This window comes from Acinetobacter sp. YH01008 (assembly GCF_013420435.1).
GTDB lineage: Bacteria > Pseudomonadota > Gammaproteobacteria > Pseudomonadales > Moraxellaceae > Acinetobacter > Acinetobacter pseudolwoffii.
The window spans coordinates 1-115,343 of sequence record NZ_VOYD01000006.1; the positions used below are offsets into that span (position 1 = coordinate 1).

Annotated in this window: 102 protein-coding genes, 7 tRNA genes and 1 riboswitch (1 of these 110 running past the window's edge); of the genes, 60 read left to right on the plus strand and 49 right to left on the minus strand. The window is 45.8% G+C overall.

Annotated features, from left to right (window positions below; genetic code table 11):
* Positions 1-153 precede the first annotated feature (153 nt).
* Together FTT75_RS05425 and FTT75_RS05430 are read right to left on the minus strand one after the other, a co-directional pair.
* The gene (locus tag FTT75_RS05425; RefSeq protein WP_180186025.1) at positions 154-1,644 is read right to left on the minus strand and encodes a YifB family Mg chelatase-like AAA ATPase; all 1,491 of its coding nucleotides are present in this window, start codon (positions 1,642-1,644) and stop codon (positions 154-156) included.
* A 66-nt stretch (positions 1,645-1,710) separates the two neighbouring features.
* Positions 1,711-1,938 (minus strand): accessory factor UbiK family protein, encoded by a 228-nt coding sequence (locus tag FTT75_RS05430; protein ID WP_005094487.1) that lies wholly within the window; start codon positions 1,936-1,938, stop codon positions 1,711-1,713.
* 277 nt (positions 1,939-2,215) lie between these two features.
* On the opposite strand from FTT75_RS05430, the gene glnK reads away from it, so the two are divergent.
* From glnK to FTT75_RS05465, 7 genes are all read left to right on the plus strand, one after another.
* On the plus strand, positions 2,216-2,554 hold the full coding sequence (glnK, locus tag FTT75_RS05435; RefSeq protein ID WP_005094485.1) for a P-II family nitrogen regulator: 339 nt from the start codon (positions 2,216-2,218) through the stop codon (positions 2,552-2,554).
* A gap of 59 nt (positions 2,555-2,613) precedes the next feature.
* Positions 2,614-4,026 (plus strand): ammonium transporter, encoded by a 1,413-nt coding sequence (locus tag FTT75_RS05440; protein WP_074383671.1) that lies wholly within the window; start codon positions 2,614-2,616, stop codon positions 4,024-4,026.
* Between the two features lie 140 nt (positions 4,027-4,166).
* Positions 4,167-4,631 (plus strand): transcriptional regulator NrdR, encoded by a 465-nt coding sequence (gene nrdR / locus FTT75_RS05445; protein WP_005094481.1) that lies wholly within the window; start codon positions 4,167-4,169, stop codon positions 4,629-4,631.
* A gap of 2 nt (positions 4,632-4,633) precedes the next feature.
* Entirely contained in the window at positions 4,634-5,722 is a 1,089-nt protein-coding gene (gene ribD / locus FTT75_RS05450) for a bifunctional diaminohydroxyphosphoribosylaminopyrimidine deaminase/5-amino-6-(5-phosphoribosylamino)uracil reductase RibD (protein WP_005169044.1), read from the plus strand.
* Positions 5,719-7,011, plus strand: coding sequence for a DNA adenine methylase (locus FTT75_RS05455; RefSeq protein WP_005094477.1), 1,293 nt, complete (start codon positions 5,719-5,721; stop codon positions 7,009-7,011). The genes ribD and FTT75_RS05455 overlap by 4 nt, the downstream gene beginning before the upstream one ends.
* Before the next feature lie 22 nt (positions 7,012-7,033).
* The gene (locus tag FTT75_RS05460) at positions 7,034-7,693 is read left to right on the plus strand and encodes a riboflavin synthase (protein ID WP_180186026.1); all 660 of its coding nucleotides are present in this window, start codon (positions 7,034-7,036) and stop codon (positions 7,691-7,693) included.
* Between the two features lie 109 nt (positions 7,694-7,802).
* Positions 7,803-8,348: a VTT domain-containing protein gene (locus FTT75_RS05465; RefSeq protein ID WP_005094471.1), complete on the plus strand. Its 546-nt coding sequence runs from the start codon at positions 7,803-7,805 to the stop codon at positions 8,346-8,348.
* Between the two features lie 330 nt (positions 8,349-8,678).
* Here FTT75_RS05465 and FTT75_RS05470 read toward each other — a convergent pair whose 3' ends face one another.
* From FTT75_RS05470 to FTT75_RS05480, 3 genes are read right to left on the minus strand one after another with little or no spacing between them, the layout of a single operon-like run.
* Positions 8,679-9,308, minus strand: a complete 630-nt coding sequence (locus tag FTT75_RS05470) for a hypothetical protein (protein ID WP_005094469.1) — start codon at positions 9,306-9,308, stop codon at positions 8,679-8,681.
* A 26-nt stretch (positions 9,309-9,334) separates the two neighbouring features.
* On the minus strand, positions 9,335-9,742 hold the full coding sequence (locus tag FTT75_RS05475) for a DNA polymerase III subunit chi (protein WP_005169032.1): 408 nt from the start codon (positions 9,740-9,742) through the stop codon (positions 9,335-9,337).
* The gene (locus FTT75_RS05480) at positions 9,735-11,183 is read right to left on the minus strand and encodes a leucyl aminopeptidase (protein ID WP_180097329.1); all 1,449 of its coding nucleotides are present in this window, start codon (positions 11,181-11,183) and stop codon (positions 9,735-9,737) included. The genes FTT75_RS05475 and FTT75_RS05480 overlap by 8 nt, the downstream gene beginning before the upstream one ends.
* Positions 11,184-11,339: 156 nt before the next feature.
* Between FTT75_RS05480 and lptF the strand changes: the two genes are divergently transcribed.
* The 4 genes from lptF (at position 11,340) to FTT75_RS05500 (ending at position 16,389) form a co-directional block, all read left to right on the plus strand.
* Positions 11,340-12,440 (plus strand): LPS export ABC transporter permease LptF, encoded by a 1,101-nt coding sequence (gene lptF / locus FTT75_RS05485; protein WP_005169028.1) that lies wholly within the window; start codon positions 11,340-11,342, stop codon positions 12,438-12,440.
* A 2-nt stretch (positions 12,441-12,442) separates the two neighbouring features.
* Positions 12,443-13,513 (plus strand): LPS export ABC transporter permease LptG, encoded by a 1,071-nt coding sequence (gene lptG / locus FTT75_RS05490; RefSeq protein ID WP_005094459.1) that lies wholly within the window; start codon positions 12,443-12,445, stop codon positions 13,511-13,513.
* Between the two features lie 124 nt (positions 13,514-13,637).
* Positions 13,638-15,185: a 2,3-bisphosphoglycerate-independent phosphoglycerate mutase gene (gpmI, locus tag FTT75_RS05495; protein ID WP_180186027.1), complete on the plus strand. Its 1,548-nt coding sequence runs from the start codon at positions 13,638-13,640 to the stop codon at positions 15,183-15,185.
* Between the two features lie 31 nt (positions 15,186-15,216).
* Positions 15,217-16,389: a S41 family peptidase gene (locus FTT75_RS05500; protein ID WP_180186028.1), complete on the plus strand. Its 1,173-nt coding sequence runs from the start codon at positions 15,217-15,219 to the stop codon at positions 16,387-16,389.
* On the opposite strand, the gene FTT75_RS05505 is transcribed toward FTT75_RS05500, so the two are convergent.
* Genes FTT75_RS05505 through FTT75_RS05515 form a run of 3 tightly spaced genes read right to left on the minus strand, consistent with a single transcriptional unit; the run spans position 16,390 to position 20,053 of the window.
* Positions 16,390-17,814 (minus strand): sigma-54 dependent transcriptional regulator, encoded by a 1,425-nt coding sequence (locus tag FTT75_RS05505; RefSeq protein ID WP_100329428.1) that lies wholly within the window; start codon positions 17,812-17,814, stop codon positions 16,390-16,392.
* A 15-nt stretch (positions 17,815-17,829) separates the two neighbouring features.
* The gene (locus FTT75_RS05510) at positions 17,830-19,395 is read right to left on the minus strand and encodes a PAS domain-containing sensor histidine kinase (RefSeq protein WP_180186029.1); all 1,566 of its coding nucleotides are present in this window, start codon (positions 19,393-19,395) and stop codon (positions 17,830-17,832) included.
* 22 nt (positions 19,396-19,417) lie between these two features.
* Positions 19,418-20,053 carry a response regulator gene (locus FTT75_RS05515; protein WP_005108454.1) on the minus strand — a complete coding sequence of 212 codons (636 nt, stop codon included), beginning with the start codon at positions 20,051-20,053 and terminating at the stop codon, positions 19,418-19,420.
* A gap of 219 nt (positions 20,054-20,272) precedes the next feature.
* On the opposite strand from FTT75_RS05515, the gene FTT75_RS05520 reads away from it, so the two are divergent.
* The gene (locus tag FTT75_RS05520) at positions 20,273-21,340 is read left to right on the plus strand and encodes a serine hydrolase (protein WP_141667085.1); all 1,068 of its coding nucleotides are present in this window, start codon (positions 20,273-20,275) and stop codon (positions 21,338-21,340) included.
* A 54-nt stretch (positions 21,341-21,394) separates the two neighbouring features.
* Here FTT75_RS05520 and thrC read toward each other — a convergent pair whose 3' ends face one another.
* From thrC to xerD, 4 genes are all read right to left on the minus strand, one after another.
* Positions 21,395-22,534, minus strand: coding sequence for a threonine synthase (gene thrC, locus FTT75_RS05525; RefSeq protein WP_005094446.1), 1,140 nt, complete (start codon positions 22,532-22,534; stop codon positions 21,395-21,397).
* Positions 22,535-22,591: 57 nt separating this feature from the next.
* Positions 22,592-23,896 (minus strand): homoserine dehydrogenase, encoded by a 1,305-nt coding sequence (locus FTT75_RS05530; RefSeq protein WP_180186030.1) that lies wholly within the window; start codon positions 23,894-23,896, stop codon positions 22,592-22,594.
* A gap of 125 nt (positions 23,897-24,021) precedes the next feature.
* Complete coding sequence (locus FTT75_RS05535; RefSeq protein WP_180076071.1) at positions 24,022-24,834, minus strand: DsbC family protein; 813 nt, start codon at positions 24,832-24,834, stop codon at positions 24,022-24,024.
* Between the two features lie 99 nt (positions 24,835-24,933).
* Positions 24,934-25,851 carry a site-specific tyrosine recombinase XerD gene (gene xerD, locus FTT75_RS05540; RefSeq protein WP_005094442.1) on the minus strand — a complete coding sequence of 306 codons (918 nt, stop codon included), beginning with the start codon at positions 25,849-25,851 and terminating at the stop codon, positions 24,934-24,936.
* Between the two features lie 175 nt (positions 25,852-26,026).
* Here xerD and FTT75_RS05545 point away from each other — a divergent pair, with 175 nt between their 5' ends.
* The 5 genes from FTT75_RS05545 to ftsW all read left to right on the plus strand — a co-directional run bounded on the left by FTT75_RS05545 (position 26,027) and on the right by ftsW (position 31,173).
* Positions 26,027-26,287, plus strand: a complete 261-nt coding sequence (locus FTT75_RS05545; protein ID WP_004281065.1) for a FeoA family protein — start codon at positions 26,027-26,029, stop codon at positions 26,285-26,287.
* Positions 26,284-28,140: a ferrous iron transporter B gene (locus FTT75_RS05550; protein ID WP_005094440.1), complete on the plus strand. Its 1,857-nt coding sequence runs from the start codon at positions 26,284-26,286 to the stop codon at positions 28,138-28,140. Before FTT75_RS05545 ends, FTT75_RS05550 begins: the two co-directional genes overlap by 4 nt.
* 56 nt (positions 28,141-28,196) lie before the next feature.
* Positions 28,197-28,448, plus strand: a complete 252-nt coding sequence (locus tag FTT75_RS05555) for a DUF6587 family protein (protein WP_180083271.1) — start codon at positions 28,197-28,199, stop codon at positions 28,446-28,448.
* 161 nt (positions 28,449-28,609) lie between these two features.
* Positions 28,610-29,956: a UDP-N-acetylmuramoyl-L-alanine--D-glutamate ligase gene (gene murD / locus FTT75_RS05560; RefSeq protein WP_180186031.1), complete on the plus strand. Its 1,347-nt coding sequence runs from the start codon at positions 28,610-28,612 to the stop codon at positions 29,954-29,956.
* 20 nt (positions 29,957-29,976) lie between these two features.
* Positions 29,977-31,173, plus strand: a complete 1,197-nt coding sequence (gene ftsW, locus FTT75_RS05565; protein WP_005094435.1) for a putative lipid II flippase FtsW — start codon at positions 29,977-29,979, stop codon at positions 31,171-31,173.
* Here ftsW and FTT75_RS05570 read toward each other — a convergent pair.
* From FTT75_RS05570 to FTT75_RS05600, 7 genes are all read right to left on the minus strand, one after another.
* Positions 31,162-31,422 carry a zinc ribbon domain-containing protein gene (locus tag FTT75_RS05570; protein ID WP_005094432.1) on the minus strand — a complete coding sequence of 87 codons (261 nt, stop codon included), beginning with the start codon at positions 31,420-31,422 and terminating at the stop codon, positions 31,162-31,164. The genes ftsW and FTT75_RS05570 overlap by 12 nt on opposite strands.
* Positions 31,423-31,478: 56 nt before the next feature.
* Positions 31,479-32,399, minus strand: a complete 921-nt coding sequence (gene gluQRS / locus FTT75_RS05575; protein WP_225553535.1) for a tRNA glutamyl-Q(34) synthetase GluQRS — start codon at positions 32,397-32,399, stop codon at positions 31,479-31,481.
* Positions 32,400-32,401: 2 nt separating this feature from the next.
* Complete coding sequence (gene dksA, locus FTT75_RS05580) at positions 32,402-32,929, minus strand: RNA polymerase-binding protein DksA (RefSeq protein ID WP_005094428.1); 528 nt, start codon at positions 32,927-32,929, stop codon at positions 32,402-32,404.
* 214 nt (positions 32,930-33,143) lie between these two features.
* Complete coding sequence (gene cpdA / locus FTT75_RS05585) at positions 33,144-33,956, minus strand: 3',5'-cyclic-AMP phosphodiesterase (RefSeq protein ID WP_074383660.1); 813 nt, start codon at positions 33,954-33,956, stop codon at positions 33,144-33,146.
* Positions 33,953-34,588: an NUDIX domain-containing protein gene (locus tag FTT75_RS05590; RefSeq protein WP_074383659.1), complete on the minus strand. Its 636-nt coding sequence runs from the start codon at positions 34,586-34,588 to the stop codon at positions 33,953-33,955. The genes cpdA and FTT75_RS05590 overlap by 4 nt, the downstream gene beginning before the upstream one ends.
* 76 nt (positions 34,589-34,664) lie before the next feature.
* Entirely contained in the window at positions 34,665-36,560 is a 1,896-nt protein-coding gene (gene thiC / locus FTT75_RS05595; RefSeq protein ID WP_159138532.1) for a phosphomethylpyrimidine synthase ThiC, read from the minus strand.
* An 88-nt stretch (positions 36,561-36,648) separates the two neighbouring features.
* Positions 36,649-36,781, minus strand: a riboswitch (TPP riboswitch).
* Between the two features lie 105 nt (positions 36,782-36,886).
* Positions 36,887-37,918, minus strand: coding sequence for a hypothetical protein (locus FTT75_RS05600; RefSeq protein WP_179999338.1), 1,032 nt, complete (start codon positions 37,916-37,918; stop codon positions 36,887-36,889).
* 288 nt (positions 37,919-38,206) lie between these two features.
* Between FTT75_RS05600 and FTT75_RS05605 the strand changes: the two genes are divergently transcribed.
* Positions 38,207-39,565, plus strand: a complete 1,359-nt coding sequence (locus FTT75_RS05605) for a TolC family outer membrane protein (RefSeq protein ID WP_180186032.1) — start codon at positions 38,207-38,209, stop codon at positions 39,563-39,565.
* Positions 39,566-39,657: 92 nt separating this feature from the next.
* Positions 39,658-40,377, plus strand: a complete 720-nt coding sequence (gene phoU, locus FTT75_RS05610) for a phosphate signaling complex protein PhoU (RefSeq protein ID WP_005094412.1) — start codon at positions 39,658-39,660, stop codon at positions 40,375-40,377.
* 64 nt (positions 40,378-40,441) lie between these two features.
* On the opposite strand, the gene FTT75_RS05615 is transcribed toward phoU, so the two are convergent.
* Positions 40,442-42,244, minus strand: coding sequence for an ABC transporter ATP-binding protein (locus tag FTT75_RS05615; RefSeq protein ID WP_180186033.1), 1,803 nt, complete (start codon positions 42,242-42,244; stop codon positions 40,442-40,444).
* A 150-nt stretch (positions 42,245-42,394) separates the two neighbouring features.
* On the opposite strand from FTT75_RS05615, the gene FTT75_RS05620 reads away from it, so the two are divergent.
* On the plus strand, positions 42,395-43,015 hold the full coding sequence (locus tag FTT75_RS05620) for an alpha-ketoglutarate-dependent dioxygenase AlkB (RefSeq protein ID WP_180186034.1): 621 nt from the start codon (positions 42,395-42,397) through the stop codon (positions 43,013-43,015).
* A 63-nt stretch (positions 43,016-43,078) separates the two neighbouring features.
* Here FTT75_RS05620 and ruvX read toward each other — a convergent pair whose 3' ends face one another.
* The 3 genes from ruvX to recN all read right to left on the minus strand — a co-directional run bounded on the left by ruvX (position 43,079) and on the right by recN (position 45,844).
* A complete protein-coding gene (ruvX, locus tag FTT75_RS05625; RefSeq protein WP_005168963.1) occupies positions 43,079-43,522 on the minus strand; it encodes a Holliday junction resolvase RuvX in 444 nt (147 codons plus the stop codon).
* The gene (locus FTT75_RS05630) at positions 43,515-44,069 is read right to left on the minus strand and encodes a YqgE/AlgH family protein (RefSeq protein ID WP_159138536.1); all 555 of its coding nucleotides are present in this window, start codon (positions 44,067-44,069) and stop codon (positions 43,515-43,517) included. Before FTT75_RS05630 ends, ruvX begins: the two co-directional genes overlap by 8 nt.
* A 113-nt stretch (positions 44,070-44,182) precedes the next feature.
* Positions 44,183-45,844: a DNA repair protein RecN gene (recN, locus tag FTT75_RS05635; protein WP_180186035.1), complete on the minus strand. Its 1,662-nt coding sequence runs from the start codon at positions 45,842-45,844 to the stop codon at positions 44,183-44,185.
* Between the two features lie 414 nt (positions 45,845-46,258).
* Here recN and FTT75_RS05640 point away from each other — a divergent pair, with 414 nt between their 5' ends.
* The 3 genes from FTT75_RS05640 (at position 46,259) to FTT75_RS05650 (ending at position 48,398) form a co-directional block, all read left to right on the plus strand.
* On the plus strand, positions 46,259-46,582 hold the full coding sequence (locus FTT75_RS05640) for a pyrimidine/purine nucleoside phosphorylase (protein ID WP_004281089.1): 324 nt from the start codon (positions 46,259-46,261) through the stop codon (positions 46,580-46,582).
* A gap of 136 nt (positions 46,583-46,718) precedes the next feature.
* Positions 46,719-47,468, plus strand: coding sequence for a 23S rRNA (guanosine(2251)-2'-O)-methyltransferase RlmB (gene rlmB, locus FTT75_RS05645; protein WP_180083261.1), 750 nt, complete (start codon positions 46,719-46,721; stop codon positions 47,466-47,468).
* Positions 47,469-47,474: 6 nt separating this feature from the next.
* A complete protein-coding gene (locus FTT75_RS05650) occupies positions 47,475-48,398 on the plus strand; it encodes a DMT family transporter (protein WP_005094400.1) in 924 nt (307 codons plus the stop codon).
* 21 nt (positions 48,399-48,419) lie between these two features.
* On the opposite strand, the gene coaE is transcribed toward FTT75_RS05650, so the two are convergent.
* The 4 genes from coaE to pilB are packed head-to-tail and all read right to left on the minus strand — an operon-like array spanning position 48,420 to position 52,878.
* Positions 48,420-49,019, minus strand: a complete 600-nt coding sequence (gene coaE, locus FTT75_RS05655) for a dephospho-CoA kinase (RefSeq protein WP_180186036.1) — start codon at positions 49,017-49,019, stop codon at positions 48,420-48,422.
* Between the two features lies 1 nt (position 49,020).
* Positions 49,021-49,884: an A24 family peptidase gene (locus tag FTT75_RS05660; RefSeq protein ID WP_005094397.1), complete on the minus strand. Its 864-nt coding sequence runs from the start codon at positions 49,882-49,884 to the stop codon at positions 49,021-49,023.
* Positions 49,885-49,901: 17 nt separating this feature from the next.
* The gene (locus FTT75_RS05665; protein ID WP_005094396.1) at positions 49,902-51,134 is read right to left on the minus strand and encodes a type II secretion system F family protein; all 1,233 of its coding nucleotides are present in this window, start codon (positions 51,132-51,134) and stop codon (positions 49,902-49,904) included.
* Between the two features lie 31 nt (positions 51,135-51,165).
* Positions 51,166-52,878: a type IV-A pilus assembly ATPase PilB gene (gene pilB, locus FTT75_RS05670; RefSeq protein ID WP_074383648.1), complete on the minus strand. Its 1,713-nt coding sequence runs from the start codon at positions 52,876-52,878 to the stop codon at positions 51,166-51,168.
* A 277-nt stretch (positions 52,879-53,155) separates the two neighbouring features.
* Between pilB and tpiA the strand changes: the two genes are divergently transcribed.
* The 11 genes from tpiA to FTT75_RS05725 all read left to right on the plus strand — a co-directional run bounded on the left by tpiA (position 53,156) and on the right by FTT75_RS05725 (position 60,634).
* Positions 53,156-53,947 (plus strand): triose-phosphate isomerase, encoded by a 792-nt coding sequence (gene tpiA, locus FTT75_RS05675; RefSeq protein WP_180186037.1) that lies wholly within the window; start codon positions 53,156-53,158, stop codon positions 53,945-53,947.
* A gap of 13 nt (positions 53,948-53,960) precedes the next feature.
* A complete protein-coding gene (secG, locus tag FTT75_RS05680; RefSeq protein ID WP_005094388.1) occupies positions 53,961-54,290 on the plus strand; it encodes a preprotein translocase subunit SecG in 330 nt (109 codons plus the stop codon).
* A gap of 53 nt (positions 54,291-54,343) precedes the next feature.
* Positions 54,344-54,428: transfer RNA gene (locus FTT75_RS05685), tRNA-Leu, on the plus strand.
* A 54-nt stretch (positions 54,429-54,482) separates the two neighbouring features.
* Positions 54,483-54,559, plus strand: a tRNA-Met gene (locus tag FTT75_RS05690).
* Positions 54,560-54,639: 80 nt separating this feature from the next.
* Positions 54,640-54,716, plus strand: a tRNA-Met gene (locus FTT75_RS05695).
* Positions 54,717-54,784: 68 nt separating this feature from the next.
* Positions 54,785-54,861 (plus strand) — tRNA-Met (locus FTT75_RS05700).
* 304 nt (positions 54,862-55,165) lie between these two features.
* Positions 55,166-55,242 (plus strand) — tRNA-Met (locus FTT75_RS05705).
* 222 nt (positions 55,243-55,464) lie between these two features.
* Positions 55,465-55,989 carry a ribosome maturation factor RimP gene (rimP, locus tag FTT75_RS05710; protein WP_005094386.1) on the plus strand — a complete coding sequence of 175 codons (525 nt, stop codon included), beginning with the start codon at positions 55,465-55,467 and terminating at the stop codon, positions 55,987-55,989.
* 34 nt (positions 55,990-56,023) lie between these two features.
* The gene (nusA, locus tag FTT75_RS05715) at positions 56,024-57,508 is read left to right on the plus strand and encodes a transcription termination factor NusA (protein ID WP_180186038.1); all 1,485 of its coding nucleotides are present in this window, start codon (positions 56,024-56,026) and stop codon (positions 57,506-57,508) included.
* A 10-nt stretch (positions 57,509-57,518) separates the two neighbouring features.
* The gene (gene infB / locus FTT75_RS05720; protein WP_180186039.1) at positions 57,519-60,230 is read left to right on the plus strand and encodes a translation initiation factor IF-2; all 2,712 of its coding nucleotides are present in this window, start codon (positions 57,519-57,521) and stop codon (positions 60,228-60,230) included.
* A complete protein-coding gene (locus FTT75_RS05725) occupies positions 60,230-60,634 on the plus strand; it encodes a ribosome-binding factor A (protein ID WP_005094380.1) in 405 nt (134 codons plus the stop codon). The genes infB and FTT75_RS05725 overlap by 1 nt, the downstream gene beginning before the upstream one ends.
* A gap of 105 nt (positions 60,635-60,739) precedes the next feature.
* Here FTT75_RS05725 and FTT75_RS05730 read toward each other — a convergent pair whose 3' ends face one another.
* The 11 genes from FTT75_RS05730 to FTT75_RS05780 form a co-directional block, all read right to left on the minus strand.
* Entirely contained in the window at positions 60,740-61,144 is a 405-nt protein-coding gene (locus FTT75_RS05730) for a Na+/H+ antiporter subunit G (protein WP_100329411.1), read from the minus strand.
* 10 nt (positions 61,145-61,154) lie between these two features.
* Positions 61,155-61,430: a monovalent cation/H+ antiporter subunit F gene (locus FTT75_RS05735; protein ID WP_005094376.1), complete on the minus strand. Its 276-nt coding sequence runs from the start codon at positions 61,428-61,430 to the stop codon at positions 61,155-61,157.
* Positions 61,427-61,945, minus strand: a complete 519-nt coding sequence (locus FTT75_RS05740; protein ID WP_005094373.1) for a Na+/H+ antiporter subunit E — start codon at positions 61,943-61,945, stop codon at positions 61,427-61,429. The genes FTT75_RS05735 and FTT75_RS05740 overlap by 4 nt, the downstream gene beginning before the upstream one ends.
* Entirely contained in the window at positions 61,945-63,753 is a 1,809-nt protein-coding gene (locus FTT75_RS05745) for a monovalent cation/H+ antiporter subunit D (protein ID WP_180186040.1), read from the minus strand. Before FTT75_RS05745 ends, FTT75_RS05740 begins: the two co-directional genes overlap by 1 nt.
* On the minus strand, positions 63,753-64,118 hold the full coding sequence (locus tag FTT75_RS05750) for a Na+/H+ antiporter subunit C (protein ID WP_005168933.1): 366 nt from the start codon (positions 64,116-64,118) through the stop codon (positions 63,753-63,755). Before FTT75_RS05750 ends, FTT75_RS05745 begins: the two co-directional genes overlap by 1 nt.
* A 4-nt stretch (positions 64,119-64,122) precedes the next feature.
* Positions 64,123-66,960, minus strand: a complete 2,838-nt coding sequence (locus FTT75_RS05755) for a monovalent cation/H+ antiporter subunit A (RefSeq protein ID WP_074383643.1) — start codon at positions 66,958-66,960, stop codon at positions 64,123-64,125.
* 445 nt (positions 66,961-67,405) lie between these two features.
* Entirely contained in the window at positions 67,406-68,788 is a 1,383-nt protein-coding gene (locus tag FTT75_RS05760; RefSeq protein WP_180186041.1) for an AAA family ATPase, read from the minus strand.
* 33 nt (positions 68,789-68,821) lie between these two features.
* Complete coding sequence (locus FTT75_RS05765; RefSeq protein WP_034608364.1) at positions 68,822-70,324, minus strand: UvrD-helicase domain-containing protein; 1,503 nt, start codon at positions 70,322-70,324, stop codon at positions 68,822-68,824.
* Positions 70,325-70,339: 15 nt separating this feature from the next.
* Positions 70,340-71,122, minus strand: coding sequence for a bifunctional phosphoribosyl-AMP cyclohydrolase/phosphoribosyl-ATP diphosphatase HisIE (gene hisIE / locus FTT75_RS05770; protein WP_159138540.1), 783 nt, complete (start codon positions 71,120-71,122; stop codon positions 70,340-70,342).
* Positions 71,123-71,349: 227 nt separating this feature from the next.
* On the minus strand, positions 71,350-72,237 hold the full coding sequence (locus FTT75_RS05775) for an SDR family NAD(P)-dependent oxidoreductase (protein WP_044108999.1): 888 nt from the start codon (positions 72,235-72,237) through the stop codon (positions 71,350-71,352).
* 296 nt (positions 72,238-72,533) lie between these two features.
* On the minus strand, positions 72,534-73,811 hold the full coding sequence (locus FTT75_RS05780; protein WP_005168919.1) for an O-acetylhomoserine aminocarboxypropyltransferase/cysteine synthase family protein: 1,278 nt from the start codon (positions 73,809-73,811) through the stop codon (positions 72,534-72,536).
* A 310-nt stretch (positions 73,812-74,121) separates the two neighbouring features.
* On the opposite strand from FTT75_RS05780, the gene ettA reads away from it, so the two are divergent.
* Complete coding sequence (gene ettA, locus FTT75_RS05785) at positions 74,122-75,783, plus strand: energy-dependent translational throttle protein EttA (protein ID WP_005168915.1); 1,662 nt, start codon at positions 74,122-74,124, stop codon at positions 75,781-75,783.
* A 69-nt stretch (positions 75,784-75,852) separates the two neighbouring features.
* Here ettA and FTT75_RS05790 read toward each other — a convergent pair whose 3' ends face one another.
* From FTT75_RS05790 to FTT75_RS05810, 5 genes are all read right to left on the minus strand, one after another.
* Positions 75,853-76,194: a membrane protein gene (locus FTT75_RS05790; protein ID WP_004281123.1), complete on the minus strand. Its 342-nt coding sequence runs from the start codon at positions 76,192-76,194 to the stop codon at positions 75,853-75,855.
* 150 nt (positions 76,195-76,344) lie between these two features.
* Positions 76,345-76,420 (minus strand) — tRNA-Glu (locus FTT75_RS05795).
* A 36-nt stretch (positions 76,421-76,456) separates the two neighbouring features.
* Positions 76,457-76,532 (minus strand) — tRNA-Ala (locus tag FTT75_RS05800).
* 57 nt (positions 76,533-76,589) lie between these two features.
* The gene (gltX, locus tag FTT75_RS05805; RefSeq protein WP_180186042.1) at positions 76,590-78,098 is read right to left on the minus strand and encodes a glutamate--tRNA ligase; all 1,509 of its coding nucleotides are present in this window, start codon (positions 78,096-78,098) and stop codon (positions 76,590-76,592) included.
* Positions 78,099-78,225: 127 nt separating this feature from the next.
* Positions 78,226-78,528 (minus strand): hypothetical protein, encoded by a 303-nt coding sequence (locus FTT75_RS05810; protein WP_100355182.1) that lies wholly within the window; start codon positions 78,526-78,528, stop codon positions 78,226-78,228.
* Between the two features lie 392 nt (positions 78,529-78,920).
* Here FTT75_RS05810 and FTT75_RS05815 point away from each other — a divergent pair, with 392 nt between their 5' ends.
* From FTT75_RS05815 to FTT75_RS05855, 9 genes are all read left to right on the plus strand, one after another.
* The gene (locus tag FTT75_RS05815) at positions 78,921-79,922 is read left to right on the plus strand and encodes a sulfate ABC transporter substrate-binding protein (RefSeq protein WP_180186043.1); all 1,002 of its coding nucleotides are present in this window, start codon (positions 78,921-78,923) and stop codon (positions 79,920-79,922) included.
* Positions 79,923-80,166: 244 nt separating this feature from the next.
* Positions 80,167-81,186 (plus strand): sulfate ABC transporter substrate-binding protein, encoded by a 1,020-nt coding sequence (locus tag FTT75_RS05820; RefSeq protein ID WP_180186044.1) that lies wholly within the window; start codon positions 80,167-80,169, stop codon positions 81,184-81,186.
* Positions 81,187-81,374: 188 nt separating this feature from the next.
* The gene (gene rsmH / locus FTT75_RS05825; RefSeq protein WP_180075310.1) at positions 81,375-82,286 is read left to right on the plus strand and encodes a 16S rRNA (cytosine(1402)-N(4))-methyltransferase RsmH; all 912 of its coding nucleotides are present in this window, start codon (positions 81,375-81,377) and stop codon (positions 82,284-82,286) included.
* Between the two features lie 10 nt (positions 82,287-82,296).
* Positions 82,297-82,629 (plus strand): cell division protein FtsL, encoded by a 333-nt coding sequence (gene ftsL, locus FTT75_RS05830; protein ID WP_005094344.1) that lies wholly within the window; start codon positions 82,297-82,299, stop codon positions 82,627-82,629.
* Between the two features lie 15 nt (positions 82,630-82,644).
* Positions 82,645-84,468: a penicillin-binding protein PBP3 gene (gene ftsI, locus FTT75_RS05835; protein ID WP_074383637.1), complete on the plus strand. Its 1,824-nt coding sequence runs from the start codon at positions 82,645-82,647 to the stop codon at positions 84,466-84,468.
* A gap of 11 nt (positions 84,469-84,479) precedes the next feature.
* Entirely contained in the window at positions 84,480-85,976 is a 1,497-nt protein-coding gene (locus tag FTT75_RS05840) for a UDP-N-acetylmuramoyl-L-alanyl-D-glutamate--2,6-diaminopimelate ligase (RefSeq protein WP_180186045.1), read from the plus strand.
* A 9-nt stretch (positions 85,977-85,985) separates the two neighbouring features.
* Complete coding sequence (murF, locus tag FTT75_RS05845; protein ID WP_180097362.1) at positions 85,986-87,389, plus strand: UDP-N-acetylmuramoyl-tripeptide--D-alanyl-D-alanine ligase; 1,404 nt, start codon at positions 85,986-85,988, stop codon at positions 87,387-87,389.
* On the plus strand, positions 87,390-88,508 hold the full coding sequence (mraY, locus tag FTT75_RS05850; protein ID WP_005094334.1) for a phospho-N-acetylmuramoyl-pentapeptide-transferase: 1,119 nt from the start codon (positions 87,390-87,392) through the stop codon (positions 88,506-88,508).
* A gap of 54 nt (positions 88,509-88,562) precedes the next feature.
* Positions 88,563-89,366 (plus strand): putative RNA methyltransferase, encoded by an 804-nt coding sequence (locus FTT75_RS05855; protein ID WP_005094332.1) that lies wholly within the window; start codon positions 88,563-88,565, stop codon positions 89,364-89,366.
* Between the two features lie 63 nt (positions 89,367-89,429).
* Here the strand turns inward: FTT75_RS05855 and ponA are convergent, their stop codons facing one another.
* Entirely contained in the window at positions 89,430-91,961 is a 2,532-nt protein-coding gene (gene ponA / locus FTT75_RS05860; RefSeq protein ID WP_180186046.1) for a penicillin-binding protein PBP1a, read from the minus strand.
* Between the two features lie 165 nt (positions 91,962-92,126).
* On the opposite strand from ponA, the gene FTT75_RS05865 reads away from it, so the two are divergent.
* The 14 genes from FTT75_RS05865 to FTT75_RS05930 all read left to right on the plus strand — a co-directional run bounded on the left by FTT75_RS05865 (position 92,127) and on the right by FTT75_RS05930 (position 108,995).
* Positions 92,127-93,185: a pilus assembly protein PilM gene (locus FTT75_RS05865; protein ID WP_005168888.1), complete on the plus strand. Its 1,059-nt coding sequence runs from the start codon at positions 92,127-92,129 to the stop codon at positions 93,183-93,185.
* Positions 93,185-93,823 carry a PilN domain-containing protein gene (locus tag FTT75_RS05870; RefSeq protein ID WP_180186047.1) on the plus strand — a complete coding sequence of 213 codons (639 nt, stop codon included), beginning with the start codon at positions 93,185-93,187 and terminating at the stop codon, positions 93,821-93,823. Before FTT75_RS05865 ends, FTT75_RS05870 begins: the two co-directional genes overlap by 1 nt.
* Positions 93,820-94,533, plus strand: coding sequence for a type 4a pilus biogenesis protein PilO (locus FTT75_RS05875; RefSeq protein WP_005094323.1), 714 nt, complete (start codon positions 93,820-93,822; stop codon positions 94,531-94,533). Before FTT75_RS05870 ends, FTT75_RS05875 begins: the two co-directional genes overlap by 4 nt.
* A complete protein-coding gene (locus FTT75_RS05880) occupies positions 94,533-95,060 on the plus strand; it encodes a pilus assembly protein PilP (RefSeq protein WP_005094322.1) in 528 nt (175 codons plus the stop codon). Before FTT75_RS05875 ends, FTT75_RS05880 begins: the two co-directional genes overlap by 1 nt.
* Positions 95,061-95,076: 16 nt before the next feature.
* Positions 95,077-97,260: a type IV pilus secretin PilQ family protein gene (gene pilQ, locus FTT75_RS05885; RefSeq protein ID WP_180186048.1), complete on the plus strand. Its 2,184-nt coding sequence runs from the start codon at positions 95,077-95,079 to the stop codon at positions 97,258-97,260.
* A 36-nt stretch (positions 97,261-97,296) separates the two neighbouring features.
* Positions 97,297-97,833: a shikimate kinase AroK gene (gene aroK / locus FTT75_RS05890; protein WP_180186049.1), complete on the plus strand. Its 537-nt coding sequence runs from the start codon at positions 97,297-97,299 to the stop codon at positions 97,831-97,833.
* A gap of 28 nt (positions 97,834-97,861) precedes the next feature.
* On the plus strand, positions 97,862-98,941 hold the full coding sequence (gene aroB / locus FTT75_RS05895; RefSeq protein WP_180186050.1) for a 3-dehydroquinate synthase: 1,080 nt from the start codon (positions 97,862-97,864) through the stop codon (positions 98,939-98,941).
* A 12-nt stretch (positions 98,942-98,953) separates the two neighbouring features.
* A complete protein-coding gene (locus FTT75_RS05900) occupies positions 98,954-99,826 on the plus strand; it encodes a hypothetical protein (protein ID WP_180186051.1) in 873 nt (290 codons plus the stop codon).
* A gap of 446 nt (positions 99,827-100,272) precedes the next feature.
* Positions 100,273-104,748 carry a glutamate synthase large subunit gene (gene gltB / locus FTT75_RS05905; RefSeq protein ID WP_180186052.1) on the plus strand — a complete coding sequence of 1,492 codons (4,476 nt, stop codon included), beginning with the start codon at positions 100,273-100,275 and terminating at the stop codon, positions 104,746-104,748.
* Positions 104,749-104,820: 72 nt separating this feature from the next.
* A complete protein-coding gene (locus FTT75_RS05910; RefSeq protein ID WP_180186053.1) occupies positions 104,821-106,242 on the plus strand; it encodes an FAD-dependent oxidoreductase in 1,422 nt (473 codons plus the stop codon).
* Positions 106,243-106,425: 183 nt separating this feature from the next.
* Positions 106,426-107,016 carry a LemA family protein gene (locus FTT75_RS05915; RefSeq protein WP_180186054.1) on the plus strand — a complete coding sequence of 197 codons (591 nt, stop codon included), beginning with the start codon at positions 106,426-106,428 and terminating at the stop codon, positions 107,014-107,016.
* 30 nt (positions 107,017-107,046) lie between these two features.
* Positions 107,047-108,090, plus strand: a complete 1,044-nt coding sequence (locus FTT75_RS05920; protein WP_180186055.1) for a YgcG family protein — start codon at positions 107,047-107,049, stop codon at positions 108,088-108,090.
* Positions 108,084-108,644: a TPM domain-containing protein gene (locus FTT75_RS05925; protein ID WP_180186056.1), complete on the plus strand. Its 561-nt coding sequence runs from the start codon at positions 108,084-108,086 to the stop codon at positions 108,642-108,644. Before FTT75_RS05920 ends, FTT75_RS05925 begins: the two co-directional genes overlap by 7 nt.
* A 48-nt stretch (positions 108,645-108,692) precedes the next feature.
* On the plus strand, positions 108,693-108,995 hold the full coding sequence (locus FTT75_RS05930; protein ID WP_373686579.1) for a hypothetical protein: 303 nt from the start codon (positions 108,693-108,695) through the stop codon (positions 108,993-108,995).
* Positions 108,996-109,019: 24 nt separating this feature from the next.
* Here the strand turns inward: FTT75_RS05930 and FTT75_RS15960 are convergent, their stop codons facing one another.
* Entirely contained in the window at positions 109,020-109,364 is a 345-nt protein-coding gene (locus tag FTT75_RS15960) for a prepilin-type N-terminal cleavage/methylation domain-containing protein (protein ID WP_180186057.1), read from the minus strand.
* A gap of 311 nt (positions 109,365-109,675) precedes the next feature.
* Here FTT75_RS15960 and FTT75_RS05940 point away from each other — a divergent pair, with 311 nt between their 5' ends.
* The gene (locus tag FTT75_RS05940) at positions 109,676-111,310 is read left to right on the plus strand and encodes a PglL family O-oligosaccharyltransferase (protein WP_180186058.1); all 1,635 of its coding nucleotides are present in this window, start codon (positions 109,676-109,678) and stop codon (positions 111,308-111,310) included.
* A gap of 49 nt (positions 111,311-111,359) precedes the next feature.
* On the opposite strand, the gene bfr is transcribed toward FTT75_RS05940, so the two are convergent.
* Complete coding sequence (gene bfr / locus FTT75_RS05945) at positions 111,360-111,824, minus strand: bacterioferritin (RefSeq protein WP_005101322.1); 465 nt, start codon at positions 111,822-111,824, stop codon at positions 111,360-111,362.
* A gap of 231 nt (positions 111,825-112,055) precedes the next feature.
* Here bfr and FTT75_RS05950 point away from each other — a divergent pair, with 231 nt between their 5' ends.
* Positions 112,056-113,117 carry an RNA-guided endonuclease TnpB family protein gene (locus FTT75_RS05950; RefSeq protein WP_005265548.1) on the plus strand — a complete coding sequence of 354 codons (1,062 nt, stop codon included), beginning with the start codon at positions 112,056-112,058 and terminating at the stop codon, positions 113,115-113,117.
* A 157-nt stretch (positions 113,118-113,274) separates the two neighbouring features.
* Here the strand turns inward: FTT75_RS05950 and FTT75_RS05955 are convergent, their stop codons facing one another.
* From FTT75_RS05955 to FTT75_RS05965, 3 genes are all read right to left on the minus strand, one after another.
* Entirely contained in the window at positions 113,275-113,469 is a 195-nt protein-coding gene (locus tag FTT75_RS05955) for a bacterioferritin-associated ferredoxin (protein WP_180186059.1), read from the minus strand.
* Positions 113,470-113,689: 220 nt separating this feature from the next.
* Entirely contained in the window at positions 113,690-114,073 is a 384-nt protein-coding gene (locus FTT75_RS05960; RefSeq protein WP_004644973.1) for a RidA family protein, read from the minus strand.
* A 75-nt stretch (positions 114,074-114,148) separates the two neighbouring features.
* A protein-coding gene (locus FTT75_RS05965) for a bifunctional (p)ppGpp synthetase/guanosine-3',5'-bis(diphosphate) 3'-pyrophosphohydrolase (protein ID WP_180186060.1) crosses the window boundary here: on the minus strand, positions 114,149-115,343 show its 3' portion. 911 nt of this gene lie beyond the right edge of the window; 1,195 of the gene's 2,106 nt are visible here — the last part of the coding sequence; the start codon falls outside the window, past its right edge; its stop codon occupies positions 114,149-114,151.

Sequence of the window (115,343 nt, forward strand, 5' to 3'; positions counted from 1 at the left end):
GAATAATTCAAGTGAATTTGTTTGAAAGAAGAACTTTAAAAGCTTTATTTTCACCCGATAAAATACCCATAAAACAAGAGGAAGCACAAATGAGCTTCCTCTTGTGAAAAATTGTGGGACAGCAATGGACCTTAGGTCGCCTTTTTTAATGACTTAAATCTGCTGCTGCCCGCGATAAGAGAGGGCTTCAGACAGATGCTGACTTTGAATATCTGGACTTTGACTTAAATCGGCAATGGTGCGTGCGACACGCAAGACCCGATGGTAGCCGCGTGCTGATAAATTCAGTTTTTGTTGAGCCAGTTCAAGCATATTCTGGGCAGTCTGATCCAAGCCAGCATAATGTTCTAGCTGCTTTGGACTCAGACTCATATTCAAGCTATTTTGCCGTTGCATCTGAATCTCATAAGCTGCTATCACGCGTTGTCTGACCGTTTCAGAGTCCTCTGTCGGCCGATTATCCTGTAACTCATGCGCCTGTAAGGGCGGTACATCAATATGTAAATCAATCCGATCCAGCAGCGGCCCTGAAATCCGGTTCTGATAGCGCTTGATACTGTCAGGCGAACATTGGCAGCGAATATCCTGATTAAAGGCATAACCGCATGGGCAGGGATTCATGGCAGCCACCAGCTGAAAATTGGCTGGAAAAGTGATCTGACGTGATGCACGAGAAATCACAATTTCTTTGGCTTCCAGAGGCTGGCGCAAAACTTCCAGTACCTTTCGATCAAATTCAGGCAATTCATCCAGAAATAACACGCCCAAATGCGCCAGCGTAATTTCACCCGGTTTGGGGTGTGAGCCGCCACCGACCAGTGCAACAGCAGAAGCAGTATGATGCGGGGCTCGAAACGGCCGCTGGCCAAAAGGATGATTGGCATTGGCGACTGAATAAATACTGGCAACTTCCAGATTTTCCTGGGTTTTTAAAGGCGGTAAAATACTGGCTAATCGAGATGCGAGTAAGGTTTTTCCTGTCCCCGGTGGTCCTCGAAACAGCAGGGAATGGCCACCCGCTGCTGCAATTTCCAGTGCACGCCGTGGCCGCAATTGGCCTTTGACATCGGCAAGATCACATTTATAAAAATGGTTGGTATCGACTGGGATGGTTTGTATTTCTGCTAAGCACTGCGTCTGAGCAAGATGCTCACACACCTCTTTTAGATGATTGGCAGCAAAGACCTTAAAGTCCGGGAGTTGGCAGGCTTCTTGTGCATTCGGACCCGGCAGCATCAGTTGATGCTGATCATGTTGACAGGCAATCGCAATGCTCAGGATCCCTGTGACTGGGCGAAGTTGACCATCGAGAGCCAATTCTCCAATAAACTCAAGATCATCGGTGCAGTTTTCCGGAAGCTGTCCGGAGGCGACCAAAATACCTAAAGCAATCGGTAAATCCAGACGCGAACCATCTTTCGGTAGATCTGCTGGAGCCAGATTAATGGTCAGGCGTTTGGTCGGAAACTGAAAGCCACTATTTAAAATGGCAGAACGCACCCGGTCTTTACTTTCCCGGACTGCGGCTTCAGGAAGCCCCACAATCGTGAGTGAAGGCATGCCGGAACTGACATGAACCTCGACTTCAATTAAAGGCGCGTGCAGGCCAAGCAAGCCTCGCGTATAAATTTTGGCAAAAGACATTATTATTGTTCCAATTTAGTGCATTATTTTTATCGGTCTTAGGTCTTTTGTGCACTGTACTTGTGCTTATTTTTTATTCGAAATTTTATCTTCTAAGGCTTCAACCTGTTTCAGCAAATCATTGAGGCGATGATTGGCATTATCGAGGGCAGTACGTTGACGTTCAATTTCTTCTTTGGACACCAGATCCATTTTTGTCACAGCTTCATTTAATAGAGCACGAATATTCTGTTCCAGATCTTTCTTAGGTTGTTCAACTTGCTGCAAAATTGCTTGTAATAGGGTTTCAATCATTGTCTGATCCATCGCCATCGAAAGGAAGCGACAGTTTAGCATTGCTCGAATACAGACCCTAGTATTTCAGACAAAATATAGGCTTAATCGATAAGAGATATTGTAAAAATCCACATAAAAAATGTCGGTTTTTTAAAGATTCAAAACCTTTATAAGTATAAAATAAGGTATAAATAAACCGCATGCCGGGCTTTCTAATTTCCCCCGACCTTAGGAATCTTGGCATGAAATTTGAACGTAAAACCTTACTGGTGAAATAAGCCGAAGGAAAACAAACATGAAGCTCGTAACTGCAATCGTAAAACCTTTTAAATTGGATGATGTTCGTGAAGCATTGTCTGAAATTGGTGTTCAAGGCATCACTGTAACTGAAGTGAAAGGCTTTGGTCGTCAAAAAGGCCATACTGAACTCTATCGTGGTGCTGAATACGTTGTAGATTTCCTGCCGAAAGTCAAAATTGAAATCGCGATTAGCGATGACATGGTTGACTCCGTCATTGAATCTATTACGCGTGTTGCTAGCACTGGAAAAATTGGTGACGGAAAAATTTTCGTGACGAACTTAGAACAAGTCATCCGTATTCGTACAGGTGAAACAGGTGCAGACGCTGTTTAACTTGGCACGAAGTTTGCTGAGTACCTAAGAACTCACAAAAACTTGGTTGGGGGATACGAATGAAAAAAATGCTACTTGCGTTCGGCATGGCCGGCGCACTTTTTGGTGGTTCTGTTGCATGGGCTGAAAATGCTGCAACAGCAACACCACCCGCAGAAGACATTGTGCTTGTTGAAGAAACAGGCGAAATCACACTGAATAATACGGCAGATACTCCAGCAGCAATTGCTGAAGCAGCGCCAGTTGAAACAGCAGTACCTGCAGAAGAAGCAACATTAGATACAGGTGATACTGCCTGGGTTTTAACGTCCACCGCATTAGTTTTACTCATGACCATTCCGGGTCTAGCACTCTTTTATGGCGGTATGGTCCGTAAGAAAAACGTCCTGGCGACCATGGCGCATAGCTTTATTGCCGCTGCAGTCGTCAGCATTGTCTGGGTGATTATCGGTTATACCCTGGCCTTCGGGGAAGGGAATGCCTTCATTGGTAGCTTGGACAAATTTATGTTGGCCGGTATTACCACAGAGGCGCTTTCAGGCACCATTCCTGAAATTCTGTTTGTCATTTTCCAAATGACTTTTGCCATCATTACCGTTGCAATTATTAGTGGTTCGATCGCAGAACGGATGAAATTTGGTGCTTTCGTTGCTTTCATTGCACTTTGGGTGGTGATTGTCTATGCGCCGATTACTCACTGGGTCTGGGGCGGCGGCTGGTTGGGTAATGACGGTGCGCTCGATTTTGCTGGTGGTACAGTGGTTCACATCAACTCGGGTGTTGCCGGTCTGGTAGCAGCGTATATGCTGGGCAAACGTATGGGCCTGGGCCGTGAATCGATGGCGCCACACAACTTGACCCTTACTGTGGTGGGTGCATCTTTACTTTGGGTGGGCTGGTTCGGTTTCAACGGTGGTTCTGCCTTGGGTGCGAACGGCTCTGCAGGTTATGCGCTGGTGGTGACTCAGGTGGCAGCGGCAGCGGCAGCGCTCTCTTGGCTGATTACTGAAAAACTGGCACGTGGCAAAGCATCTGTATTAGGCGGCGTATCGGGTGCAGTTGCTGGTCTGGTGGTGATTACGCCAGCCGCAGGTTTTGTGACTGTCGGTGGTGCATTGGCGATGGGTCTGATCGGTGGTGTGGTGTGTTTCTGGGGGATTACTGCGCTGAAACGTGCCTTGAAAGCCGATGATTCTTTAGATGCGTTTGGCCTGCATGGTGTAGGTGGTGTGGTCGGTGCAATTTTGACCGCTTTTTTTGCCAGCGAATTCATTATGGGGGATGCTGCGCCAGCCAACATGATGAGCCAGCTTTGGGTTCAAGTTGAAGGTGTACTTGCGACCATCGCTTACTCTGCCATCATGACCTTCATCATCCTGAAAGTGATTGACTTGATCATTGGTATCCGTGTCGCATCTGATGATGAGCGCATGGGTCTGGATTTGAGCCAGCATGGTGAACGTGTCGAATAATAATAAACACACAATAATCAATATATAGTGCAAAACAGCCCAAATGGGCTGTTTTTTTTCTATATGTTGCGTAAGACTCTACAAAGTTTGCAATTTTTGCTACACTCGGAATCCATCTGGATTTGTTCAATTAAACCGCTATGCATTGCCCATTTTGCAATACTGCCGACAGTAAAGTGATTGATTCACGCCTGGCAGCTGAAGGCTGTCAGATTCGTCGTCGCCGTGAATGTGTCAGTTGTAATGAACGTTTTACGACTTTTGAAAGTTATGAAGTGGTGATGCCGCGCGTGATTAAATCGGATGGCAAGAATGAACCCTTTGATGAAGCCAAATTACGTCGTTCCCTGATGCATGCCTTGCAGAAACGTCCGGTAACCCAAGAGCAGATTGAAACAGTTTTGAGCGATATCCAGTTACAGATTCGCCGTTTGGGTGAGCGTGATGTGAAATCGCGTACCATCGGTGAAATTGTCATGCAGTCTTTATTCGCACTCGATCACGTGGCCTATGTGCGTTTCGCTTCGGTTTATCAGGATTTCCAGGATGTTGAAGCTTTTCGTCATCAAATTGAACAGATGCAACAGCGAGAATCACAAGAATAAGCATGTCTGAACTGAATCAAGATCAAGTCTGGATGCGCCGCGCAATTCAGCTTGCCCAGCAAGGTCAATACTCGACCAAGCCCAATCCGAATGTCGGCTGTGTCATTGTCAAAGATGGCGTCATTATCGGTGAGGGTTTTCATCCTCAAGCAGGGCAGCCGCATGCTGAAGTATTCGCGCTGCGTCAGGCTAGTGAGCAGGCACGTGGTGCAACCGCGTATGTCACTTTGGAGCCGTGTGCGCATTATGGGCGAACGCCGCCATGTGCCAAGGGTCTGGTTGAAGCTGGTGTGGCTAAAGTGGTCGTGGCCTGTCCTGATCCAAATCCGCTGGTGGCGGGCAAGGGTGTACAGATTTTAAAAGATGCCGGTATCGATGTTGAAGTCGGGATTGGTCAGGAACAAGCGCATCAGCTGAATCAAGGTTTCCTGAAAGCCATGGCGACCGGCATGCCGTATGTGCGACTTAAAATTGCATCCAGTCTGGATGGCCGTACGGCGATGGCATCCGGTGAATCGAAATGGATTACCGGAGCCGAGGCGCGTCAGGACGTGCAGTATTGGCGGGCCATTTCCGGTGCAGTCATCACTGGGATTGAAACAGTTCTGGCCGATGACTGTCAGCTGAATGTGCGGCAACTCGATGGCATTGAAGATATTGAAACAGTAGTACAGCCCAAGCGTATCATTTTGGATCGTCAGGGGCGTTTGCCATTAACGGCGAAAATTCTAGCGCAAGCCGACACCGTGTTGGTGATGGGACCTTTTCGGCAAGAGCTGGCCGATCTGGGTGTGTTACAATTGCCGGTACAGCCTTTAAAACAATTATTGTCCCAGCTGGCTGAGCAGCATCAGATTTATGATGTCTTGGTGGAAGCAGGGGCGACCTTATCTACGGCATTTTTACAAGAACAATTGGTTGATGAACTGATCAGTTACGTTGCACCGACCTTATTGGGTCAGTCTGCACGTACTATGTTTAATGCAGAATTCAGCCTTATGGCAGAACAACTCCGATTTAAGCTGCGCGATGTGACCCGCTTGGGTGATGACGTGCGCTTCAGGTTAATTCCTTTTCAAGAGACACTATGAGTTCAGAGTCTACGGTTTATCATAAACGTCGCCATGCGGCACGTACCACCGATGAATATCTTTTCCATCAGCTGGTTCCTTATCTGGGCAACAAACGCCGTTTATTACATTTGATTCTGGAAGCACTTGAAATTACAGGAACTCTGAAGCGTGAAGATGGCCGTGCGCCGATTTTTGCTGATTTTTTTGCTGGTTCTGGTGTGGTATCACGCTTAGCCCGTCAAAATGGTTATCGCGTGATTGCCAATGACTGGGAACCCTATAGCCATGCATTGAATCATGCGGTACTGGCCTGTACTGAAGCACCGGCGTTTAAAGAATTGGGTGGCTATCAGAAAGCCATTGATTATCTGAACCGTCTGCCGGAAGTGAAAGGCTGGGTCACGCATAACCTGTGTCCGCGCAATGATGAAATTTATGATCCCGCCCGTGACCGTTTGTTCTTTAAACGTCGTAACGGCATGCGTATTGATGCGATTCGTCAGCAGATTGCAGCTTGGCAGGCCCAAGGTGCCATTGACGATGTAGAGATGTCTGCCTTGCTGGCACCATTACTGTATTCAGCCAGTTTTGTCAGCAATACCTCGGGCGTTTTCAAGAGTTTCCACCACGGCTGGGGCGGAAAAACCCAAACGGCGCTGGAACGGATTGAATCTTTACTGTGGCTGACCCCAAGCCGCTTTTGCGAGTCGGATCAGAAGAAAGGTATGGCTGCCGAAATGTGGTGTGTCGATGCCCAGCATCTGGCCAATCAGATGAGCGGTTTTGAAGTAGATGTGGCTTATCTGGATCCACCGTATAATCAGCATGCCTATAGCAGTAATTACCATGTCCTGAATGCTTTGACCTTATGGGATCAGGCCGATTTACCGACGCCAGATACCAAGGGCTTCAAGAGCGGGATTGACCGGGCATGGCGCAAAGAGCGTCCGAGCCAGTACAACTCTTCCAAATATGCCAAAGAAGCCTATGAAAACTTGTTGGCGACCATCAATGCGCGTTTCATTCTGACCAGTTATTCAACGGATGGTAATATCAGCGCCACTGATTTATTGCAGGCCAACCTGAAACGTGGCCGGGTGACCTTGCTGACTCAGGATGTACCACGTTATCGGGTCAGCAAACAGCGCCAATCTGAACGTGCACGCGTACTGGAATTTATTGTGATTACCGATACCCATGCCAGGTCAGGTCCACCGATCCGTCAACTCCTCAGCCAGTTGCATCATTATGCAGAATTGGGCGGTGTGGATACCACTGGTGTCAGTACCCAGTTGGCACTCTGGTAAAAGAATAGAAAAGGAAATAAAAATGTTTACAGGTATTATCGAAAGCCTTGGCAAAGTAGACAGTCTGCAAAGTGTGGGTGGTGATGTACGTTTACGTATCCAGACTGACCTGGACATGTCGGATGTACATCTGGGTGATTCTATTGCTACAAATGGCATCTGCCTGACAGTCATAGACTGGGGCGAAAACTGGTATGCAGCTGATGTGTCCCGTGAAAGTCTGAACAGGACGACACTGGGCAACTGGAAAGCCGGTCAACCTGTTAACGTCGAAAAAGCCATGTTGCCGACCACGCGTTTTGGCGGCCATATTGTTTCAGGTCATGTCGATGCAGTCGGCGAGATCACTTTGGTGCGTGCAGATGCACGCTCGATTTATTATGAAGTCACTGCACCGGCTGAAATTGCCAGATATCTGGCAGAAAAAGGTTCGGTCACAGTCGATGGTATTAGCCTGACCATTAATCACTTGCGTGGCTGTGTGATTAGTCTGAACTTGATTCCGCATACGGCTGAACGTACCAATATCGGTACCTGGAAAGTGGGTAGCAAGGTCAATCTGGAAGTGGATGTGCTGGCACGTTATATCGAGCGTTTATTGCTCGGTGATAAAGCCGAAGATACCACTGAACAGTCTAAGATCAGCATGGATTTTCTGGCTGAAAATGGCTTTTTAAAATAAGCGGAATGCTTGAATACTGAACAGTCTGATTGAAAAATTAGACTGTTTTTTTATTTTTCGGGATAATCAGCAATTCAATTTGCAAATATTGCCTTGGTGGACGGGTCGAATGCTCGATTTTTTACTCAACTTGGAACAGTCATTACCGCTATTGCTTGATCAATATGGGGTGTGGATCTACGCGATCCTGTTTCTGGTGATTTTTGCGGAAACCGGCTCAGTATTTTTCTTTTTTCTGCCCGGTGACAGTTTATTGCTGGCTGTAGGAGCTTTATGTGCCAGCAGCGATATATTGACCCTGCATTCGATGGGATTACTGCTCTTTACTGCATCGGTACTCGGCTACACCGTGAATTATTACACTGGAAAAGTGCTGGGCCTAAAATATTTTAATCGGCATTCACGCTATTTCAAGCCAGAATATATGGTGAAAACCAATCACTATTTTATGAAACATGGCGGTAAAACCATTCTGATTGCGCGTTTTATTCCTTTTGTTCGTTCATTTGGCCCTTTTGCTGCCGGTTCAGCCCATATGAGTTTTGCCACATTCAGCTTTTATAATATTACGGGTGGTATTCTCTGGATTGGTACTTTGTTAAGTATTGGCTATTTGCTTGGAAATGCTGCCTTTATGCTGGCCGATGTGCTCTAAAAGATCAAATTAAAAATCCGAATCAGCCGGATGCCAGTCAGTTAAGCAATTGACTGGTATTTTCTTTTTTAAATTCATAATTATATTTGATGGATGGAAAGGTCATCCGCAACTGTTTGAGGCATGCGGTGTATTGCACCGCAAGATATCTTCCTTGCGAAGCTCTGCTTCTCATTTGGACAAAACCAAATTAACCAATGCTTTACAGATGTTTGATGTAAAACCTTAAGGTTTCGTCGTGAACGACTAAACAGTTAAAGGGTCTATTTCTAAACTCCTTAACTGATCAGCATTACCGAATGAGCGGGCTTTTTATATGAGTTGGGATTTTTAATCAGGTCTCACTTGCTCGGAAAATTCTGAATTTTTCAGTATATAGTCGATTTCTTCTTGGGCCGCCACACGCATTTGTTCTCTTAGTGCATTGATGGTCTGTTCAATCACCGTTTCTGCCTCCAGTTCCAGACGCAAACGCACACTCTCTAATTCAGATAAAATGGTGTGGTCTTGAATCTGGATACGACCTTGGGCAAAGTCAAAACTATGCTCAGGATTTTTCTGATAACGGGCAACATAGTGCTGCATTTCTGTCTCTAGACTGAGGTTTATGTCAGCGAGGGCTTGGGTCTGCTCAGTAAATTTACGCTGTTCATCCTGATATAACTGTGCAATCGCAGCCTGCTCTGCAGCACGTTTATCGGCCAGGGCCTGTTCGAGTGCCAGCTGTCTGCGAATACGTGCAGCCTCAATCAATTCAGCCTTGCGCTGCGCATAGGCTTCTTCAATCTTGCGTTCAGATTCCTGCTGTAAGCGCTGATCACGAATCTGCCATTCTTCTAAAGAGGTTTCAGGCTTTAAAATGTCACAGATCCGAGAGAGGTCATCGATAAAGGTCTGACGTACAGCTTCTGGCACATTTAACCAGCGCTGTTTAAAATCTGGACCTACATTTAATGCCACATGCCTCTCCTTGTGGGTGATATCGGTTAAAGCTTATGGGTGTTGGGCTCAATACCTAAACGACGATATTGTTTGAATTTTTCACGACCCAGCTGTTTAGCCGTTTCATGGTTTTCAATGATCTCAATAATGTGACTAAATTTTGCGTAAGGTTCAAGTGCTTCCGGATTAAAATTGAAAATAATCCAGTCGGACTGTTCAGGCAATGTTGCCGAAATACACACGCTAGCCTCAGGCTGATCAATGCCATGCGGAATGAAACTCGCGGGATCAAAGCTCCACAGGCGTTCATCCAGCTGCTGCTGCAAGGCTGCATCGGCACATAGTAACCAGATCCGCGCCGGCTGGCGCAGAATCTTGCGGCATAAACGACAAGCACTTTCGACTTGTCGTTCAGGACTTTTTTCAAATAAATAAAAGCTGACCTTAGCCATTCGTTTGAACGCGGTTGGCCAGGAACTGCATCAATAATGGCACTGGACGCCCAGTTGCGCCTTTATTGGCACCTGAGTTCCATGCTGTACCTGCAACATCCAGATGTGCCCAGCGATATTCACGGGTAAAACGTTGCAAGAAGCAGGCTGCAGTGACAGAACCAGCTTTTGGGCCACCGATATTGCCAATATCGGCAAATGGTGAATCGAGTTGTTCCTGATAGTCATCTATGACCGGCATACGCCATACCCGGTCAAATGAATGCTGGCCGGCAGTTTCCAGTTCTGCTGCCAATTTATCATCTGGTGTGAACAGACCTGTCAGCACGGAACCCAAAGCCACCACACATGCACCGGTCAAGGTCGCAATATCAATCACCAGAGCAGGGTTGAAACGTTTCACATAGGTCAGGGTGTCACATAACACCAGACGACCTTCGGCATCGGTATTCAGGATTTCAACCGTTTGACCGCTCATCGTCGTGACGATGTCACCCGGACGAGTGGCTTTACCAGAAGGCATATTTTCTGCTGCGGCAATGGTTCCTACCACATGCAGAGCTAAGCGGGACTCACACAATGCACGCATGGTACCCAGTACAGAGGCTGCACCGCACATGTCGTATTTCATTTCATCCATACCTGCGCCAGGTTTGAGTGAAATACCACCGGTATCAAAGGTAATGCCTTTACCGACCAGTACCACTGGCGCTTCACTACGCTCTGATTGATATTCAATGCTGATAATACGACCCGGACGCTCTGAACCCTGGCTGACTGCAAGGAAGGCACCCATGCCTAAATCTGCCATCTGTTGTTCATCCAGTACCGTGACTTTCAGTAAATCCGGATATTCAGCAGCCAAGGCGATGGCCTGATCTGCCAGATATTCCGGGAAACAGATATTGCCCGGACGGTTGCCCAGATCACGTGCCAGGTTTTGCCCGCTCTGTACTGCTTGAACCAGTTGCAGCTGTTCTGTCGTTAAAACGCTATGCGTGGCAATCAGGTCGATCTGTTCAAGTACAAATTCATTCTTTTTCGACTTATATTCATCATAACCATAGCTGGCTTGAGTCAAAGCCAGAGCAAACAGATAATGCAATTCTTGTGGAAGTTGTGTCAGGTCTACAGAAATCTGTTTGAATTTTTTTTGAGTGGCCTGAATAATAGTCTGGGCAATTTTTGCGAGTTTTGCTGGTTGCAATTCAGTGACTTTGCCTAAACCGATCAGTGCTGCATGGCTGGACTGACTGACTTGGCCAATCAGGCTCAGACTTTCAGCCAAAGCCGCTTTGAACTGAGATGCTTCAATTAATCGGTCTAAATTGTTGATTTGATAGGTTGAGGTGGTATTTTGAAGTTGTTCTGAGTCAACTAAAATCAACAAAGATTGACTTGATCCATTCTCTGGGAATGACGTATTAATTGTAAGTTTCATATTCTGTTTTCACGCCTGTCTAGATTTGTAAATCATTCAGTCATTGAACCATTTATCTGAATAGAGTTTCAATGGGTAGGGCCGTCTAGGTTTTATATTTTTGCTATTCGGGTAAACTAGCACTCGTTTTATAGACCTTATTTTGGAAGAATTAATTTGATTATTCGGCGTTATCTGGTCAAGCAAGTTGTCTCGACATCCTTGGTGGTGATTGCCTTATTGACCTTGATCATGATGGGTGGCCGACTGATCAAGTATTTTGGTGTCGCAGCGCAAGGCCGTCTGGATGCAGGCATTTTATTTAGCATCATTGGCTACCGTTTGCCTGAGTTTTTGACCTTAATTCTTCCGCTCGGTTTCTTTATTGGCCTGATGCTGGTATTTGGCCGTTTATATGTCGACCATGAAATGGCGGTGATGAATGGCAGTGGTGTCAGCCGGCATCAATTGGCGCGCCTTCTGGTGCCGATGACCTTGGTGTTTCTCATTGCCCAAGCCGGCTTGATGCTCTGGGCAGCGCCATGGGGAATCCGCCAGTTTGAAGCGCTGACCACCAGTCAGGCGGTACGCACCGGCTTTGATCTGGTACGACCCAAAGAATTTATTTCCTCTGGCCCCTATACCATTTATGCCGGTGATCTGTCCGAAGACCGTAAAAACTTAAAAGATATTTTCTTCTATCAGCGAGCAGAAAAACCCGGTAAACCGGATGTGATGATTCTGGCCCAGGAAGCCACCCGCATTGAGGTGCCAAATGATGCGGCCAATGTGGTCGATCTGATTCAAGGTCGCCGTTATGAAATCTATCCGGGCACTCCGCAATATACCCAGGCTGAATTTGCAAGCTATCGTCTGCGTTTAGAAAATGATGAGGAAGCACAGTTTGCCAGTGCTGAAGTTGAAGCCCTGCCAACCTCGCAATTGTGGCAGAACCGTCAGGATCCTGTGGTGGCCAGTGAATTAGGCTGGCGGGTATTTGTACCATTTGCGATTCTGATTGCTTTGATTCTGGCCGTGGCCTTGTCTGAAGTGAGTCCGCGCCAAGGTCGTTATCTCAAGTTATTTCCGGCGCTCATGATCTTTGCCAGTCTGATTGTGGCGTTAATGGCCGTGAAAACCCGGATCAGTAAAGAGGAAATGGGGATCTGGGCTTATCCATTGATCCTGATTGCTTATGCGATTGCGGGTGCCTTGTTCTCACGTAAACAGAATTTGGCCCCGAAAATCAAGAAACAGATTCAGCGAGTGAGGTCTTAATAATGTTGGCACGTCGTATAGTTGCAAAACATGTGACCCAAACCACTGCGCTGGCGATGCTGGGTGCAACCGCTGTGTTGGCGGGTTTACAGGTGTTATTTACTTATCTGGGTGAGCTGGGTTCACTAAAAGAAGGTTATGGCGCCTGGGATGCCTTGAAATATGTGCTCTGGGGTGCTCCGAATTATCTTTATGAAATTCTGCCGATCTCGGCGCTGATCGGTGCGGTTTTAGGTTTGGGCACATTAGCCTCAAATAGTGAACTGATTGTGATGCGCTCGATCGGGATCAGTCTGTGGCGGATTGTTGGCTGGGTGATCCGTTCAGCATTACTGCTGGTGGTCTTGTCATTTGCCTTGAGCGAGTGGGTGATTCCTTATACCAATGAACAGGCCAAGAGCGTAAAAAGTTCGAGTAAAGCCGCGCAACTGGGCGAAGTGCGGGGTTACTGGACACGGGAAGGGCAGCGCTTTATTTATATTGATTATGCCAATTCGCAAGGTCAGCTGAAAAATGTGCAGATGCTGGATTTTGATGAAAATTATCGCTTACGCGGCACCTTGCAAGCGGATCAGGGTGAATTCGTCACAGATGGCTCCTGGACATTAAGCAATACCGAGCAGTTCGATATTCTGCAAAATGGTAGTGCTACCCTGATCAAGCAGGAACAGCAACCTTTGGCACTGGCATTACAGCCAAAATATGTGCATATGGTCACCATCGATCCTGAAGACTTGTCACCGAGCCAACTGATCAGTTTCACAAGTTATATGCATGAATATAGTCAGGTGCCAAAAACCTATCAACTGGCTTTCTGGCAGAAACTCGGTTCTCCTTTTGCCCTGATTGCACTGGTGGTGATTGCCTGTTCATTTATTTTCGGGCCGCTGCGTCAGCAATCCATGGGTTTTCGTCTGGTGATTGCCTTATTTGCCGGTCTGGGCTTTTTCTATCTACAGGATTTCCTCGGCTATGCCAGTCTGGTCTATGCGCCATCTCCGGCATGGTTTGTCTTTATTCCGATTCTGATCATGTTCGGTATTGGGGGTTACCTGCTGCATCGGGCACGCTAAGACCCAGGAAAATAGAACAAATCAATCGCGATGAGCGGCTTAAACCATACTCTGGTCATGGCCTCTTTTTGCAAACTTCGCTAAAATAGAGCGATTAATTCGTAGACGAACAGAGTATTTCATTATGACGGATGCAACTGCTGGCAAAATCCCTCACGTTTTGGTGATTATGGATGGTGTGGGTCATCGCGAAGCGGTCGAAGACAACGCGTTTTTAGCAGCTAAACGACCAAATTTAACTGCAATGCAGGACAAGCATCCGCATGGTTTGATCTCGGGTTCAGGCGAAGATGTTGGTCTGCCAGATGGCCAGATGGGGAACTCGGAAGTCGGACATATGAACCTCGGTGCAGGTCGTGTGCTGTATCAGGATTTTACCCGGATTACCAAAGACATTCGTACCGGTGATTTCTTCAATCATGAAGTACTCGTCGATGCGGTGGAGAAAGCCAAAGCTTCAGGTGGTGCAGTGCATTTGCTCGGCCTTTTATCTCAAGGTGGTGTGCATTCGCATGAAGACCATATTGTTGCGATGGCTGAACTGGCACTGAAACGTGGTGTCAAAGTTTATTTGCATGCTTTCCTGGATGGTCGTGATACGCCGCCACGAAGTGCCCAACCGTCATTGGAAAAACTGGATGCGCTGTTTGCACAATATCCGGGTCAGGGTCGTATTGCCAGCATGATTGGTCGTTACTTCGCGATGGATCGTGACAACCGTTGGGATCGCGTCGAACAGGCCTATCGTTTATTGACTGAAGGCGAAGCGGCCCGTACAGCTGCCACCGCAGTTCAAGGTCTGGAACAGGCTTATGCCGCAGATGAGTCGGATGAATTTGTCAAAGCCACCCGCATTGGTGAGCTGGCAAAAATTCAGGATGGCGACAGCGTGGTCTTCATGAACTTCCGTGCCGATCGTGCCCGTGAATTGACTCGCGCATTTGTAGAAAAAGATTTTGCTGGATTTGCACGTAAAGTGGTGCCGAACTTAGCCAAGTTTGTGATGTTGACGCGTTACCAAGCAACGATTGATGCGCCTGTGGCCTATATGCCAGAAGCGTTGGTCAACTCGATTGGTGAATACCTGTCAAATCTGGGTAAAACCCAATTGCGTATTGCTGAAACTGAAAAATATGCACACGTGACGTTCTTCTTTAGTGGCGGTCGTGAAGATGAATATCCGGGTGAAAAACGTATCCTGATTCCATCACCAAATGTAGCAACTTATGACCTCAAACCGGAAATGAGTGCTTATGAAGTGACTGATGAGCTGGTCGCTGCGATCAATTCAGGCGAATTTGACCTGCTGGTGGTGAACTATGCCAATGGTGATATGGTCGGTCATACCGGTGTTTTTGATGCCGCAGTGAAAGCGGTCGAAGCGGTCGATACCTGCTTAGGCCGGGTTTATGAGGCGGTGATGGCGCAAAAAGGTCATATGCTTATCACTGCCGATCATGGTAATGTAGAGCAGATGCAGGACTATCACAGTGGTCAGGTGCATACTCAACATACCACTGAATTGGTTCCATTTATTTATGTAGGTCCAACTCAGGCCACGATCGCAGAAGGTGGCGTATTGGCAGATGTCGCACCGACCTTATTAAGTCTGATGCAAGTTCCAGTCCCTGCGGAAATGCAAGGTCGCAACCTGATTGAACTGAATCAATAATTTTCGATAAGATTTTAAAGAAAGGTAAAAAATGGCAACAACACATTGGAAGTCTGTCGTTATACCATGCTTACTGATGTGTTTGAGTCATTCGGCCTGGGGTGCGGGCTCAAAAGAGCCGGCATTCGATGATATGGAAATGGATGGTCAGGCCTATACTGAAATTCCTGTGGCATCCATTCAAGAATTCGTACAAATTTATGGCATCGTCAAAGACAATTATATTCAAGACAAAAATGACGACGCCTTGTTCCAACAGGCAATCCAAGGTCTGGTCAGTGGCTTAGACCGCTATTCCCGCTATTTGTCGCCTGAAGATTATAAGCAGCTGCGTGAATATACCGAAGGTGATCTGGCCAGCATTGATTTCGATCTGCAATTTAACTCGCAGATGAAGCAATGGGTGGTTCAGGGCCTGAATGCCGATGCAGATTCAGCCAAGCAGGGACTGCGTAATGGCGTCACTGTTTATAAAATTGACGATCAGGTATTAAGTAGCCTTAATCAGGAACAAGTTCGGCAGTTATTGAGCGGAGCAGTTGGCTCAACGCTCATGATCCAGCTTTCCCCGCAAAGTCCGGTGGTTCGTCTGGTAAGGAATACCAAGCTCGATACTGAAATTAAATCCAGTCTGCACAATAATCAGGTACTGGTATTGCAGGTCAAAGTTTTCCAGCAAGATACAGCCAATGAAATCAAGCGCCTGATTGAAAGCTATTCTGACAGACGCTTAAAAGCGGTGATGTTTGATCTACGCAATAACCCGGGTGGCTTACTTTCTGCCGCAGTAGAATCGGCCGATTTATTTTTGAATCAGGGTGTGATTGTCTCGACCCAAAGCCGTTCGGAAGGCAATCAGCAATTTCAGGCGCTGCCAAGTTTTGAATTTCAGAATCTGAAAGTGGGCGTTCTGATTAATAACCGTTCAGCTTCGGCAGCTGAAGTCTTTACGGCAGCATTGAAAGAACATAGCCGGGCTTGGGTGGTCGGTGAGCAAAGCTATGGCAAAGGTGTGGTACAAAAGCTATTTCCACTGAGTAATGGTTCTGCTTTACAAATGACAGTGGCACAATACTTCAGTCCGAGTGGTCAGATGATTGAAGGGCGGGGCGTGCAGCCACATTTCAGTTATCCGTTTAAGCAGGAAATGCGTGAGGAGAGCTATCTGGAACACGTCACAGACCTGCTGCTCCTGCAAAAATAATTATTCGTCTTCCTCAGTATCCAGTCCGAACTTTTTTAAACGATAGCGTAGGGAGCGGAATGACATACCGAGCTTTTTCGCGGCCAGTGTGCGGTTCCAGTGCGTTAGATTCAGCGCATTGAGTAGAACTTCTTTTTCAATCTTTTCTAAATATAGCTCTAGGCCTTCTTCTGGGAGCTTTCTCGGGGCAATCAGGGTGTCAGTCGCAATAATCTCGCTCGTGAGCGTATTCATCTCCTGAGCGCTATTAAGAGCCTGACGTAACGGTGCACTTTGCAGATGCTGAAGATCAATCCGCTCTTCATCACTCAAGGTAATTGCACGTTCCATAATATTACGCAATTCACGTACATTACCCGGATAATATTGTTCCAATAAAAATTCTTTACTGCGTTCTGTCAGTTTTTTATTGGCAATGCCCCATTCCTGGCAAATCTTCTGAATAAAATGTTCGGCGAGTAAGAGAATATCCTGACTCCGTTCACGCAGCGGCGGTAAAGTCAGATCCATCACATGAATACGGAAATATAAATCCTGACGGAATTTGCCTTGTTGTACCAAGGCTTCCAGATCCTGATGAGTGGCACTGATGACGCGGAAATCCACATCAATTTCAGTATCTGAACCGAGTGGACGAATACGTTTTTCCTGTACGGCACGTAACAGTTTGACCTGCATGGAAAGTGGCAGTTCTGCAATTTCATCCAGAAACAGGCTGCCACCATGTGCCGATTGAATCAGCCCCTGTTTGTCCTGAGCGGCGCCAGTAAAGCTGCCTTTCTTATGCCCAAACAGTTCGCTTTCCATCAGTTCAGTGGGAATCGCACCACAGTTAATTGCAATAAAAGGGCCTTCATTACGGTTGCTCAGGCGATGGACCAGATTGGCCACCACTTCCTTGCCAGTTCCCGATTCGCCAGTAATAAAAACCGGTGCCTGTGAGCGGGCAATTTTTTGTAAGGTAATACGTAAGTGCTGAATCGGTATCGATTGCCCAATCAGCATTTTATGTTCTAAAGCATCATTTGGATTATTATGGGAATAATCCACCGGTTTATTCAGTGCTTTTTGTAGCAGCTGTTCCAGATGTTTCTGATTGATCGGTTTGCTGACAAAGTCAAAGGCACCGGCCTTGAGTGCAGCAATCGCGATTTCCATGTTGCCATAGGCGGTCAGAACCGCGACCGGAAGTGCAGGATAGAGATGACCAATCCAGTCCAGTAACTCCAAACCATTGCCATCGGGCAGGTTCAGGTCAGTTAAACAGGCATCATATTGATGATCTGCAAGATATTTTTTAGCATCTTGCAGACGATGTGCGATGTGCGTACGAATCCCCATCCGCAGCAACGACATTTGCATGAGGGTGCATAAATCTTCTTCATCATCCACCAAGAGCACCAGTGGCTGTTGTTCCACACTCATTTCCCTTAAACCCCTTTATACCGTAATACGTTGGCAGCTAATGCGAAAGCATGCGCCTTGTTCTTGTTGTATATAGTTTAATTGTGCCTGATTTGCTTCACAAAAACTATGTGATAAGTACAGTCCTAATCCGGTTCCACTAATCGAGGTACTGAAAAAAGGTTGAAATAATAGGGCTTGGTCGTGTATGGCTACACCTGAGCCGAAATCCCGGATATCAATCCAGACCCGATGTTCATAGGGATGTATATTCAGCTGAATGTAATTGGCATCTGCTGAATTGTGACGGATGGCGTTGCGAATCAGATTTATCAGGATTTGCCGGAATTGTGCCTCATCAAACTGAATCGCCAGCGAGACATCAATATTAAATTGAATCTGATCACGAATATCAGCCAGATCTTCCTGGATAAATAACGGGATAAATTCATTGAGATGAATCGGCACCGGATGGGTTTCTTTATTTTTGACCATATTCAGTGTGTCCTGAATAATCCGGTCAATCCGGGTCGCCTGCCGGCCAATCATCTGGTGGAGTAGCTGTTGCTGTTCAGCTTCCGAGTCTAGATACAAATCATTGGCCTGGACAATGGCGGCTAGAGGATTACGAATTTCATGCGCAATACTGGCCGAAAGCTGCCCCAGTGCGGCAAGTTTGAGTTGTTGCACTTGCTGATTGAGTTTTTTGGCATCCTGTAATACCAGTAGCGTTAGGGTTTGATGCGGTACAATCAGCTTTTGTACCTGGACATGAATGTTATAGCGACTTTGCTGGGATTCAAACTGAAAGCGTTCACCATTTTCCAGCGTTTCAAAATGGATCAGTTCAAATAAATCCGGCTGTGACTGGTATAAGGTAAATTTTTCCAGACCGTATTTGGATTCAATCCCAAGCAGATGACAGGCAGCAGGATTACTGAGTACCACATGATAATTTTCATCCAGAACCAGATAACCGGTTTCAATTTGCTCCAGAATATAACGGTTAATATTCTGTAAGCGATGAAGTTCCAGCGATTGAGAGAAGTTCAGGTTTTCCAGAATCTGAAAACGGCGCACGGCAATTTGCCCGGTGCCATAGACGACAAAAAACAAAAAGGCCAGCAGGGCGCTATTACTGATATTGCTAAGTGAGGAAAATGCAAAAATACTGCCGATAAAATGCTGATAGATAATGCTAATGACGGCAATCAGGGTGAAGACCAATGCTTTTTTTGCATCTAATAATAAAGATGCAGAAAAAATGGTAATCACGAACAGCAGCCCGATTTGCAGATTCGGACCATTGCTGGCCAAGGTCAGCAAACTTAATAGGCAGACATCAACAAAGAAAATCATGATCAGCTGCGGCTGGATCAGACGTCTGATCCACTTCAACGCGAACATCTGCGCTGTATTAATGGCAACACCGATTCCCAGCGCATAATAATACAGCTGTGGATATTGATAATCGCCGGTTAGCTCGGGGTAGGTCAGCAGAAAAATCAGCAGCAGGCCAGTGCTGATCAGCAGGCGATACGCGCTATACCAGATCCCTAAATGATACTGATTGAGTTCAGAATAATTGGGTTTTTGTGCCATATGCAGCGCGACTCGCCAAAGGCTAAGGTTTAATCAGCCCATAGCGCATGGCCAGATGCGTCAGTTTGACATCACTATCAATATTCAGTTTTTCAAAAATACGATAACGATAGGTATTTACGGTTTTGACGCTGACAAAGAGCTTGTCAGCAATTTCCTGAGCGCTGATACAGTTCACCACCATCATCGCCACTTGCATTTCACGCTCTGACAGTGCATCAAAAGGCGATTGCTGTGTATCAGAAAGGTAAGAACTCGCTAACTGTTCTGCAATGTCGGCACTAAAATATTTACCGCCTTGCATGACTTTATTGATGGCGCGAACCATTTCTGAAATCGGCGCCCCTTTGGTAATATAACCTTTGGCTCCGGCTTTTAATAACAGCGAAGGATAGGGTTCTTCTGCCAGACCGCTGACAGCCAGCACTTTGGTTTCAGGGGCGCTCTGAAGCAGACGGCGCGTGGTTTCTACGCCACCAATGCCCGGCATATTCACATCCAGTAAAACCACATTCGGATGATGCTGACGAACCAGAGAAATCGCTTCTTCACCAGATTCAGCCTGTCCAATCACCTGAACCTCCGCATGGTCTTCCAGCATTCTGCAAATTCCAGTACGTACTAATTCATGGTCGTCCACAACTAAAACTGTGATCACCTACGCTCTCCCTCTGTTAAAAAAATCATTTTTTTGTTACATAAAGCAAAATAAGCTTGCAATGAAAGTACAAAATTAGCAATCCTATTCGCAAGATAAAATCTGAAACTTATCACACAGTGTCAAGATCAAAAAATGTTCTGCAATGTGTTTAAATGTAAGGCATATTAGAGGTAATACGCAAATCAATCTTACCTCTGTTAGTTGAGTGAAGAAATAGTGAAGAAAATAAACAAGTCTTTAAGGCATGTATTGGGCCTGTCCGTGTTAGTCAGCATGAGTGCGACAAGTTTTGCTGAAATCATTATGAATTCTGGCACGACAGAGGGCGGATCCAGCATTAGTTGGTCTTCTGAGGAAGTCAATCAGCTGATGAGTGATGATTTCCGTGTGGCTGCTGATGAGCCTTCGCCACCCGGTTCAGCCACCGTGACCACGACCTTGCGTCAGAGTGTACCGAGCACCCAGCAGTCGGTCAGTGTTCAGCAACCAGCAAAAACAACACAGATTTTTGATACAAACAGTTATAGCAATCAACCCTCTGTAAATGCCCGTGCTGCATTGGTTATGGATGCGCAAACCGGTGAGGTGCTGTTTAGCAAAAACACCAATACCGCTTTGCCGATTGCATCTATTACCAAATTAATGACAGCAGTGGTGATTTCCGATGCACGTTTAAACATGTCAGAAAAAATCACGCTGCAACAGGCTGATTTCTCTTGCGCAGGTTGTAAAAGCTCAAGCTCGACCTTACGTGCTGGCGATAGCATGAACCGTGCCGAAGCTTTATTGTTTGCTCTAATGAAGTCTGAAAACCCGGCAGCTGCAGCCTTGGCGCGAACGTATCCAGGTGGTCGCAGTGCATTTATTGCAGCGATGAACAGTAAGGCCAAGGCCTTAGGCATGAATTCATCCCGCTTTATGGAATCAACCGGCTTACACCCTGGAAATGTGGCATCAGCACGTGATTTGGGTATTTTAGTGAATACCGCTTCTCAATATGGTTTGATTCGTCAATTTTCGACCACACCAAGCTATGACTTTAACTTGGGTTATCGTGTACTGAAATCGAATAATACCAATGCACTGGTGCGTAACGGCGGCTGGAATATCAATATTTCTAAAACCGGTTTTATTAATGAAGCAGGGCGCTGTGTGGTGATGCATACGACCCTGAATAACCGTCCGGTGGCAGTGGTACTGTTAGGTGCAAATAGCTCACAGGCGCGTACCAATGATGCGACCCGTTTGATGAGCTGGGTGAGCCAGCAACCAAAACGAATCTAATCTCTGCGCTCATAAAAAACCCTGCAAATGCAGGGTTTTTTATTCTGGCTGAAATTACATGTTCGACAGAATAGAGTCTTTTACCTGAGCCATGGTTGCGTCGATAGACAGCATCACCGCATCGGCACATTGTTTGATCGCGGTATCTGGATCTTTTAGACCATTACCGGTTACGGTACATACGATTACTGAACCTTCAGCGATTTTACCTGCTTTGATATCACGGATTGCACCGCCAACAGACGCAGCAGATGCAGGTTCTACGAATACACCTTCATACATCGACAGCAGACGTTGCGCTTCAAGAATCTCAGCATCCGTCAGTTCATCAAACCAGCCGTTTGAATCACGAACGACAGCTTTGGCATGATTGAAGCTTTGCGGATTACCAATACGAATTGCAGTTGCAACAGTTTCCGGATTTTCTACTGGACCACCACGCAGGAACGGAGCAGCACCAGACGCTTGGTAACCGGCCATGATTGGCAAGCCAGCCGGTTTAGGACCAGTGAAAGCATCGGTTTCAGCATCGTAAATCACTTGCTCAAATTCTTCTTTCGACTGATTGGCCACCGCTTCGGTATAGCCCATCCAGTGTGCAGTGATATTACCTGCGTTACCCACTGGCAGGCAGTGGTAATCCGGGGCACGACCTAAAGCTTCAACGATCTCGTAAGCAATGGTTTTTTGACCCTGCAGGCGGTACGGGTTGATTGAGTTTACAATCGTTACCGGTGCCTGATCAGCAACTTCCTTCACCAGACGCATGCCGTCATCGAAGTTACCACGAATTTGCATGGTGATTGCACCATACATCATCGCTTGGGCCATTTTACCCATGGCAATTTTGCCTTCCGGGATGAGCACGAATGCTTTGATACCGGCACGAGCAGCGTATGCAGCCGCAGCAGCAGAAGTATTACCAGTGGATGCACAGATGATGGCTTTAGAGCCTTCTTCAACGGCTTTGGTCACTGCCATAGTCATACCGCGGTCTTTAAATGAACCAGTCGGGTTTAAGCCCTCGTACTTCACATAAATTTCAACATCTTTACCAATAATGCGTGGAATATTCTCAAGCTTGATCAGTGGAGTATTACCCTCACCCAAAGAGATCGCACGAGTAGTTGCAGACACTGGTAAACGGTCGCGATAGCGGTCAACTAAACCAGTATAACGATTGGCATTCGACATGATGATGTTCCAATTGTGTGTAGAGCTTGGCAAGGGGAAATACTCCCCTTAACCCGATTAATTATCAAGCGATTCTAAACGAATTCGTACAATTTCGCCATGAATGACGGGTAATGCTTGAATTTGTGAGAGCGCTGCATCCATTTTTGATTCGACGATAGGATCGGTCAGAATCACGATCGGAATAAGGTCTTTTAAGCGAGGTTGCTGCATGATGGCATCAATACTGATTCCGGCACGACTGAGGATCGTGGTGACATCGGCAAGCACGCCCATTTGATCTTCGGCATTAATACGGATGTAATAGCCGGTGGTCATTTGTTCACGACTCAAGATCGGTAAATCGGTCAGGGCTTCAAAGGCCAGTTGCGGAATGGTTCCGGCACCGTCTTCGGTATAAATGATATCACGAACAATATCCACCACGTCTGCGACCACAGCAGAAGCCGTTGGGCCTGCACCCGCACCTGCGCCGTAGTATAGTGTTGGACCGACTGCATTGGCTTGTACCAGAACCGCATTTTTCACGCCGTTAACATTCGCAATCAGCTGGTCATCTGGAATTAAAGTCGGATGTACACGTAATTCAATTCCGGCATCGGTACGGCGTGCAATACCTAGGTGTTTGATGCGGAAACCCAAATCTTCTGCGTATTTCACATCTTGTGCAGTGACTTTGCCAATTCCTTCAGTAAAGACTTTATCAAACTGTAGCGGAATACCAAATGCACAGGAAGCCAGAATCGTCAGTTTATGTGCAGCATCAATCCCTTCAACGTCAAAGGTAGGATCAGCTTCTGCATAACCCAGTTCTTGCGCTTCTTTCAGTACATCTTCAAAAGCACGACCTTTTTCACGCATTTCGCTGAGAATGAAGTTACCCGTACCATTGATGATGCCCGCCAGCCATTCAATCTTGTTGGCCGCCAGACCTTCACGAATCACTTTAATAATGGGAATACCGCCAGCCACTGCCGCTTCATAGGCAATCTGCACGGCATTGTCTTCAGCCGCTTTAAACAGCTCATTCCCATGTTCAGCCAATAGCGCCTTGTTGGCAGTGACAATATGCTTGCCATGTTTCATGGCTTCCATAATGATTTCAAAAGCAGGATGAATCCCACCCATGACTTCGACCACCACGTCTACGTCAGGTTGACGCACGATGTCCATCAAGTCTGCACTTTGTTTCACTGATGCAGGTAGGTCCAGATCAGGACGTGGACGACGGGTGCCTACATAGGTAATTTCAATTTCACGACCGGTGCGACGTTTAATCTCAGCAGCATTTTCTTTTAATAGTTTCAAGGCACCACCACCTACAGTACCAAGACCGAGGATAGCCAGACGAACTGGTTTCACGTCACACTCCAAATAAACAGTTTTTTACGAGAACCTAGATCATAGCTAAAAAAACGCCATGACTCTAGGGTCATTTCAGAATATCTTTATGTATAAAATAAAGTTAAATAACGTATTAAAATGAGTTATTTAAGTCGCTTCAATAATTCAGCGCTAGACAGATATCCGCCTAGGTAAACCCCTTCCGAACTATAAATGGCAGGGGTGCCATTGACGCCCATATTCAGGCCCATGTGATATTGATCTTGAACAGGATTTTCACATTTCTCTGCACTAATCTGTGCGCCGGCAATGGCCTGATCAAAAGCACTATGACGGTCAGCACTACACCAGATTGCTTCCATGGCCGGCATATGCTGTTCACCACGCGGCCAGGCGATATAACGAACCTCAATACCTTTACTATTCATTTCATCCATTTGTTCATGGAATTTATGGCAATACGGACAGCTGACATCGGTAAAGACATAGACCACATGCTTGGCCTTGCCTTTGGCCGGATAGATCAGCAGATCTTCTGCTTTCAGTTCGGCAAAGAGTTTGTTGTTGATTCCGGCTTGCAGGTTTTCACTGACATTATGCAGCTGTTTATCACCGAGTCGGATCACGTCGCCCTGAATCAGGTATTTACCATCGCTGGTGACATAGACCGCAGACATATCTTCCAGACTGACCCAGAACAGGTTCGGTACTTCGGTGGTTTTAATATCGATAATTTTGGCACTGATCCCCGCAGTTTTGAAATGCTTTTCCAAGGTAGAGACCAGACGCTGTTGTGCATTGCGTTCGGTCAGGGTAGAGGCTTCTCCCGTTGCTGGTGCACTTGCAGTCAGTGTATCTTGCTTTTTAGTGTTGTTATCGGAATTGGAACATGCGCTAAGCCCCAAACCAGCAGCAAGTGTACAAGCCATAAAAACTTTTGAGCGGGCAAATGTCATAAATAACCCTTTTCTTCTTGGACTAAAAACAGAGCATTAGCATAACAAAAAAAAATACAAACACGTCAAACTTCTCAGTTTATTCCATATGTAGATGTTTTAAGCCCGTGGATGATGCGCTGCATGCAGCTGCTGCATCCGCACTTGCGCGACATGGGTATAAATCTGGGTGGTCGACAGGTCACTATGTCCAAGCAGCATCTGTACCACACGTAAATCTGCGCCATGATTGAGCAGATGCGTCGCAAAGGCATGCCGCAAGGTGTGCGGTGACAGCTCGGATGCAATCCCGGCCTGTAAAGCATAGCGTTTAATCGCATACCAGAAATTTTGCCGGCTCATGATGCCGCCATGCTGAGTCAAAAACAGATAATCAGTTGAAGTCTTATACAGTTGTGGACGGGCTTCATTCAGATATTTTTCCACCCATTCACAGGCCATGTGTCCCATCGGTACCAGACGTTCTTTATTGCCTTTACCGACGATGCGTAAATAGCCCTGTTTTAAGTTAATCAGTTCCAGACGCAAGTTAATCAGTTCAGTGACACGTAAACCGCAGGCATACAGCACTTCAAACATGGCACGGTCACGCAGGCCTAAAGCAGTATTGATATCGGGGGCATCAATCAAGGCCTCAACATCGGCTTCAGACAGGTCTTTGGGCAAGGCGCGGCCAAGCTTCGGGGTTTTATGCGCTGCCACCGGATTATCACTACGCAGCTTCTGTTCACGCAGAAATTTATAAAATGAACGCAAGGCTGACAGACAGCGGGCAATTGAGCGTGGGCTTTTTTGCTGTTTGGTCAGTGCAATCAATACATCGGAAATATCGTCATGGGTCCATTCTGGCAAAGGCTTGCTCAGACATTCTGCACATTGCAGCAAATCAGATAAATAGGCATTTCGGGTGTGTGGACTAACCGTTTGCGCAATCAGATAATCACGAAAACCCTGTAAATAGCTCAAGGCTTCAGGAATTTGAACCGGGGCGGGAATACGGGGTTTTTTATTCAGCATAGGGTGCAAGGATCTGATCTGAAAAAGCGATGAATTTAATAGGTATTCTCCACTGTAGTTTAATTTCACCAGACTGTCGATGTGATATAAAAACTAATTCAGCATGTAATCAATCTTATTTGTTAATTATTCTCATTTGTTTGTATACTGTACAAAATAGTTCAGGAATTTCACGGTGCGTTTGTCTGATTTAAAAGCAAAACAAATTGCCATCATTCGAAAAGTGAGTCGAACAACTGATGGTGAAAGTGCTCTACACGATGTCGTCGCGAGTCGTTTGGAAACTCTAGGCTTTGTGCCGGGTACGAAGGTACAGGTGATTACGAAAGGTATTTTTGGTGGAGATCCCATTTTGATTCAAGTTGGATTTACCCGTTTTGCTTTGCGTAAATCAGAAGCAGCCAAAATTGAAATCGAACAGGCGGTGTCGGCATGAGTGATACATTACGTATTGCCCTTGTCGGTAACCCTAACTGCGGTAAAACTTCATTATTCAACCATTTAACCGGAACACGCCAAAAAGTTGGTAACTATGCGGGTGTCACGGTTGAACGTAAAGTCGGTACGTTTCAGCTTGCTTCAGGCAAAGCTGTGCGGGTACTGGATTTGCCAGGAACTTATAGTCTGGATGCGACCAGTCCGGATGAAGAAATCACCCGTAATGTGGTGCAAGGTAAAATCGCAGAAGAACAGCAGCAGGATGCATTCTTATGTGTGGTAGATGCCACTAACCTGAAACTGCATCTGGGTCTGGTCCTAGAAATGATTGCTTTGGGTCGTCCGATTCTGGTTGTACTCAACATGATGGATGAAGCACGCCGTCGTGGGATGCAAATCAATACCCAGAAGCTGTCTGAACGTCTCGGCGTGCCCGTGGTGGAAACTGTAGCGGTACGCAGTTCAGGGATTGAAAACCTGAAGAATGCCCTGGATCAGGGAAAATTCTCGGTACCGCAGACTGAACTGAGTGGCTTAAAGGGTGACCCGCATCAGCAGGTAGAAGTCATTCTGAACGACGTGGTCAATTTCGTCGATCAGGAAGACAAACGTACTGATTTTCTCGACAGGATTTTTTTACATCCGGTACTGGGTCTACTCAGCCTGGCTGTAATGATGTTCGTGATTTTCCAAGCGGTATTTGCCTGGGCTGCGCCGTTTATGGATGGCATCGAAACCTTCTTTGGTTGGCTCGGTGAATTCCTCGGTGAATATATTGCTCATCCTTTACTGAATAGTCTGGTGGTGGACGGGATTATTGCTGGTGCCGGCGGGGTGGTGGTATTCCTGCCACAGATTCTGATTCTGTTCTTCTTTATTCTAGTCTTGGAAGAATCAGGTTATTTACCACGAGCAGCCTTCTTGCTCGATAAGCTGATGTTTAAAGCGGGCCTGTCAGGCCGTGCCTTTATTCCGTTATTGTCCAGCTTTGCCTGTGCCATTCCGGGCATCATGGCATCGCGTACCATCAGTGATCCGCGAGATCGTTTAACCACGATTTTTGTGGCACCGCTGATGACCTGTTCAGCACGTTTGCCGGTATATGCCTTGCTGATTGCAGCTTTCATTCCACAGCAAACTGTCTGGGGTTTTATGAACCTGCAAGGTCTGGTGTTATTTGGCCTGTATATGGCGGGTATTGTCAGTGCTCTGGCGGTGTCTTTTGTACTGAAATTTTTCCATAAAGATAAATCCCAGCACATGCTGTTGATGGAGCTGCCAAGCTACCGTTTCCCGGATCTGAAAAACGTCTGGATCGGCTTGCTGGATCGCGGCAAAATCTTCTTGAAGCGGGTCGGCGGTATCATCTTTGCCTTATCGATTGTACTCTGGTTCCTGTGTACCTTCCCGCAACCCCCAGAAGGTGCGACTTTGCCGGCGATTGATTATTCACTGGCAGGTATGCTCGGTCATCTGATGCAGCCAATCTTTGCACCGCTCGGTTTTAACTGGCAGATCTGTATTGCCTTGATTCCAGCCATGGCAGCACGTGAAGTGGTGGTTGCTGCATTGGGCACTGTCTATGCACTGTCTGCCGTAGATGACGATGCAATGTCCGAAGGTCTCTCTTCACTCATCAGTAGTGGTGGTGATCTGGGCTGGTCAGTGGCGACAGGTCTGTCTTTACTGGTGTGGTTTATTTATGCACCGCATTGTCTGGCAACTTTGGCGACAGTCAAACGTGAAACTGGTTCCTGGAAAACGGTCAGTATCATGACGGTTTACCTGTTTGGCTTGGCATATTTCATGTCATTCCTGACTTATCAAATTGCTTCATATTATTTGGGCTAATCTCAGGTTGGCCTCGGCCCGTTGAGCTTGCCTGAGTATATGCATGGGAGATTGAGATGATTGAAATTCTGATTGTGGCGGCACTGGTGCTGTGGAGTGCGCTGGTGGTATTTAAAAAGGTGTTTCCGAACACCTCTCACTCAGTCTTCCAGAAGCTGTCTGATGCCTGCGCAGCAAAAGGCTGGACGCGTCTGGCCAAATGGCTACGACCGGGTATGGCTGCAGGCTGTGGTGGCAACTGTGCCTGTCCGGTGTCGGAGCAAAGTGCACAGGAAAAGCCGGCCCAGCAAGCGGTCAAATGGAAATAAGTTCCTTTTTGGCTGTAATTTTAAAAACCGTCATGAGCATGACGGTTTTTTTACGCATGGACACAAAAAAATATGCAGAAAGCTCAATCAGAAAAGGCATTCAAAACAGCAAAGTGCTACCATTTCGTCAGTTTCAAAATAGACCAAAATATGGGGCGAAAATGTTAATACAACGTGGTGGGTTAAAAGTCGTTGCAGGACTCGGAATATCAGGTGTTGCAGCAGTCAATTTCTTACATGACCAGGGCTACCGCGTTGCAGTAACGGATTCTAGAGCCATCCCTCCGGGATATGACCAGATTCCGGCCGAAGTCCAGACCAGTTTCGGCCAGTTTGATGCCGAGCTGTTGCTGTCTGCAGAAGAAATCGTGATCAGTCCGGGACTGGATCCAAAATTGCCAGAAATTCAGGCGGCGATGGCGCAGGGTATTCCTGTGGTGAGTGAAATCCAGATTTTACGCCGTGCTACGGATAAGCCCATTGTCGCGATTACCGGTTCCAATGCCAAAAGTACAGTGACCACTTTGATTGGCTTAATGGCAGCCGATGCTGGCAAAAAAGTCGCGGTCGGTGGCAATCTGGGACGTCCTGCACTGGATTTAACCAAAGATGATCCTGAGTTATATATCTTAGAATTATCCAGTTTTCAGCTGGAAACTACTTCAAATCTGGCGGCTGAAGTGGCGGTGGTACTGAACATGAGTGAAGATCATCTGGATCGGCATGGCGATATGATGGGCTATCACACCGCCAAGCACCGGATTTTTCAGGGTGTGAAAAAAGTGGTGTATAACCGGGATGATTCTTTGACCCGTCCTTTGGTGCCAGATGTGACGCCGATGCAAAGTTTTGGCCTGAATGCACCCGATATGAACCAGTACGGGATTCTTAAAGATACCGATGGTGGCATCTGGTTGGCGCGTGGTCGTGAACGTCTGTTAAAAAGTACCGAGATGTATATGCAGGGCACGCATAATGTTGCCAATGCCCTGGCTTGTCTGGCACTCGGTGAAGCGATTGGTTTGCCATTGGACAGCATGCTAAACACTTTAAAAACCTTCAAAGGTCTGGAACATCGCTGCGAATTTGTCAAAGCAGTGCAGGGCGTACGTTATTATAACGACTCCAAAGGCACCAACATCGGTGCAACCTTGGCGGCTCTCGATGGTCTCGGTATGGCGATTGAAGCTCAAGGTGGCAAAGTTGCGATTATTCTCGGTGGACAGGGCAAAGGACAGGACTTTAAGGCTTTGCGTGAATCATTGAGTAAATATACCAAGATTGCAGTGCTGATTGGTGAAGACCGTCCGATCATCGAAGCAGCGATTAGGGGCACGACTGAGCTGGTTCATGCAGAGAGTTTGCAGCAGGCCGTAGAAATCTGCCAAAAGCACACCCAGGCAGATGATGTCGTGCTATTGTCTCCTGCATGCGCAAGTTTTGATATGTTCTCGGGTTATCCTGAGCGTGGTCGCAAGTTTGTTGCGTATGTGAATGAACTCAATTAAGAATAACAAGGATTCGTGATATGGCTGGGTTTGCTCAGACTACGATCAATAAATTAAACCAATTTTATAGCCAGTGGGTACCCAAGCTCCCCGCTGAGCTAAATCCACGGAATGTACTAATTTTCTGTGTATTGGCTTTACTGTGTATTGGTTCGATCATGGTGGCATCGGCCTCGATGCCTTATGCTGAACGTATGCATGAAAATGCCTTTCATTATATTAGCCGCCATGGCATTTCGATTTTTGTGGCAGCAGTAGCCGCCTATCTAACCTATAAAATTCCCTTAAAGGTCTGGTTTAATAACACCTTCTTTTTGTGGATTATTACCATTGTACTGTTGGTGGCCGTGCTGGTGGTCGGGACTGAGGTCAATGGTTCCAAGCGCTGGATTCGGGTGGCCGGATTTACCTTGCAGGCCTCGGAAGTGGCGAAAGTGATGATGGCGATTTTTACCGCGGACTATGTGGTACGCCGTGCGGAAGAAGTCCGGAACAATATTAAAGGTTTGGTTCGTTTAAGTGCGATTATGGGTGTGACCGTCGGTTTGATTATTCTTGAGCCGGACTTGGGGGCAACCGTAGTAATTACCTTGACCATGCTTGGCGTGTTTTTCCTCGCGGGTGCGCCGTGGATTCAGTTTGGTGTGGCCTTTATGACCTTGGTCGGTGCATTTGCCGCAGCGATTTTATTAGAGCCTTATCGCTTGCAGCGTTTGATGTCTTTTTCAAATCCATGGGAAGATCCACTGGGTAGCGGTTATCAGCTCTCGAATGCACTAATGGCCTTCGGCCGTGGTGAGTGGGCCGGGGTTGGATTGGGGCACAGCATTCAGAAAATGTCTTATCTGCCTGAAGCGCATACTGATTTTATGCTGGCGATTTTAGGTGAGGAATTTGGCTTTTTAGGTATTGCGACCATCCTGATCCTGTCTTTTACCATGCTGGTCTGCTGTATCCGGATCGGACATCGTGCCTTGCAACATCAATATCTACGCGCCGGCTATCTGGCCTATGGGATCTGTATCATTTTCCTGTTACAGATTCTGGTGAATGCCGGTATGAATATGGGCGTGTTACCGACCAAAGGTTTGACCCTGCCATTTATTAGTTATGGGGGGTCATCATTGATTATCTGTGCGGTGATGATCAGTTTAGTGCTGAAAATTGATTCGACCACTCGGCAGGTCAATCCAAGCCGGGAAGAATCAAGCTTCTAGATTGGAGTTGGACCCGGGCTCCGGCTGAGCATGGTCAAGCACTGTGCTCGGCATTGCAGTTCCGCAATTGGAACAGGTCACAAAAGCAGTTTTAGGCTTGGAAAGTGGAATCAATGGAATAAAAAACAAAGAAAAATAATGACGTTGCTGTTTCAGCTCATAGCCTGTACGGGTTCGGCAGACTGGACACAGGAACTGGCTCTTTTCAATAGTTTTGGTTTTAGGGCCGAATCCAAAAATAAAAAACATCTGCTTTTCCTCTCTGATTTTAATTCTAGAATTCTAGCTTAAGCCAAAACAGGTTTTTATTGATAACAACCTTGTAGCGCTGTTGTATGTGGAATCCGTTCAATGTTCCATTGCGCAACCGCCTGTTGCAGCATGCGTTGTGGCGTATCCAGATCAACTTCAGCCTGATGCAAAGCATTAAGTGCCTGTTTTAAGAGTTGTGGGGCCTGACTTAAATCCAGTGCTTGGGCCAGATTCTGTTTTGAGAGTTTTTGTCCCTGATCATTCATCGCCAGGGGTAGATGCATATAATTCAGACGCGGATAACCGAGCAACTGCCCCAGATAGATTTGCCGTTCGGTATTGTCCAGCAGGTCAGCACCACGTACCACATGGGTCATGCCTTGCAGATAGTCATCGACCACTACCGCCAGCTGATAATTAATAATCCCGTCACGACGTTTTAAGACAAAGTCTCCCAGATCTTTCTTCAGCTTTGAGCAGTGTCGACCTTGTAATTGATCTTCAAAACAGATTTCGATATCTTCGACTTTTAAACGGATCGCTTGATTGTCGAATGCCAGAGCTAGGTCACGGCAGGTATCCTGATAGATATGATTGGAACCGAGCATTTTACGGGTACATTGACAGGCATAAACCAGACCCTGCTGACGTAATTGTTCGATCACATCTGCATAAATATCTAAACGGTCTTTCTGGAAAATGATTTCGCCGTCTGGCTCAAGCTGAAAGGCGTCCATGGCACGCAAAATATGCTCTTCACTGCCCGGATAAATACGCGGAATATCGGTATCTTCCACCCGAACCAGCCATGTGCCGTGGTTGGCTTTGGCATCGCAATAACTGGCAACTGCGGTAATGAGGGAGCCAAAATGCAAAGGGCCGGTTGGCGATGGCGCGAACCGACCCACATAAGCCATCCTATTGTCCCCCTCCTTTTTTAAAGGAGGGGTTAGGGGAGGATTATTCAACAGCATCATTAACCGTTATTTTGCTTCTCTTTGATTTCCGCCAGGGTTTTGCAGTCAATACATAAAGTAGCCGTTGGACGGGCTTCTAAACGACGCAAACCAATTTCGATGCCACAAGTTTCACAGAAACCATAGTCATCATTCTGGATCGCTTCGATTGACTGTTCGATTTTACGGATCAGTTTACGTTCACGGTCACGGGTACGCAGCTCAATTGCAAATTCTTCTTCCTGAGTGGCACGATCGTTGACATCAGGCAGGGCAGTATTCTCATCTTGCATCGTATTCAGCGTACGATCCACTTCTGACATCAACTCGGCTTTCCAGGCCAGCAATATTTGGCGGAAATGCTGAAGCTGACCTTCAGACATGTATTCTTCATTTTTTTTAGGTTGATAAGGTTCAATACCAAATAAGCTAGCAGTAGAACCACCGTCAGTCGTTTTAGGCTTAGATTTGCGTACGCGCTTTGCAGCTTTCTCTTCTACAACTTCAATTTGATTGTCTAAGACTTGATTTTGGTTGTCATTCGCCATTTAGGGCATTCCTCATCATATGCGTATGATTGATTGCTACGCAAAAAATATGGTGATATGCAATTTTTATCCACCCTGTAGAAGGATTATCCTCCTGTGGGGGCCGTCATCATATAGACTTTTTATGCTTATTGATAGTCTTTGATGTCTGGACTATGCATATCACATTTCCTTTGGTTGCAATAAAGTAATGCAAAAAAAACAAATTGAAAAGTTAATAACCTGAAATTTCAGTATTAATATTTTGCTGACTCAATGCCACCCGTTCAATATAGGTATCAAACTCACCATTTTGTTGCAAATGTAATACACGATAACCGGGCGCCGCCTGATCTAGCGCGAAATCCTGGCTTTTAGGTTTGAACTGCACACTGGTCGATGGCGTGGATAAAAAATAGATACCATGCCATTCATTACAGGAATCCTGATGCACATGACCAAACAAGACCAACTTTATATTCTGGTGCCGTGCCAGGACATCTTTTAAATCTTCAGCATTTTTCAGCCGGTGCTGATCAATCCAGTGCGATTTCATCGCAAAAGGGTGATGATGACAAGCGATGATGACATGCTGATGCTTAAACTCAAGCAATAATTGGTTCAATTGATCAAGCTGAGCTTGTTCCACCCAGCCATCAACCTTGCCTTGAACCGCACTATTCAACAAAATCATGGTCCAGCTACCAAAATGAATCGCATGTACCTGATTGGCATTCTGATGAAACGGAAAGATCCGGGTGTCATCATGATTACCCGGAATCTGATAATGCGGCACGTTTAAGGACTGGATAAAGTCTAAATAACGCTGATAAGTTCGTTCCACCGGCACCTGGGCCAGATCACCGGTATGAATCAGCGCATCCATTTTGGGAAAGCGCTGCTGAATCTGCTGCATCACTTCATGAAAACTCTGCTCCGGATTCATCCGGGCAAATTCCAGCTCTTCCCGATCCATCAAATGGGTATCAGAAATCTGGATAATGGTCCAGTCGGGCTGTTCGGTTGTATTTGACTGCGAAAAACTCATGTCTTTCCCCTTAGACATATCCCTGCAGTATGAATATGTTGTTGCAACCATTGCAAGGCCATAATGACCGGTGCATTCCTTAAGCGCCCATTGCTGAGTAGTGCGGAAATATCTGCATAATCCAGAATATGCAGCTGGATATTTTCACCTTCATCCGGCATGCCAAAAATCCCGCCATGTTCAGGCAGTTCAGTTTCGGCGACATATAGATGAAACAGCTCGGAACAAGCACCCGCTGAAGGATAGAAGCTGAAAATATGCTGTAACTGATTCAAGCTACAGCCTGATTCTTCGAGTGCTTCGCGACGGATACACGCTTCAGGCGCTTCATCGCCATCCAGAACACCAGCAATCACTTCGAGTTGCCACGGTGAATCGACATCGTCCAGTCCGCCAATCCGGAACTGTTCAATCAGGCCGAATTTCTGCTGTTGATGGTTATAGAGCAGCACACCCGCTGCTTCTGGCCGGTGAATCAGCTCGCGTTGCAAAATAGGCGTCGAGCTGTCCTGCTGGAATAAACGGTGTCGCAGGCTGACTTTTTCCACCTGAATAAATCCCCGGTACAAAAACTCACGTGCCTCTATGCGAAAGTCTTTTTTATTATAAGAGGCCTGTTTAATAATATTCATATGCTCAGATAGAATGAATTGATTTATTTTCATCCTATCTGAGTTTTTTTTGAAGACAACTGTTTTTTTTAAAGTTTTATAGTTTGTGGTACAGATTTTGGCCAGACTTATGGAAGCTGGCTTTCATCTGATCCATACCTGCTTCAATTTCGGCCTGAGAGCTTGCCGGCTGATCAGGCTTGGCCTGCTGATTGGCATAGTCTCGAACATTCTGGCTAATCTTCATTGAACAGAACTTCGGTCCACACATGGAACAGAAATGTGCAGATTTATGTGCTGCTTTGGGCATGGTTTCATCATGCATGCTACGGGCTGTATCCGGATCCAGACTCAAATTAAACTGGTCTTCCCAGCGGAATTCAAAACGTGCCTTGGACAGCGCATTGTCCCGGGCCTGTGCCCCCGGATGCCCTTTGGCCAGATCGGCTGCATGTGCTGCAATCTTGTAGGTAATAATGCCGTCTTTGACATCTTTCTTATTTGGCAAACCCAGATGCTCTTTCGGGGTGACATAGCACAGCATGGCAGTGCCATACCAGCCAATCATTGCGGCACCAATCGCTGAAGTAATATGGTCATAACCCGGGGCAATATCCGTAGTTAAAGGGCCAAGGGTATAGAAGGGCGCTTCTTTACAGACTTCCAGTTGCAGGTCCATATTTTCCTTGATCATGTGCATCGGCACATGCCCCGGACCTTCAATCATCACCTGTACATCATGTTCCCAGGCACGATGGGTCAGTTCACCCAAGGTTCTCAGTTCAGCAAATTGCGCTTCGTCATTGGCATCTTGCACACAGCCCGGACGCAGGCCATCGCCAAGGCTGAAAGACACATCGTAGGTTTGCATAATGTCGCAGATGTCATCGAAATGGGTGTAAAGGAAGTTTTCCTGATGATGCGCCAGACACCACTGTGCCATGATCGAACCGCCACGCGAAACAATCCCGGTCAGACGGTTGGCTGTGAGCGGTACATATCTTAAAAGCACGCCGGCATGAATGGTGAAATAATCCACGCCCTGTTCCGCCTGTTCAATCAGGGTATCTTTAAAGATTTCCCAAGTCAGGTCTTCGGCTACGCCGTTGACTTTTTCCAAGGCCTGATAGATCGGTACGGTGCCAATTGGCACGGGAGAATTGCGGATAATCCATTCCCGGGTTTCATGGATGTTCTGCCCGGTTGAGAGATCCATAATCGTATCTGCGCCCCAACGTGTGGCCCAGGTCATTTTCGAGACTTCTTCTTCAATCGAAGAACCCAAAGCCGAGTTACCAATATTGGCATTGATTTTCACCAGAAAATTGCGTCCGATGATCATCGGTTCCAGTTCCGGATGATTGATATTGGCCGGAATAATCGCGCGGCCGGCAGCGACTTCCTGCCGTACAAACTCCGGGGTGATTTCAGTCAGGTTTTTAGCGCCGAAATTTTGTCCCGGATGCTGGCGCATATCGACACCCTCCAGTTGACGCAGGTTTTCACGAATGGCGATATATTCCATTTCTGGCGTAATCATGCCTTGTTTGGCATAGTGCATCTGGGTGATGTTCTGGCCACGTTTGGCTTTGCGCGGTTTTTGAATATGCGCGAAACGGATGGCCGCAGTACGGATATCACGTAAACGTTGTCGGCCAAATTCAGAGCTTAAATCGTCCAGCATTTCCGTATCGTTACGCTGTTCAATCCAGCTGTCACGGATATTGGGCAGGCCTTTATTCAGGTCAATCGTCACATTGGAGTCGGTATAGACACCAGACGTGTCATAAACCATCAAGGGCGGATTATATTCACCGCCCAAGCCGGTCGGGGTTTCACTGAGGGAAATTTCCCGCATCGGTACCTGAATATCAGGACGCGAGCCTGGCAGATAGACTTTACGTGAAGCGGGTAGAATGCGCGTTAAATCACGTGCTTCCTGTTCATGAGCGGAGAGAGAAGTTTCAGAAGAAAGATTCGTTAACTGGTTCATGGCTATGATCCTTATGAATGACATCAACGAATCAAGCACGACCAAAAACGCGGGCAGATTTATCCTGAGCAGATAAAGCAGGGGCTGGGTTTTTAGCTGGCTTGATTCCTACGCAGGTATTAACCTGATCAGGTTCAACGGTACCCATGCTCAATTCCTGATAAAGATAAAAGGAATCACATGATCTCAGCGAGGGATTACTCGCGCTCCGTCAAGCGAGGCTAAAGCTTAGCTCAGTTTATGCCGAATAAACAGGTCTAAATCTCTCAACTTTAGCGATGATCTCTTCAGGCAGGGGAAGCTGGACTCAAGCCAAATATTTCTAGCTAGATACAGAATGCATCCATAAAACAGTCTTTATCATATTTTTGTGAGGGTGGACTGATCTTGGCATAATACAGAATCTGTTCAGCATCCGAACGGTTTCGATAGTCGGCAGGCAAGGCTTGCTGGCGCTGTTGCGGATTCATGTCCAGAAACTCCAGAAATTGGCGAGCCTGGGTCGAAAGCGTTGATTTCTGACCGCTGGATAGACCAATAATGGTTTCCAGATGACTGGTATCGACTGCATAACGGTCACGATAATCCTCAGAAACGGGAGATACTTCGGTGCCTCTAAACAAAAAATAGGTATATTGTTTCAGCAGGTATTCGGCATCCCGCTTATAGCTGCTCTCAGGATAGGTCTTGAGATAATCTTCCCAAAGCAGACTGCGGGCTGCAATGTCAGCTGCTTCAATTTGCAGGCGTTTTTCCACCAGTACCGGCTGCATATTCTGTTCAGCCAGATGTTCAATAAAAACTTTTTCAGCGTCGGGTAAATAAGGCGCAAAAATGCGGGCCAGATATTCCGGACTACGACGATAATGTAAGTTGCCATCGCCAAGATCCAGCAGTTCGACATAAGCCTGACCTTTGTGTTTTAACAGGTACTGGTCACGTGAGGTGAGCTGCTGAAAATGGGCTTGCTGAATGGTCGGATGCTGGGCCATTTCCAGCGCATACTGTTCAAAGGCGCGTTGCTGGAACTCGGTACGGTCGACGGCTAAAAAGCGCTGATACATTTCAGTAGAACGCAGCATCAGATGCTTCTGCTCCGCCAATTCCATCAGGGGCAGACACACTTTAAGATCCTGATTAACCTGTTCCAGCGCAAAAGTGGTGCGCTGGTCATTAATCTGGGACATATTTTTTTCAATATTCTTGCACATCAGGCTAAAGTCATTGACTGGACTTTGCTTCTGATTGGTCTCAGTCTGTTCAACTTGGATCTGTGGTTCCGACGGCTGCTGACAGCCTGCCAGAAACAGCAGACTGCCGGAAATTAGACAGGCTTTGAATATCGACGGAAATGGCATTAACACTATGTTTCAGGACTCTGTATAGGTGAATTCAGAAAATAACGGCCTTGCTGGGAGATATATTGTATAGATCAAATAAAAATACTATGTTTAGTATTGTGAATTGCTTTGTTACATTGCGGGTATAGATCTTGAAAATTGAATTAATCGTGGATAAAACCCGAGAGTTATATTAAAAAGTTAATAAAAATCATACGCAAAAATGCAAAAAATCTCTTTAGTATGGCTTAGCTTAAAGCTCCAGAATTTTTGATCTGAATGGCTGTTAGGGGTTAACACTATAAAATGAAACTAAAACTCAGTGTCATGGCCGGTTTATTGTGCAGTAGTCCAGCGATTTTTGCCCTGGATTTACAAGAAGCGTATGCACGCGCCCAGCAAAATGATCCAAATTGGCAGGCGAATGTGTTGCAGTACCAATCTGATCAGCTCAATCTGGGGATTGCCAGCGGAAATTTGCTGCCGACCGTGACTTTATCTGGAAATGTGACCCGTAAAAACCAGTCCGTCAACAACTCAGAGTCTGAAGGTTTGCCTGCTGAATTTGGTGAGTTGCAAAGTTCCAGTACAACCAGCCGTCAGGTGGCCTTAACCGCACGCCAACCTTTATTTCGCTGGGATGCCTGGCAAGGTTATAAGCAGGTCAAGACCTCGGTCGAACTCAGTGAAGTCAACTTACGTCTGCAAAAACAGCAGCATATTTTACAGGTGGCAGAAGCCTATTTTAATGTCTTGCGTCAGCAGTCTTTGACCACGGCATATTTGCAGGAAGAACAGGCTCTATCTGAGCAGCTGCGCATGATGAATGCCAAACTAAAAGAAGGTCTGGTGGCACGTAGTGAGGTCAGTGAAGCCAATGCCCAGTATCAAAGTGCCCAAGCCAACCGGATTTCGACCCAAGTTCAGCTGATTCTAGCTCAGGAGCAACTGGCTCAGCTGATCGGGCCTTACCGAGAAAATCTGGCGGTATTACGCAATGACTTCCAGTTTCAGAAACCGATTCCAAGTGACATGCAGTCCTGGACAGATTTGGCACAAAGCCAGAATCTGAACATTCTGCAAGCCCGTCTGCAAAAACGCTATTCTGAAGATGCCAAACGGGTTGAGCAGGCCGCTCTCTATCCGCAGGTTGAAGCGGTCGGCACCTATGGCTATCTGAAACAGACACCAGAAACGATTATGTCCAGCAATGGTGATTTCGACCAGATTGGGGTGGAAGTCAACTGGAACCTATTTAGTGGTGGCCGTACCCAGAAAAGTATTCGTCAGGCTGGGGTCAATGTACAAAAAAGTGCAGCCCAATTAGACGCTGCGATCCGCAAAGCCAATACCGATGTGAAGCAGTCCTTCATGCAGGTAGAAACCGATCAGGCCAAACTGAATGCGCGTAAAGCGGCGATGGAATCTTCGGAAATGGTTTCACAAGCCTCCAGAGCCCAATATCAGGAGGGCTTAAAGACCATGGTCGATGTGTTGCTGGCCCAGCGCAATGCTTTTTCTGCCAAAACGGATTATCTGAATGCCAAATATGATTATCTGCTGCATGTACTCCAGTTACAGGCTTCAGTCGGGCAGCTGACCGAAAAGGAGCTGGCAGAGCTGAATGCCTGGCTGATCGAATATGATTCACCTCAGCCCAGATGACGCTACGATTGTCATCAAACTTTCATCATAAATATGCTTTAATATGCTTTATTATTGATCATCGCTATATGCCGTTTCAGGAGTAGACTTCCTTGTGTCCAAATAATCCTGTGTTAAGTCATCACATTTCTTCGCAATTTAATGAAGAGTTGCAGGACGTCAATACCAAATTCATGACCATGGGCGGACTGGTGGAACAGCAGGTGGCCAACGCCATTCATGCCTTACTGGATACCGATGTCGCCATGGCAATTGATGTGCAGTTTCAGGACAATGTTGTCAATCAGATGGAAAGAGACATTGATGAAGCACTGACCCTGATTCTGGCACGCCGTCATCCTGCTGCGATTGATTTACGTATGGTGCTTGCCATGTCCAAGGCCAATACCGATCTTGAGCGTATTGGTGATGAAGCGTCTAAAATAGGCCGGATTGCACAAAGCCTGAGTGAAGAGGGTAGCTCGCCGCGCGGTTATATGGAAACCCGGCATATTGGCAACCAGGTTCGGGTGATGATTCATGATGCACTGGATGCTTTTGCACGTCTGGATGTAGATCAGGCCTTGAAAGTGATGTTGGCAGATGCGGATATCGACCGTGAATACCAGTCAGCAACACGTACCCTCATGACCTATATGATTGAAGATCCGCGACATATTAGTCGTGTTATCAATGTGCTATGGGTACTTCGTTCACTCGAAAGAATTGGCGACCATGCCCGGAATATTTCTGAACAGGTGATCTATATGGTCAAAGGTTTTGACGTACGTCATACCAGCGTCGAAGAAATTGAGCAAAAAGTTCAGCGTTAAGAGTGATCATCTTTCAATAAAAGACCTCCCGCTCGGAGGTTTTTTTATTGGCTTGGAAGAAGCCCTAACTATGGGTTTCTTCCTCGGCATCATCCTCAAAAGTCTTGGCGATTTTTTCAATATTCAGGCTCTTGGCCATGGCATCAAAAATTTCCTTATACACGCCTTGCTGATGATAAAGCTGAGCGTGCTCACCATGTTCGGCAATCCTTCCCTCTTTCATCACATAGGTATAATCCGCGTCAATAATTTGCGACAGGCTATGTGAAATGATGATCACGGTACGGCCTTGCTTGATTTGATCCAGACTTTGCTTGATCTGTTCGGTGGCGATGGCATCCAGACTCGCCGTCGGTTCATCCAGAAAAATAATCGGTGGATTTTTCAGGAACATCCGCGCCAAGGCAATGCGTTGCTGCTGTCCGCCAGACAGCATGAGGGCATCACTATCATAGCCATCCGGTAACTGTAAAATCTGCGCATGAATCGAGGCTTTTTCTGCCGCCTCAATGACATCGTCCATTGAAGCTGTAGTTTTGCCATAACGGATATTCTCAAAAATGGTGCCTTGAAAAATATGATTTTTCTGCAACACCAGACCAATATGATCACGCAAAAATTGGGTGTCATAGTCTTTCAGGTCAATGCCATCCAGTTTAATCTGGCCTTGTTGCGGCTCATAAAATTTATCCAGCAGGCTGATCAGGGTAGATTTCCCCGCACCGGATAAGCCGACCAAAGCCGTGATCTTATTCGGACGAATTTCCATCTCAATATCTTTCAGGGCATGATGGCCATTCGGATAATAAAAATTCACCCCAGTCAGTTCAAATTTACCAGTCACTTGCGGTTTTTGTTGACCACTTTGTTCAATTTCCTGATCCGCTTCCAGAATCTTAAAGAAGCTTTCTGAATAGATCATGGCATCATTCACTTCATCATAAATCCGGTGCAGTGAGCGAATCGGGGCGGAGACATTATTAAACAGCAGCACATGAAACATGATCATGCCGATACTCATCTGGCCATCCAGCACAAAATAAGAGGTCAGAATAATAATCAGCACAATGCCGATCTGTTCAAGGAACGTTTTCAGACCATCAAACAGGAAACTGGTCTGACGGGTTTTCATCTGGTTGTCGGTCAGTTCGCGCTGCAATCCTAACTGCTTTTCCGACTCAATCGCTTCCCGGTTAAAGGATTTGATCACGGTAATTGAATTAATAATACTGAGAATACCTTGACTCTTTTTCTCGCGGCCATCTCTTAAACTACGGCGCCAGCCACCGAGCTTTTGTGCCTGCTTATAGGTCAGCCAGAAATAGATTGGGACAATGGCGGTGGCCACCAGGCCGACATAAATATTGGCATAGTACATCAGGCCCAAAGCCACAATTGCGCTGGTAAATAACGGTAAAATATCAATAAAGAAGATCTGTACCAGACGGGTCAGTGAGCCGATACCACGATCAATTCGGGTCTGTAATTTTCCGGCCTGATTATTTTCCTGATTAAAAAATTCCAGACGATATTTTAAGAATTTTTCAATAATTCCTTGGGCCAGATCCTGAGAAACAAAAATCCGTAGCTTTTCTCCATAGAACTTCTGGCCGAACTGGACAAAGGCATTGATAATCTCTTTACCGAGCAAGATCGCTGAAATCGTAATCAGAATATGCCAGCCTTGCTCCAGTCCCTGACCTTGTTCCAGCAGCGCATTGATACTATCGACTGCATATTGCAGGGTCAGCGCATTGACCTGTGCGGTAAAGGAACCGATCAGGGTCAAAATCAGCGTGGCAATGACCAGCACCCGATAGGGCTGAACAAAAGGACGAAGTTTCTGAAACAGCTGCCATAAGTTCATAAAGGATTATTTTTATTGTGAAAGTTAAATTCAGTTTAGGCAGGAACAGGACAAGTCACAAGAGCAAATCTTGTAGTCATTTGTGAAATCCGGTTGTACTTTTTCAAAGTCAATGTCAGTATTTTCAGTAAGATACTCGGTCTAATTGAGATGACTTTAGATTTATTTGCGCTCCAACCTGAAACGAATATCTTACCCTTTGATGGGGTGGTGGAGGACTATGGTCTGATTCTGGATCAGGCACAAAGCCAGCAGTATTTGCAGTATTTTCTGAGCCAGTTGGCCTGGCAACATGATGAAGTACGGTTGTTCGGCAAGCACTATGTCACAGCACGCAAGGTGGTCTGGTATGGCGATGCGCACTATCAATATCGCTATTCGGGGACGCTCAAGCAAGCTCAGTTGTGGCCCCCGGGATTATTGCGTTTAAAACAGCATATTGAACAGCTGGTGGGTCATCCCTTTAATTCCTGTCTGGCCAATTTATATGAAGATGGTTCACAAGGCTTGGGCTGGCATAGCGATGATGAGCCTGCCTTATATACAGGAAGTTCTCGGGAAAATGTCATTGCTTCTCTGAGTCTGGGCGCGACCCGTAAAATGAGTTTTAAACATAAAACCCACGGGGATAAAGTCGAGTTACTGTTACACAGTGGCCAACTGATTGTAATGCGCGGCCAGACCCAGCAGTACTGGAAACACAGCATTGGTAAAAGTAGCAAAGTTTTGACACCCAGAATTAACCTGACCTTTCGTTATTTTTACCCTTAAATCATGTTTTTAGGCATAAAAAAGCATCCCAAAGGATGCTGATTTTAAAATTTTATCAGCAGTTTAAGGGGTGATTCCGGCAGGATGGCGATACCAACTTTCAATCAATAAGGCTGCGGCGATACTGTCCGCAGACAACCTTTTGCCGCGACCTTGCGCCTGATAATGATCCAGTTCATCGCGTGCTTCACGGGTGGTCAGACGCTCATCGACCATCAAGGTTGCAATATTGGTCTGGTGCCGTAAACGGCGCGCAAATTTACGTGCCCGTGTCGAAAGCTCCGATTCACTATCATCCATATTCAGTGGCAAACCGACCAGAAATAGATTCGGTTGATGGCTTTTTACTATTTTGAGCAGTTCATCCCAGTTCGGAATACCGTCTTTCATGGGAAATAAAGGTAGGGGACTGGCACTTGCAATTAGGGATTGTCCAACAGACATTCCCATTTTTTGTGTACCAAAATCAAACGCCATAATGGTTTGTGGCGTGTTTACATCAGGCATGTCCAATCTCGGAAGATAACCAGTTGCGGTCGACGCCCATCTTTTTATAGGCAGCATCCCAACGGTCGTTATAAGGTAAGTTAAAAATCAGATCCATATCAGAATCACAAATCAGCCAGTCACCGTGGGCAATTTCCTGTTCTAGCTGGTGTTTGCCCCAACTGGCATAGCCAAGTGCGATTTGATAGCGACCTACACCTTCATTATGCGCAATTGCATCCAGAATATCTTTGGAGGTGGTGATACAGACATTTTCGCCCACCGCAATAGAGGAATGCCAGGTCGGCTGACCGGTATGCAGCACAAAGCCGGCCTCAGGGCGTAAAGGGCCACCTTGCAAGACTTCATGCGGATTGACATTGTCTGCTTCAATATCAAGATCATTCAGCAATTCTTTAATTTGAATACCGGCAGGGCGATTGATGATGATGCCTTGTGCACCATCTTCATCATGGCGAGCCAGATAGATCACCGTCTGGGCAAAAAAATCATCATCCGCATGTGGCGGCGCAATCAGACAACGATGTGTCAGAAACTGTTTGGTCACCTGAGCAGTTCTCCTTAAAATCAATTTCTTCGCAAAGAAATCGTATGATCCTAACCGCTACGTTACTCGAGCTTTATGGATTTACCAACTTTTATTTGTCTGGATTGTGATATTTAAACCTGCTGAAATTTCAACTGACGTAACTGACGGGCATGTTGTAAAGTCGTTTCACTGATTTCAACACCACCGGTCATGCGCGCGAGTTCATCAATACGTGCATCTTCTTGCAAACTCAGAATGGTGCTGCTGGCCGGGTCGGTTTGCTGCTTTTTCACGAGTAAATGCTGATCGGATTGTGCGGCCACTTGTGCCTGATGGGTAATACACAGAATCTGCACATGTTGGGCCAAACCTGCCAATAAACGCCCGACAATCTCTGCTGTACCGCCACTGATCCCGACATCAATTTCGTCAAAGACCAGTACTTCGGCTTCGGTTTTTTCTGCATTCATGACCTGCATCACCAGTGCAATACGCGACAGCTCACCACCTGATGCCACGCGAGCCAGGGGTTGTGCCGGAATGCCTTTATTGGCAGTAAATAGGAGTTGAATAAAGCTGAGGCCTTCACTCGATGGCTGTTCCAAAGCTTCAAACTTAAACTCGAAATGGGCTTCTGGTAGTGCCAGTTGTTTAACCTGTTCTGTGAGCTGCTTGGCCAGAGGTGCTGCGGCTTCACGGCGAATCTGATCCAGATGTTGGGCTTTCTCCAGAAAATCCTGATAAGAGACTGCAACCTGTTCAGCCAGTGTTTCCGGGTCTTCCAGTTGATGCAGCTGTTCTAATTCGGTTTGCCAGGTTTCATATTCTGCCTTGAGCAATTCCGGTTGAGTACGATATTTACGAGCCAGACGATGGAAAACCTCTAAAGTTGAATTCAGTTCTTCCATGCGTTCCGGGTCAAAACTCTGACGATCCATAAACTGACGTAAATTCGCCGCAGCATCTTCAAGTTCACTTTGTGCATTTAATAAGGAATTATAAATTCCGGAAAGCTGCTCACTACGACCGGCATGCGATTCGACCCGACGCATAATTGATGCCAGTTCCTGAGTCATGTTCTGTTCAGCCTCATCGAGTACATTCAGGCTATAGATACAATCCTGCATGATCGCTTCATGATGGGAAAGCCGGTCAAATTCCTGCTCAATCTCCTGATAATCAGTCTGAACGATGTCTTCCAGTTCTTCCAGTTGCAGCTCAAGGGTTTCGATACGCTGTTTACGGGTGGCTTGTGCATCCAGTGCTGTCTGATGCTGGCGGATATTTTTCTGCCAGGTACTGTAAGCATCCCGTACCGCTTGCGCCGGCGCATAAAAGTGATAATAACGATCCAGCCAATGCTTCGGATAAGGGGGTTCCAGTAATTGTTGCTGACTGTGCTGGCTATAGAGTTGTACCAATAAACGCCCAATTTCTTTTAGTTCGGACAGGCTGCTCGGTCGTCCATTGATCCAGGCTTTGCTGCGACCGGTGGCAAAAATTACCCGGCGTAAATGGATTTCACCTGATTCATCATCCAGCTCATGTTCTTTTAACCACGCGGCTTCAGGACTATGTTCCTGATAGCTAAAGCTTGCAGTCACATCGGCTTTTTCGGAACCATAACGCACATAATTGGTATCGGTTCGCTCACCCAGACAGGCAGACAAGGCATCTAACAAGAGGGATTTACCTGCACCGGTTTCACCGGTTAAAACGTTAAAACCTTTATCAATATCAATAGCAAGGTGCTCAGCTAAAGCAAAATTGATCAGAGTTAAATGTGTCAGCATAAACGCATCCGGGCTGCGAAAAGTTTGAGTGAAATAGCCTGATGTTGGATTGGGGTCACAACACGGCTGTGATTATAAATCAGGATGAATCAATTTCATTCTATCTTAAATTTTAGCGATTCATATATGCTTATTTCACTGTATTTTCGAAAGAAGCTGACTCAAAAGCCGGCAAATTCACTGCTTGTTTTCATAGTTTTGACATTGTCAAAGTTTAAGCTAGAAACCAAATCTGGCGGGCTGAATATACCATCAAGCCAGTAAACAAGCGGCCAGAATACCCCTTTCGCAACAGGCATTCAGGCGAGAAGCAATATTTCACCGCTGCCGACAAACTTCGATTGATTAGTTGAGAGTGCACATTTAAACTACAGCAATCAAAATATTACAAAATGCTTTATCTGGAGAAATCGCATGTCAGCTCAGTTTGATCATGTATCTGTACTTAAAAAATCAAATGTATATTTCGGCGGTTTATGTATCAGCCATATTGTTCAATTTGAAGATGGCACCAAAAAGACTTTGGGGGTCATTTTACCATCAGAAAATGCCTTAACCTTTGAAACGCATGTGCCTGAGCGCATGGAAATTGTTTCAGGTGAATGTCGTGTTCAGATCGGAGATAGCGAAGAAAGTGAGCTGTTCCGTGCAGGCCAGTCCTTCTATGTGCCGGGTAATAGCCGTTTTAAAATCGAAACCGATGATGTGCTGGACTATGTCTGCCATTTTGAAGGTTAAGTACAGCGCAAGATCAGTGCAAACCGGGCAAGAAATTTCAGTGCGAATCGGTTAAACTAATCATTCTATAGAAATCCTGTGAAGTCAGCTTTACGGGATTTTTCTTTTATATATAAATTTAATTTAGAGGTCGTTCATGGCAAAACCTGAATATTTTTATGGCGTACATTCAGTGGAGTCATTGTTAGAGCTTGAGCCTGAACGTGTCTTGACATTATTCACTCTCAAAGGACGCGATGATCAGCGTTTAAAACGTGTACTGGAACTGGCTGAACCGTTTGGCATCAGTGTGCAGCAAGCCAGCCGTGACAAACTGGAAAAATTGGCCGGTCAACCCTTTCATCAGGGTGTTGTAGCAGCCGTTCGTGCCCATCCGGTCTTGAATGAAAAAGATCTTGAGACATTATTGAGCACAAATCCGCAAGCCTTGTTATTGGCCCTTGATCATATTACCGATCCACACAACCTCGGCGCATGTGTGCGTACCGCCGCTGCGATGGGTGTTGAGGCGGTGATTGCACCACGTGATCGTTCTGCAAGCTTGACTCCGACTGCACGTAAAGTGGCTGCCGGTGGTGCTGACAAAGTCAAATTTATTCAGGTGACCAATCTGGCGCGTACCTTGGGGCAAATCAAAGAAGACTTTAATGTGCGAGTCGTCGGTACCATGCTGGATGAAAAAGCGCTGCCGATTCAGGAGTTTGATTTCACCGGTACTGGTGTCTGTGTGGTGATGGGTGCGGAAGATACCGGTCTACGTCCAATTACACAAAGCCAATGCGATCAGACGGTGTATATCCCGATGGCGGGTAATCTACAAAGCCTGAATGTCAGTGTGGCGACCGGTATGGCACTGTATGAAGCTTGCCGTCAGCGTAACCTGTAATTGATGATGGCATTGTCAGATCGTACACAGGGCTATGTCTTTCTACTGACGACCATGTGTATCTGGGGCGGTTTTACTTTAACCGCCCGTCTGAATGCGCTTTGGAACATCAGTGCCTGGGATATCGTGGCTCTGCGGTTTTCTCTGGCTTTTCTGATTCTGATGCCGATCTTGCTCTATCGCAAGGAGGCGGCTTTTTTACTGAAAAAAGAACCCTTTATTCTGGCCATGATTGGCGGAGTAATTTACTGTCTGTTTGCCTATAGCGCCTTTCATTATGCGCCTACCGCCCATGCCGCGATTTTCTTGAATGGCTGTATTCCGATTTGTACTGCCATCATGGCTTTTTTCCTGATGGGACAGGCTTTTGATAAGCATACCTGGGCCAGCCTGATTATTATGATTGCGGTGCTCTGTATCATGAGTCTGTTGATGTATCAGGAAACCGGGGTGGCATTCGGGGCAGGGGATGGACTATTTTTTATCAGTGCAATACTCTGGGCAATTTTTACCGTGTTATTGCGGAAATATCAGTTAACTGCATGGCAGGCAATGAGCGGCGTCGCGATCTGGTCAGCAGTGGTTTACGTACCTGTTTATCTGCTGTTTTTACCCAAAAATTTGAGTGTGCCAGAACCCCAGCATTTATTGTTTCAAACCATCTTTCATGGGGTTTTTGTGGTAATTATTGCCACTTTAAGCTATGTCGAAGCAATCAAGCGTCTCGGTGCATTTAAAGCCGGTAGTATTACCAATCTTGCACCATTTATTGCTGCGATTCTGGCGGTGCCTTTATTAAATGAAGCGCTGAGCCTGGCGATGATCTGTGGCTTGGTGGGGATGGCAATTGGGGCCTTACAGCCTTGGCGCTGGATTGGCCGTAAAGATAGTTTAGAAGCACAACTTGCAGCACAGAAAAAGCAGTCTTAATCGGACTGCTTTTTTTATACCTCAGGCAGCTGCCATGTTTAAATATTTTTCATGCAATGGGCGGAGATGGGCATAAAGATGATCCAGATGACCATCATTCAGCACAATATCATCAGCCATGGCCTGTTTCTGTTCACGTGACATTTGTGCGGCAATAATGTTTCGGATTTGCTTAATATTTTGACCATCACGTTGTGAGGCACGTTCAATTTGCAATTCGATTGTGGCATCAATCAGTAAGCGATGCTGAGTGAGCTCATGTTGATTGGTCTCAAACAGGAGCGGTGAAACCAGAATGGCATAGGAACTTTGCGCAGCATCTAACTGCTGAATAATCGAAGTGCGAATTGCTGGATGAGTAATATTTTCCAGGGTTTTACGTGCTTCAGGAGACTGGAAAATATATTCGCGCAAGGCACGACGATTCAGTGAACCATCTTCAAGCAGTACCCAATCCCCAAAAACTTGCTGAATCTGGGCAAGTGCAGGCTGGCCAATCGCGACCACTTCACGCGCCACCACATCGGCATCCACAACGACAATGCCTTGTGCTTCAAACCATTGGCTGGCCGCAGACTTGCCACTGCCAATCCCGCCGGTTAATCCGAGTATAAATTTCACTTTATTGACCTAAATACACTTTCATAATCTGCTCGCCCCACAGAAAAGCAATCCAGCCGGCAATCGCGATATAGGGACCAAAGGCAAAAGGCTGATTTTCCTTACGGACTTTCAGCAGGATAATCCCGATAATCGCACCCACTAAAGAAGAAAGGAGCACAATTAATGGTAATAGCAAAGGCCCCATCCAGGCACCCAAGGCGGCAAGCAATTTAAAATCGCCATAGCCCATACCTTCCTTGCCAGTGACGATTTTAAAGACATAATACACCACCCACAGACACAGGAAGCCAATGATATAGCCCCAGATGGCAGAACTCGGTGAGGTATAGAGGGCATAACTATTGACGCCCAGACCCAGCGCGGCCAGGGGTAGGGTATAACGGTCCGGCAATAACTGGGTGTCAAAATCAATAAAGGTCAGTGCAATTAAGACATAGGTCAGAATCAGCCCAAATAACATCTGGACAGTCGGACCAAAAACAGCCACCACCATCAGCGCACAGGCAGCGGTCAGAAGCTCAATCAGTGGATAGCGGATACTGATGGGATTCTGGCAGTTGCCGCACTTGCCGCGCAAGACCAGCCAGCTGATGACGGGAATATTCTGGTACCAGCGGATTGGTTGATGACATTTGGGGCAAGTCGAATCGGGTTTGCTTAAACTTAATTTGGTCTCATCAATAATTGGCTGTTCCGGATGCAGGAACATCTGGCAATCGGTACGCCATTCCTGTTCCATCATCTTGGGCGTACGATAAATCACCACATTTAAGAAACTACCAATGCAGAGGCTAAAAAGCCCAACTGCGATATACAGCGCTGTTGGGTTTTGAATGAAATAAGAAATAATATTACTGAACAAGATATTTAACCTGCTGATTAGCCAACGACTGAGCCCATTTGGAAGATTGGAAGGTACATGGCAATCACCAGACCACCGACGAGTACACCGAGAACAGCCATGATCAAGGGCTCCATCATGGAAGTGAGACCGTCTACGGCATTGTCGACTTCATTTTCATAATGGGTAGCGACTTTATCCAACATGGCATCCAGCGCACCGGATTCCTCACCAATCGCGACCATTTGCACGGCCATAGATGGAAACTTGTTGGTTACCCGCATGGCAAACTGTAATTGCTGACCAGTGGCAACATCTTCGCGGATTTTCATGACGGCATCTTCATACACCACGTTATTGGTTGCGCCGGCAGTAGATTCCAGTGCATCAATCAAGGGTACACCGGCTGCAAAAGTGGTGGCCAATGTACGGCTATAACGGGCAATAATGGCTTTATACACCAGATCACCGAAAATCGGTGCTTTAAGTGCTGCTTTATCCAGAAAATCGCGGAATTTTTTACTGCGTTTTTTTGCTTCTAAAAATGCTGTAATCGCTATTCCAATCCCAATAATCAATAAGAACCAGTATTTTTGGAACCAGTTTGACATGTTTACAACCATTTGTGTGAATGCAGGAAGATCAGCGCCGAAACCTTGAAATAGTTCTTGAAATACAGGAACAACCTTAACCATCAAAATGATGGTAACTGCAATTGCAACCACAATGACTGATATAGGATATTTCATGGCTTTTTTAATTTTTTGCTTGAGCAGTTCACTTTTTTCCTTGTAGATCGCGACCCGATCCAGCATGGTTTCTAGCGCACCGGATTGTTCACCCGATTCGACCAGTGAACAAAATAGTTTATCGAAGTATTGTGGGTATTTACGCAGTGCACCGGCAAAGGTATTACCACCTTCCACCTCACCTTTAATCCCCAGAACGACTTCACGCATGGCTGGATTCTCCAGACCCTCTGCAACAATTTCAAAGCCTTGTACTAAAGGTACGCCGGCTTTCATCATGGTCGCGAGCTGTCGGGTAAAAATCGTGATGTCCAGTGTGCTGACACGTTTTTTCATTAAGCCTTCGAGAATATTTTTTTTCTTTTCCCGAATGGTCTTGATACTGATGCCCTGTTTTCTGAGCGTCACTTTGGCCAGTGCCATATTGCGCGCCGGCAATTCCCCCTTGATCTTTGCCCCTTTACGATCAATTCCTTCATAGCTGAAGATCGGCATCATCTGGCCTTTCTTTACTGCTGCCATACCTTTATCCTTATTTTAGATCAGCGCACGATCATTCGCTGGTGACACGATTGACTTCCTGTAAAGAAGTCACCCCCTGCATCACCTTAATTAAACCTGATCGGCGTAAATTGTTAAAACCTGCACGGGCAGAAGCATCGGCAATTTCAAGTGCATTGCCGTCTTCCATAATAATTCTAGAAATTTCAGGCGTCACTTTCATGACTTCATAAACACCTACACGACCCTTATAGCCTTCGCGACATTCATTGCAACCTACCGGCTCATAGATCTGGAACTCTGGTTGCTGGAGATCTGCTTCGGTAAAACCCATTTCCAATAAACTCTGCTGTGGAATGTCGGCAGGTTTTTTACATTGTGAACACAGGCGACGTGCCAGTCGTTGTGCAATGACCAGATTCACGGAAGTGGCAATATTAAAAGACGGCACGCCCATATTGCGCAAACGGGTCAGGGTCTCAGGCGCACTGTTGGTATGCAGCGTTGACATCACCATATGACCGGTCTGTGCCGCTTTAATGGCAATTTCTGCAGTTTCCAGATCCCGGATCTCACCGACCATCACGATATCTGGATCTTGACGTAAGAATGATTTCAAGGCAGCAGAGAAGGTCAGGCCGACTTTATTGTTGACGTTGACCTGGTTAATCCCTTGCAGGTTGATCTCGACTGGATCTTCCGCTGTGGAAATATTGGTATCTTCACGATTCAGGATATTCAAACCGGTATAAAGTGAAACCGTTTTACCAGAACCCGTTGGCCCGGTAATCAGCAGCATGCCTTGCGGTTTATCCAGCGCCTGCATAAACAGTTCTTTTTGTTCCGGTTCATACCCCAGTGCATCGATCCCCAGCATCGCGCTAGATGGATCTAAAATACGCAGTACCAGTTTTTCGCCAAACAGGGTCGGTAATGAGTTGACACGGAAATCAATGGCTTTGTTCTTTGATAGTTTCAGCTTGATACGGCCATCTTGCGGAACACGTTTTTCAGAAATGTCCATTTGCGACATGACTTTTAAACGTGAAGACAGGCGGGTTGCCAACTGCAGCGGCGGTGTTGCAATTTGGCGTAATACCCCATCGACCCGATAACGAACCCGGTAGATTTTTTCATAAGGTTCAAAATGCAGATCCGAAGCACCCATACGAATCGCATCGATTAATAATTTATTGATATATTTGACAATCGGTGCTTCTTCTTCACCTTTGTCTTTTTCATCTTCTTCTTTACTCGGATCAGATGAATCGAAATCTACAGCCAGATCAAAGTCTTCATCAAACTCAAAAGTGCTTTCTTCGGTAAAATTCTGCTCGATCAGTTTTTCCAGTTTATTGTGTTCAACAATAATGGTTTCAATATTGAGCTTGGTTGAAAAGCGAACGGCATCAATCGCTTCAATATTGGTCGGATTACTGATGGCAATATATAAAATACTGGAATTTTTAAAAATTGGCAGGATGCGATGCTTGGTAATCAGCTTCTCATCAATGATATCCCGCAAAATTTGCGCAGGATCATAGGCACTGATATCAAACAGCGGCTCACCAAATTCGACTGAAATCGTTTCAGCAATAACGGTTGGGGAGAGCTGTTGCTGGTTAATCAGCTCCGCCACAATATCTATTTTTTCTTGCTTGGCATGTGCCAAAGCACTGCGCATATCTTCAGCCGAGATGACGCCTTCCTCGACCAAACGACGAATAAATCCGGTAAATCTTGGCGACCCCTGTAATGCTGTCATGCTATAAATGCCTATAAATCAAATTTTTTTAATTGCTATATTAAAATTATACGTTTGTTACGTAAAAATACCATAGCTAAGAGTGCTGCTACCTTCCTCATATCCAGTAAAACTTTGAACTGGTTAGAAGAAGTTCCCATTTTTTTAAGTGATAACAAAAAACAACCATTTTGAATAGTCTAAACCTAGAATAAGTGATAAGAAAACTATTCTTTAAATTTTCCAATTCCGTGTAGAATGTGCCCAATTCGAAATATGTAAATAAAATAGGTTAATTATGTCAGTTTCGACGATTACCCCTTGGGTAATAGGTAACTGGAAAATGAATCCGCTGCAGGCAGATGCATTAACACTGGTACACGGTATTAAAAATTTACTGGAAACTGCACCAATCGCCGCAGATAAATGTCATATCGGTGTAGCCCCGATTGCCCTTGCCCTGACCCAGATTCGGACGGAACTGTCATCTGCGACTCGTCCTGTTTACACTGTAGCACAAGATGTTTCACGTATTTCAGGAACGGGGGCTTATACCGGTGAAGTGAGCGCTGAATTATTGCAAGACAGCCAGATTCATTATGTACTGATTGGTCATTCCGAGCGTCGTGAAGTTTTCGCAGAAAACGCAGAAGTTCTGAATGCCAAAATCAAGTATGCATTAACTGCCGGTTTAACGGTGATTTACTGTGTGGGTGAAAGCCTGGAACAACGTGAAGCAGGGCAGGCGGAAGCGGTCGTATTGCAACAGATTTGTGATATTGCAGCGGTAGTGGACGCTGAGCAATGGAAAAATATCGTGATTGCTTATGAACCGATCTGGGCAATTGGTACCGGTAAAACCGCCTCTCCTGAAGATGCGCAAGCCATGCATGCACAAATCCGTCAAGGTTTGAGCCAGATCACCGGCTATGGTGCAACCATGGCGATTTTATATGGTGGTAGTGTCAAGCCGGAAAATGCAGTAGAGTTAGCAGCCTGCCCGGATATCAATGGAGCACTGGTCGGTGGTGCATCACTCAATGCTGAGTCGTTCCATAAAATTGCTCAGGCATTTGCAAATACACAATAATTAGGAGTTCAGCATGCAAACTTTTGTGCTGGTAGTACATATTATCTTAGCTGTTTTGATGATTGTCTTGATTTTGGTTCAGCATGGTAAAGGTGCAGATGCTGGTGCCTCTTTCGGTGGCGGTGGTGCGGCGACAGTATTCGGGGCATCGGGTTCCGGCAATTTTATGACCCGTTTGACTGCTATTTTAACGGCGCTATTTTTTGTGACCAGTTTGACTCTGGCTGTTTTGGCCAAGAAAGACAGCACAAATGCCTATAGTTTGGGAACGGTTCAATCTGCGCCGACCATGCCTGTGCAATCGAATGAAACTTCACCAACTGCACCAGAAACGACCGAATAGTTTTAATTAGTCCTTTCTTTTTTCCAGTGATGCGACTAGAATGCGTCACAGCTGCGGTGGTGGTGGAATTGGTAGACACGCTACCTTGAGGTGGTAGTGCTTTCGGGCGTGGGGGTTCAAGTCCCCCCTTCCGCACCAACTTATAATCCAGAAATTTAAGTTGGTGTATGCAGCTGAAAAAACTTCTGTTGATGCGGGATGGAGCAGTCTGGTAGCTCGTCGGGCTCATAACCCGAAGGTCGTTGGTTCAAATCCAGCTCCCGCTACCAATCAATCCTTTTTAAAGACGCAAACTTTTAAGAGGCAGTTTAATAAGTTATTAAGCTGAGAAATATAATTTGCATGTTGTTGCGGGATGGAGCAGTCTGGTAGCTCGTCGGGTTCATAACCCGAAGGTCGTTGGTTCAAATCCAGCTCCCGCTACCAATCTTTTAAAGATGCAAACTTTAAAAGCAGTTTAAGTTTTTTTAAGCTGAATGTTATTTGTACGCTGATGCGGGATGGAGCAGTCTGGTAGCTCGTCGGGCTCATAACCCGAAGGTCGTTGGTTCAAATCCAGCTCCCGCTACCATTTAAATAGTTTGGTAAACGTTATTTATAGATTTAGTTGATTGCTTGTCGGGCTCAACTCTCTATAATCTAGCGAAGGTCGTTGGTTCAAATCCAGCTCCCGCTACCATTTAAATGGTTTGGTAAACGTTATTTATGGATTTAGTTGATTGCTTGTCGGGCTCAACTCTCTATAAACTGGCGAAGGTTGTTGGTTTACATCCAGCACCCACTACCATTTTTTCAGTCACAGATGACAAATATGCAGAATGATGCAGTTTTGATTGAAAAGCTCTCATCTTTTGTATATAATTTTTGCACGTTGATGCGGGATGGAGCAGTCTGGTAGCTCGTCGGGCTCATAACCCGAAGGTCGTTGGTTCAAATCCAGCTCCCGCTACCAAGTTTCTAAAAAGAGGCTCACAACAAGGTGGGCCTTTTTGCACAGTGGGATTTGAAAAAAATCGCTATTGTGCTTAATTGGGGCGATTTACGCCCTTTTTTATTGGCTATCGTGTAGTGTCGACATTATTTGGTCACGTCTCCATGTTTCACTACTACTATAGTTTGTATTGGTTTGTAGTGGTCAAATAGATCATAAAATCGCACCAGATGACGAGAGTAAATGAAGCTATCAAATAAAACTCAAGCACTTCAGGACTTGATTGCACCGGCAGTTGAAGCCTGTAATGTAAACCTTTGGGGGATTGAGTTCCTGCCACAGGGTAAACGTTCGTTATTACGTATCTACATCGACAAACCGGTCGATGCAAGCGCTGAACCGGCCGTTAATGAAGACGGTGAAGAGGAACAGGGGCGTGGTATTGGTGTTCAGGATTGTGTGCGTGTAACGCAGCAAGTCGGCGCCATGCTGGATGTTCATGATCCGATCTCGGGTGAATATTCACTTGAAGTGTCTTCTCCAGGCTGGGATCGTCCATTCTTCCAGCTCGAACAGATGTCAGGCTATATTGGTCATAGCGTAGCATTACGTCTGATTAGTGCAGTAGATAACCGTCGTAAATTCCAGGCCAAACTGGTTGCAGTCGACCTAGACAATGAAATGATTCAAGTTGAAGTAGAAAAGCAACAGGTATTGGAGATCGACAGTCACAATATCGATAAAGCAAATTTGGTCTTCCAAGATTAATTGAATAAATAAAAATTTAACGAATAGGTGACGTATGGCACGTGAAATTCTGACCGTCGTTGAAACGGTTAGTAACGAAAAGGGTGTACCTCGTGAAGCAATTTTCGAAGCGCTTGAGCAAGCTTTAGTTGCGGCGACCAAGAAAAAATTCTACGAAGGAACTCGCTCTGAAGAAGCACGTTTACGTGTGGAAATTGATCGCAAAACAGGTGACTACCGTACTTTTCGTCAGTGGGAAGTAGTCGCTGACGAAGATCATGAAATGCCAGCGTGTCAGGATGCAATTTCTGATCTTGATCCTGCACAATGGTCAATTGGTGATATTCGTGAACTCGAAGTAGAATCGATTGATTTCGGTCGTATTGCAGCACAAATTGCCAAGCAAGTGATTGTACAGAAGATCCGTGAAGCAGAACGCGCACTTGTGGCCGATGCTTACGAATCCAAAGTCGGCGAGCTGATCTATGGTGAAGTGAAGAAACAAACCAAAGATGGCTTTATCATTGACTTGGGTGATAATGCTGAAGCATACCTTGCACGTGAAGAAATGATTCCGAAAGAAATTCTTCGTCCGAAGCAACGTATGAATGCGATTCTGTTCAATGTGAACCGTGAAGGTCGTGGTGCGCAACTCCAGTTGTCACGTGCCAAGCCGGATATGCTGATCGCATTGATGAAGAAAGAGATCCCTGAGATTTCTGAAGAAATTATTGAAATTAAAGCAGCAGCTCGTCAACCAGGCGTGCGTGCTAAAATTGCAGTAAAAACAAATGATCACCGTATTGATCCGGTTGGTGCATGTATTGGTATGCGTGGTACACGTATCCAGGCTGTTCAACAAGAATTGAACGGTGAGCGTATCGATGTCGTGGTATGGTCTGACGACCCTGCCCAGTACATCGCCAGCGCACTGGAACCAGCAGATGTATCGAGTATTGTCATCGATGAAGATGCCCGTACTGCAGACATCATTTTTGCAACGAGTGATCAATTGGCTCGTGCGATTGGTTCACAAGGTCAGAACGTTCGTCTGGCATCAGAATTGACTGGCTACAAGCTGGACATGATGCTGGAAGAAGAATACTACGCCCGTCAACAAAACGAAGCGCAACAGTATCTGGACATGTTTGTAACACGTCTGGATATCGCGGAAGATTTGGCGATGGCACTGGTAGAAATGGGCTTCACCTCGCTTGAAGAAATTGCTTATGTCCCTGCAGAAACGTTTGATGAAATCGAACTGGATGCGGAACTAGTTGAACTACTGCAAAGCCGTGCGAAAGAAATTGCACTTGCTGATGCATTACAACAGCAAGAGAATATACAAGCGCCAAGTGAAGAACTTGTTGCAATGGAAGGCATGACAGTAGAGATCGCGCAAGCACTAGCAGCTCGTGGTGTGGTAACAGTGGATGATTTAGCAGATCAGGCGACTGACGATATCGAAGATATTGAAGGTTTGGGTGCTGAGAAAGCAGGTCAACTCATTATGAAAGCGCGCGAATCATGGTTTAACTAGGAGGTAGTATATGACGGACAAGTCGATTAAAGAGTTAGCCCTCAACGTGGGTCGTCCAGTTGAGAAGCTCCTAGAGCAGGTTCGTGAGGCAGGTTTACCACAGCGTAAAGCTGACGATATTATTACCACCGAACAACAAGATAGCTTGATGAGTCATGTGAAAAAGTCACAGGGTTCAGAAAGCCAAGCAGGGCAAATCACGTTGAAACGTAAAACGACTAGTACGGCTAAAGTAGCCAGTACTTCAGGTAAGGCGAAAACGATTAATGTAGAAGTTCGCAAGAAGCATACATTTGTTAAGCCGGATCCAGAACAGATCAAAGCAGAAGCATTGGCGAAAGCCAAGGCTGAACAACAGGCCAAAGCTGCGCCTGAGCAGAATACAGCACAAGCTGCTTCTTCTGCTGAAGCTCCGAAAACTGGCGTAAATAACGCGAGTAAAGCTCTAGAAGCGATGCGTGCTGCTGCAAAACAAACCAGCGACAAGCAAGAAGTTTCTAAAGCGGCAGTCGTGGTAAAACGCAAATCGACCAACAAGCCGATTGTAAAACAGGTTGTTAAACAAACTGAAACGGCTGAACAGAAAAAAGCACGTGAAGCTCAGGCAGCGCAATTAAAAGCGACTGAAGAAGCAGCACGTCGTAAAGCGGCTGAAGAAGCGCAGCAACGTACGCTTGAACAAATGCGTCAGATGGCGTCTAAGTACACCGCTGAAGATACAACAGCAACGATTCGTGTCGTAGATGATTCTCCGCTTGCTGCCGGTCTGGTAGGTCAGGCATATGAAGACTCATTTGCCAAAGAAGACCGCGAGATCAAACGTGGTACCAATACCCCAGCTGCACGTGCACCGAAAAAAGGTGGACGTCGTGGTCAGGAAGAGCAGAGCTTCAGCAAACAGCCTAAACGCGGTTTGAAAACCAGCCAGGGCAACAAGCACGGCTTCGAAAAACCTGTGAAGAAACAGGTTTACGATGTTGAAATTGGTGAAACCATTGTTGTGGCTGATTTGGCTGCGAAAATGGCGATCAAGGTTCGTGAAGTTATTAAATCTCTCATGAAAATGGGTGAGCTGGTTACTCAGAACCAAGCCATTGATCAGGAAATTGCAGCATTAATCGTAGAAGAAATGGGTCATAACCCGGTATTGGTTTCTGATACGCAAGCTGAAGATAACCTGCTTGAAGCGGCTGAAGAAGCACGTGGTGCACAAACAACGCGCGCACCAGTGGTTACCATCATGGGTCATGTTGACCATGGTAAAACATCGCTTCTTGATCGTATCCGCCGTGCCAAAGTGGCGCAAGGCGAAGCAGGCGGTATTACCCAGCATATCGGTGCTTACCACGTTACAACCGACAAAGGTATTATTACCTTCCTTGATACTCCGGGACACGCAGCGTTTACTGCAATGCGTTCACGTGGTGCCAAAGCAACGGATATCGTGGTACTGGTTGTTGCAGCAGATGATGGTGTTATGCCACAAACTGCGGAAGCAATCGACCATGCACGTGCTGCAGGTACACCAATCATTGTTGCAATCAACAAGATGGATAAAGAATCTGCTGATCCAGATCGCGTATTGAACGAATTGACCACCAAACAGATCGTACCTGAACAATGGGGCGGTGATGTACCGGTTGCCATGGTTTCGGCGCATTCTGGTCAAGGTATCGATGAACTTCTAGACCTGATTTCGATCCAGGCTGAATTGCTTGAACTGAAAGCATCGGAAGAAGGTGCTGCACAAGGTGTGGTGATTGAAGCACGTGTAGACAACAGCCGTGGTGCGGTCACGTCTATTCTGGTTCAAAACGGTACCTTGAAAGTGGGTGACCTGGTTCTTGCCGGTTCATCTTATGGTCGCGTTCGTGCAATGACCGATGAAAATGGTCAGCGTATCAAATCTGCAGGTCCTTCAATTCCAGTGGAAATTTTGGGTCTTCCAGAAGCGCCAATGGCAGGTGACGAAGTTCTTGTTGTCAGCGATGAGAAAAAAGCACGTGAAGTTGCCGATGCACGTATGGATCGTGAACGTCAAAAACGTCTTGAGCGTCAATCTGCAATGCGTCTTGAAAACATCATGGCGTCTATGGGCAAGAAAGATGTACCTATCGTGAACGTGGTGCTGAAAACTGACGTACGCGGTACACTGGAAGCCTTGCATGTTGCACTTGCTGAACTTGCAACGGATGAAGTGAAAGTACGTATTATTGGTTCGGGCGTTGGTGCAATCACCGAGTCTGACGTAACACTGGCTGAATCTTCAGAAGCAGTTCTACTTGGCTTTAACGTTCGTGCGGACAACACTGCGCGTCAAAAAGCCGATGCAGACAGCATCGACATTCGTTACTACTCAATTATCTATCAATTGATTGATGATGTGAAAGCAGCAATGAGCGGTAAGCTGGCACCTGAACATCGTGAAACGATTCTGGGTGTTGCACAAGTACGTGAAGTATTCCACTCAAGTAAATTCGGTGCGGCTGCGGGCTGTATGGTTCTTGAAGGCGTATTGCATCGTAACAAACCGATTCGCGTACTCCGTGATGACGTGGTGGTATTCCAAGGCGAGCTTGAATCTCTTCGTCGCTATAAAGAAGTGGTTGAAGAAGTTCGTGCCGGTATGGAATGTGGTCTTGCGGTGAAAGGTTATAAAGACATCAAAGCACTGGATAAGATCGAAGTGTACGATGTTCAACTGATTAAACGGAGTCTTTAATGGCGGGTAGTCAACGTCTGAAGCGTATGGCGGATACAGTACAACGCGAGTTGTCAGAACTGATCCGTCAGGAGCTGAAAGATCCACGCTTAGGTGGTCTGGTGACCATCTCTGCCGTGAAGGTGAGCCCGGACTTGGGATATGCGGAAGTTTATGTCACTGTTATGGGACGTGAGCTGGGCGATGAACAAAGTGAAGCGGCGAATAAAGAAACTTTAGAGGTGTTAAACAAAGCCTCTGGTTTCCTGCGTCACGAACTGAGCCGTCGTATCAAAACCCGTATTACACCTCGTCTACGTTTCCATTACGACAAGACCAATGCCTATGGTAACTATATGTTTGGTCTAATTGCTGAAGCTGTGAAGGATTTACCTGAAGCTGAAGCAAAAAAAGATGATGAATAAGTCTTAGGACAATAAAAAAGCCACCTTCGGGTGGCTTTTTTATAGCTGGCTTTATTGAAACTTTAAACATTAGAAGTGAATCGACCTATCTAAAAATAGTCCAAATCAAGTGAGATCATCATTTTTATGATTCATTTTTTTCTCATAAAAAGCACGGCGACGTGAACGTTGCCAAGGCAGGGGACGCTCCAGTGTTTCTGGAGCCTCACCACTTAGCGAGCGTAAACGTAAATGCAATGCTGCCTGCGCCATCAGATTGGCCGATACGGGTGCAGTGATAAAAGCAAACAGGGTAATCAGCACTTCAGCAAAACCGAAACGGCCGTACATGGCAGAAAAAATAATCGCGGCAATCAGAAAACTGCCCAAGCCCAAGGTACTGGATTTGGTCGGTGCATGCAGCCGCATAAACAGATCGGGCAGGCGTACCATCCCAATCCCTCCGACCAGCATGAAGAAAGCACCAATCAATAAAAAAATCGAAACTAGTATTTCTAAAATTAACGGCATTTAAAAACTCCTAGTCGATGACATGGCCAGTGGTGAAATAACGCGCCAAGGCTGCTGTAGAGACAAAGCCGAGCATCGCCACCAGTAAAGCCTCTTCAAACAGAAAAGTGCTGCTCCAGTAAATTCCCAAAATGACAATCAGACAGGTGGCATTCAGGAACAGGGTGTCGAGTGCCAGGAGGCGGTCAACGATAGAAGGGCCGGTAATGAGTCGGATCAGGCAGAGTAACATCGAGACAGTGACTGCACCCAGGCAAATCATTAATGCATAAGGCAGAATCGTCATATTTTTTCTCCTGTCTGTGCGCTGAAAATTTTAAGCAAGGGCTGTTCATAACGTTGTTTGATCAGCTCGATTTCAGCTGCTTCATCATCCGTGCTTAAAGCATGCACCAGAATATCACCACGATCCTGATCAATACCGGCAGTGACTGTGCCCGGTGTAGTGGTAATAATCATGGCCAGTAAGGTGTTGACTTCTTCATGCTCGGTTTCCAGAGGCACACGGAACCATTTGGGATGTAGGTTTTTGGTCGGCCCCAAGACCAGTTTTGCAACTTTAAGATTGGCCACCACAATGTCCCAGACCACGACAAAGAACAGACGCAGCGCAGGCCGCCACTGGATATTCGGGGTATAGTCAATAAACGGCGCGACCATTTTGGGAATGACAATCGCCAGAAGCAGGGCCACCAGCAAGGTTCCGGCTTCTGTGCTATGTGACAGTAAAGTCCAGCTGAGCCCCACGATTACAGAAACCAACGGGTGCGGGAACCAACGTTGCAGGAATGATTCAGCCATTAAGGTCCCTCCGCCGGTTTAAGTTGATTATCATCATGTTGGGTTTGTTCAATATGCTGCTGGTCAATCTGACGTTGTTTGAATTCAGAAATATTTTCACCTTCTAAAGTGGATTCTGAAATCATATAAGGAATCAGATGTGCATTTGGATCCACCACCTCGCCACCATATTTGGTTTCTGGCAAATAACTTGGATCAAAGGGTTGCACACTAATAAATTGACCTTCTGCATCACGTTTTAACAGGGCAGCTTCATAGACCGGATTGTTTTTAATCTGTTCTGCCGTCTGATAGTTATATTGATAGATCGGTCCAGCAAATACAACATAAGCTGTTAAGCCGGCAAGTAGCAAATAGATCGTGTGATCATTACGTGCAGGTGCCTTACTGGGTAAAGCTTCATATTTGTGGAAATCGTCAGAATTCAAATCATCTTCAGGTTTGGTCGAGCGCCAGAACAGCATAAAGCCGACTCGAGTAAAAGCCAGAATACTGAGGAAACTCACCAGCAGAATGGTCAGGATAATGATCATCTGATGCTCTGAATTGGCAGAAGCCTGCAAAATAAAGACTTTGCCAAAGAAGCCGCTGAACGGTGGCAGACCGGCCATCATCAAGGCAATGATGAAATAGATAATCGAAACCAGCTTGTTCTGTTTCATCAGCGGTGCGATTTTAAAATGATCTTTGAACTCACCGCGCTGTGAGGTAATCCAGCCAGACAGGATATAAAATGCTGCAGCAATCAGGGTACTGTGTACCATATAGTACAGGGCGCCGGCCCAGGCTGCAGTCGTATTCATGCCAATCGCCACCAGAATCGTGCCGACTGAAGACAGCACCATAAAGCCGACAAAACGGCGCAGGCGTTCTGTACCAATCGCACAAATGACACCATAGACTGAAGTAATCAGACCGATCACCAGTAGACAGTTCATCAGAATCTGATGGCTGTATTCATCATCAAAAACAGTTCCATTGATTCGCAAAATCGCATAGATCCCGACTTTGGTCATGATGGTAAAGAGTGCGGCAACAGGGGTGGTGGCTACGGCATAGGTTTTGGGTAACCAGAAGCCCACCGGCAGCATTGCCGCCTTAATCCCAAAGACCACGAATAGCATGAGTCCACCGGCAACGGCCAGTTTATGCTGATCTGCTGCCAAGGTAGGCATTAAGCGCGCCACATCGGCCATGTTCAGACTGCCGACACTGCCATAAATCATGCCGAGTCCAATCAGGAACAGCGCAGAAGCCAGCAGGTTAATGGTGACGTAATGAATTCCCAGCTGGAAACGCGCCTTGCCCTGTCCATGCAATAGCAGCACATAGGACGCCATCAGCAAGATTTCAAAGAATACGAACAGGTTGAATAAGTCACCAGTCAGGAAGGCGCCGGTCAGGCCCATCAGCAGGAAATGCACCATGGTATGGAAATAACGGCCACGGGTATCCCATTCTTTACTGGCATACCAGACCACCGGTACTGCCAGGGCATAGGTCAACACCAGCATCATGGCAGAGAGTTGGTCCAGCACCAGCACGATCCCAAAAGGTGCCGCCCATTCGCCCAGTGTATATACACTGACTTGACCCTGACTGCTGTCAATTAAATAACTGACCGCAATGATCAGACCCAAGATACCCGAGATATGGCTGATACCACGACGCCAAGGCTGACGCCAGTCTGTGGTCAGGGAGCCAGAACCCGGATTGCCTAAAAGTACCAGACTAAAAGCGGTAAGGGCCGGTAAAAGAATACTGAAAATTGGCGTATGTTGAGACCAGAAGTGAAGAAGATCAGTCATTAAGGCTCATCCTCACGTGGGTCAATCTGAGGTGTTTCTTCTTTTGAATCAACGTGGTCTGTTCCTGATTCATAACGGCTACGCAGTGCCAGCTGAACAATAAAGGCAGTGGTGGCAAAGCCAATCACGATGGCGGTCAGCACCAGTGCCTGCGGAAGGGGATCGGTGACTCTGGAGGCCTCGGTCAATACGGCAGGCGAATTCATCTGGATCCGCCCCATGGCAAATAAAAACAGGTTGACCGCATAACCAATCATGGCCAAGCCCAGCACCACCGGAAAAGTACGCGCACGCAGAATCAGATAGATTCCGGTGGCGGCGAGTAGACCAATGGCGGAGGCTAATAAAAACTCTAAACTCATCATTCTATTATCCTCTTGGTACTGGGCCAGTCATACTGGAGTGACGTGAATCGCCCAGGACAGAAATCATCAGCATGGTCGCACCGACTACAGTGACATAGACACCGACATCAAACAGCGCCGCCGAAGCCAGATGCATTTCTCCAATCACGGGTGGCGAGACATAGATATGTGCGCTGGTCAGGAATGGGCGTGACCAGAACCAGGCTGCAACCCCGGTCAAACCGGCAATAGTTAAACCCACGCCAATCCAGATTTCATACAAACGACCAGATTTGGCACCCAGCAACTGTTCAGTTTTATCCTGTCCCACTGCAATATATTGAATAATTAAGGCTAGTGAGGTGACTAATCCTGCAATGAATCCACCGCCCGGCAGGTTATGGCCACGCATAAAGATATACAGGCTGACTACCAGAGCTACAGGTAAAATCCATGATGCCGTGATACGTAACATCAAGGGGGAGGGATTAAATCGATAGGTCAAACCTTGGGTCATGGTGGTGCCATGCGCACGCATGCCATCCATCAGGCTAAGCACACCAATCGCGGCAATCCCGAGTACAGTAATTTCGCCGAAGGTATCGAAACCACGGAAGTCGACCAGAATCACATTGACCACATTGGTTCCGCCGCCGAGTGGAATTGACTGCTGCAGGAAGAACCATGAAATAGAATTATGATCGCGGGTCATGATCAGCCAGGCGATGGTGGCAATACCGAGACCGCCGCCCAGCGCAATGATCGCATCGCGCCAGCGCCGGGTTGGACTGGATTCATAAGGGGTTAGCTGCGGTAGCAGAGATAAACTCATTAATAACAAGACGGTGGTTACTACATCGACCGTAATTTGGGTCAATGCCAGGTCAGGTGCCGAGAAGCCAATAAAGACCATGGTTACCACCAGACCCACTGCACCACTGATCAGTACCGCTTTAATCCGTTCATGATGGAACCATAGCAGCATCCAGCAGGCAGAAAATAGCAACATCCACAAGACAATGGCCAGGGCAGGGGCATGGGTCAGCTCACGCGTACCGCTACCGATACCATTGGATAGCAATGGGAAACCAACCAGACCGATGGTAAAGATCACAATCCATAATAAATAGCTTTGTAATTTGCCAGTTTCAGTGGCACGGCGGAAACGACGTGAATTTAACAGCAGATTTTTCAGGAACAGGTCAAACAGGATCCGACCCTGTAAGCGGCCCAGTTTTGGATCCAGATCAATTTCACGTAAGGCACCACCTTTGGCCAGAGAAAAGTAAAACACTGCACCACCGGCCAAAGCAATCACACTCATTAATAATGGCAGATTAAACCCATGCCAGAGGGCCAGATGCGTACCTTCAAAAGCAAAATTTTGAGTCGTTGCCTGCGTGGTACTATTCACGATTTTTTCGACCAAAAGTGCTGGCAATAGACCCACTAAAATACATAGAAATGCCAGTAAAGTGGCGGGTGCGCGCATGCCAAATGGTGGCTCATGCGCATTTTTATTCGGGACTTGCTTGCCCAGTGGGCCGTCGAAAAATACCCCATGCACCAGACGAATCGAATAAGTGACTGCAAAAATTCCGGCTAATGTTGCCACAATGGCTGAACCGACCAGCACTGGCCCGCTTAAATTGGCCACCAGCTCAGTAAAGAACATCTCTTTGGAGAGGAAACCATTGGTCAATGGAACACCGGCCATAGAGGCCGCAGTGATCATGGTCAGCGTTGCAGTAAAGGGCAGCAGTTGCCACAGACCGGAAAGCTTACGTAAATCACGGGTGCCAGATTCATGATCGATAATACCGGCAATCATAAACAGGGCCGCTTTAAAGGTGGCATGGTTAATAATATGGAAAATTGCCGCTGCGACTGCCAGTGGAGAACCAATCCCGAGCAGACACATGATCAGACCCAGATGACTGATGGTTGAATAGGCCAACAAGCCTTTCAGATCTTCCTTAAAAATGGCAAAAAAGGCGGCCATGCACAGGGTAAACAGACCGACAAAGGTCACAATATTATGAAACAGTGCCGCGCCCGCAAAAATCGGGAGTAAACGTGCGACCAGAAACAGGCCGGCTTTGACCATGGTGGCCGAGTGTAAATAGGCAGAGACCGGTGTCGGTGCTGCCATGGCATTGGGTAACCAGAAATGGAAGGGGAACTGCGCACTCTTGGTAAAGGCACCGAGTAAAATCAGCAACAAAGTGGGAACAAATAGCGCATGTGACTGGATCTGTTCAGTCATCGTCAGGATTTGATCAATCTGATAAGTGCCGGTAATTTGACCCAGCAGGATGAAGCCACCAAGCATGGCCAAGCCACCCATGCCGGTAATGGTCAAGGCCATACGTGAGCCGCGCTGTGCGGCTTCGTAATTGCTCCAATAGCCCACCAGTAAAAATGATGAAATACTGGTAAGTTCCCAGAAAACCAGCAGGATCAGCAAGTTATTCGACAATGAAATTCCGAGCATGGCTGCCATAAACAGCATCAGCAAGAAATAAAGTTTGCTCAGCGAATTTTTAGGATTGAGATAATAATAGGCATAAATATAGATCAGGGTGCCTATACCACTGATCAGCAAGGCAAACAGCAGGGCCAGAGAATCCAGACGGAAACTGAAATCGATCCCGAGCTGGGGCAGCCAGGACCAGGTCTGAATGATCACGGCACCATCAAAGATGGCAGGCGCCTGACTCAATAATAATAAGAAACTGCTGAGGCTGACACCAATTGCCCCTAAAGCCGTTACCCCGCGCGAAAATTGCTTCAGCCACGAGACAAGGGTTGTGCCTAATACTAACGGTAACAATATAATAATCGGCAGCACACTCGTATCCATTGTCGTGATTTAGGTTGTGACCAACCTAGGGTGAATCTTCATCTTTCAAGGACTACAGGATTACAAGGAGCAACCCAAACTTCTCAATCTTGAAAGCCAAAAGAATATTCAAAAGAATATAAAAATAGTTGTATTGCGCAACTTATAAACGATAGCAAATTCCGATTTTACAATGAAATTCGCAAATAAAACCGATCATATTACAGGATAACAACAACATCAACGTTTTTATGTCGAACTTATAAATTATACGCGAGCAGGCTTTTGGCGTGGGGTGGATGCTTAAACAGATCATCCAGAAGTGACCGAAAATTAAGATTAAATTGCAAGCATTGATTGTAAATATGACTAAATGCAGTTTTACAATTGCAAAAAGACAGCACTAAAATGGTCTGGATAAATCTCGATATTCATCGAAACGATCATTACTGTTTTTCAACGTTACTTAGAGCGATTGCGGTAGCGTCGGCTGATCCTGAGCAAGTAAACGTAACAATTCCTGCTGCTGTTCAGGATTCAACTGTTGCTGAATCCGCTGTAATACAGCAAGCGGTGTAGTCGGTTCGGTGACGGTTTCTATTAGCGCTTCTTCGGCAGGAATTGCGTCTGGATCAGTATGTAGACCCATTTCGGCATAGATCTGATCAAACTGGATTTTCATGCTTTCAAGATGAATTGGATGCAACTGTTTATTTTCGAGTCTTAAGCACTGAAAGGCCTGTGCATGTTCCAGTAACTCAGGTCGGTTGCCGGTGGCAATAATTTGCAAGTTAGGAAATGCCTGATGCAGACGTGGCAGAATCTCTGCTGCCAGATCCTGATCCAGCTGATGATCAATGGCATCAATCAACAACACTCCTGTACCTTCCTGACATGGAAATAAACTGTTCGGGTTGAGCAGACAAAGACGCCGTACAATATCGCCCACCAGTGCAATCCAGGTGCGGATGCTATTGGGAAGTTGCTGAAAAGTAAAACGCTTGTCCTGATAGGTCAGCATCAGTTGCAGCTTGGGCTGGTATTTTAACTCAATCTGGCTGATGTCAGGCAGTACCTGCGACAGGGCGTTTTTTAAGGCCGTTAAATGCGGGGTATGCAGCTGTGCTTGCGCTTTTTCAATCTGCCGCGCCAGTTCATCTCCCCGAATATCTTCAGGCTGCTGCAAGGCACGCGCTAAAATCTGATCCATGATCTTGGCGCTTTGCGCATTTTCAATATCACTGACTTCACGCAACCATTCAAAGAAACGGGCAAAGGTCGTAAACGGAATCGCGCCAATGTCGTAAGCATACGCTGTATGGAAAATGGCCGGATTGTTTTTGCTGATCAGATTGACGTCATTGACAAAGCGGTCGGTAGGATAATAGGCAATCAGCGGCAAGCCGAGCAGAGGATCATTGAATCGGGCTTTCTGATAAAGGCCAAGCATGCTGTCCAGTTGCGCGGTTTCGGCTTTGCTAAAGCCGAGTCCTTGACTATTTAAAGTCTTATAGACTTGCCAGGAACAGCTCTGTTGCTGTGTAGCTTCAGTCTGGCTGGATTCTGTAAGCGCTGAAACCTCTTCGGGAAAGCCAACCCGGATATCAATTTTGGATTGCAGCCGGTGTTGCATGATGTCCTGATCAGGCATCACCAGACCGGCAGCCCGGCTATCGCGATAACGCGCTGCAAACCAGGTCAGCGCCTGATAAGCACAGCGTAACAAAGTGGTTTTGCCAGTACCCTGATTGCCCAAAATTAAGGTAAGCGGATATTGTGAATAATCAAGCTGAAGCTGAATCTCTGGAAAATGCAGGGTGTGTTTCAGTTGAAGCGCTTCGATGTGCATAGATCACCTGTACCATGATTTTACATCCATACCTTAACCGACGGCTTGACGAAGCGACTGCGGCATCTTGATCTTCAGTTGTTGAATCAGGTCATAAATGTGATGAATATTTAAGCTTACTTTAGCACGTGTACAGGCCACGTAAAGTAAACGTAGCTCTTCATCACTAATTTTATGATCTTTTTCATTCAGCTTAAACTGATAGTCATCTTCAATATGCACCCGTTCCCACTCCAGACCTTTGGCCTTATGTGCAGTGGAAATAATATAGTCCGCCTGTCCAATCGGGGTGATTTTGGCCAGGGCTTTTTTCAATGGATCGGTGCCATGTTCATCGACCAGTTTAACCAGCGGTTTGATATCGCTACCTTCATTGGTTTCACAGTATTCATGCACATCATGCCAGGAATTAAACCAAGCCAATTCCGGCACATCGACCACACGTTTGCCCTGTTTCAACATGGCAGCCGCATCGACAAAACGATTCAGTTTGACATGATCGGCTTGCAGGCTGACTTTATCACCACGCACCAGTCCGGCAAGTAACAGTTCCATGGCCCGGGCATTGGTCCGGCATAAAATTGCATCCCGCATTTTGGTATGCGGTTTATTCACGACTTTAGAATCTAACAACGGATTGCCAAGCAAAGGCACGGTTTCATTCAGTGCACCTAAAATGGCATTGGCATTTAACGCGATTTCAGGGCCGAAACGAAACGATGTGGTCAGGCGTGATTCGGGTAAGGGCAGTTGCTGCATAGCATTCACCGCACCGCGCCAAGCATAAATCTGCTGATGCGCATCGCCGACATAAATCACCTGAGTATTCCGCTGTTTCAGCAAAATTCCGAGCATGAGTGGGTCGGCATCCTGCGCTTCATCAAACAGCACATAATCGGCCGGAATATTCGGTTCAGACAGCGCCCAGAGTTTCAGGTAAATATCATGGCCAATCCCGGCCTGATGATTGGGATCGATTGATTCTAGCCAGCGCCGTTCTACGGCCGGATAGAGTTTCTTTTGCAGAATTTCAATATCATCTGGATGCAACCAGCTCGGTGCCTGAATATGCCGCGGAGCAGGGTATTGCGAACTGGTCGAACAGAAATAGCCAACCGCATTGGCGACTAAACTCGCCAGACGCGAAGGCATCAAGACATATTTTTCATAACGCCCACCCATCATACGGCGCATGGTCATCGGTTCCAGACGGTATTCTTTGGCAATAAAGCTTGGACTTAAACGGGGCAGACGCAGCTTGTCGGTGATTCCACGTGGAACACTGCGAAATGCCAGCGAGTGAAAAGTGCGGCAATCTACGCCGCGATGAAATTTGGCTTGCGCTTCACTGGCAATGGCTTTGTTGAAAGCCAGATACATGCCACGCCGTTCAGGCATGGCATCACTGATCATTTGTAATGTGGTGGTTTTACCTGTGCCGGCATAGGCAATCACTTTAAAGGAATTACCCAGACGGGCATTATCGATGGCAGTGGCCTGCTCATAAGTGGCCTTGGGTTTTTGCAGATCAGACACAGGCATATTCATCATTTAATGCTGACGGCTGGCTTTTTCAACCAGACCGGATAAGCCCTGACGACGTGCCAGCTCATTCAAGACCAGTTGCGGTTCGATATCGAAATAACCCAGCATCACAATGGTATGGAACCATAGATCAGCAACTTCATAGATCAGATCATTTTTATTGTCTTCAGAGACCTGAGCGTTGAAATCTTTGGCTGCCAGTACGGTTTCAAAGCTTTCTTCACCGACTTTTTCTAAAATCTTGTTCAGGCCTTTATGGTACAGCTTGGCCACATAAGAGGAATCTGGATCAGCCTGTTTGCGTTCTGCCATCATTTGGCCCAGATAGGACAAGACTTCGACCTGTTCAGACTGGGCGCTTGACGCTTCCATCGCCAGCGTATGCGGATTTGTGGATTTTTCACCATAAATCGCAGACGGGTGTTTCAGCTGTGCATCGACAATTTCCCAGCCATTTGGCGTGAGTTTGCGATAGAAACATGATTCACGACCAGTATGACAAGCGATGCCGCCATGCTGTTCAATTTGCAGCACAATTACATCGGCATCACAGTCCAGACGGATTTCATGTACGGTTTGAAAATGTCCTGATTCTTCGCCCTTATGCCATAACTTGCTGCGTGAACGGGAGAAATACACGGCTTGGTTTTTCTCAGCCGTTAGTGCTAGCGCTTCACGGTTCATCCAGGCCACCATCAAGACACGACCAGTTTGATGATGCTGGGCAATGGCAGGGACTAATCCTTGTTCGTTAAATTTTACTTCATCGAGCCATTGCGCGTTGTTCATAAGGGTTTCCATCATTTCAATCAAAATATAAAAATACGGATAGGAAATATCCGCAGATAGTGTACGTGATCTCGCAGCATTTGCGGCAAAAATCTGTGTCGATAAAGACAGGCTATGTCGTGTGTGATCCAGATGAGCTTGCTTTCACCTAGAGATTTAAAACTGAGACATCAAAAAAGCCGCCCGGTCGGCGGCTCGTATTTTCAGGAAATTATCCCTATCAAAAATTACCAGTGTTCGCCCGGGAACAGCCGTGCATATGCTTTTTGCACCAAGTTTAATTTTTGTGGTTGACCCACAGAGGCACTTGAACTTGGGAACAGGTTATAACCAATCGACATCAGAACATTGTTGATATCCGGGGCAATCGAATAAGTAATCGAGGCCAGACGACCCAAACCGGTCGCAACTTTCTTCGGGCGTTTCACGATGGCATAGGCAATCAGGTCAGCTGCCTGTTCCGGAGAAAGTGTCGGGACGTATTTATAAATTTTGGTTGGTGCAATCATCGGAGTGCGTACCAAAGGCATATAGATCGAGGTGATGGCGATTTTATGCGAATGCACTTCTGCAGACAGACAGCGACTAAAGGCATCCAGTGCGGCTTTTGACGCGACATAGGCTGAAAAACGGGTGGCATTGGCCAGTACGCCAATCGAGCTGATGTTAATAATATGGCCCGCGCGACGAATCATCATTTGCGGCAGAATATTCATGACCAGACGCACGGCGCCGAAATAATTCAGCTGCATGGTTCGTTCAAAATCATGGAAGCGGTCGACCGATTCATGCACGGCGCGGCGAATCGAACGACCCGCATTATTGATCAGAATATCAATATGATCGACTGAGGCAATGATCTGTTTGGAGACCTCATCAATCGCCTCCATATTGTTTAAATCGCATGGAAAGATTGAGGCTTTGCCGCCTTTGGCTTCAATGTCTGCTTTTACTTGTTCTAGGGTTTCTTGAGTACGGGCCACCAGTAAAACATGCGCACCTGCATCGGCCAGTTGATGTGCCGTCGTTAACCCAATACCGCTGGATGCGCCGGTGATCAGGACGGTTTTACCTGCAACAGATTTTTCCAGTTGTTTGTGTAGTCTAGTTTTCACATTTGTTATCCCTAATTTGAAGTCAGCGTTCAAATTATTTTTATTAAAGGTGTATGGCGCTCTAACAGGAGATGAGAGCGAAGGTGAGTACAGATATGATAACCAATTCTTCAGGAAAATCTATAAATTAAACTATTGAAATTAAAATAAAAATTAGAGTAATTGCTCTATTTGTGTTCGCTATTTCATTTAACTTTTACCATGAAAATAAAAAGCAAAGCAAGTGGCTGTTTTAGAATGTAAATAAAAAAACTCCACCAGAAAGGGTGGAGTTTTGAGTCAGATGAAACACGCCTTTAAACAGTCGCTAGCGCCTGTTCCAGATCCGCGATCAGGTCATCAATATGTTCAATCCCAATCGAGAGTCGCACCATATCTTCACTGACACCTGCTGATTTTAACTCCTCGGCATTGAGTTGGCGATGTGTGGTGGTCGCCGGATGACAAGCGAGACTTTTGGCATCGCCGATATTGACCAGACGGGTAAACAGTTGCAGCGCATCAATAAAACGTGTGCCGCCTTCAAGACCATGCTCTACGCCAAAGGTCAGAATTGCAGATGGTTTACCTTTCACATATTTTTGTGCCAAGGCATGTTGTGGATGATCTTTCAGACCAGCGTAATTGACCCATTTTACTTTAGGATGCTGCTGTAAATATTCCGCAATTTTAAGCGCATTTTCAGTATGACGCTCCATACGCAGACTTAAAGTTTCCAAACCTTGCAGGATCAGAAACACATTTTGCGGGCTGATCGCGGCTCCAGTATTGCGTAGTGGCACCACACGCGCTCGAGCGATATAAGCCGCTTCACCGAGAACTTCGACATAGTTTACGCCATGATAACTTGGATCGGGGGTATTCAGCGCGGGAAAGCGTTCAGGATATTTACCCCACGGGAATTTACCGCTATCGACAATGATGCCACCAATCGAATTGCCATGACCGCCGATATATTTGGTCAATGAATGCACGATAATGTCGGCACCAAAATCAAAAGATTTTTGTAGCACTGGCGTTGCCACCGTGTTGTCCACGACCACAGGCACACCGTACTCATGCGCGATTTTTGCAATCTCTTCCAGATCAATAATATTACCCAGTGGATTACCAATGGATTCCACAAAGACCAGTTTGGTCTTGTCATCAATTAAACTACGCAAGCTTTCCGGTTTTTCATAATCAAAGAAACGCACGTCAATACCTTGCTTCGGCAGGGTGTGTGCGAACAGGTTATAGGTGCCGCCATAGAGCGTAGATACGGATGCAATATTGTCACCGGCTTCAGCAATGGTCTGAATCGCATAGGTAATTGCAGCCATACCAGACGCTAAAGCAAGTGCGCCAATCCCGCCTTCAAGTGCGGCAATACGTTGCTCTAACACCGCCGTGGTCGGGTTCATGATCCGGGTATAGATATTGCCCTGTACCTTTAAATCGAACAAATCGGCCCCATGTTGAGTATTGTCAAAAGCATAAGATGTGGTTTGGTAAATTGGCACTGCTACTGCTTTGGTGGTGGCTTCAGGGCTATAACCTGCATGAATCGCAAGGGTTTCTGCTTTATAACTCATTATGACTGATCTTCTTGTGTTTAAGTTTATGACTTGAGTGTAACATTTTCATATATAAGTAAAAGTGCAATTTTACTGAAATAGATAGATGAAATAATCATATATAAATTGGGATTCGACGCACTTATTTGACTTAAATCAGCTGTTTGAAAAATCACCATAAATAAACTTGTAACAATGCATTGAAGTTCATGGCAATGGCTTATGTTTTCGCAGCTTTCTGCGTATAATAGCCGATTATTTTTTCGCTCTTTTTTGAGCTGGGGTGGTTGTTTTAACCCCATTTGGTTTTTCAGTTGAGGAGTCCTACGTGGCCCAATATATTTATACGATGAACCGAGTGTCTAAGATGGTGCCGCCGAAACGCGAAATCCTGAAAGATATCTCCTTATCATTTTTCCCGGGCGCAAAAATTGGTGTGCTTGGTCTAAACGGTGCAGGTAAATCGACCTTGCTTCGTATTATGGCGGGCGTAGATAAAGATTTCTCTGGTGAAGCACGTGCACAACCAGGTACTAAAATCGGTTATCTCGAGCAAGAGCCGCCTTTAGATGAAACTAAAGACGTGCGTGGCAACGTTGAAGATGGTCTGCGTGAGCCGCTGGATGCTTTGGCACGTCTTGACGAAGTATTTGCAGAATATGCAGCAGAAGATGCTGACTTTGATGCACTTGCAAAAGAGCAAGAAAAGCTCGAAGCCATTATCCATGCATGGGATGCACATAACCTTGCCAATCAGATGGATCAGGCAGCTGCTGCACTGAACCTTCCAGCTTGGGATGCCGATGTTAAACTGCTTTCAGGTGGTGAACGCCGCCGTGTGGCACTGTGCCGTTTGCTCTTGTCTAAGCCAGACATGTTGCTTCTTGACGAACCGACGAACCATTTAGATGCATCATCTGTTGCCTGGTTAGAACGTTTCTTGAAAGACTTCCCGGGTACCATCGTTGCGATTACGCATGACCGTTATTTCTTGGATAACGTGGCTGAGTGGATTCTTGAGCTTGACCGTGGCATGGGCATTCCATACCAAGGTAACTACTCTTCTTGGTTAGAGCAGAAAAATGCGCGTCTAGAGCAAGAGAACAAGCAAGAAGAATCTTTTGCTAAAGCATTGAAAAAAGAACTTGAATGGGTTCGCTCAAATGCCAAAGGCCAGCAAAAGAAAAACAAAGCGCGTATGGAGCGTTTTGAAGAGCTTAACTCGCGTGAATTCCAACAGCGTAACGAAACCTCTGAAATCTACATTCCACCTGGCCCACGTCTAGGCAACAAGGTTGTAGAAGTTGAAGGCATCAGCAAATCGTTTGGTGATCGTACCCTGTATAAAGATTTATCATTCGTTGTACCGCCTGCTGCGATCGTGGGTATCGTCGGTGAGAACGGTGCAGGTAAAACCACACTGTTCCGCATGATGACCGGTGAACAACAACCGGATACCGGTTCTGTGGTACTGGGTGAGTCGGTGAAAGTGGCTTATGTGGGTCAGATTCGTGACACGCTTGATGACAACAAAACGGTTTGGGAAGAAGTTTCTGGCGGTTTAGACATCTTGAAGATTGGCGAATACGAAATTGCATCTCGTGCATATATCGGTCGCTTTAACTTTAAAGGCCAGGATCAGCAAAAACGTGTAGGTCAATTGTCAGGTGGTGAGCGTAACCGTTTACAACTGGCGAAAATCCTGCAAATGGGCGCAAACGTAATCTTGCTCGATGAACCGTCAAACGACTTGGATATCGAAACCTTACGTGCGCTTGAGGATGCCATTCTGGTGTTCCCGGGTACTGTGATGGTGATCTCGCATGACCGTTGGTTCCTGGACCGTATTGCAACGCACATTTTGTCATTTGAAGGCGAAACACCTGAGTTCTTCACCGGTAACTATGCTGAGTTTGAAGAATATCGCCGTAAGCGTGATGGTGATGATCTGGTTGCGAAGCGTCAAAAATACCGTAAAATTGGTGTTTAATCCCTGATTTTAAAATAAAAAACCAGCCTTCGGGCTGGTTTTTGTGCTTATAGGGTGGTGGGGAGTGACTTAGATTTCCCACTCATGATTACATTCACGACATTTCCATTTCTTTTGGGTCTGCATGAAGGCCTGCATGGAAATTTTAAAATCAGGCAAATCTTTATAGAACATAAAGCCTGCGATCAAAGAAAGAATAAAGACGATGACGGTTGCAGTCTGTAAAGTTGTACCTGCACCATCACCAAAGATCCACATCGCGATACTGATGATCACCAGCAATAATAATAGGAACAGGGCGGGCACCAGAAACATCAGGCTTTTAGGAACCACCGGACGTGGAGCTGCTTGACCTGGCTGGGCCACTGGCATGATTTTCGGGCTTTGACACTTAGGGCAACGATATTGCATTACAACTCCAAAATTCTAAATTACTGATTATTTTATCGGAAGATGCGAAGAAACCGAAATATTGCCCCACATAAAATATACAGGCAATAAAAAACCCAAGTCATAATGCTTGGGTTTTTTAAAAGACCACTTCAAAAGTAATCTTGAATATGGCGTCCCTACGGGGATTCGAACCCCGGTTACCGCCGTGAAAGGGCGATGTCCTAGGCCTCTAGACGATAGGGACAATTGAGGCATTACACAGCTAAAGCAAGACTTGATTTGGTGGAGTCAAGGAGGATCGAACTCCTGACCTCTACAATGCCATTGTAGCGCTCTACCAACTGAGCTATGACCCCAGTCTGTGTGAGCGCTATATTAGGGATATCGCGCTCACACGTCAACAAAAAAATTAATTAAGCTTGATCAACCGCTTCATTTTTCGGCAATTTTAAGCTTTCATTGAGTTTTTCCCAGACTTTCAGCTCTTTTTTGCTTGGGCCACCGACAATTTCCAGCGCATGACGTAAACGTGCGAAGGTTAAATCAGGGCCAATGGTGACCATAGTCTGCATCACTGGGGTAGACGCAGTTGAACCGGCAATGGCAATAAAAAAGGCCGGCATGAAGTCACGCAGTTTAATTTCCATTTGTGCTGCCAAATCCATCAAGGTTTGGCTGACCGTGTCGTTGTTCCAGATGAACAGGCTTTCTAAACGCCAAATGGCAAACTGCAAGCTTTGACGTACCTGTTCGTCAGACAGTTTTTTGCTGACAAACTGCTCCTGAGTCAGGGCCGGGAAGTGGTTGAAGTAATGCGCAGACCAGTTCACTGCTTCAGACAGCAAGTTGATACGTGGTTGAATCGCAGCTGCGATTTCTTCTAATTTGGCACGGTCTGCTTTCCATGCTAGCAGCGTATCGAGCAATTCAGCAGGAGAAAGGGCTTTGATCCATTGACCATTGAGCCAGTTGAGTTTTTCAACATCAAAGATTGGACCACCGAGTGATACACGTTTAATATCAAAATGTTCAATCATTTCTACCAATGTGAATTTTTCACTTTCATCTGGCATTGACCAGCCCATACGACCCAAGTAGTTCAACAAGGCTTCAGGCAGTACACCGATATCTTTGTAATAGTTGATTGAAGTTGGGTTTTTACGCTTAGACAATTTTGATTTGTCCGGGTTGCGTAGCAGTGGCATGTGACACAGCACCGGCATCTCCCAACCGAAGTACTGGTACAGCAACTGATGCTTCGGTGCAGATGGAATCCATTCTTCACCACGAATCACATGCGTGATTTGCATTAAATGGTCATCTACCACGTTGGCCAAATGATAGGTTGGCAAGCCGTCAGTTTTCAGCAGAATCTGCATGTCGACCTGCGCCCATGGAATCTCGACTTCACCACGCAGCATGTCATTAAATTTACAAATACCTTCAGTCGGTACTTTCATGCGAATCACATGTGCTTCGCCAGCAGCCAAACGACGCTCGACCTCTTCTTGAGAAAGGTTTAAGCCTCGACCGTCATAACGTGGAGATTCACCACGTGCTTGCTGTTCAGCACGCATGTGATCCAGTTCTTCGGCAGTGGCGAAACAGTAGAAGGCATGACCTTTTTCAACCAGTTCCAGCGCATAGTTTTTATAAATATCCATACGTTCTGACTGGCGGTACGGTGCATGTGGGCCACCCACATCTGGACCTTCAGACCAGTTGAGACCGAGCCAGCGCAATGAATCCAGGATCATTTTTTCAGATTCAGGTGTTGAGCGCAGTTGGTCAGTATCTTCAATACGAAGGATGAATTCACCCCCATGCTGTTTAGCAAAACATAAGTTAAACAAGGCAATATAGGCAGTACCTACATGAGGAAAACCTGTAGGAGAAGGTGCAATACGAGTACGAACAGTCATAGCCGGATATAATCTAGAATATAAATTTGGTTCTATTATAGCGAAAAAGCCACATCACTTAATGCTTTATTCAACATTCAGTGATATGGCTTTAAATCTTGGTGTTATTCGAGTTGGTTAAAACTGATTAAGAATTATCGCTAGAAAATATGCTTTGTACGAAGCGGGTAAAGCGATAATTTTGTGCTGCAAAGAAATTTTGTGAAGGTGCGACTTTCAGCGCAGTTAAGACTTTAAGATTATCGTCTGTATGCAGGGTTTTTTCGCTTTTTTGTTGTTGAATTGCTTTTTCAATCGGCGATGTCTTGCTTTCAACAGTAGTGACTGAGGCCTTCTGCAAATCTGTCTTCACAACGACGGCATGACCCAGTTGAATCGAAAACAGCATGATCAGACTTAGGATGCTAGCTGTGAATAATTTAAATTTCATATCCAAACTTCCTCCTTGCTTCTGGTTGGTTTTATTCTGTTAAAAATGTTTTTTTAATACTCCGTCTACAATTTAATCACAGTTGATTATAAAGAAGTAGAACCAAGTCACATTTTTTACAAAAAATTAATATAACATCTATGGAAAATTACTAAAAATCGTAATTCTCTCTTCTGGCGGCCTATTTTTAACAGACAACTGTGAAGAGAACGTGAAGAACTGTCTTATATTGTAGCAGGAGATTAATTTTTTAGCAGAATATGTATCCAGGTTTAATTGTTAGCAGATATCTCAAAATCAGAAATAGATCATCAATATTATTATAAACACATGATTGTTATATTTATTTTTTATTTATACAGTGTGGTTATCTCAATAATGAGTCACATAACATGAAAAAAATAATAGCAACCGCAATCTTGACAATATTTACAGCAACCACCATGCAAAATGTAATGGCCAAAGATTTCCTGAATGTCTCTTATGATCCGACCCGTGAATTTTACCAGGAATATAATCAGGAGTTTGGCCAGTTCTGGAAGCAGAAAACCGGACAGACAATCAATTTTAAACAGTCACATGGCGGTTCAGGCAAGCAGGCACGTTCGGTCGTCGATGGTTTACAGGCCGATGTGGTGACTTTGGCTTTGGCCAATGACATTGAGGAAATCGTCAATGCCGGTTTAATCGAGAAAGGCTGGCAAAAAGAATTTCCGAGTAATTCTGCACCTTATACATCGACCATTGTTTTTTTGGTGCGTAAGGCCAATCCCAAGCAAATCAAGGACTGGAATGATCTGACCAAACCGGGTGTCGAGATTATTACGCCTAACCCGAAAACTGGTGGAGCGCCACGTTGGATCTATCTATCTGCTTGGGGCTATGCGCTGAAACAGCCCGGTGGCAATGATGCCAAAGCCCGAGATCTGGTCAAAAAGCTTTATCAAAATGTCAAAGTGTTGGATTCCGGTGCCCGTGGTTCACTGACGACTTTTGCCGAGCGCGGTATTGGCGATGTACTATTATCTTGGGAAAATGAAGCCTTGCTGGCAACGCAAGGTCTAGGTAAGGACAAGTACGATATCATCTATCCCTCTATTTCAATTCTGGCCGAGCCATCGGTGGCAATCGTTGATAAAAATGTGAATAAAAATGGCAATGCCAATCTGGCGAAAGGCTATTTGAATTATTTGTATTCCCCGAAAGGGCAGGAGTTGGCTGCGAAATATTTCTTCCGTCCACGCGATGCCAAAGTGGCTGCCAAATATTCCGCCCAATTTCCGAAAATTCAGACCTTCACCATTGATAAAGTCTTTGGTGGCTGGGCAAAAGCGCAAAAAACCCATTTTGTGAATGGGGCGATTTATGATCAGATTTATAATGAAAAGCGATAACAAGCTTGAATCTAAATTGAATGAAGAAAACGGATAAAGCGTTATCCGTTTTTTTTATATTTAATGCATAAAATTCTATATATTCGAAATAAGTGAAATGACTGGCTATATTTTGTTTTTAAAAACAGATGATTAAGAATAAAAAACCTTTGATTATATCGTGTTGTGATGTTGTAGGTTGAATTGCGATAAATGATTTTATTTCATATAGTTATATCTATACAAGATAAACTCCCGTGCGCTCATGAAAAATCAATTAAAATCCTTATTTAGCGTTGCCTTATTGGCTACAGGTCTAGGCTTGACAGCGACTACCTCACAGGCGGCTGATCGTCAATTTCTAAACGTGTCATATGATGCAACCCGTGAATTCTATGATGAATTCAATAAATCATTTGGTGCTTACTGGAAAAACCGGACCGGTCTGGATGTGAACTTTAAACAGTCACATGGTGGTTCGGGCAAGCAGGCACGTTCGGTGGTCGATGGCTTAAAAGGCGATGTGGTGACTTTGGCGCTGGCCAATGACATCGAAGAAATCGTGAAATCTGGTCAGATTCAACCCGGCTGGCAAAAAGAGTTTCCGCATAATTCTGCACCTTATACCTCAACTATCGTGTTTATGGTGCGCAAAGGCAATCCGAAGGGCATTAAAGACTGGAGTGATCTGACCAAGCCAGGCGTAGAAATTATTACCCCAAACCCGAAAACCGGTGGTTTGCCACGTTGGGTATACCTCTCTGCCTGGGGCTATGCCGAGAAACAGCCGGGGGGTAACAAAGCCAAAGCACAGGACTTTGTCGGCAAACTCTATAAAAATGTCAAAGTGATGGACTCAGCAGCACGTGCTTCAATGACCACGTTTGCTGAGCGTGGCATTGGTGATGTATTGCTGACTTGGGAAAATGAAGCACTGGTTACCCAAAAGACTTTGGGTAAAGACAAGTTCGATATTATTTATCCGTCAATTACGATTTTGACCGAGCCATCGGTGGCCATTGTCGATCGTACTGTGGATAAAAATGGCAATAAATGGTTGGCAACAGGTTATATCAACTACCTGTATTCTCCATTGGGTCAGGAAATGGCAGCCAAACATTTCTACCGTCCGCGCAATCAGAAAGTATTAGCCAAATATTCAGCACAATTCCCGAAAATCAAAACCTTTACCATTGATGAAGTGTTTGGCGGCTGGGCCAATGCACAGAAAACCCATTTTGTGAATGGCGCGATTTTTGATCAGATTTATAACTCAAAACGTTAATCTGCTGATTTGACGACGAATTACAGATAAACAGGCCTCCCTCGCGGAGGCTTTTTTATTGACGACACTCAAATAAAAACGGTTTTCTCTATGGAAAGTAATATTTATCTACAAAAAGTCGTTTGGAGCTTTGCTAAAACAGAGTGATAATGTGCAGTTAAATTTTTCGCCCTATTGATTGAGTTTTTATGTCACATATTTCTGTATTACTTCACGAAACGATTGATGCCTTGTTGGCGGGTCGCAATACGGGAATTTATGTGGACGGTACTTTTGGTCGTGGCGGACATACCCGTTTATTGTTATCAAAATTAGATGAACATGCACGTGTGTATGGCTTTGATAAAGATCCTCAGGCCCTAGAGACGGCAGCAATCTTAGAACAAGAAGATCCACGTTTTAAAATTATTCATGCCAGCTTTGCCGATCTGAAAGACGCACTGGCTGAGCTTGGGATTGAGACCGTGGATGGGGTGATGGCAGATTTAGGCGTGTCTTCGCCGCAGCTGGATCAGGCCGAACGTGGTTTCAGTTTTATGAAAGATGGCCCGCTGGATATGCGCATGGACAATTCTCAAGGTCCAACTGCAGCAGAATGGCTGCTTGAAATTGAAGAAGAAGCACTGGCCAATATCATTTTTAAATACGGTGAAGAGCGTTATAGTCGCCGGATTGCCAAAGCCATCAAGGCGGCAGGGCAGATTGAGACCACGGCTCAACTTGCGGAAATTGTGAAAGTCGCGCATCCAAAATGGGAAAAAAATAAGCATGCTGCGACGCGTACTTTCCAGGCGATTCGTATTGCTATTAATAAAGAATTAGAAGATATTGAAATCTTCTTGCCTCAAGCAGTTGAGATTTTAAAACCTGAGGCACGTTTGGCCGTAATTAGCTTTCACTCTCTGGAAGACCGTTTGATCAAACAATTTATTCAAAAAGAATCTACATTAGACGAAGATTTTGGCTGGGGAATGCCGGGGCAGCAAAAAGATACACGACGTTTAAAGAAGGTATCCCGCGTAAAAGCCAGTGACGAAGAAGTCAAAGCCAATCCTCGTTCACGTAGTGCATGGCTCCGGGTCGCAGAACGTTTAGCTTAATAGGCACATCATGAAAACTGAAGTGGTTGATAAAAAAACAGAAAAGTTGTGGCTTAAACAAGCCTGCATCTATCTCGTCTTGATACTGATGGTCTTCATCAGTGCAGTCTTTGTGGTATTTCAGGTGTTTGAATATCGTCAGGACACCAGAAAATTGAGCACTTATCTGCGTGAGCGTGATGACCTGAATGCAGATTGGGGTCGTTTGTTAATTGAACAGCAAACTTTTGGTGCAACTGCGCAGATTGGCACACGTGCTGTTACCCAGCTGCGCATGTATTCTCCCCCGGTTTCACAAAGTGTCGTCATTTCTTTACCACAAACTTCAGATGAGAAAAAATAAGGCTAGCGCTCGGACATGATAGACAAAAGAAAGAAGCAAGCGGTACGTAAAAAACAATCAGTTACCGACAAAAACGCCTCAAATGTGTATATCAATCGTTTCTATATCATGTGGGCGGTGGTGTTGCTGTGTTTTATTACACTGATTTGCCGTGCCTTCTATGTGCAGATTATCAATAAGGATTTTTTGCAAAATAAAGCCAATGCCAATATTTTAAGAACCAATACCATCAAGGCCATGCGTGGCGTGATTTATGACCGTAATGGGGTGCCGCTGGCGATCAGTACGCCGATCATGAAAATCGTGATTGATCCACGTGACTATTTTGACAATAAAAAACTCTATGACGAGACCATACTGGCACTGGAAAAAGAGCCAGATAGCCGTAAGCTGAAACGCCAGTTGCCGGATAAAAACCTGAATCTGGATGAACTGGCCGATGCAGTCGGTATGGATCGGGCAGAACTACGCAAAAAAATGCAAGAACGCCCGCGTTCTCGTTATCTGATCCTGAAAAAAGAAGTTCCGCCACAACAGGCCGAACTGATCATGAAGCGTAATTTTCAAGGCGTGTATACCGAGAAAAACTACAAACGTTATTATCCGCAGCCACAGCCCAATTCACAGATTATTGGTCTGACCAATAGTGAAGGCACCGGGATTGAAGGTCTGGAAATGCAGCTCAATACCCGTCTGGCAGGTGAAGATGGTGAGCAGCAGATTATCCGGGATAAAAAAGGCAACCGGGTTAAAGAGCCGGAAGTGATTAAAGAAGTCGAGCCGGGCGAGAATATCACCCTGAGTATCGACTCGCGTCTGCAATATATTATGTACCGTGAACTGACTGCGGCAGGTGTGGCCAATAATGCCCGTTCTGCGACTGCGATTGCAGTCGATGTAAAAACCGGAGAAATTCTGGCCTTGTCATCTTGGCCATCATATAACCCGAATGATAAAAATGGTCTGCTGAACAAGGATGCCATGCGTAACCGTGGTGCGGTGGATTCCTTCGAGCCGGGTTCGACCATGAAGCCCTTCACCGTGGCAATGGCTCTGGAAAGTGGTAAATATACGGCCAATTCTGTGGTCAACACCACACCGGGCAGTATGCGAATTGGCAATCACACCATTCGTGATACGCATAACTATGGTCAGTTAACACTGGGCGGTATTATCCAGAAATCTTCGAACGTGGGTGTCGCCAAACTGGCCTTGTCTTTGCCGTATGAAACTCTACCTACTTTCTATAAACGCTTGGGTTTTGGCTCACGCTCAGCAGTAAGATTCCCGGGTGAAAGTGCCGGTCTGATCTTGCCACCAAGTAAATGGAATGTGTCAGAAGTGGCAACCATGTCCTATGGTTATGGCCTGAATGCTACTGTACTGCAAATGGCGGATGCCTATGCCATGCTGGCCAATAAGGGTGTGAGAATGCCGCTGAGCCTGTACAAGCTGGAAGAACAGCCGCAGGGTGAGCAAATGATTGATGCCAATATTGCAGATCAGGTCTTGCTTATGCTGGAAGTAGCAACTCTGCCTGGCGGTACCGCCACGCGCGCGACAATTCCGGGTTATCGTGTGGCAGGGAAAACCGGTACTGCGCATAAACTGCGTGCCGATCGTAAAGGCTATTCTACCAATGAATACCGGGCTTTGTTTGCTGGCGTAGCGCCCGTGAGTGATCCGCGTATTGCCATGGTGGTGGTGGTCGAAAATCCGCAAGGCACCTATTACGGCGGTACGGTATCGGCACCGGTATTTGCACGCGTGATGCAGGAATCCTTGCGTCTGCTGAATGTCCCTCTGGACAAACCTTTAGAATCTCCCAAAGTCCAGTAAATAGGTGATCAATGTCTATTACATTTAAAGATCTCTACGCCGTTCAGGATACTGCTGAATGGATGACCCAAGCCTTTCAGGGTTTCGAACTGGATAGCCGTAAAGTTAAGGCAGGGCAAATTTTTATTGCCTTGACCAGTCTGTCACAACCAGAAAAAACTGCAGTATTTGCACAAAAAGCTTTAGAGCAGGGTGCCTTAGCGGTGATTTCTGAAATCGAATTGGATATCTCACCCAATCTAGTGGTTGCTGATGTCCGACATTTGATGGGACAGTGGCAAAAACAATACTTACAAGCCAGCCAACCTGTTCAGGCTGCAGGTATTCTTGCAGTGACCGGCACCAATGGTAAAACCACGATTTCACGTTTGGTTGCGGAACTGTTCATGTTACAAAGCAAAGCTTGTGCAGTGATGGGGACGACAGGTAACGGGATTTTGCCAAATCTGGAAGCCTCGTCGCATACCACGCTCGATGCTTTGCAATTGCAAAATGCTTTGCATGTTTATGCTCAAGCCGGTGCTAAATTTGCCTCGATTGAAGCCAGTTCGCATGGTCTGGAGCAAGGTCGCTTGAATGGCTGTGATATCGAGATTGCGGGCTATAGTAATTTAAGTCGCGATCATCTGGATTATCACGGGACGCTGCAAGCCTATGCAGAAGCCAAATCTGCTTTATTTAAATTTGAAAGTTTAAAAGTGGCTGTCATCAACCTGGATGATGCGCATGCTCATATCATGATTGATGCAGCGCGCAACAATCCCTCACAGCCAGAAATTTTGACCTATTCAACCCGTCAAGCTGCGGATTATCAGGTTCAGGATATTCAATACAGCATTTCAGGTGCGGCCTTTAAGCTGAAAACGGCTTCTGCTGAATATGTTGTGAACAGTCCGCTGCTTGGACATTTCAATATTGAAAATCTGGTCGCCAGTCTGATCATGGCAGAGCAGGCCGGATTTGATTTAAGCAGCTTGATTGCGACTGTACCACAGCTCAAAGGTGCACCAGGCCGGATGCAGGTGCTGCGTGATGGCGAGCGCCTATTTGTAGTGGATTATGCGCATACACCTGATGCCTTGACTCAGGTTCTCATCACTTTAAAACGTCATGTTGCGCAAAATCTCTGGGCCGTCTTTGGCTGTGGCGGCGATCGTGACCGCGGCAAGCGTCCACTCATGACCCAAGCAGCATTAGAAGGTTCGGATATTGCGGTCTTGACTTCCGATAACCCGCGAACCGAAGATCCTGCACAAATTTTTGCCGATATGAAAAATGGCATCGACTTTTTAGGCAAAAGCTACCATGAAATTCATGACCGTCGTGAAGCGATCAAGTTTGCCGTTAAACACGCGCAGGCAGGGGACATCGTGGTGATTGCAGGCAAAGGTCACGAAAATTATCAGGAAATTGATGGTGTACGTCACTGGTTTGATGATGTGGTCGAAGTGCAAGCCGCGATTGATGCCCAGCATCACAGCGCAGATTCAGCTTATCCAGCGTATTAGGATTCAGATATGCATACCTCAACAACCAGTACCGTGCCACTTGCACCTTGGACAGCAGAACAGCTTGAACAAGCGACTCAAGGCAATTGGCTCAATAATAAAAAACCGGCAGACGCCATCAAACGTATTCTGACCGATTCGCGTGATGCTGAACAAGGGGATGCTTTCCTTGCGCTGCAAGGTGAGCGCTTTGATGCCCATGATTTTGTGGCACAAGTAGCAGCAAGCGGTTGTCAGATTGCGATCGTCAGTCGACCGCTCGATATCGATATCTGCCAGCTTGTCGTAGACGATACCCGTTTGGCACTAGGGCGGTTGGGCGCATACCGTCGTCAGCAGAATCCTCAGCTCAAAGTCATTGCCTTGACCGGCAGCAGTGGCAAGACCACCACCAAGGAAATGCTGGGGAGCATCTTGTCTCGTCTTGCGCCGACACTGATCACGCGTGGCAACCTGAATAATGACCTCGGCGTACCGGTGATGTTGCTCGAATTACGTCCCGAACATCAGTATGCAGTGATGGAGCTGGGTGCCAGTCATCAGGGCGAAATTGATTACACCTCAAACATGGTACAGCCGCATGTAGCCGGGATCATTAATATCGGCACTGCGCATTTGGGTGAATTCGGTGGCCGTGATGGCATTTGTACTGCCAAATCGGAAATTTATGCGCATATTTCCGAAACTTCGATTATTCCGGCTGCAGATGATTTTGCTGATACTATTCGTGCCGCAGTGAAGACTGAACAAAGCTTAAGTTTTGGTGCCGGTGGTGACGTGTATGCAACTGATGTGGAATTACATCCTCAGACTGCAAACTTTGTCTTAAATACTCCGCAAGGTAACCGGGCGGTGAATTTGCCATTTGCCGGTGAGCATAATGTTGAAAATGCCACGGCTGCGGCTGCCTTTGCCTTGGCAATCGGTATTGGTCTGGATGATATCGTGGCCGGTCTGGAACAGGCTGTAGGTGCCAAAGGCCGTTTGAACTTTATCCAGCATCAACAATATTTACTGATTGATGATACCTACAATGCCAATCCGAGCTCGATGCGTGCAGCAGCAGATGTGTTAGCACAGCAGCAGGGCATTCGGGTCATGGTCACCGGTGATATTGGTGAACTCGGTGCATCGGCTGCGATGGAACATTATAAGCTGGGTCGAGATCTGGTCTCGGTCAAAGGCCTGAACTTTGTGGTGGCTGTGGGTGAATTTTCGCCTGCCATGCAAGAAGGGGCCCGTAGTACCCAATATGGCAAAAAAATGCAGGCATTCCTGAATCAGGAGCAGGCATTACCATTTTTAATTCGTTTGATTGAAACACATCAACCTCAGCCGATGTCATTTCTGTTTAAGGGGTCGCGTTATACCCATATGGAAACATTGATGGCTGCATTGATGGAGAAACTCTAAATGCTGTTATGGCTCTTTGAACATTTGGCGGGCTTTGACAGCACGTTTCAGGTGGTTCGTTATTTAACTTTACGTGCTTTGCTCAGTGTCCTGACGGCATTGACGATTGGTCTGGTACTTGGCCCAATCATGATTCGTAAGCTTCAAGCCCTCAAATATGGTCAGGCTGTCAGCTCGTATGCCCCTGAAAACCATGCTAAGAAAATGGGTACACCAACCATGGGCGGGGTACTGATCCTGCTTTCAATTGGTATCTCAACTTTACTCTGGGCGGATCTTTCCAATCCTTATGTCTGGATTGTACTGGCGGTGATGGTGATTTTCGGTGCCGTCGGCTGGGCGGATGACTGGATCAAGATCCGTTATAAAGACAATGCCGGCCTGCCTGCGAAGAAAAAATTCTTCTGGACTTCAGTCGGTGCCTTGGGTGTTGGTATTGCGCTCTATGTGATTGCACAGCAGCAGACCAATCCGGTGCATACCGCCAATATGCTGGACCTGTTGATTCCATTTTTCAAAGATTTGACCATTCCGCTATCGGCGATTCCACTAGGTATTGGCTTCATTATTTTCACTTATTTTGTGATTAATGGTGCATCTAATGCCGTGAACCTGACCGATGGCCTGGATGGTCTGGCGATCATGCCAATTGTACTGGTTGCGGCAGGTCTGGGTGTATTTGCCTATCTGGCCGGAGACGTGCGTTTTGCCAATTACCTGCATATTCCCTATGTGAAATATTCCTCTGAACTGGTGGTGATCTGTGCGGCGATGATTGGTGCCGGTCTGGCATTCCTGTGGTACAACGCCCATCCTGCGCAAGTGTTTATGGGTGATGTCGGTGCTTTATCGCTGGGTGCGATGTTGGGGACGATTGCTGTGATGGTACGTCAGGAAATCGTCTTTGCGATTATGGCGGGTGTATTCTTGGTCGAAGCGATTTCAGTATTCTTGCAGATTGGTTCATTAAGAATGCGCAATAAACGCGTGTTCCTGATGGCACCGCTGCATCATCATTATGAAAAGAAAGGCTGGCGTGAAACTCAAGTCGTCATTCGTTTCTGGATTATTACGATTATGCTGGTGGTTTTGGGTCTAATGACCTTAAAATTGCGCTAAGAGATGCATTGAAAAAAGTCGGCGCAGGCCGGCTTTTTTGTTTTGGAGAGAATGATGAATTTACTCATGTGCCCAGTCTGTCGCCAGCAGTTGAGCTTAAATGAAAGAACATGGCGATGTGAGAATCATCATAGCTACGATGTGGCCAAGCAAGGCTATGTGAACCTGCATGTGGTGCAACATAAACACAGTAAAAATCCTGGGGATACGCCTGAGTCCGTCCAGGCACGTCGTGCATTTTTGAGTGCGGGTCATTATGCGCCTTTGCAACAGGCCGTGGTGGAGAGGCTCCGAGAGCTGCGTATTGAAAATCTTTTAGATATTGGGTGTGGTGAAGGCTACTATACCGATGCCATGCAGGCTGAAGTGCTGCAATGCGTCGGGGTGGATATTGCCAAAAATGCCGTTCAGGTCGCGGCCAAGCTCAATAAAAATATCACCTGGGTCGTAGGAACCGGGGCGACTTTACCGGTGCTGGATGGGTCGATTGATATGTGTACCAGCCTGTTCAGTCCGATCCCAAAACAGGAAATTTTACGGGTTTTAAAAGCTGAAGGTTATTTAATGGTGGTGACACCTGCGCCACAGCATTTATATGCGATGCGTGAGGCACTTTTTGAAGAAGTGAAACCCCACGAACCGCAAAAGTTTGTTGAGCAACTGCAAGATGAATTTGATCTGCTCAGTGAGCAGGTGATTGATGCCCCGATGACTTTGCCACAGACAGATTTAAAAAACCTGATTGCTATGACGCCGTATGCTTACAAGGCCAAACCTGAACGCCGTCTGGCACTTGAACAGCAGGATCAGTTTAAATTGCTGGCGCAATATCAGATCTATCTGTTTCAGAAAAAATAAAAATTCACCGATAAAAAAGCCCTCATTGTTGAGGGCTTTTTTATACTAGTTTGTCGGTTGTGGTTATTGCACTTCTTGAATCAGGTTTTCTAAAGCGTCCACTTTGCTTGGTTGAAGCGGCTGTTCTGGTGGAGCGGTTGTTTCAGCAGCATCTGGCACAGCAATTTCCTGTCCTGGCAGATCTTCGAAATCCGTTTCTGTCCGTTTCGGGACGACCACAGGTGCCGGGCGGCGGTAAAGCGCAGTGGCCATTGGTGGTGAAGACGGATCATTCTGCACTTCATCACCCTGAACTACCTTGCTTCGATTCACTGGTGCCTTGGCATTACGGTCTAAACGCACCCATGCTTCTGGCTGACCTTTTAAGGCATTGCCCATAAAGTCGGTCCAGATCGGTAAGGCTGCCACACCACCATATTCACGGCGTCCCAAGGTTTTAGGCTGGTCAAAGCCGACCCAGGTGATGGTAACAAGTTTGCCATTGAACCCTGCGAACCAGGCATCTTTGGCGTCATTGGTGGTTCCGGTTTTGCCCCCAATATCATTTCGCCCGATTCTTAAGGCCGCACGGCCGGTACCGTGCTGAATCACATCACGCAGAATATTGGCCATGTCATAGGCAGAGCTGGATTTTAAAATACGCTGTGCCTGACGATAATTACTGTCTTCAGCAGAGACTTTGGGTGCAGCCTGTTTCTGTTCTAGACTTGTATTGTTGATTGCAATCGCTTCATCATCTGCGGTCATGGTGTCGGCCGGTTGAGCAGGTTCTTCTTCGGTATTGATACAGGAAATACACGCATATTCAGGCTGAGCCTCAAAAATGGTATGGCCATAGGCATCTTCAATACGGTTAATGAAATGTGGCTGGATCCGGTAACCGCCGTTGGCAAAAGTCGCATAACCTGTCGCCATCTGAATCGGCAGAACCTGAGGCGTGCCGAGTGCAATGGTATAGTTACGCGGGATCTGATTGTCCTGTAAACCAAAATCCATAAACAGCTGACGGGTACGTTCAATCCCGACAGCCTGTAATAAACGCACTGAAACGGTATTGCGCGAAAGATAAAGTGCGCGGCGTAGTGGGATCATCCCCAGATAACGACCATCTGAATTACGAGGTGTCCATTTGCCAATGGTAATTGGCGCATCATTCACCATGGTATGCGGTGTCATGCCTCGTTCTAAAGCCAGTGCATAAACAAAAGGCTTAATCGTAGAGCCGGGTTGACGCCAGCCCTGGATTGCACGGTTAAATTTCGACTGATAAAAGTTGTATCCGCCCACAATGGCTTCAATTGCACCATTATTTGGATTGATGGCAATCAACTGTCCTTGCACATTTGGAATTTGTACCAGCGACCACGAGGTTTTATTCTGATTCGGTCGTAAACGTATAATATCTTTGACTTTGACAATCTCGGAAGCTTTGCTAGGCGCACCACCTACACTGTTGACATTGCGAAAGGGGCGCGCCCAAGACATACCGGACCACGGTACAGTTACCGTGGTGCCATCCTGCATCAACGCTTCAAAACTGGAATTGCCAACCTTGGTTACTTGAGCAGGGTAGGTGTTGGCATAGGCACGGAAATTTTCCAGCGGTTGATCATGTGCTTCAGCACCACGCCAGCCATGTCGACGGTCATAAGCTTCCAGACCCTCTTGTACCGCCTGTTCTGCATAGGTCTGGCGTTCACTATGGATGGTGGTATAGACCTTGTAGCCAGAATCTACCGCCTGTTCGCCAAAGTTTTGTACCAGTTCAGAACGCACCATCTCACCGACATACGGGAATTTATTGCGGGTACTGCGGTCAGGCATATCCAGATTGATGGGTTCAGCAATCGCTTGTTGATACTGACTCTGGTTCAGATAGCCCAGTTGCAGCATACGTCCTAAAATCCAGTTGCGACGTTCGAGAGCACGTTTGGGGTTGGCCACCGGATTATATCGAGAAGGCGCTTTAGGCAGGCCAGAGATCATGGCCATTTGCGCAATCGAAAGCTCTTCTAAACTCTTGTTATAGTAAATTTTGGCTGCTGCTGCGATCCCGTAGGCATTTTTACCCAAGAAGATTTTATTCACATACAGTGTCAGAATTTCTTCTTTGGTCAGGCTTTGCTCAATCTTACGGGCCAGAAAAATTTCAGTCAGTTTACGCTTGAGTATTCGTTCGGGGCTGAGATAATAATTTTTCGCCACCTGCATGGTGATAGTGGAACCACCGGTCTGCACATCCGAACCGGTGATACTTTCACTGACTGCGCGGCCTAAGCTTTTAAAACTGATTCCGCTATGCTCGAAAAAGCTGGAATCTTCAGCGGCGAGGAAAGCATGAATAAACTCGGATGGAATTTGTTCATATTTCACGGGAACAGAAAGCTTGCCACCATACTCAGCAATTAATTCATTATCTGAACTAAAAACTTGTAAAGGCTTTAATAAAGGCGCCTTTTTAAGCGTGGACATTTCAGGCAAAGATGGGGCAATATAGAGATACATGCCATAGAAACCCATCGGAATTGAGATCAGGATAATGATAATGATCAAAAAAAATGGGTGAACAAGGCCTGAACAAGATAGCTTTTTCATAACAAGTAAGTTTTAATAAGAGCTAATGGCGAACTAATTACCGATCAGTATATCCTTTAGATATACATATTGTTAGATGAGTTATTGTATCTATATAAAATTATAGATCGGATCGATTGGTAAGTTAGATTTAATTGGGGACAAAAAAATAATAGGAATTATATTGTGCGCAGGTTATATCGTAAACCAAATAAGGGGTTAATAGGAGTTGATATTAGTTCGACTTCTGTTAAGGTTTTGGAGCTTTCTGTAAAAAGTAGCCGTTACTGGGTAGAGAGCTATGCTTTGGTCCCATTAATGGAAAACAGTGTTGTTGAAAAAAACGTCTTAAACCCGGAAGCAGTCGCGGATGCCCTTGGGCGTGCAATTAATTTGGCCAACACCCAGTCGAATCATGCCGCTTTTGCCATTCCAACCTCTATGGTGATTACCAAAACTATCGAGATGGATGCAGACATGTCGAATGATGAGCGTGAAGTTCAGATTCGTGAAGATGCAGAACAGTATATTCCGTTCCCACTCGATGAAGCCAGTCTGGACTTTGAAGTTCTGCCTGACCGTCTTGCCAATCCAAACCGGGTCAATGTGCTGTTGGTGGCAACCCGCATTGAAAATATTGAAGCACGTTCTGAAGTTTTGGAAATTGCCGGACTGACACCCAAGATCGCGGACGTAGAAAGTTTTGCGCTGGAAAATGCTTTTAAAGTGTTTTCGGATACTTTGCCGATGGGGGTAAATACTGTCGGTATTTTAGACATTGGTCATAGTATGACCACCTTGTCTGTCATGCAGAACAACAAAATTATTTATACCCGTGAGCAGGTGTTCGGTGGCAAACAGCTGACTCAGGAAATTCAGAACCGTTATGGTCTGTCTTTTGAAGAAGCCGGGCGTGCTAAAAAAACCCGTGCTTTGCCAGATGATTATGATATTGAAGTGCTAGAACCGTTTCTGGATGCTGTGGTGCAACAGGCAGCGCGGTCATTACAATTCTTCTTTTCATCGTCTCAGTTTAATGAGATTGATCATATTTTATTGGCCGGCGGGAATGCCAATATTCCAGGTCTGGCAAAATTATTACAACAAAAACTCGGTTACCGTGTCACGATCGCGAATCCATTTTTGCAAATGGGCTTTTCTCCTCAAATTGATATTAAAAAAATTGAAAATGACGCGTCATCACTCATGGTTGCATGTGGTTTGGCATTGAGGAGTTTTGATTAATGGCAAAGATTAACTTACTTCCTTGGCGTGATGAGCTAAGAATTAAAAGAAATAATGAATTCGTGGCAATCTGTGTGGGGGCGCTTTTCTTAGGACTGGCGGCGGCAGGTTCAACCTGGTTTTATTATGATCACAAGCTTCAGGATCAGGAACAGGCCAATCAGCTGATTCAAAGTACCAACCAGAATCTGGATGTGCAGTTAAAAGCGCTAGAAGGTTTGCAAGAGCAACGTAATGCCATTGTTGAGCGGATGAAGCTGATTCAGGGTTTGCAAACGCAACGTCCGATCGCAGTACATTTGATTGATGAAATTGTACGGGTGACACCAGCCAATATGTACATCAGCAAGTTTCAGCGTACTGGCGATAAATTTAGCATCGAAGGTCGAGCCGAGAGTCCAAATACCGTAGCAGAATTACTGCGTAATCTGGAAGCTTCCTCCTGGTACCGAAACGCCTTTATGAATGCCTTCCTGGTGGCTGAAGAATCCAAAGAAAAGGCACCGAGCTCGATTATTCCACGTGTTGAAGAGTCTTATGGCAGCTTTACCGTGACTGTGGATCTGGATCAGATCGCTGAACCGGTACTGAATGAAGAACAGCAAGCAGCCAATACCACTCCGGGGGCATCATCATGAGTAATGAAAAATTCGATGAGTTCAGCCAGGATGCCGTGGCTGTACCTAAAAATAAAATGACAGTTGAGAAATTTTTTCAGCAATTCAATACTCTAGATCCTAATAATTATGGCAGCTGGCCTTTATCGGTCAAGATTAGCTGCTGGATTTTTATTGTTATCTTGGTATTTATGCTGATTTATTTTGCCCTGACCAGAAGTACGATTGAATCGATTTCACAAGCCAGTGCCCAGGAACAAAACCTGCTGAATGAGTTTCGTGAAAAGGAATCAAAATTACGTAATCTACAACAATATCAGATTCAGCTTCAGGAAATGGAAGCACGTTTTAACCAGCAATTAGAACAATTGCCGAAGGAAACTGAAATTCCGGGTCTGGTTGAGGATATTAACCTGAGCGGTGTCAATTCAGGTCTGAAGTTTAAAAATATCCGTCTGGAACCTGAAATTAAGCAAGAGTTCTTTATTGAACAGCCCATTGCGATTGAAGCGACTGGGGATTATCACGCTTTTGGTTCTTTTGTCAGCAGTATTGCAGGCTTGTCGCGTATTGTTACCTTGCATGATTTCACCATTACCGGTACTGAGAATAAAGAGAAAAAGTCTGAGATTCCGGTGATTGATTATGTGGTCAAGGCCAAAACCTATCGTTATGTGGGCAATGCCGAGGCTTCTTCAGCAGGTACGAGCACGACTCAGGGGGCGCAGTAATGAATAGGATTAAAATTACTTCAGTTTTAGCGCTTGGACTGGTATTGCTAGGATGTGATTCACGTATTGATGCAGTCAATCAGGAAATGGCCAATATTCGTAATCAGCCACCTTTGCCGATTGAACCTGCACCCGATTTTATGCCAGTTGAAACCTTCAACTATGCAGCACACCAGATCAAAAGTCCTTTCCTGCCAAGTTCTCTGGCTGCCGAGCTAAAGATTATGGCGGGGAAACGGGTTTATCCAAATTTATCACGCCAATTGCAACCACTGGAAAGTTATCCTCTGGAAACCTTGAGCATGAAAGGCAGCATGCGCAATCAGGCCGGACAGATTCTGGCTTTAATCCAGACACCGGATGGCGAGATTGAACGGATACAGCGTGGTAGCTATATGGGGCTTAATCATGGTCGTGTGAGTGGTATTACACCAACGCAGATCGATTTGATTGAGATTATTCCAGATGGCCGTGAAGGATATGTGGAGCGTCCGCGAAGTCTGGTTCTGATTGGGCCGGCACCATAAGTTTTAGGGAATAACAATGAATAAGAGTATTAAAGAATTTATTTTTGGGGATGCTAATACAATGAATCGTGTGTTTCGTCAGTTTTCAATGGGTGCTGTTGCGATTGCGGTGATGCAAGCAGCCAGCGCGCAGGTAGCCGTGACCAATATCGTAGCTATGCAGCTTCCTGGACAAGGAACTGAAATTCGGGTGATGTTCAATGGTTTGCCACCACAGCCACAGGCCTATCAATTAGAATCACCTTCACGTCTAATTTTAGATTTTGACCAGGCCCAACAAAACTTAAAGCAAAGCAATATTCCGGTGGCAACACGTGAAGCCAGGTCGGTCGATGTGACTTCGGATGCACAACGTGCCCGTTTGACTGTTAATCTGGCAGATGCTGGTGCCTTTACCACGCGAGTTGAAGGGAATACCTTTATCCTGAAAATCAATTCAGTCACACCAGTCGCGACAGCTCAACCGGTATTACAGCAGTCAGCTCAGGGAATTAGCAATATCAGTTTCCAGCGTGGGGCTCAAGGTGAAGGTCAGGTGGTGATTGACTTGGCAGGCAACAACACCCCGGTCGATGTACAGCAGCAGGGGACTAAAATCATTGTTCGAACCTTAGGCACGAAGATCCCGACGCATTTGACCCGTCGTCTGAATGTGAATGATTTTGCGACACCTGTGTCGAGTGTGGATGCAGTGAATCAAAATGGATCAGGCGTGATTACGATCCAGTCCGGGGAAAGCTATGAATATATGGCTTATCAAACGGATAATAAGCTGACCATTAGTTTGAAACGTCCGGAAGCCAAGAGTCCGCTACGTCCGAAGACCGTGGCTTATAGCGGCAAGAAAATTTCACTCGATTTCCAGGATATTGAAGTACGTCGTGTACTACAGCTTTTGGCTGATTTTACCGATATCAATATGGTGGCAGCAGATAGTGTACAAGGCAATATTACCTTGCGCCTAAAAGAAGTGCCTTGGGATCAAGCACTGGATATTGTACTGAAAACCAAAAACCTGGATAAACGCCGTAATGGTAATGTGATCTGGATTGCACCAGTGACAGAACTGATTAAGGCAGAAGAGGAAGAGGCAAAAGCTTTGAAGCAGAGCGTTGCACTTGCCCCGATTCAGACTGAATATATGCAGCTGAGTTATGCTAAAGCTACAGATATTGAAAAGCTGATTACCCAGAATAAATCTGCACAAAATTCAAATAACTCATCAAATAATTCTTCTAATACAACTAATAATAATGAAGATAAAGAAAGCTTGTTAAGCTCACGTGGTTCTGTATCTATTGATGCCCGTACCAATACCATTATTGTGAATGATACCCAGCCTTTTATTGATAAAATTCGGAATATGGTGGATCTGCTCGATGTACAGGTCAAGCAGGTAATGGTTGAGGCGCGTATTGTACGTGCCACCACTGACTTCACCAAAGAAATGGGGGTGAAGTGGGGGATTCTGTCACAAGGGATTACCAACAATAATAACCTTCTAGTTGGTGGTAGCGATACAACATTATGGGATTTGAGAACACCTGAGTTGGATGATGAGTTAGGTGGATGGAAGTATGAAATCCAAAGACCGGACAACCTGAATGTTGACTTGGGTGTCACCAGTCCGGGCGCCAGTCGTATTGCCTTTGGTTTGATTAGTCTCTCTGATTTTATGCTGGATCTTGAACTGTCTGCATTGCAAGCGGATGGCTATGGTGAAGTCATTTCAACACCAAAGGTACTCACAGCAGACAAGCAAAAAGCAATGGTTGCATCTGGTACACAGATTCCTTATCAGTCATCAGAAGGTGGGGGGGCCAATGCTGTATCCACTACTGAATTTATTGATGCGACTTTGAGTCTGGATGTCACGCCAAGTATTACTCCAGACGGTAAAGTGCAGATGGAACTCAATATTACTAGTAATTCGGTAGGTAACCCGACCCCGACCGGACAATTGACTATTAATAAGAATGAGATCAATACCAATGTGCTGGTGGATAACGGTGAAACAGTGGTCCTAGGTGGGATTTTTGAGCAGGAAACCCGTAATGCACAAACCAAGGTGCCATTCCTGGGGGATATTCCTTATGTAGGGCGTTTATTCCGTAAAGATTTAAAATCGGATAACAAGCGTGAGTTACTGATTTTCGTTACACCTCGAATTGTTAATGACAGTGTTTCAAGAAATCATTAATATATTTTGAATTTAACAAAACGAATAGGTGACTCCTTGCCAAGCAAAGAGTTTGAAACCCTGCCAAATATTTATTTGGTAGGGCCGATGGGGGCCGGTAAAACAACAGTAGGACGACATCTCGCAGAATTGTTAGGACGCGAATTTCTAGACAGTGATCATGAAATTGAACGTAAAACAGGTGCGACGATTCCCTGGATTTTTGAAAAGGAAGGGGAGCAGGGTTTCCGTGACCGTGAAACTGCTGTAATTGATGAGCTGACTTCACGCTCTCAACTGGTTTTAGCCACGGGTGGTGGTGCCATCACCCAGCTCTTGAATCGAGACTATCTGAAACAGCGTGGGATAGTCGTTTACCTGTATACGCCGGTTGAAATTCAGCTGCAGCGTACTTATCGCGATAAAAACCGCCCACTGTTGCAAGTTGAAAATCCAGAACAAAAGTTGCGTGATTTATTGGCCGTCCGTGATCCCTTGTATCGGGAGGTGGCACATCATATCATTGAGACCAATCAAGGTGCGGCACGTGATCTGGCGCAGCGGATTCTCAATCTCATTACTTCCAAAAACTAAGTTCATTGAATAAAGTGGTTAATCAAGCATGCAAACCTTATATGTAGAACTCGGAGAACGTCGTTACCCTATTTTTATCGGGAGCGATCTTGATCCACAGGCCTTATTGGCTCCCTATATTCATGGCAAGCAAGTGATGATTGTGAGCAATACCACGGTTGCGCCACTTTATTTGCAGCATTATCAAACTGCGATTGCAGCTTTAGACAAGCATGTTGCGACCTGTATTTTGCCCGATGGTGAAAAATATAAGGATAGCCAGCATCTGAATCTGATCTTTGATGCATTGCTTGAAGCTGGTTTTAACCGGGACTGTACGGTGCTTGCGCTCGGTGGTGGTGTGATTGGCGATATGGCCGGTTTTGCTTCGGCATGTTTCCAGCGTGGCGTGTATTTCATTCAGGTACCGACGACTTTACTGTCTCAAGTCGATTCCAGTGTCGGTGGAAAAACTGGGATTAATCATCCACTGGGTAAAAACATGATTGGTGCATTCCAGCAACCGCAAGTGGTGCTGGCCGATATGTCGCAACTTTCTACTTTACCTGATCGTGAACTTGCGGCAGGTTTGGCTGAAGTGATTAAATATGCGCTACTCGGTGATGAATCATTTCTGCTCTGGCTTGAAGAGCATATGGAGGCACTGATTGGCCGCGATGAAAAGTTGCTGGCTGAAGCTGTTTACCGCTCCTGTGCGCACAAGGCCCGGATTGTCGCCAATGATGAAAAAGAGCAAGGGGAACGTGCTCTATTGAATCTGGGGCATACTTTTGGACATGCGATTGAATCTTATCTGGGGTATGGTGTCTGGCTACATGGCGAGGCTGTTGCAACAGGTATGGTCATGGCGGCAGATTTATCACAGCGTATGGGCTGGATTTCTCAAGGTGATCTGGAGCGTACAAAAAAAATCATTTCTCGTGCCAAACTTCCGATCGTTTGTCCTAAAATCCCTCTTGATGATTTCCTGGCATATATGGCCCATGACAAAAAAGTCTTGAATGGACAATTGCGTCTGGTGTTGTTGCAACAATTAGGTAAAGCTGTGATTACTCGGGATTTTGATCTTGAGCGAATGCAACAGGCAATTTTAGCGAATCAGGCATAGGTTTTAGTTTTTATGACAGCATTACACACTCCTTGGCAAAAGGTTCAGCACTATTTCTGGCTGGTCTGTGGTGTATGCTGTCTATTTGCAGCCTTGATCTTTTGGGCCATTACTGATTCAGATGCGGTAATTGAAGTGGAAAAAAAGCCAGAAACTAAAGTTCAATTACAAATTCAGCCGGAAAAAGTAGCGACAATGACCCATCTTGGTGCGCTTTTTGACGAGGTCAAACCCCTCGATTTGAATACGCGCACCATTGTAAATGCCACTCATGAGCCAGAATTTCGCGGCACCAAATTTGTTAATGAGGCGAAAAAACAGCATGCGATTGAATTATTTCGCGTCAGCAATGAAGCCATTCTAAAAAGCTTTCTTAAAAAACAGCCAGATCGTAAGGCTTTTATTTATCTAAGAATATCCGGTGAAAATCAGCCAGAACAATATGTGCTGCTGTATGGTCAGTATAAGACCGCCGCCGAAGCCAATCAGGCCTTATCTACATTGAATTTAAATTTGCCTGCTTCAGTGAAGCCTGAAGTGGTGCCAATACAGCAGTATGTCAGTCTGGTCAATAATCTGGGTTCAGAGGAATTGGCAAGCAATCAAAAGCTGTATGAGATTCGCTTGAAAAACGTACCTTTACCAAAGGTAGATGAATCTGTACGACTCAGACAGCAAACTCAGGCTCAGGTTAAACCGCGTAGTTCGGATGCGACCACCAGTACCACAATTGTGCGTCGTGATGCCGCTGGCAATGTGCTCGATGTACAGAAATCCGAAAGTGCTGTAGAAGGTGCTCCGCAACCACAAAACAATAATAATCGACCGAACCAAGGGGGGAATTCCCGTCCTCAAAACAATGAGATTAGTGATCCTTTTAACTAACCCGTTCTAAAATAGCGCACCAAAAAAATGACATAATTAGAAATGTGCGCTTTTGGTGCAAAAAATACACATTAAAAATAACCAGTATCCCTGTAATCCTTGTTAAAGCTTTGTCATCTGTATGGTTTTAATTTATGTGCTATTTATTGGCATGTAATTTGCTTTATTGGTGCATGGATTGAATTAATCTCCCTGTTTTAGCGCGAAAAATGATTCGATGACAACCTATGAATGTCATATTTATTCCTGATTTTTATGTTATTCATCAGCAAAATAAACTTTATTTTTTATGCATTCTGTCTGAAAAAGGACTACGCTGAAGAAATAGAGAACAATGTTTTTGCTCTATCAAGACAGTCTTCGAAAGTTCATTAAACGCAGCGCAGAGAAGAATTTAGATTGTTTAACAGCCTATAAGGCTTCGTAAAGAAGGGTACGCTATGCACATGCCATCGCCTAATAATGTAGCTCCCGCTCAAGGTTTATACCAACCGGATGAGTTTAAAGATAACTGTGGTTTCGGTTTAATTGCCCATATGCAGGGCGATGCAAGCCATGATCTTGTCAAGACCGCGATTCATAGCCTAAGTTGTATGACCCATCGTGGTGGTATTGCCGCCGATGGCAAGACTGGGGATGGCTGTGGTCTGCTTTTGGCGATGCCGAAAAAGTTCTTTCGTGAAGAAGCAAAACGCTTAAGTGATACAACTTTAAGTGAAGTCTTTGCTGTCGGTTCGGTGTTCCTAAATCTTGATCCTGCGCTTGCTGCACATGCCAAACAGGTTTTAAACAAAGAAATTGAAGCTGAAGGTCTCATTGTTCTGGCTTGGCGTGTGATTCCAACCCATGTCGATGCACTGGGTGAAATTGCCTTGCAATCGATGCCGGCATTTGAACAGATTATTGTCAATTGCCCGATGGGCGTGACCGAGGTTGAATTTAACCGTAAGTTATTCCTGGCGCGTCGTCGCGCAGAACAATTGCTGCTGAATGATACCTCTTTCTATGTCACCACTTTATGTTCAACGGTCATCAGCTATAAAGGCTTGATGATGCCGGAAGCGATTGCAGACTTTTATACAGATCTGGCTGATCCGCGTCTGGAATCACATATCGTGGTATTTCATCAGCGTTTCTCGACCAATACTTTGCCACGCTGGCCGTTGGCACAGCCGTTCCGTTATCTGGCGCACAATGGTGAAATCAACACTATTACGGCCAACCGTAACTGGGCCATGGCGCGTGTGCCAAAATTTGAAAATCCCTTATTGCCGGGTTTAACTGAGCTGAAACCGATTGTGAATCGTACCGGTTCGGATTCCTCAAGCCTGGACAATATGCTGGAGATTCTGGTCGGTGGCGGTATGGATCTGTTCCGTGCCTTACGTATGCTGGTTCCTCCTGCGTGGCAGAACGTGGAAACACTTGATGCGGACTTGCGTGCTTTCTATGAATTCAACTCGAAACATATGGAAGCCTGGGATGGCCCGGCAGGTCTGGTGATTCAGGATGGCCGTCATGCCATTTGTATGCTGGATCGTAACGGTCTGCGTCCGGCACGTTGGGTGATTACCAAAAATGGTTATATCACGCTGGCGTCGGAAATTGGGGTCTGGGGCTATCAACCTGAAGATGTGATTTCTAAAGGACGTGTTGGCCCCGGCCAAATGCTGGTGATCGATACGCAAACCGGCAAGGTACTGGATACGCAAGATGTGAATCATCATCTAAAACGTATGCGCCCATACCGTGAATGGTTACGTGAAAATTCTGTACGTTTGCAAGGTAGCCCCGAGCTGGAAGAATATTTATGTGATCGAGGCTTAAAAGGCGATGGCCTGAAAGCGGCCCAAAAAATGTTCATGGTGACCTTTGAAGAACGTGACCAGTTATTGCGTCCAATCGCGGAAAGTGGTCAGGAGGCGGTGGGATCGATGGGTGATGATACGCCCATGGCTGTATTGTCACGTCAGGTTCGCCATGTTTCGGATTATTTCCGTCAGCAGTTTGCGCAGGTGACCAACCCGCCGATCGATCCGTTACGTGAATCGATCGTGATGTCACTGGAAACCTGTTTAGGTCGTGAACAAAACGTCTTTGAACAAGGGCCTGAGCATGCAGACCGCTTGATCATTTCCAGTCCTGTACTTTCTAATTCGAAAATGCATCAGATCCGTACGCTGGGTCGTGCCGGTTATGAAATTGCAGATATCGACCTGAACTATGCTGAAACCGAAGGTCTGCAAGCGGCAATTGCGCGTATTTGTGAAGAGTCTGCGCAAGCCATTCGTGATGGTAAAACCTTACTGGTGCTTTCAGATAAGAAAATCCGTGAAGGTTACTTGCCTGCCAATGCCTTCATGATCACTGGTGCGGTGCATCATCACCTGATTAATACAGGTCTGCGTACCGATGCCAACCTGATCATTGAAACCGGTTTTGCCCGTGATCCACATCAGTTCGCAGTGCTTCTCGGCTTTGGTGCAACAGCCATCTACCCATATCTGGCTTATGACGTGATCAATGATCTGGTCGCCAAAGGCGAGCTCTTGGGTGATCCAATCTATGCACAAAACAATTTCCGTAAAGGCATTGAGAAAGGCTTATTAAAAGTCCTGTCAAAAATGGGAATTTCGACGGTAGCCTCTTACCGTGGTGGTCAGCTGTTTGAAGCAGTGGGCTTATCTAATGAAGTGGTGGATAAATGCTTCATCGGTGTACCAAGCCGTATTCAGGGTGCCACTTTTGTCGATCTTGAAAATGATCAGAAACAGTTGGCGGATATTGCCTGGAAAAACCGTAAACCAATCGATCAGGGTGGTTTGCTGAAATTCGTATTCGGCAAGGAATACCATGCCTTTAACCCGGATGTGATCAACTCACTGCATAAAGCAGTACGTTCTGGGAACTACGCAGATTTTAAAGAATATGCAGAACTGGTGAACAATCGTCCAATTGCGACGATTCGTGACCTGTTCAAACTCAAAACAGATAACTCGATTCCAGTTGAACAAGTGGAATCAGTGGAAGAGATCCTACCTCGCTTTGACTCTGCCGGCATGTCTTTGGGCGCACTGTCACCTGAAGCACATGAAGCGATTGCGATTGCCATGAACACGATTGGCGGTCGTTCGAACTCAGGTGAGGGCGGTGAAGATCCAGCGCGTTACGGTACCATCCGTAACTCGAAAATCAAACAAATTGCATCGGGCCGATTTGGTGTGACGCCTGCGTATTTAACATCGGCAGAAGTCCTGCAAATTAAAGTCGCGCAAGGTGCAAAACCAGGTGAAGGTGGTCAGTTGCCGGGTGGTAAAGTGAATGGTCTGATTGCCCGCTTACGTTATTCTGTACCGGGTGTAACGCTTATTTCGCCACCTCCGCATCACGACATCTATTCAATTGAAGATTTATCACAGTTGATCTTTGATTTGAAACAGGTTAACCCACAGGCGATGGTGTCAGTTAAGCTGGTTTCTGAACCGGGTGTCGGTACGATTGCGGCAGGTGTAGCGAAAGCGTATGCCGATTTCATTACCATTTCTGGTTATGATGGCGGGACAGCGGCTTCTCCACTTTCTTCAATTCATCATGCAGGTTCACCGTGGGAACTAGGTCTTTCTGAGGCACATCAGGCCCTTCGTGTGAATGACCTGCGTGGTAAAGTTCGCGTACAAACAGATGGCGGTTTAAAAACCGGTCTGGATGTTGTCAAAGCAGCAATTCTGGGTGCAGAAAGCTTCGGCTTTGGTTCAACCCCAATGATCGCATTGGGTTGTAAATACCTGCGTATCTGCCACCTGAATAACTGTGCAACTGGTGTAGCAACTCAGCAAGATCACTTGCGTCAGGAACACTACATCGGCGAACCACAGATGCTGATTAACTTCTTCACCTTTATTGCTGAAGAAACCCGTGAATGGCTGGCGGCACTCGGTGTGTCAAGTCTGAAAGACCTGATTGGCCGTACCGACTTGCTGGAAGTCTTGCCAGGTGAAACTGCAAAGCATGCACATCTTGATTTAAGCAAATTGCTCGAGTCACATCCTGCTGCAGAAGGTAAAGCACAGTACTGCGAAGTACAGGGCAATGCACCATTCGATAAAGGGATTCTGGCAGAGAAAATGGTGGATGAGATTCTGCCTGCAATTGAAGCGGGAACTGGCGGCGAATATAGCTTCACGATCGGTAACTGTGACCGTTCGATTGGCGCACGCCTGTCTGGTGAAATTGCTAAACGTTATGGCAACCTGAGCATGGAAGCTCATCCTGTGAAAGTTCACCTGAATGGTACTGCGGGTCAGTCGCTGGGTGTCTGGAATGCGGGTGGTCTGCATATCAGCCTGGAAGGTGATGCCAATGACTATGTCGGTAAAGGTATGGCCGGTGGTCGTATCTCGATTTTCCCGCCAAAAGGTTCGCCATTCCAGACGCAAAATACCGCGATTATTGGGAATACCTGTTTGTACGGTGCGACTGGCGGTAAGTTATATGCAGCGGGTACAGCGGGCGAGCGTTTCGCGGTGCGTAACTCGGGTGCATTTGCCGTGATTGAAGGTGCAGGTGATCACTGCTGTGAATACATGACCGGCGGTATTGTGACGGTGCTGGGTAAAGTTGGGCATAACTTCGGTGCGGGTATGACTGGTGGTTTTGCTTATGTACTTGATCTGGATAATGACTTCGTTGATCATTATAACCACGAATTGATTGAGCTGAACCGTATTTCCACCGAAGCGATGGAGGAGCATAAAGCCTTCTTGGGTCGTATTCTCGATGAACATATTAAAGAAACGGGTAGTGCTTGGGCGTACAAGATCCGCCATGAGTTTGACTTCTACAGCCGCAAGTTCTGGTTGGTAAAACCAAAGGCAGCCAACTTGCAAACGCTGTTAAAAACAACTCAAGCTGATCCACAATAATTCCACTACTGCAGAAACATAGGCAGATGTAAGGCAACTGTGAACCCCTTACATCTCCCCACGGAGAGAGACATGGCAGAACGCCTGAATAATGACTTTCAATTCCTGGATGTCGCACGCCAAGATCCAGAGAAAAAAGAGATTGATGTCCGCAAAGCACAATTTGTGGAAATTTATAAGCCTTATACAGCGGAAATTGCAGCCAATCAGACGCATCGCTGCCTAGGCTGTGGTAACCCGTACTGTGAATGGAAATGTCCGGTACATAACTACATTCCAAACTGGTTAAAACTGGTGTCTGAAGGCCGTTTGTTCCAGGCGGCTGAACTGTGTCATCAGACCAATACTTTGCCGGAAGTTTGTGGTCGTGTCTGTCCGCAAGATCGTTTGTGTGAAGGGGCGTGTACCCTCAACGACGGTTTCGGCGCGGTAACGATTGGTAATGCCGAAAAATATATCAACGACACGGCCTTTGCATTGGGCTGGCGTCCAGATATGTCCAATGTGCAATGGACCAATAAAAAAGTCGCGATTATTGGGGCAGGTCCCGCAGGACTTGGCTGTGCGGATATTCTGGTACGTAATGGGGTAAAACCTGTGGTCTTTGATAAACGTCCGGAAATTGGTGGTTTGCTGACTTTCGGTATTCCAGAATTCAAAATGGAAAAAGACGTAATGAAGCGCCGCCGTGAAATTTTCACGGGCATGGGGGTGGAATTCCGTCTGAATACTGAGATTGGTACAGATGTGACCATCGACCAGTTACTTGCCGATTATGATGCGGTATTTATGGGTATGGGAACCTATACCTATATGAAAGGTGGTTTTGCCGGTGAAGATCTGGATGGTGTGTATGATGCACTAGATTTCCTGATTGCGAATGTCAATCGTTGTCAGGGCTGGGAAAAAGACCCAGCTGAATACATCAGCGTGGAAGGCAAGAAAGTCATTGTTTTAGGCGGTGGTGATACTGCCATGGACTGTAACCGTACTTCGATCCGTCAAGGTGCCGAGTCAGTCGTCTGTGCTTATCGTCGTGATGAAGAAAATATGCCAGGTTCACGCCGTGAAGTGCAAAATGCGCGTGAAGAAGGGGTGAACTTCCAGTTTAACCGTCAGCCGATCGAAGTTGTTGGTGAAAATGGTAAAGTAACCGGTGTAAAATTTATTACTACTCAGCTGGGTGAGCCGGACAGTCGTGGTCGCCGTAGTCCAGAGCCGATTCCGGGTTCAGAAGAAATTCTTCCAGCGGATGCAGTCCTGCTTGCTTTCGGTTTCCGTACCAGCCCAGCAGACTGGTTCACCGATGTGGAAATCAATCTGGATGGTTCAGGTCGTGTCGTTGCTGCTGAGCAGCAGCAATATAAATTCCAGACCTCAAATCCAAAAATCTTCGCTGGTGGTGATATGGTGCGTGGTTCTGATCTGGTGGTAACTGCGATCTGGGAAGGCCGTCAGGCAGCTGAAGGGATTCTAGATTATCTAGAGGTTTAACCGTTGAAAATTCACTGAAGTCATTCAAACAACCCGCTACGGCGGGTTTTTTATTTTTGAATATTGTCTAACTTAAAGAGAAGCCCTTAAAAAAGATTATAAAAAGTAACAAAACTTTAGAAAATACTGTTTAAAATCAAATTAATTATATAAATATTAATAAAGAATTGAGGACAAGATATCATGCGTGTATTTAAACAATCTCTTATCGCCTTGATGCTGGCCAGTACCTTGACCCTGAGTGGTTGTGGTTATAACACCTTGCAAGTCAAAGATGAAGCAGTCACTGCCGCTTGGTCTGAAGTACAAAACCAGTATCAGCGCCGTGCCGATCTGGTACCTAATCTGGTCAATGTAGTCAAAGGCTATGCCTCGCATGAAGAGCAGGTTTTAACGGAAGTGACCCAAGCACGTGCCAATGTTGCCGGTCTGAAAGTAGATCGTGAAGTGTTGGAAGATCCTGAATTATTCCAGCGTTATCAGGAAGCACAGGCCCAGATGACCAGCGCCTTGTCTCGTCTTTTAGCTGTCACTGAGAATTATCCGGACCTGAAAGCGAATCAACAGTTCCGTGATTTACAGGTACAGCTAGAAGGGACTGAAAACCGGATTGCTGTGGCACGTAACCGTTATATCACCACGGTGCAGGACTTTAACTCTTATGCGCGTCAGTTCCCGCAAGTCATGACAGCCAAAGTGATTGGCATGGATACCAAACCAAACTTTAGTGCCGAGCACAGTGCCCAAAAAGCTCCAACGGTTTCCTTTGAATAATGACTGACTTGTAAATAAGCGAGAAATCAGATGTCTGAGATGCTGCTGAAATACTGTGCCGGATTGCTCCTCATGTTGGCCATGGGGATGGTAGTGCCTGTATCAGCAGAAACGGCGACGACTACAGATACTGAAGAAGTCATCGTAGCCCGTGAAATCTTACAGCCTAAAAATAATCAAAATACTCCAGCCCAAAATACAGAAACTGCAGCAGCATCACAGCCGAAAATTGCCAATGACATAGCGGAAGGGCAGTTTCATCGCGACTTACCAAGCCTGAATGAACCGGTCATTGATCAGGCAAATTTACTTAGTCCCGCTGAAAAACAGCAACTCAGTCAGCGTATTTTGAAACTTTATAATGAAGGCAAAGGGCAAATAGGTGTAGTCATTGTTCCGACCACAGGGCAAGAAGATATTTTTGATTATTCCATGCGTGTTGCTGAAGCCTGGCAGCTGGGTTCAGCTAAACGCGACAATGGTTTGTTGATGACCATCGCCATTAATGATCGCCGTATTCAAATTTTGACCGGTTATGGTCTGGAGGGTGTACTGCCCGATATCGTGGCAGGTCGTATTATTAATGACAAAATCACACCTTATTTTAAACAGGGTCAATATGCTCAAGGGATTGATGCAGGTTTGACTGAAATTGAACGAATTTTGAATCTGGATCCTGATATTGCAGCACAGGCAGCGGATGAACTCAAAGAGCGTCATGAGCAGGCCTATAAAGCGCAACAGGCATCTCAAGCGACTTTTGGAGCAGTCATTTTTATCATTGTCGCTGGTGTCATTGGTTCTATGATCTTTGGCAGGAAGCTGAGTGCAGCGACTGCTGCAGTGGCTGGAACTGCAGCTGGATTAGTCAATGGCATGGGATTGGTCGCTAGCCTATTAATTGGTGCTGGAGTTTTCTTTTTGCTCGTGACCTCACTTGCTCAGCTGATCCTGCACGCCTTTATGGCAGGTGGAGGTCGTGGCGGCGGTAGTGGGCGTGGTGGTTTTGGGGGGGGCGGCTTCGGTGGAGGCGGTGGTGGTTTTGGCGGGGGAGGAGCATCAGGCTCATGGTAACAACGACAGATACAACAGAGATTGTCACGCAGCCAAAGCTGGAAGAACATGCGCAGCCGAGCTTTAAGCGCTGGTTAAAACATTTCTTCTATATGCCGGCAACCAAGCGGTTTTTCTCCAAGCAGGATCAACATGCCATTGCAGTTGCGGTCGAAGAAGGCGAGCATGGGCATGTGGGTGAGATTCAGGTGGTGATTGAAGGTTGTCTACCTTCACGATCTGCTTATTATCAAGATACGCTTTGTCGTGCCCGACAACTCTTTGCCGAGCTTGGTGTCTGGGATACTGAATATAATAGTGGAGTGCTGCTTTATTTGAATCTCTGCGAGCACAAGGTTGAAATTGTGATTGATCGTGGAATTAAGCAGGCCACTACTCAGGAAGTCTGGGATCAGATTTGTCAGCATATCGTTCAATTATTAAAACAAAAGCAGTTTAAGCAGGGTGTGATTGAAGGAGTAAAGCAGATTGGAGAGGTTTTAGATCAGTATTATGATCGTAAAATAGATGATTTAAAGAATGAATTAGGGAATAAACCGATTATTTTAGGGTGATTTTTTAACTAAATAACTGTATTTTAATGAATCTTATGAAACTTAAGAGTGTTAAAAGCCATAAGCCAACTTCATTGCCAAAACACTGTAGCACTTGAGACTGGACGTAAACGCGGTTCGATCAAGAAGAGCCGTTATGCGGCATTGGTGCAGTCGATTGAGTTGGCTACACAGGAAGCTGGACAAAATGTAATTTCTCCTGCACAACAGATTGAGCAAGCTAAAAATAAGACCAAAGCAGTTAAAACCGATTATGAACAGTTAAAGGAGGATTATGAAAGATTATTAGAAAAGTGTAATTCGCTGTTATTAGAGAATTTTGAGTTAAAACAAAAAAGAACGCATCTTTAAAGATGCGTTCTTATATTGCTTAACTTAACTCGCGGCTAAATTACAACGACCTGTTTCAAGGTTACAAATAGCTTTCTTATTGGTGCCCTTTGTAATCGTAGATGTAATAGTTTTTGTGGTTGCATCTGGATCGCCAATTTCACAAGTAGTTGAATCAGCAGGTTTGGCTGGAAGTGTAGTAGCACCATCTGGATCATTTTGGTAAATCATATATTTGGATGCATATGCTTTTGTATCTGCTAAACATGCATTATCAACAGCCTTTTTAGTATAGTTCTGATAAGCAGGAATCGCGATTGCAGCCAAAATACCGATAATAGCGACCACAATCATGAGCTCAATCAAGGTAAAGCCTTTCTGTACGTTCATAACATTCTCCACAAATGTTTTGTTAATTTAATTATAAGCTTTGTAAGCTAATTTATATTTAGCACAAAGTGTGCCAAGAGCATGTTATCTAATTATTATTTATGAAATCAATAGATTGTTTAATGAATTAAAAAATTTAAAAAAGCATAAAGTAAATTTATGTAACTAAGTGACAAAAAATGTCAGTTTTTTCTATTAGGTGCTTGTGCTTGGAGTTAAGTGAATTTAAATTTTTCAGACATTATGATCAAATTACAAAAGTGTTTGCTTTTTTGTTTATCATACGCCCAACTCCACCGCTTGATATTTTCATGAAATTCACGCTTGCCCTTATTGCAGCAATCCTGATCTCCCTTGCTTGGCTCATGCCCATTCACTACCGTCCTTGGGTGACCTATACAGGTGAGTTGTATGCCTTTTTTGCACTATTTGCATTAGCTGCAATTTGCTTAAAAGAAAAATTAAGAATTCCAGTAGTTAGTTTGCCATTATTAGTGCTTGCCTGTGTCCTGCTGATTCAATTTCTTATGGGGCAGGTCTTTTTCTTTAGTACTGCCATGATGGGCTTTATCTTTGTCTTTAGCTTTTGGCTCTCAAGCGTGCTAGGTTATAATTTTTCTATAGGAAATTATAACCGGGAAGAAACTTTCACTAATCTGAGCTATGTGTTTTTGGCTTCAGGTACGCTGACAGGAATTATTGCGATATGCCAATGGACTAATTTGGACGCGACTTTGCCAGGTATGGTGAATATCAGTGGTAATCAGCGTCCTTATGCCAATTTTGCCCAGCCCAATAATATGGCGACTTTTTTAGTCATGGCTTTGATGAGCTGTCTGTACCTCTATGAAAAGAAAAAAATTCAGACTAAGTGGCTATTTGCATGTGCTGCAGTAATTGTCATGGGCGTGGCTTTAAGCCAATCACGTACCGCTTGGGTCGCTGCGATTGCAATTATACTGTATCTAGCTTTCTACCAATATAAAGGTATTATCCGCCTGAAATGGTATTACAGCACTGCTTGGTTCCTCTTCTTTATTTCCTCTATTGTGACTTTTCCATTACTCAGTCAGTTGGCTGCACAGGCAATGGATACGGACGTCATACAAAGCAGGGATGTAGTAGCGCGTGCCACCGGCGATATGTCACGCCTCGCGATCTGGCAGCAGATGCTGGCAGCCATTCAGGCGCAGCCATGGTTTGGCTATGGCTGGTATCAGACCAGTGTCGCTTTTGTCTCGATTAGTGATACCGTGCAAGGTCCGGTCTGGATTCGTAGTGCACATAATTTTATTCTGGACTTTTTGCTCTGGAATGGACTGATCATCGGTCTGCCTTTCTTGGCATATTTTGGCTATTTAGGCTATCAGTTGCAGCGCTGGGTCAAGACACCAGAATCTGTCATCGGGATCTTGATGATCGGGGCTTTTGTGACACATGCCATGTTTGAGTTTCCACAGCATTATGCCTATTTCCTGTTGCCAGTCGGTTTTACTCTGGGTACGGTTCTGGCACAAAATCCAAAAATTAAAACAGTGGTTATGCCATCTATCGGCATGAAATTCATTTTTACTGTCGGATTGTTTTTATTGATTGTGATTTATCGCGACTATGATACCGCTGTACCAAAACTCGGTCAGAGCATTCGTTATGAGAAGCAGCCAGAAAAAATCACCAATGAAAAACCAATTTATTTGCTGACCGAGTTTAATCATCGCATTGCCTGGATTCGTCTGAATCCTTATAGCAAGGCATCTGCTGATCAGATTCTGGAAGGTGAACAAATGGTCTTGAGTTATCCGACTAAATATAACCTGATCAAATATGCCAAACTTTTAGCATTTAATGGATATGAGACTGAGGCTAAGCACCAGCTGCAACGCCTAAAGACTATTCAGAAAACTGAAATGAGTTATGAAGAATTAACGCAGGATGTACCTCGCTAAATACAAAAAAGCCAGCAGATGCTGGCTTTTTCTTGGCTTAATTTTAAGTTTAGAGCTGACTTTGAATATAGTTTTCGATACCAATACTTTCGATCAGATCAATTTGTGTCGTGGTCCAGTCTAGATAGTTTTCTTCTTTTTCCAGAATTTCCTGAACCAGATCACGCGTCACATAATCCATTTGGGTTTCAGCCAGTGCGACAGCTTTCTGAATAGCTTCGATATTTTCTTTGACTTTGCGCACATCACAATGCAGTACTTCTTGAGTATGCTGGCCGATATACAGTTTGCCCAGATTCTGCAAATTCGGCAAACCTTCCAAAAATAAAATACGTTCAATAATTTTATCGGCATGTTTCATCTGAACAATGGATTCTTTATATTCTGCCGAGCCCAGTTTCTCAATGCCCCAGTCATTAAACATGCGCGAATGCAGGAAATACTGGTTAATGGCAGTTAAGTGGTGATACAACACCTGATTGAGCTGATTAATCACATCACGATTGCCTTTCATCGCATAACTCCATTTGGACCTGTTTTATCTTTCTAAGAAAGCACTCTAATCCTGATAGTAAAGCAAGTCAGGGGCAAATGGCGAGTAATTTATCAAATCAAACGTAAAACCTCGTTTTCAAGGCAGGGATATAAATGAGTGACCTAAGCCATACGACATGAAATGTCGTTTCAAATTAACATTTTTAACTTTGGATATTCTATTGGTTATTTTCATTGATAAAATAATCGTATGAAAACACTTAAATTACGTATTAAAGATAAACATTCCAAGATATTAGAGCAATTAGCATCTGAAGTGAATTTCGTCTGGAATTATGTCAATGATTTAAGCTTTAAACACCTTAAAAGAAAAGGTGAATTTCTCAGTGCTTACGATATTGCTGAATATACGAAAGGTACATCTAGGCTTTGTGGGTTACATAGTCAAACCATTCAGGCTGTTACCGAAGAATTAGTCATACGCAGAAAGCAATTCAAGAAGACTAAACTAAAATGGCGGGTCAGTCATAAGAAATCAGCCAGAAGATCACTAGGTTGGATACCCTTTAAGAAAGTAGCAATCAAGTATGCTGATGGCCATATCCAGTATGGCAAGCATCAGTTTAAAATATGGGATAGCTATGGACTGTCAAATTACAGTATCAAGACTGGTTCGTTTGTCGAGGATGCGCGTGGCCGCTGGTATGTCTGCTTAGTTGTGAATAGCCCTGAAATTGAGAAATCGACTGCGACTAATTTGATTGGGATTGATCTGGGCTTAAAGGATATAGCCACTTGTTCGGATGGTACGATAATTTCAAATCCCAAGTTCTACCGTCAATATGAACAGAAATTAGGGATTGCTCAACGAGCTAAAAATAGAAAACGTGTCCGTGCATTACACGCCAAGATTGCAAACTGTCGTAAAGACCATTTGCACAAAGCAAGTACGATGCTTATAAAGAAAAATGCATTAATTGTTGTAGGCGATCTGAGTGCGAAAAAACTGGTGAAAACCAAGATGGCGAAGTCTGTTCTGGATACCGGATTTTCAGCATTCAAGACCATGCTCAAGTATAAATGCGAGAACGCAGGAGTATGGTTTGAAGAAGTTAGTGAAAGTTTCACAACCCAAATGTGTTCGTGCTGTGGTGAGGTCACTGCAAGCAGTCCGAAAGGTAGAGCAGATTTGCGAATAAGAGTATGGGAATGTGAAAACTGTTCAAGTGTTCTGGATCGGGACTTGAATAGTGCTAAGAACATACTTGCGCTTGGGCATAAGCGTCTCGCAGGAGGAATCAGCTCTATTTAGAGAGGTGAGGATGTCAAGGAACAGCAAATGAAAATCGACATCGAATCGATCCAGGCTTAGATGAGTGGCAATAAAAACCCGCCAGAGTCAAAGGCGGGGGAGTAATGATTGAAGATCATTGTTTTTCATTATGCTTATAAGGAGAAATATTTTGAATTTATGCTGCAACGGCCAGTCGTGCTGCGATTTGTGAAACTTCATCACTGATGATCATACGAGCTTCTGGTACACAGCGGCCACAGCAAGTTCCCAAGTCCAAGATATCGCGGACATCACGATAACTTTCAGCGCCATTTGCAATAGCATCTTTAATGTCTTGATCTGTAATGCCACGGCATAGACAAACGTACATAGGACACAACCACAGTGATTAAATAAGATAAGTAATATTATTGATAATTGTTATCGTTTGTCAATAAAAATCATTTGAAATAGCTTTTATCATGATTGATGATTTAGATAAAAAATCACTGCCTGAGCGGAAATCCAAGTACTGCTTAGATTTCCGCACAAGAGTGATTTGTGATTTAGAATGAGATATTGCAGGGCGGGAATTAAGTGGTTTTTATAACTTATTGATTAATGATGACAATACCATCCATCTCAACCAAGGCATCTTTAGGCAGGCTTGCGACACCTAAAGCGGCACGTGCTGGATAAGGCTGGGCAAAATACTCGCCCATAATCTGGTTCACAAGTTGAAAATGAGATAAATCGGTCAGGAAAATATTCAGTTTGGCGATATCTGCCAAAGAACCACCAGCGGCTTCACAGACTGCTTTTAAATTATCAAACACCCGGCGAATTTGAGCTTCAATGCCTTCAACCAGTTCCATACTATAAGGATCCAGGCCAATTTGACCTGATAGATATAAGGTATCACCCACTAAAATGGCTTGCGAATAAGTACCAATCGCAGCAGGGGCATTTTCAGTATGGATTACTTGGCGGGACATTAATTTCTCCTTTTATCATCGACATACATCATATTCGATCAATTCGGCCGATCAAAGCACTATCGTTTTAAATGATTAACTCGCTTTAGAGGCTTCACTAAAAACGACGGGCTGTGCCAGACGGATAATTCGCGGGAAACCGAAATACATGCGTAAATCCCGGATAATCTGCGCAATCTGTTTACGGTTATGCACCACGATATTGACATAGGTTTTGTCATCCTGAGTACGCACCATTTCCACCCCGGAATGCGCTTTACGACATTGATAAATCAGGTCAGAAATCTGCTCATCATCCATGGCCAGATCAATGCTGAGATAAGCGCTAAAGCTGATATCATCCAGATCATCGGCAGTCCACTGCAAGGGCATGATATTTTCAGGGTGCTGATGCTGTTCATGCAGCAGGTTATGACAGCGTGAACGGTGCACAATCAGGCCGCGACGAGTCAAATGACCTTGAATCGGATCGCCCAGCACCGGATTACAGCAATGTGCATATTTGACATCTACACCTTCAGTACCCTGAATCAGGCGCCCTGAGCTGGCAATGTTTTGATGCTGGTCTTGGGCGAATAAATGATTGGCCACCAGTTGCGGCAATAAGTCACCGACTGCAATCTGCTCAAACAGCTGCTCCTGAGTGGCAATATGGCGCCATTCCAGCAGGTTTTTCCAGTCCGCTTCGGTCAGATCCCGAATTGAGCGATGAAACAGTTTTAGGGCACGATTCAGGGCCTGTTGACCCACCAGACGCTGTTCGTCCAGATCCTGATCGCGCAAGATATTCTGAATGGCACGGCGGGCTTTCTGGGTGTTGATAAAGCTGAGCCAGTCCGGGTTGGGGGTTGCCAGGACATCGGTAATGATTTCGACCACCTGACCGCTGACTAGCGGGGTCGAGAGCGGTTTGGTCTCATTGTTAATTTTCGCCCCGATGGCATGGTTACCGAGAAACAGGCTGGCCGCATAAGCAAAATCAACCGCTGTGGCACCTTGCGGCAATTCGTGTAAATGCCCATGCGGGGTATACACCCAGATTTTTTCCTGATGCAGATAATCCAGTAATTCACTAAAGGTGGTTTTGGCACATTCACCATCGACCAACACGTTTAGATTTTGCATCGAGGCCTGAATTGCAGAACGACAGGCTTGCGGGGCATTTTCACCCAGTACCACACCAAAACGTGCGGCTTTACGCATCAGTTCGGTTTGAATGGTGAGCGACAAGGTGGTCTTTTCGCCTTTTAAACGCATCATCAAGGACTGG

Coding starts and splice junctions, on each gene's coding strand:
- rimP (WP_005094386.1), top strand. CDS start 55,465: ATGAAGCTATCAAATAAAACTCAAGCACTTCAGGACTTGATTGCACCG.
- FTT75_RS05550 (WP_005094440.1), top strand. CDS start 26,284: ATGAGTGATACATTACGTATTGCCCTTGTCGGTAACCCTAACTGCGGT.
- FTT75_RS05735 (WP_005094376.1), bottom strand. CDS start 61,430: ATGACGATTCTGCCTTATGCATTAATGATTTGCCTGGGTGCAGTCACT.
- aroB (WP_180186050.1), top strand. CDS start 97,862: ATGCAAACCTTATATGTAGAACTCGGAGAACGTCGTTACCCTATTTTT.
- rsmH (WP_180075310.1), top strand. CDS start 81,375: ATGTCACATATTTCTGTATTACTTCACGAAACGATTGATGCCTTGTTG.
- FTT75_RS05740 (WP_005094373.1), bottom strand. CDS start 61,945: ATGGCTGAATCATTCCTGCAACGTTGGTTCCCGCACCCGTTGGTTTCT.
- gltX (WP_180186042.1), bottom strand. CDS start 78,098: ATGACTGTTCGTACTCGTATTGCACCTTCTCCTACAGGTTTTCCTCAT.
- FTT75_RS05535 (WP_180076071.1), bottom strand. CDS start 24,834: ATGACATTTGCCCGCTCAAAAGTTTTTATGGCTTGTACACTTGCTGCT.
- FTT75_RS05815 (WP_180186043.1), top strand. CDS start 78,921: ATGAAAAAAATAATAGCAACCGCAATCTTGACAATATTTACAGCAACC.
- FTT75_RS05425 (WP_180186025.1), bottom strand. CDS start 1,644: ATGTCTTTTGCCAAAATTTATACGCGAGGCTTGCTTGGCCTGCACGCG.
- FTT75_RS05875 (WP_005094323.1), top strand. CDS start 93,820: ATGAGTAATGAAAAATTCGATGAGTTCAGCCAGGATGCCGTGGCTGTA.
- FTT75_RS05955 (WP_180186059.1), bottom strand. CDS start 113,469: ATGTACGTTTGTCTATGCCGTGGCATTACAGATCAAGACATTAAAGAT.
- FTT75_RS05650 (WP_005094400.1), top strand. CDS start 47,475: ATGGCATTGTCAGATCGTACACAGGGCTATGTCTTTCTACTGACGACC.
- recN (WP_180186035.1), bottom strand. CDS start 45,844: ATGCTGACACATTTAACTCTGATCAATTTTGCTTTAGCTGAGCACCTT.
- FTT75_RS05665 (WP_005094396.1), bottom strand. CDS start 51,134: ATGGCAGCAGTAAAGAAAGGCCAGATGATGCCGATCTTCAGCTATGAA.
- FTT75_RS05505 (WP_100329428.1), bottom strand. CDS start 17,814: ATGAGTGTGGAACAACAGCCACTGGTGCTCTTGGTGGATGATGAAGAA.
- mraY (WP_005094334.1), top strand. CDS start 87,390: ATGCTGTTATGGCTCTTTGAACATTTGGCGGGCTTTGACAGCACGTTT.
- FTT75_RS05880 (WP_005094322.1), top strand. CDS start 94,533: ATGAATAGGATTAAAATTACTTCAGTTTTAGCGCTTGGACTGGTATTG.
- FTT75_RS05920 (WP_180186055.1), top strand. CDS start 107,047: ATGTCTGAGATGCTGCTGAAATACTGTGCCGGATTGCTCCTCATGTTG.
- FTT75_RS05570 (WP_005094432.1), bottom strand. CDS start 31,422: ATGTTTTTTATTTTTGGATTCGGCCCTAAAACCAAAACTATTGAAAAG.
- FTT75_RS05440 (WP_074383671.1), top strand. CDS start 2,614: ATGAAAAAAATGCTACTTGCGTTCGGCATGGCCGGCGCACTTTTTGGT.
- FTT75_RS05555 (WP_180083271.1), top strand. CDS start 28,197: ATGATTGAAATTCTGATTGTGGCGGCACTGGTGCTGTGGAGTGCGCTG.
- FTT75_RS05745 (WP_180186040.1), bottom strand. CDS start 63,753: ATGACTGATCTTCTTCACTTCTGGTCTCAACATACGCCAATTTTCAGT.
- FTT75_RS05725 (WP_005094380.1), top strand. CDS start 60,230: ATGGCGGGTAGTCAACGTCTGAAGCGTATGGCGGATACAGTACAACGC.
- FTT75_RS05730 (WP_100329411.1), bottom strand. CDS start 61,144: ATGCCGTTAATTTTAGAAATACTAGTTTCGATTTTTTTATTGATTGGT.
- nusA (WP_180186038.1), top strand. CDS start 56,024: ATGGCACGTGAAATTCTGACCGTCGTTGAAACGGTTAGTAACGAAAAG.
- FTT75_RS05750 (WP_005168933.1), bottom strand. CDS start 64,118: ATGATGAGTTTAGAGTTTTTATTAGCCTCCGCCATTGGTCTACTCGCC.
- FTT75_RS05810 (WP_100355182.1), bottom strand. CDS start 78,528: ATGAAATTTAAATTATTCACAGCTAGCATCCTAAGTCTGATCATGCTG.
- FTT75_RS15960 (WP_180186057.1), bottom strand. CDS start 109,364: ATGAACGTACAGAAAGGCTTTACCTTGATTGAGCTCATGATTGTGGTC.
- FTT75_RS05615 (WP_180186033.1), bottom strand. CDS start 42,244: ATGAACTTATGGCAGCTGTTTCAGAAACTTCGTCCTTTTGTTCAGCCC.
- tpiA (WP_180186037.1), top strand. CDS start 53,156: ATGTCAGTTTCGACGATTACCCCTTGGGTAATAGGTAACTGGAAAATG.
- murF (WP_180097362.1), top strand. CDS start 85,986: ATGCATACCTCAACAACCAGTACCGTGCCACTTGCACCTTGGACAGCA.
- xerD (WP_005094442.1), bottom strand. CDS start 25,851: ATGCTGAATAAAAAACCCCGTATTCCCGCCCCGGTTCAAATTCCTGAA.
- FTT75_RS05760 (WP_180186041.1), bottom strand. CDS start 68,788: ATGCACATCGAAGCGCTTCAACTGAAACACACCCTGCATTTTCCAGAG.
- FTT75_RS05620 (WP_180186034.1), top strand. CDS start 42,395: ATGACTTTAGATTTATTTGCGCTCCAACCTGAAACGAATATCTTACCC.
- FTT75_RS05820 (WP_180186044.1), top strand. CDS start 80,167: ATGAAAAATCAATTAAAATCCTTATTTAGCGTTGCCTTATTGGCTACA.
- ruvX (WP_005168963.1), bottom strand. CDS start 43,522: ATGCCTGATGTAAACACGCCACAAACCATTATGGCGTTTGATTTTGGT.
- gluQRS (WP_225553535.1), bottom strand. CDS start 32,399: ATGCTGTTGAATAATCCTCCCCTAACCCCTCCTTTAAAAAAGGAGGGG.
- bfr (WP_005101322.1), bottom strand. CDS start 111,824: ATGAAAGGCAATCGTGATGTGATTAATCAGCTCAATCAGGTGTTGTAT.
- pilB (WP_074383648.1), bottom strand. CDS start 52,878: ATGACAGCATTACAGGGGTCGCCAAGATTTACCGGATTTATTCGTCGT.
- ftsI (WP_074383637.1), top strand. CDS start 82,645: ATGATAGACAAAAGAAAGAAGCAAGCGGTACGTAAAAAACAATCAGTT.
- nrdR (WP_005094481.1), top strand. CDS start 4,167: ATGCATTGCCCATTTTGCAATACTGCCGACAGTAAAGTGATTGATTCA.
- FTT75_RS05455 (WP_005094477.1), top strand. CDS start 5,719: ATGAGTTCAGAGTCTACGGTTTATCATAAACGTCGCCATGCGGCACGT.
- infB (WP_180186039.1), top strand. CDS start 57,519: ATGACGGACAAGTCGATTAAAGAGTTAGCCCTCAACGTGGGTCGTCCA.
- FTT75_RS05780 (WP_005168919.1), bottom strand. CDS start 73,811: ATGAGTTATAAAGCAGAAACCCTTGCGATTCATGCAGGTTATAGCCCT.
- hisIE (WP_159138540.1), bottom strand. CDS start 71,122: ATGAACAACGCGCAATGGCTCGATGAAGTAAAATTTAACGAACAAGGA.
- FTT75_RS05590 (WP_074383659.1), bottom strand. CDS start 34,588: ATGAATATTATTAAACAGGCCTCTTATAATAAAAAAGACTTTCGCATA.
- FTT75_RS05910 (WP_180186053.1), top strand. CDS start 104,821: ATGGCAGAACGCCTGAATAATGACTTTCAATTCCTGGATGTCGCACGC.
- ftsL (WP_005094344.1), top strand. CDS start 82,297: ATGAAAACTGAAGTGGTTGATAAAAAAACAGAAAAGTTGTGGCTTAAA.
- FTT75_RS05430 (WP_005094487.1), bottom strand. CDS start 1,938: ATGATTGAAACCCTATTACAAGCAATTTTGCAGCAAGTTGAACAACCT.
- FTT75_RS05480 (WP_180097329.1), bottom strand. CDS start 11,183: ATGAAACTTACAATTAATACGTCATTCCCAGAGAATGGATCAAGTCAA.
- FTT75_RS05925 (WP_180186056.1), top strand. CDS start 108,084: ATGGTAACAACGACAGATACAACAGAGATTGTCACGCAGCCAAAGCTG.
- FTT75_RS05915 (WP_180186054.1), top strand. CDS start 106,426: ATGCGTGTATTTAAACAATCTCTTATCGCCTTGATGCTGGCCAGTACC.
- thrC (WP_005094446.1), bottom strand. CDS start 22,534: ATGTCGAATGCCAATCGTTATACTGGTTTAGTTGACCGCTATCGCGAC.
- FTT75_RS05855 (WP_005094332.1), top strand. CDS start 88,563: ATGAATTTACTCATGTGCCCAGTCTGTCGCCAGCAGTTGAGCTTAAAT.
- FTT75_RS05900 (WP_180186051.1), top strand. CDS start 98,954: ATGACAGCATTACACACTCCTTGGCAAAAGGTTCAGCACTATTTCTGG.
- FTT75_RS05600 (WP_179999338.1), bottom strand. CDS start 37,918: ATGCCATTTCCGTCGATATTCAAAGCCTGTCTAATTTCCGGCAGTCTG.
- glnK (WP_005094485.1), top strand. CDS start 2,216: ATGAAGCTCGTAACTGCAATCGTAAAACCTTTTAAATTGGATGATGTT.
- FTT75_RS05460 (WP_180186026.1), top strand. CDS start 7,034: ATGTTTACAGGTATTATCGAAAGCCTTGGCAAAGTAGACAGTCTGCAA.
- pilQ (WP_180186048.1), top strand. CDS start 95,077: ATGAATAAGAGTATTAAAGAATTTATTTTTGGGGATGCTAATACAATG.
- ribD (WP_005169044.1), top strand. CDS start 4,634: ATGTCTGAACTGAATCAAGATCAAGTCTGGATGCGCCGCGCAATTCAG.
- FTT75_RS05790 (WP_004281123.1), bottom strand. CDS start 76,194: ATGCAATATCGTTGCCCTAAGTGTCAAAGCCCGAAAATCATGCCAGTG.
- secG (WP_005094388.1), top strand. CDS start 53,961: ATGCAAACTTTTGTGCTGGTAGTACATATTATCTTAGCTGTTTTGATG.
- gltB (WP_180186052.1), top strand. CDS start 100,273: ATGCCATCGCCTAATAATGTAGCTCCCGCTCAAGGTTTATACCAACCG.
- FTT75_RS05465 (WP_005094471.1), top strand. CDS start 7,803: ATGCTCGATTTTTTACTCAACTTGGAACAGTCATTACCGCTATTGCTT.
- dksA (WP_005094428.1), bottom strand. CDS start 32,929: ATGGCGAATGACAACCAAAATCAAGTCTTAGACAATCAAATTGAAGTT.
- lptG (WP_005094459.1), top strand. CDS start 12,443: ATGTTGGCACGTCGTATAGTTGCAAAACATGTGACCCAAACCACTGCG.
- cpdA (WP_074383660.1), bottom strand. CDS start 33,956: ATGAGTTTTTCGCAGTCAAATACAACCGAACAGCCCGACTGGACCATT.
- FTT75_RS05950 (WP_005265548.1), top strand. CDS start 112,056: ATGAAAACACTTAAATTACGTATTAAAGATAAACATTCCAAGATATTA.
- thiC (WP_159138532.1), bottom strand. CDS start 36,560: ATGAACCAGTTAACGAATCTTTCTTCTGAAACTTCTCTCTCCGCTCAT.
- FTT75_RS05940 (WP_180186058.1), top strand. CDS start 109,676: ATGAAATTCACGCTTGCCCTTATTGCAGCAATCCTGATCTCCCTTGCT.
- FTT75_RS05870 (WP_180186047.1), top strand. CDS start 93,185: ATGGCAAAGATTAACTTACTTCCTTGGCGTGATGAGCTAAGAATTAAA.
- FTT75_RS05755 (WP_074383643.1), bottom strand. CDS start 66,960: ATGGATACGAGTGTGCTGCCGATTATTATATTGTTACCGTTAGTATTA.
- ftsW (WP_005094435.1), top strand. CDS start 29,977: ATGGCTGGGTTTGCTCAGACTACGATCAATAAATTAAACCAATTTTAT.
- rlmB (WP_180083261.1), top strand. CDS start 46,719: ATGGCAAAACCTGAATATTTTTATGGCGTACATTCAGTGGAGTCATTG.
- gpmI (WP_180186027.1), top strand. CDS start 13,638: ATGACGGATGCAACTGCTGGCAAAATCCCTCACGTTTTGGTGATTATG.
- murD (WP_180186031.1), top strand. CDS start 28,610: ATGTTAATACAACGTGGTGGGTTAAAAGTCGTTGCAGGACTCGGAATA.
- FTT75_RS05475 (WP_005169032.1), bottom strand. CDS start 9,742: ATGGCTAAGGTCAGCTTTTATTTATTTGAAAAAAGTCCTGAACGACAA.
- ponA (WP_180186046.1), bottom strand. CDS start 91,961: ATGAAAAAGCTATCTTGTTCAGGCCTTGTTCACCCATTTTTTTTGATC.
- FTT75_RS05960 (WP_004644973.1), bottom strand. CDS start 114,073: ATGTCCCGCCAAGTAATCCATACTGAAAATGCCCCTGCTGCGATTGGT.
- FTT75_RS05500 (WP_180186028.1), top strand. CDS start 15,217: ATGGCAACAACACATTGGAAGTCTGTCGTTATACCATGCTTACTGATG.
- FTT75_RS05640 (WP_004281089.1), top strand. CDS start 46,259: ATGTCAGCTCAGTTTGATCATGTATCTGTACTTAAAAAATCAAATGTA.
- FTT75_RS05605 (WP_180186032.1), top strand. CDS start 38,207: ATGAAACTAAAACTCAGTGTCATGGCCGGTTTATTGTGCAGTAGTCCA.
- FTT75_RS05840 (WP_180186045.1), top strand. CDS start 84,480: ATGTCTATTACATTTAAAGATCTCTACGCCGTTCAGGATACTGCTGAA.
- FTT75_RS05510 (WP_180186029.1), bottom strand. CDS start 19,395: ATGGCACAAAAACCCAATTATTCTGAACTCAATCAGTATCATTTAGGG.